The sequence below is a fragment of the Streptococcus oralis subsp. tigurinus genome, from assembly GCF_002096275.1.
GTDB lineage: Bacteria > Bacillota > Bacilli > Lactobacillales > Streptococcaceae > Streptococcus > Streptococcus oralis_CN.
Window position 1 is genome coordinate 57,672 of record NZ_NCUG01000018.1, and the last position, 115,343, is coordinate 173,014.

At 40.3% G+C, this 115,343-nt stretch carries 106 protein-coding genes, 1 tRNA gene and 2 pseudogenes (2 of these 109 cut by a window edge); 87 read left to right on the forward strand and 22 right to left on the reverse strand.

Features of this window, described 5'->3' with window-relative positions; translation table 11 throughout:
- The 37 genes and pseudogenes from truB to B7725_RS05595 form a co-directional block, all read left to right on the forward strand.
- On the forward strand, nt 1-328 hold the end of the coding sequence (truB, locus tag B7725_RS05415; protein WP_084874991.1) for a tRNA pseudouridine(55) synthase TruB. 551 nt of this gene lie to the left of the window's left edge; 328 of the gene's 879 nt are visible here — the last part of the coding sequence; its start codon lies off the left edge, out of view; the stop codon is at nt 326-328.
- Nucleotides 329-440: 112 nt separating this feature from the next.
- Nucleotides 441-1,079, forward strand: coding sequence for a uridine kinase (gene udk, locus B7725_RS05420; RefSeq protein ID WP_084874993.1), 639 nt, complete (start codon nt 441-443; stop codon nt 1,077-1,079).
- A gap of 128 nt (nt 1,080-1,207) precedes the next feature.
- Entirely contained in the window at nt 1,208-2,548 is a 1,341-nt protein-coding gene (gene xseA, locus B7725_RS05425; RefSeq protein ID WP_084874995.1) for an exodeoxyribonuclease VII large subunit, read from the forward strand.
- Complete coding sequence (locus B7725_RS05430; protein ID WP_084874996.1) at nt 2,526-2,738, forward strand: exodeoxyribonuclease VII small subunit; 213 nt, start codon at nt 2,526-2,528, stop codon at nt 2,736-2,738. Before xseA ends, B7725_RS05430 begins: the two co-directional genes overlap by 23 nt.
- Nucleotides 2,735-3,610: a polyprenyl synthetase family protein gene (locus tag B7725_RS05435; protein WP_084874998.1), complete on the forward strand. Its 876-nt coding sequence runs from the start codon at nt 2,735-2,737 to the stop codon at nt 3,608-3,610. The genes B7725_RS05430 and B7725_RS05435 overlap by 4 nt, the downstream gene beginning before the upstream one ends.
- Complete coding sequence (locus B7725_RS05440) at nt 3,603-4,418, forward strand: TlyA family RNA methyltransferase (RefSeq protein ID WP_084875000.1); 816 nt, start codon at nt 3,603-3,605, stop codon at nt 4,416-4,418. Before B7725_RS05435 ends, B7725_RS05440 begins: the two co-directional genes overlap by 8 nt.
- The gene (locus B7725_RS05445) at nt 4,411-4,842 is read left to right on the forward strand and encodes an arginine repressor (RefSeq protein WP_001034390.1); all 432 of its coding nucleotides are present in this window, start codon (nt 4,411-4,413) and stop codon (nt 4,840-4,842) included. The genes B7725_RS05440 and B7725_RS05445 overlap by 8 nt, the downstream gene beginning before the upstream one ends.
- Before the next feature lie 6 nt (nt 4,843-4,848).
- Nucleotides 4,849-6,516, forward strand: a complete 1,668-nt coding sequence (gene recN / locus B7725_RS05450) for a DNA repair protein RecN (RefSeq protein ID WP_084875002.1) — start codon at nt 4,849-4,851, stop codon at nt 6,514-6,516.
- Complete coding sequence (locus B7725_RS05455; protein WP_000133320.1) at nt 6,517-7,245, forward strand: metallophosphoesterase family protein; 729 nt, start codon at nt 6,517-6,519, stop codon at nt 7,243-7,245. It abuts the gene before it with no gap.
- Between the two features lie 78 nt (nt 7,246-7,323).
- Nucleotides 7,324-9,147 (forward strand): translation elongation factor 4, encoded by a 1,824-nt coding sequence (lepA, locus tag B7725_RS05460; protein ID WP_049505907.1) that lies wholly within the window; start codon nt 7,324-7,326, stop codon nt 9,145-9,147.
- Nucleotides 9,148-9,291: 144 nt separating this feature from the next.
- Nucleotides 9,292-9,921: a hypothetical protein gene (locus B7725_RS05465; RefSeq protein ID WP_084875004.1), complete on the forward strand. Its 630-nt coding sequence runs from the start codon at nt 9,292-9,294 to the stop codon at nt 9,919-9,921.
- An 82-nt stretch (nt 9,922-10,003) separates the two neighbouring features.
- The gene (dprA, locus tag B7725_RS05470; RefSeq protein ID WP_084875006.1) at nt 10,004-10,852 is read left to right on the forward strand and encodes a DNA-processing protein DprA; all 849 of its coding nucleotides are present in this window, start codon (nt 10,004-10,006) and stop codon (nt 10,850-10,852) included.
- Between the two features lie 116 nt (nt 10,853-10,968).
- On the forward strand, nt 10,969-13,056 hold the full coding sequence (gene topA / locus B7725_RS05475) for a type I DNA topoisomerase (RefSeq protein ID WP_045617272.1): 2,088 nt from the start codon (nt 10,969-10,971) through the stop codon (nt 13,054-13,056).
- Nucleotides 13,057-13,162: 106 nt separating this feature from the next.
- Nucleotides 13,163-13,522, forward strand: coding sequence for a YbaN family protein (locus B7725_RS05480; RefSeq protein WP_001220350.1), 360 nt, complete (start codon nt 13,163-13,165; stop codon nt 13,520-13,522).
- A 93-nt stretch (nt 13,523-13,615) separates the two neighbouring features.
- Entirely contained in the window at nt 13,616-14,248 is a 633-nt protein-coding gene (locus B7725_RS05485) for a copper homeostasis protein CutC (protein WP_084875008.1), read from the forward strand.
- Between the two features lie 43 nt (nt 14,249-14,291).
- Nucleotides 14,292-14,948, forward strand: coding sequence for an MmcQ/YjbR family DNA-binding protein (locus B7725_RS05490; protein ID WP_084875010.1), 657 nt, complete (start codon nt 14,292-14,294; stop codon nt 14,946-14,948).
- Between the two features lie 314 nt (nt 14,949-15,262).
- Nucleotides 15,263-16,825, forward strand: a complete 1,563-nt coding sequence (locus tag B7725_RS05495) for a 2-isopropylmalate synthase (RefSeq protein WP_084875012.1) — start codon at nt 15,263-15,265, stop codon at nt 16,823-16,825.
- Between the two features lie 11 nt (nt 16,826-16,836).
- Nucleotides 16,837-17,874, forward strand: a complete 1,038-nt coding sequence (gene leuB / locus B7725_RS05500; protein ID WP_084875013.1) for a 3-isopropylmalate dehydrogenase — start codon at nt 16,837-16,839, stop codon at nt 17,872-17,874.
- Nucleotides 17,871-18,140, forward strand: a complete 270-nt coding sequence (locus B7725_RS05505) for a DUF1294 domain-containing protein (RefSeq protein ID WP_084875014.1) — start codon at nt 17,871-17,873, stop codon at nt 18,138-18,140. Before leuB ends, B7725_RS05505 begins: the two co-directional genes overlap by 4 nt.
- Before the next feature lie 3 nt (nt 18,141-18,143).
- Nucleotides 18,144-19,526, forward strand: coding sequence for a 3-isopropylmalate dehydratase large subunit (leuC, locus tag B7725_RS05510; RefSeq protein WP_084875016.1), 1,383 nt, complete (start codon nt 18,144-18,146; stop codon nt 19,524-19,526).
- Between the two features lie 9 nt (nt 19,527-19,535).
- Nucleotides 19,536-20,129, forward strand: coding sequence for a 3-isopropylmalate dehydratase small subunit (leuD, locus tag B7725_RS05515; protein ID WP_084875017.1), 594 nt, complete (start codon nt 19,536-19,538; stop codon nt 20,127-20,129).
- A 24-nt stretch (nt 20,130-20,153) separates the two neighbouring features.
- Nucleotides 20,154-20,933, forward strand: a complete 780-nt coding sequence (locus B7725_RS05520; protein ID WP_000160503.1) for an L-threonylcarbamoyladenylate synthase — start codon at nt 20,154-20,156, stop codon at nt 20,931-20,933.
- Nucleotides 20,934-21,131: 198 nt separating this feature from the next.
- Nucleotides 21,132-22,118, forward strand: coding sequence for a GMP reductase (locus B7725_RS05525; RefSeq protein ID WP_000931191.1), 987 nt, complete (start codon nt 21,132-21,134; stop codon nt 22,116-22,118).
- A gap of 66 nt (nt 22,119-22,184) precedes the next feature.
- Nucleotides 22,185-22,256 (forward strand) — tRNA-Arg (locus B7725_RS05530).
- A gap of 173 nt (nt 22,257-22,429) precedes the next feature.
- The gene (gene rnc / locus B7725_RS05535; RefSeq protein WP_000661472.1) at nt 22,430-23,128 is read left to right on the forward strand and encodes a ribonuclease III; all 699 of its coding nucleotides are present in this window, start codon (nt 22,430-22,432) and stop codon (nt 23,126-23,128) included.
- On the forward strand, nt 23,119-26,658 hold the full coding sequence (gene smc, locus B7725_RS05540; protein ID WP_084875019.1) for a chromosome segregation protein SMC: 3,540 nt from the start codon (nt 23,119-23,121) through the stop codon (nt 26,656-26,658). The genes rnc and smc overlap by 10 nt, the downstream gene beginning before the upstream one ends.
- 143 nt (nt 26,659-26,801) lie before the next feature.
- Complete coding sequence (locus B7725_RS05545) at nt 26,802-27,728, forward strand: bifunctional riboflavin kinase/FAD synthetase (protein WP_000633636.1); 927 nt, start codon at nt 26,802-26,804, stop codon at nt 27,726-27,728.
- Nucleotides 27,729-27,875: 147 nt separating this feature from the next.
- Nucleotides 27,876-29,369, forward strand: coding sequence for a type I restriction-modification system subunit M (locus tag B7725_RS05550; RefSeq protein WP_084875020.1), 1,494 nt, complete (start codon nt 27,876-27,878; stop codon nt 29,367-29,369).
- Nucleotides 29,370-29,381: 12 nt separating this feature from the next.
- Complete coding sequence (locus tag B7725_RS05555) at nt 29,382-30,443, forward strand: restriction endonuclease subunit S (protein ID WP_084875022.1); 1,062 nt, start codon at nt 29,382-29,384, stop codon at nt 30,441-30,443.
- Between the two features lie 82 nt (nt 30,444-30,525).
- Nucleotides 30,526-30,762, forward strand: a complete 237-nt coding sequence (locus B7725_RS05560) for an AbrB family transcriptional regulator (RefSeq protein ID WP_000260599.1) — start codon at nt 30,526-30,528, stop codon at nt 30,760-30,762.
- On the forward strand, nt 30,759-31,169 hold the full coding sequence (locus B7725_RS05565; RefSeq protein ID WP_084875023.1) for a type II toxin-antitoxin system death-on-curing family toxin: 411 nt from the start codon (nt 30,759-30,761) through the stop codon (nt 31,167-31,169). The genes B7725_RS05560 and B7725_RS05565 overlap by 4 nt, the downstream gene beginning before the upstream one ends.
- A 112-nt stretch (nt 31,170-31,281) precedes the next feature.
- On the forward strand, nt 31,282-32,247 hold the full coding sequence (gene xerA / locus B7725_RS05570; protein WP_084875025.1) for a site-specific tyrosine recombinase/integron integrase: 966 nt from the start codon (nt 31,282-31,284) through the stop codon (nt 32,245-32,247).
- The gene (locus tag B7725_RS05575) at nt 32,213-32,794 is read left to right on the forward strand and encodes a restriction endonuclease subunit S (protein WP_084875027.1); all 582 of its coding nucleotides are present in this window, start codon (nt 32,213-32,215) and stop codon (nt 32,792-32,794) included. Before xerA ends, B7725_RS05575 begins: the two co-directional genes overlap by 35 nt.
- A gap of 28 nt (nt 32,795-32,822) precedes the next feature.
- Entirely contained in the window at nt 32,823-36,173 is a 3,351-nt protein-coding gene (locus tag B7725_RS05580) for a DEAD/DEAH box helicase family protein (RefSeq protein ID WP_084875028.1), read from the forward strand.
- 17 nt (nt 36,174-36,190) lie between these two features.
- Nucleotides 36,191-36,963: pseudogene (locus B7725_RS05585) on the forward strand (nucleotidyltransferase domain-containing protein).
- A gap of 8 nt (nt 36,964-36,971) precedes the next feature.
- Nucleotides 36,972-38,033 (forward strand): hypothetical protein, encoded by a 1,062-nt coding sequence (locus B7725_RS05590; RefSeq protein WP_084875030.1) that lies wholly within the window; start codon nt 36,972-36,974, stop codon nt 38,031-38,033.
- A 17-nt stretch (nt 38,034-38,050) separates the two neighbouring features.
- On the forward strand, nt 38,051-38,662 hold the full coding sequence (locus B7725_RS05595; protein WP_084875031.1) for a tetratricopeptide repeat protein: 612 nt from the start codon (nt 38,051-38,053) through the stop codon (nt 38,660-38,662).
- A gap of 20 nt (nt 38,663-38,682) precedes the next feature.
- Here the strand turns inward: B7725_RS05595 and B7725_RS05600 are convergent, their stop codons facing one another.
- From B7725_RS05600 to B7725_RS10210, 3 genes are read right to left on the reverse strand one after another with little or no spacing between them, the layout of a single operon-like run.
- On the reverse strand, nt 38,683-39,498 hold the full coding sequence (locus B7725_RS05600; protein WP_084875033.1) for a TIGR03943 family putative permease subunit: 816 nt from the start codon (nt 39,496-39,498) through the stop codon (nt 38,683-38,685).
- Nucleotides 39,495-40,400 carry a permease gene (locus B7725_RS05605; RefSeq protein ID WP_084875034.1) on the reverse strand — a complete coding sequence of 302 codons (906 nt, stop codon included), beginning with the start codon at nt 40,398-40,400 and terminating at the stop codon, nt 39,495-39,497. Before B7725_RS05605 ends, B7725_RS05600 begins: the two co-directional genes overlap by 4 nt.
- Nucleotides 40,401-40,532: an SPJ_0845 family protein gene (locus B7725_RS10210; protein ID WP_000268697.1), complete on the reverse strand. Its 132-nt coding sequence runs from the start codon at nt 40,530-40,532 to the stop codon at nt 40,401-40,403. It lies immediately after the preceding gene.
- Between the two features lie 130 nt (nt 40,533-40,662).
- On the opposite strand from B7725_RS10210, the gene B7725_RS05615 reads away from it, so the two are divergent.
- The 8 genes from B7725_RS05615 to B7725_RS05650 all read left to right on the forward strand — a co-directional run bounded on the left by B7725_RS05615 (nt 40,663) and on the right by B7725_RS05650 (nt 50,292).
- Complete coding sequence (locus tag B7725_RS05615; RefSeq protein ID WP_084875036.1) at nt 40,663-42,792, forward strand: Tex family protein; 2,130 nt, start codon at nt 40,663-40,665, stop codon at nt 42,790-42,792.
- A complete protein-coding gene (locus tag B7725_RS05620) occupies nt 42,779-43,222 on the forward strand; it encodes a SprT family protein (protein WP_001054538.1) in 444 nt (147 codons plus the stop codon). The genes B7725_RS05615 and B7725_RS05620 overlap by 14 nt, the downstream gene beginning before the upstream one ends.
- Nucleotides 43,223-43,281: 59 nt before the next feature.
- Nucleotides 43,282-43,554: a PspC domain-containing protein gene (locus B7725_RS05625; RefSeq protein ID WP_084875038.1), complete on the forward strand. Its 273-nt coding sequence runs from the start codon at nt 43,282-43,284 to the stop codon at nt 43,552-43,554.
- 113 nt (nt 43,555-43,667) lie between these two features.
- Entirely contained in the window at nt 43,668-45,302 is a 1,635-nt protein-coding gene (locus tag B7725_RS05630; RefSeq protein WP_084875039.1) for a hypothetical protein, read from the forward strand.
- Nucleotides 45,303-45,312: 10 nt separating this feature from the next.
- Nucleotides 45,313-46,035 (forward strand): hypothetical protein, encoded by a 723-nt coding sequence (locus tag B7725_RS05635; protein WP_084875041.1) that lies wholly within the window; start codon nt 45,313-45,315, stop codon nt 46,033-46,035.
- Between the two features lie 3 nt (nt 46,036-46,038).
- Complete coding sequence (locus tag B7725_RS05640) at nt 46,039-47,160, forward strand: AAA family ATPase (RefSeq protein WP_084875043.1); 1,122 nt, start codon at nt 46,039-46,041, stop codon at nt 47,158-47,160.
- A 383-nt stretch (nt 47,161-47,543) separates the two neighbouring features.
- Entirely contained in the window at nt 47,544-48,302 is a 759-nt protein-coding gene (locus tag B7725_RS05645) for an ABC transporter ATP-binding protein (RefSeq protein WP_084875044.1), read from the forward strand.
- A gap of 1 nt (nt 48,303) precedes the next feature.
- On the forward strand, nt 48,304-50,292 hold the full coding sequence (locus B7725_RS05650; protein WP_084875046.1) for an ABC transporter permease: 1,989 nt from the start codon (nt 48,304-48,306) through the stop codon (nt 50,290-50,292).
- A gap of 39 nt (nt 50,293-50,331) precedes the next feature.
- Here the strand turns inward: B7725_RS05650 and B7725_RS05655 are convergent, their stop codons facing one another.
- The gene (locus B7725_RS05655) at nt 50,332-51,027 is read right to left on the reverse strand and encodes a VIT1/CCC1 transporter family protein (RefSeq protein ID WP_000136037.1); all 696 of its coding nucleotides are present in this window, start codon (nt 51,025-51,027) and stop codon (nt 50,332-50,334) included.
- A gap of 205 nt (nt 51,028-51,232) precedes the next feature.
- Between B7725_RS05655 and B7725_RS05660 the strand changes: the two genes are divergently transcribed.
- Genes B7725_RS05660 through ftsY form a run of 3 tightly spaced genes read left to right on the forward strand, consistent with a single transcriptional unit; the run spans nt 51,233 to nt 54,147 of the window.
- Nucleotides 51,233-52,024, forward strand: coding sequence for a Cof-type HAD-IIB family hydrolase (locus B7725_RS05660; RefSeq protein ID WP_025168510.1), 792 nt, complete (start codon nt 51,233-51,235; stop codon nt 52,022-52,024).
- Complete coding sequence (locus B7725_RS05665; protein WP_084875047.1) at nt 52,024-52,842, forward strand: Cof-type HAD-IIB family hydrolase; 819 nt, start codon at nt 52,024-52,026, stop codon at nt 52,840-52,842. The genes B7725_RS05660 and B7725_RS05665 overlap by 1 nt, the downstream gene beginning before the upstream one ends.
- 3 nt (nt 52,843-52,845) lie before the next feature.
- On the forward strand, nt 52,846-54,147 hold the full coding sequence (ftsY, locus tag B7725_RS05670) for a signal recognition particle-docking protein FtsY (RefSeq protein WP_000522294.1): 1,302 nt from the start codon (nt 52,846-52,848) through the stop codon (nt 54,145-54,147).
- Between the two features lie 44 nt (nt 54,148-54,191).
- Here ftsY and zwf read toward each other — a convergent pair whose 3' ends face one another.
- From zwf to B7725_RS05685, 3 genes are all read right to left on the reverse strand, one after another.
- Nucleotides 54,192-55,679, reverse strand: a complete 1,488-nt coding sequence (gene zwf / locus B7725_RS05675) for a glucose-6-phosphate dehydrogenase (RefSeq protein ID WP_084875049.1) — start codon at nt 55,677-55,679, stop codon at nt 54,192-54,194.
- A 148-nt stretch (nt 55,680-55,827) separates the two neighbouring features.
- A complete protein-coding gene (locus tag B7725_RS05680; RefSeq protein ID WP_007516801.1) occupies nt 55,828-56,568 on the reverse strand; it encodes an amino acid ABC transporter ATP-binding protein in 741 nt (246 codons plus the stop codon).
- Nucleotides 56,568-58,733, reverse strand: a complete 2,166-nt coding sequence (locus tag B7725_RS05685) for an ABC transporter substrate-binding protein/permease (protein ID WP_084875051.1) — start codon at nt 58,731-58,733, stop codon at nt 56,568-56,570. The genes B7725_RS05680 and B7725_RS05685 overlap by 1 nt, the downstream gene beginning before the upstream one ends.
- 172 nt (nt 58,734-58,905) lie before the next feature.
- Between B7725_RS05685 and B7725_RS05690 the strand changes: the two genes are divergently transcribed.
- From B7725_RS05690 to B7725_RS05710, 4 genes are all read left to right on the forward strand, one after another.
- A complete protein-coding gene (locus B7725_RS05690; protein WP_061598330.1) occupies nt 58,906-59,859 on the forward strand; it encodes a CPBP family intramembrane glutamic endopeptidase in 954 nt (317 codons plus the stop codon).
- Between the two features lie 76 nt (nt 59,860-59,935).
- The gene (gene uvrB, locus B7725_RS05695; RefSeq protein ID WP_084875053.1) at nt 59,936-61,924 is read left to right on the forward strand and encodes an excinuclease ABC subunit UvrB; all 1,989 of its coding nucleotides are present in this window, start codon (nt 59,936-59,938) and stop codon (nt 61,922-61,924) included.
- Nucleotides 61,925-61,940: 16 nt separating this feature from the next.
- The gene (locus B7725_RS05700; protein WP_000366286.1) at nt 61,941-62,444 is read left to right on the forward strand and encodes a GNAT family N-acetyltransferase; all 504 of its coding nucleotides are present in this window, start codon (nt 61,941-61,943) and stop codon (nt 62,442-62,444) included.
- A gap of 733 nt (nt 62,445-63,177) precedes the next feature.
- Nucleotides 63,178-63,645: an 8-oxo-dGTP diphosphatase gene (locus tag B7725_RS05710; protein ID WP_084875055.1), complete on the forward strand. Its 468-nt coding sequence runs from the start codon at nt 63,178-63,180 to the stop codon at nt 63,643-63,645.
- Here B7725_RS05710 and B7725_RS05715 read toward each other — a convergent pair.
- Nucleotides 63,642-64,157, reverse strand: a complete 516-nt coding sequence (locus B7725_RS05715; RefSeq protein WP_033629698.1) for a transcription repressor NadR — start codon at nt 64,155-64,157, stop codon at nt 63,642-63,644. The two genes, B7725_RS05710 and B7725_RS05715, sit on opposite strands and share 4 nt — an antisense overlap.
- 11 nt (nt 64,158-64,168) lie before the next feature.
- Entirely contained in the window at nt 64,169-64,696 is a 528-nt protein-coding gene (locus B7725_RS05720; protein ID WP_084875057.1) for a hypothetical protein, read from the reverse strand.
- Between the two features lie 135 nt (nt 64,697-64,831).
- Between B7725_RS05720 and B7725_RS05725 the strand changes: the two genes are divergently transcribed.
- The gene (locus tag B7725_RS05725; RefSeq protein WP_084875059.1) at nt 64,832-65,191 is read left to right on the forward strand and encodes a hypothetical protein; all 360 of its coding nucleotides are present in this window, start codon (nt 64,832-64,834) and stop codon (nt 65,189-65,191) included.
- Nucleotides 65,192-65,233: 42 nt separating this feature from the next.
- On the opposite strand, the gene B7725_RS05730 is transcribed toward B7725_RS05725, so the two are convergent.
- From B7725_RS05730 to coaB, 3 genes are read right to left on the reverse strand one after another with little or no spacing between them, the layout of a single operon-like run.
- Nucleotides 65,234-65,797, reverse strand: coding sequence for an ECF transporter S component (locus B7725_RS05730; protein WP_084875061.1), 564 nt, complete (start codon nt 65,795-65,797; stop codon nt 65,234-65,236).
- Entirely contained in the window at nt 65,781-66,332 is a 552-nt protein-coding gene (gene coaC, locus B7725_RS05735) for a phosphopantothenoylcysteine decarboxylase (RefSeq protein ID WP_084875063.1), read from the reverse strand. Before coaC ends, B7725_RS05730 begins: the two co-directional genes overlap by 17 nt.
- An 11-nt stretch (nt 66,333-66,343) precedes the next feature.
- The gene (gene coaB, locus B7725_RS05740; protein ID WP_084875065.1) at nt 66,344-67,033 is read right to left on the reverse strand and encodes a phosphopantothenate--cysteine ligase; all 690 of its coding nucleotides are present in this window, start codon (nt 67,031-67,033) and stop codon (nt 66,344-66,346) included.
- A 231-nt stretch (nt 67,034-67,264) separates the two neighbouring features.
- Here coaB and B7725_RS05745 point away from each other — a divergent pair, with 231 nt between their 5' ends.
- The 3 genes from B7725_RS05745 (at nt 67,265) to radC (ending at nt 72,132) form a co-directional block, all read left to right on the forward strand.
- Nucleotides 67,265-68,935, forward strand: coding sequence for a formate--tetrahydrofolate ligase (locus tag B7725_RS05745; protein ID WP_084875067.1), 1,671 nt, complete (start codon nt 67,265-67,267; stop codon nt 68,933-68,935).
- Nucleotides 68,936-69,117: 182 nt separating this feature from the next.
- Nucleotides 69,118-71,409, forward strand: coding sequence for a DNA helicase PcrA (gene pcrA / locus B7725_RS05750; RefSeq protein WP_084875068.1), 2,292 nt, complete (start codon nt 69,118-69,120; stop codon nt 71,407-71,409).
- 42 nt (nt 71,410-71,451) lie between these two features.
- Nucleotides 71,452-72,132, forward strand: a complete 681-nt coding sequence (radC, locus tag B7725_RS05755) for a RadC family protein (protein ID WP_084875070.1) — start codon at nt 71,452-71,454, stop codon at nt 72,130-72,132.
- Here radC and B7725_RS05760 read toward each other — a convergent pair.
- The 7 genes from B7725_RS05760 to B7725_RS05790 all read right to left on the reverse strand — a co-directional run bounded on the left by B7725_RS05760 (nt 72,129) and on the right by B7725_RS05790 (nt 76,896).
- Nucleotides 72,129-72,818, reverse strand: a complete 690-nt coding sequence (locus tag B7725_RS05760) for a gamma-glutamyl-gamma-aminobutyrate hydrolase family protein (RefSeq protein ID WP_061598341.1) — start codon at nt 72,816-72,818, stop codon at nt 72,129-72,131. The two genes, radC and B7725_RS05760, sit on opposite strands and share 4 nt — an antisense overlap.
- 15 nt (nt 72,819-72,833) lie before the next feature.
- Nucleotides 72,834-73,475 carry a redox-sensing transcriptional repressor Rex gene (locus tag B7725_RS05765; RefSeq protein ID WP_061598342.1) on the reverse strand — a complete coding sequence of 214 codons (642 nt, stop codon included), beginning with the start codon at nt 73,473-73,475 and terminating at the stop codon, nt 72,834-72,836.
- Nucleotides 73,476-73,568: 93 nt separating this feature from the next.
- Nucleotides 73,569-73,772: a DUF4649 family protein gene (locus B7725_RS05770; protein WP_061598343.1), complete on the reverse strand. Its 204-nt coding sequence runs from the start codon at nt 73,770-73,772 to the stop codon at nt 73,569-73,571.
- 6 nt (nt 73,773-73,778) lie between these two features.
- Nucleotides 73,779-74,126, reverse strand: coding sequence for a DUF1831 domain-containing protein (locus B7725_RS05775; protein ID WP_000863517.1), 348 nt, complete (start codon nt 74,124-74,126; stop codon nt 73,779-73,781).
- A 4-nt stretch (nt 74,127-74,130) separates the two neighbouring features.
- On the reverse strand, nt 74,131-75,246 hold the full coding sequence (locus tag B7725_RS05780; protein ID WP_084875072.1) for a cysteine desulfurase family protein: 1,116 nt from the start codon (nt 75,244-75,246) through the stop codon (nt 74,131-74,133).
- A gap of 9 nt (nt 75,247-75,255) precedes the next feature.
- Nucleotides 75,256-76,215 (reverse strand): ribose-phosphate diphosphokinase, encoded by a 960-nt coding sequence (locus tag B7725_RS05785; protein WP_001283846.1) that lies wholly within the window; start codon nt 76,213-76,215, stop codon nt 75,256-75,258.
- Nucleotides 76,216-76,326: 111 nt separating this feature from the next.
- Nucleotides 76,327-76,896: a CYTH domain-containing protein gene (locus tag B7725_RS05790; protein WP_084875074.1), complete on the reverse strand. Its 570-nt coding sequence runs from the start codon at nt 76,894-76,896 to the stop codon at nt 76,327-76,329.
- Between the two features lie 128 nt (nt 76,897-77,024).
- Here B7725_RS05790 and yjbM point away from each other — a divergent pair, with 128 nt between their 5' ends.
- The 8 genes from yjbM (at nt 77,025) to B7725_RS05830 (ending at nt 84,588) form a co-directional block, all read left to right on the forward strand.
- Nucleotides 77,025-77,696, forward strand: coding sequence for a GTP diphosphokinase (gene yjbM, locus B7725_RS05795; RefSeq protein WP_084875075.1), 672 nt, complete (start codon nt 77,025-77,027; stop codon nt 77,694-77,696).
- Nucleotides 77,680-78,498: an NAD kinase gene (locus tag B7725_RS05800; protein ID WP_000799063.1), complete on the forward strand. Its 819-nt coding sequence runs from the start codon at nt 77,680-77,682 to the stop codon at nt 78,496-78,498. The genes yjbM and B7725_RS05800 overlap by 17 nt, the downstream gene beginning before the upstream one ends.
- On the forward strand, nt 78,495-79,391 hold the full coding sequence (locus tag B7725_RS05805; protein WP_084875077.1) for an RluA family pseudouridine synthase: 897 nt from the start codon (nt 78,495-78,497) through the stop codon (nt 79,389-79,391). The genes B7725_RS05800 and B7725_RS05805 overlap by 4 nt, the downstream gene beginning before the upstream one ends.
- 43 nt (nt 79,392-79,434) lie before the next feature.
- Entirely contained in the window at nt 79,435-80,409 is a 975-nt protein-coding gene (gene pta / locus B7725_RS05810; RefSeq protein WP_084875079.1) for a phosphate acetyltransferase, read from the forward strand.
- 82 nt (nt 80,410-80,491) lie between these two features.
- Nucleotides 80,492-81,652, forward strand: coding sequence for an A/G-specific adenine glycosylase (gene mutY / locus B7725_RS05815; RefSeq protein WP_084875081.1), 1,161 nt, complete (start codon nt 80,492-80,494; stop codon nt 81,650-81,652).
- Nucleotides 81,653-81,727: 75 nt separating this feature from the next.
- On the forward strand, nt 81,728-82,435 hold the full coding sequence (gene yycF, locus B7725_RS05820; protein WP_084875082.1) for a response regulator YycF: 708 nt from the start codon (nt 81,728-81,730) through the stop codon (nt 82,433-82,435).
- Nucleotides 82,428-83,777, forward strand: coding sequence for a cell wall metabolism sensor histidine kinase VicK (vicK, locus tag B7725_RS05825; RefSeq protein WP_084875084.1), 1,350 nt, complete (start codon nt 82,428-82,430; stop codon nt 83,775-83,777). Before yycF ends, vicK begins: the two co-directional genes overlap by 8 nt.
- A 1-nt stretch (nt 83,778) precedes the next feature.
- Nucleotides 83,779-84,588, forward strand: coding sequence for an MBL fold metallo-hydrolase (locus tag B7725_RS05830; protein WP_084875086.1), 810 nt, complete (start codon nt 83,779-83,781; stop codon nt 84,586-84,588).
- 33 nt (nt 84,589-84,621) lie between these two features.
- On the opposite strand, the gene B7725_RS05835 is transcribed toward B7725_RS05830, so the two are convergent.
- Together B7725_RS05835 and B7725_RS05840 are read right to left on the reverse strand one after the other, a co-directional pair.
- Nucleotides 84,622-84,969, reverse strand: a complete 348-nt coding sequence (locus B7725_RS05835; RefSeq protein ID WP_084875087.1) for a thioredoxin domain-containing protein — start codon at nt 84,967-84,969, stop codon at nt 84,622-84,624.
- Nucleotides 84,970-85,079: 110 nt separating this feature from the next.
- Nucleotides 85,080-86,798 (reverse strand): phospho-sugar mutase, encoded by a 1,719-nt coding sequence (locus tag B7725_RS05840; protein ID WP_084875089.1) that lies wholly within the window; start codon nt 86,796-86,798, stop codon nt 85,080-85,082.
- A gap of 230 nt (nt 86,799-87,028) precedes the next feature.
- Here B7725_RS05840 and B7725_RS05845 point away from each other — a divergent pair, with 230 nt between their 5' ends.
- The 13 genes from B7725_RS05845 (at nt 87,029) to B7725_RS05905 (ending at nt 106,506) form a co-directional block, all read left to right on the forward strand.
- Complete coding sequence (locus tag B7725_RS05845; RefSeq protein WP_084875091.1) at nt 87,029-88,930, forward strand: ABC-F family ATP-binding cassette domain-containing protein; 1,902 nt, start codon at nt 87,029-87,031, stop codon at nt 88,928-88,930.
- Nucleotides 88,903-90,501, forward strand: coding sequence for a DUF2971 domain-containing protein (locus B7725_RS05850; protein ID WP_239823772.1), 1,599 nt, complete (start codon nt 88,903-88,905; stop codon nt 90,499-90,501). The genes B7725_RS05845 and B7725_RS05850 overlap by 28 nt, the downstream gene beginning before the upstream one ends.
- Before the next feature lie 44 nt (nt 90,502-90,545).
- Nucleotides 90,546-91,409 (forward strand): Rgg family transcriptional regulator, encoded by an 864-nt coding sequence (locus B7725_RS05855; RefSeq protein WP_084875095.1) that lies wholly within the window; start codon nt 90,546-90,548, stop codon nt 91,407-91,409.
- An 80-nt stretch (nt 91,410-91,489) separates the two neighbouring features.
- Nucleotides 91,490-92,668 (forward strand): MFS transporter, encoded by a 1,179-nt coding sequence (locus B7725_RS05860; protein ID WP_084875097.1) that lies wholly within the window; start codon nt 91,490-91,492, stop codon nt 92,666-92,668.
- 90 nt (nt 92,669-92,758) lie between these two features.
- Nucleotides 92,759-94,717 (forward strand): NAD-dependent DNA ligase LigA, encoded by a 1,959-nt coding sequence (gene ligA, locus B7725_RS05865; protein WP_001005756.1) that lies wholly within the window; start codon nt 92,759-92,761, stop codon nt 94,715-94,717.
- Nucleotides 94,718-94,875: 158 nt separating this feature from the next.
- Nucleotides 94,876-97,161 (forward strand): type I pullulanase, encoded by a 2,286-nt coding sequence (gene pulA / locus B7725_RS05870; protein ID WP_084875099.1) that lies wholly within the window; start codon nt 94,876-94,878, stop codon nt 97,159-97,161.
- 197 nt (nt 97,162-97,358) lie between these two features.
- Entirely contained in the window at nt 97,359-98,783 is a 1,425-nt protein-coding gene (locus tag B7725_RS05875) for an NADP-dependent glyceraldehyde-3-phosphate dehydrogenase (protein ID WP_000186345.1), read from the forward strand.
- 272 nt (nt 98,784-99,055) lie between these two features.
- On the forward strand, nt 99,056-100,984 hold the full coding sequence (gene glgB, locus B7725_RS05880; protein ID WP_084875100.1) for a 1,4-alpha-glucan branching protein GlgB: 1,929 nt from the start codon (nt 99,056-99,058) through the stop codon (nt 100,982-100,984).
- The gene (locus tag B7725_RS05885; protein WP_084875102.1) at nt 100,974-102,116 is read left to right on the forward strand and encodes a glucose-1-phosphate adenylyltransferase; all 1,143 of its coding nucleotides are present in this window, start codon (nt 100,974-100,976) and stop codon (nt 102,114-102,116) included. The genes glgB and B7725_RS05885 overlap by 11 nt, the downstream gene beginning before the upstream one ends.
- Complete coding sequence (gene glgD / locus B7725_RS05890; protein ID WP_000687044.1) at nt 102,106-103,245, forward strand: glucose-1-phosphate adenylyltransferase subunit GlgD; 1,140 nt, start codon at nt 102,106-102,108, stop codon at nt 103,243-103,245. Before B7725_RS05885 ends, glgD begins: the two co-directional genes overlap by 11 nt.
- Entirely contained in the window at nt 103,242-104,675 is a 1,434-nt protein-coding gene (gene glgA, locus B7725_RS05895; protein WP_084875104.1) for a glycogen synthase GlgA, read from the forward strand. The genes glgD and glgA overlap by 4 nt, the downstream gene beginning before the upstream one ends.
- A 61-nt stretch (nt 104,676-104,736) precedes the next feature.
- On the forward strand, nt 104,737-105,381 hold the full coding sequence (serB, locus tag B7725_RS05900) for a phosphoserine phosphatase SerB (RefSeq protein ID WP_000195502.1): 645 nt from the start codon (nt 104,737-104,739) through the stop codon (nt 105,379-105,381).
- Between the two features lie 9 nt (nt 105,382-105,390).
- A complete protein-coding gene (locus B7725_RS05905) occupies nt 105,391-106,506 on the forward strand; it encodes a glycerate kinase (protein WP_084875106.1) in 1,116 nt (371 codons plus the stop codon).
- On the opposite strand, the gene B7725_RS05910 is transcribed toward B7725_RS05905, so the two are convergent.
- Nucleotides 106,503-106,949, reverse strand: a complete 447-nt coding sequence (locus tag B7725_RS05910; protein WP_084875107.1) for a DUF1694 domain-containing protein — start codon at nt 106,947-106,949, stop codon at nt 106,503-106,505. The two genes, B7725_RS05905 and B7725_RS05910, sit on opposite strands and share 4 nt — an antisense overlap.
- A 162-nt stretch (nt 106,950-107,111) precedes the next feature.
- On the opposite strand from B7725_RS05910, the gene eno reads away from it, so the two are divergent.
- From eno to B7725_RS05960, 10 genes and pseudogenes are all read left to right on the forward strand, one after another.
- Nucleotides 107,112-108,416, forward strand: a complete 1,305-nt coding sequence (gene eno, locus B7725_RS05915) for a surface-displayed alpha-enolase (protein ID WP_000022823.1) — start codon at nt 107,112-107,114, stop codon at nt 108,414-108,416.
- Nucleotides 108,417-108,590: 174 nt separating this feature from the next.
- Complete coding sequence (locus B7725_RS05920) at nt 108,591-109,085, forward strand: YkgJ family cysteine cluster protein (protein WP_084875109.1); 495 nt, start codon at nt 108,591-108,593, stop codon at nt 109,083-109,085.
- Between the two features lie 201 nt (nt 109,086-109,286).
- Nucleotides 109,287-110,123: an AraC family transcriptional regulator gene (locus B7725_RS05925; protein ID WP_084875111.1), complete on the forward strand. Its 837-nt coding sequence runs from the start codon at nt 109,287-109,289 to the stop codon at nt 110,121-110,123.
- Nucleotides 110,124-110,307: 184 nt separating this feature from the next.
- Nucleotides 110,308-111,222 carry a peptidase gene (locus B7725_RS05930; protein WP_084875113.1) on the forward strand — a complete coding sequence of 305 codons (915 nt, stop codon included), beginning with the start codon at nt 110,308-110,310 and terminating at the stop codon, nt 111,220-111,222.
- Nucleotides 111,223-111,349: 127 nt separating this feature from the next.
- Nucleotides 111,350-111,892 (forward strand): ClbS/DfsB family four-helix bundle protein, encoded by a 543-nt coding sequence (locus B7725_RS05935; protein ID WP_084875115.1) that lies wholly within the window; start codon nt 111,350-111,352, stop codon nt 111,890-111,892.
- A 284-nt stretch (nt 111,893-112,176) separates the two neighbouring features.
- On the forward strand, nt 112,177-112,680 hold the full coding sequence (locus B7725_RS10115) for a hypothetical protein (protein ID WP_084875116.1): 504 nt from the start codon (nt 112,177-112,179) through the stop codon (nt 112,678-112,680).
- 89 nt (nt 112,681-112,769) lie between these two features.
- Nucleotides 112,770-113,382, forward strand: a pseudogene (locus B7725_RS05945) (hypothetical protein).
- Between the two features lie 34 nt (nt 113,383-113,416).
- A complete protein-coding gene (gene pynA / locus B7725_RS05950; RefSeq protein WP_084875120.1) occupies nt 113,417-114,109 on the forward strand; it encodes a pyrimidine 5'-nucleotidase PynA in 693 nt (230 codons plus the stop codon).
- Nucleotides 114,110-114,173: 64 nt separating this feature from the next.
- Nucleotides 114,174-114,929 carry a DUF4336 domain-containing protein gene (locus tag B7725_RS05955; RefSeq protein WP_084875121.1) on the forward strand — a complete coding sequence of 252 codons (756 nt, stop codon included), beginning with the start codon at nt 114,174-114,176 and terminating at the stop codon, nt 114,927-114,929.
- Nucleotides 114,930-114,940: 11 nt separating this feature from the next.
- Nucleotides 114,941-115,343 carry the 5' portion of a uracil-DNA glycosylase gene (locus B7725_RS05960; protein WP_084875123.1) on the forward strand. 251 nt of this gene lie beyond the right edge of the window, so the window shows 403 of its 654 coding nt (coding positions 1-403); it begins with the start codon at nt 114,941-114,943; its stop codon lies beyond the right edge, outside the window.

A 115,343-nucleotide genomic window follows, 5' to 3' on the forward strand; every position in this document is an offset into this window, starting at 1 on the left:
GGGAGAGAAGCTGGGTTATGCGGCCCATATGTCCCATTTGACTCGGACGAGTGCAGCAGGTTTACAACTGGAGGATGCTCTTACCTTGGACGAAATTGCTGAAAAAGTGGAGGCTGGTCAACTGGACTTTCTCCATCCTCTTGAAATTGGAATAGGTGACCTTGTTAAAGTTATCCTAACTCCAGAAGAGGCTACAGAAGTGCGCTTTGGTCGTTTTATCGAGCTTGAACAGTCGGACAAGGAATTGGCTGCTTTTGAAGGTGATAAATTACTTGCCATTTTAGAAAAAAGAGGCAATCTCTATAAGCCAAGGAAGGTTTTTAGCTAGTTTAACTAGAGTGTGGGGATGGAATCGTTTCCCCCTAGACTATCCAAATCAGACTATAAATTTTGAAAAAAATATGATAGAATAGACGACGGATAAAAAAACGGAGGATAGCATGCAAAATAGACCAATCATTATCGGAGTGACAGGTGGTTCTGGTGGTGGTAAGACCAGTGTTTCAAGAGCCATTTTATCGCATTTCCCTGATGAAAAGATTTCCATGATTGAGCATGATTCATACTACAAGGATCAGTCTCACTTGACTTTTGAAGAGCGTGTCAAAACCAACTACGACCATCCATTTGCCTTTGATACAGACTTGATGATCGAGCAGATTAAGGAATTGTTGGCAGGGCGCCCAGTGGATATCCCGACTTATGACTATACAGAGCATACACGGAGTAGCAAGACCTATCGTCAGGAGCCTCAGGATGTCTTTATCGTTGAGGGGATTCTGGTCTTGGAGGACAAGCGCCTGCGCGATTTGATGGATATCAAGATTTTTGTGGATACAGATGATGATGTGCGTATTATTCGTCGGATCAAGCGTGATATGGAAGAGCGTGGACGTAGCCTTGACAGTGTCATTGAGCAGTACTTAGGTGTAGTTAAACCTATGTACCACCAGTTTATCGAGCCGACCAAGCGCTATGCGGATATCGTCATTCCTGAAGGAGTCAGCAATACCGTTGCTATCGACCTTTTGACCACCAAAATTTCTAAGATTTTGGAAGAAGCTCGAAACAGCAAATAAACAGATGAGGAGGCCTAGCCTCCTTTTTCTATTTTTCCTTTCGTTTCGGTATGCAAAAGGTGATTTTTAAGCATGTTTTTGGTATAATAATACCCATGGAAAAGCAAGAAAATGAATAGTAGGTGAAGATGGAAAAGTATTTATCGGTAACAACTTTGACCAAGTATCTGAAAATGAAATTCGATAAAGACCCTTACTTGGAACGGGTCTATTTAACTGGTCAAGTTTCCAACTTTCGTAAACGACCTACTCACCAATATTTCTCCTTAAAAGATGACCATGCAGTTATTCAAGCAACCATCTGGTCAGGGATCTATCAGAAATTAGGTTTCGACCTCGAAGAAGGAATGAAAATCAATTTAATTGGGCGTGTGCAGGTTTATGAACCCAGTGGGAGCTACTCTATCATCATTGAAAAAGCTGAGCCTGATGGGGTTGGGGCGCTTGCGATTCAGTTTGAACAACTCAAGAAGAAACTGACAGAAGAAGGCCTGTTTCAAGAGAGGTTCAAGCAACCTCTTCCCCAATTTGCTAAGCGAATCGGTGTGGTAACCAGTCGCAGTGGAGCTGTTATTCGAGATATTATCACGACCGTCAGCAGACGTTTTCCAGGTGTTGATATCCTTCTCTATCCGACCAAGGTACAAGGTGATGGAGCTGCGGACGAAATTGCTCGAAATATTGCGCGTGCCAATCAACGTGAGGACCTAGATGTTCTCATCATTGGTCGTGGTGGGGGTTCCATCGAGGATCTCTGGGCTTTTAACGAAGAGATCGTGGTACGGGCTATTTTTGAATCCCGTTTACCCATCATCTCTAGTGTTGGTCATGAGACGGATGTGACCTTGGCGGATTTTGTGGCAGATAGACGGGCTGCAACGCCAACAGCTGCGGCTGAATTGGCAACGCCTGTGACCAAGTTGGATCTATTGACGCATTTGCAAAATCAAGAAAAACGGATGGCAACAGCAGTTCAGAATGTCCTGTCAAGAAAAAAAGAAGCTCTGAAAAAATGCAGTCAGTCAGTCATCTTTAGACAACCAGAGCGCTTGTATGACGGCTATTTGCAACGGTTAGATCAACTACAACTGCGCTTAAAACAAAGTTTGCGAACACGGATTTCTGATAATAAACAGCTAGTCCAAGCAAGGACGCATCAACTAGTCCAATTATCACCTATAACCAAAATCCAGCGTTATCAAGACCGTTTAAGCCAGTTGGACAAGCTCCTACGTAGCCAAATGGCGCTGGTTTATGATGCCAAGGTTGCTGAGGTGAAAAGACTTTCAGAAGCCTTGCTGATGTTGGATACCAGTCGTATCGTGGCGCGTGGCTATGCTATTGTCAAAAAAGAAGAGTCAGTCATCGATTCGGTTGAAAATTTGAAGAAAAAAGACCAAGTGACGCTTTTGATGCGAGATGGTCAAGTAGAATTAGAGGTTAAAGATGTCAAAACAAAAGAAATTTGAGGAAAATCTAGCAGAACTGGAGACCATTGTCCAAAGTTTGGAAAATGGTGAAATTGCTTTGGAAGATGCGATTGCGGCCTTTCAAAAAGGCATGGTCTTGTCAAAAGAACTCCAAGTGACGCTGGACAAGGCTGAAAAGACCTTGGTTAAGGTCATGCAAGAAGACGGAACAGAAAGTGATTTTGAATGAAGAAGCAAGAAAAATTAGCTCTTGTTGAGTCGGCTTTGGAAAATTTTTATGGAGACCAGCAGTTTGCCTCTAGTTTGCGAGAGTCCGTTCTCTATTCCATTCATGCTGGTGGCAAGCGTATTCGACCTTTTCTCTTGTTAGAGGTTTTGGAAGCCTTGCATGTTGCTATTAGACCAGCGCATGCCCAGGTGGCCGCGGCCTTGGAAATGATTCATACAGGGAGCTTGATTCACGATGACCTTCCTGCTATGGATGATGACGATTACCGTCGAGGGCGTTTAACCAATCATAAGAAATTTGGCGAAGCGATGGCAATATTGGCAGGAGATGCCTTGTTCCTAGATCCCTATGCCTTGATAGCGCAAGCAGATTTGCCAAGCCAGATCAAGGTGGACTTGATTGCTAACTTATCCCTTGCGTCAGGTAGTCTGGGCATGGTGGCAGGGCAGGTTTTAGATATGGAAGGCGAACACCAGCATTTGTCCTTGGAAGAACTCCAGACCATTCATGCCAATAAAACTGGAAAATTACTAGCCTATCCTTTCCAAGCCGCCGCTATCATAGCAGAATTAGTGCCTGAAATCCAAGCAAAACTGAAAACGGTTGGTGAATTGATTGGGCTGGCCTTTCAAGTTCGAGATGATGTGCTGGATGTGACAGCTAGTTTTGAGGAAATCGGCAAGACTCCGCAAAAGGATTTACAAGCTGAAAAATCAACCTATCCTGCCTTGTTGGGCTTGGAAGAGGCTATTGCCTTTTGTAACCAAACTCTGGATCAAGCCGAGGCCAAATTAGAAGAAATTGCCCAGCAGGTTCCCTTTGAAACAGAATCGATTGTGAAAGTAGTAGAAAGTTTGAGAATCAATGGCTAAGGAAAGAGTGGATGTACTAGCTTATAAACAGGGCTTGTTTGAAACGCGAGAACAGGCCAAGCGCGGTGTCATGGCAGGTCTAGTCGTAGCAGTCCTTAATGGAGAACGGTTTGACAAACCAGGAGAGAAAATCCCAGATGATACTGAACTAAAACTCAAGGGTGAAAAACTCAAGTATGTCAGTCGAGGTGGTCTAAAACTAGAGAAGGCCTTGCAGGTATTTGATTTATCAGTGGAGGGAGCGACAACGATTGATATTGGGGCCTCCACTGGAGGATTTACTGACGTCATGTTGCAAAATGGTGCTGAGTTGGTCTTTGCAGTCGATGTTGGCACCAATCAGTTGGCTTGGAAATTACGTCAAGACCCACGGGTTGTCAGCATGGAGCAGTTTAATTTTCGTTATGCTGAAAAGACTGATTTTGAGCAGGAACCGAGCTTTGCCAGTATTGATGTGAGTTTCATTTCCCTCAGTCTAATCTTGCCAGCCTTGCACCGTGTCTTGGCAGATCAAGGGCAGGTGGTGGCTCTGGTTAAGCCCCAGTTTGAAGCAGGTCGTGAGCAGATTGGAAAGAATGGAATCATTCGAGATGCCAAGGTTCATCAAACTGTCCTTGAAGCTGTCACTGCTATGGCAGTTGAACAAGGGTTTTCAGTGCTTGGATTAGACTATTCACCAATACAAGGTGGACATGGAAATATCGAATTTCTGGCATATTTGAAAAAGGAAGAGGGAGCAAGTAACCAAGTTGCTCCTGAAATAGAAAAAGTTGTAGAGAGAGCACATAGAGAATTTAAAGATGAATAAAAAAGAGAGACTTGAAAAAATTAGAAGATTTGTTACGGATTACCAAATCGGGACTCAGGAAGAAATCGTTGAGCATTTGAAGGAAGCAGGTATTTCTGCTACGCAAGCCACTGTATCAAGGGACATCAAAGAGCTCGGTATTGTTAAAATTCCTTTGAAGAACAATACTTATATCTATGAATTGCCAAAATCAATTGTTAAGAGTTTGCAGTTGGCTGAGGACAATATTGTGAGTTCTGAGTTAATGGGAAATATGATCAATCTTGCTGTCATTCCTGGAAATACTATTTTTGTGAAGAGTCAGTTGGTTGAGGCATTCTCTGAACAGATTTTTAGCTGTCTAGCTGATGATGATTCTATCTTAATTGTAGCTAGAACAGCAGAGGCGGCTGAAGAAATTGTTGAACAAGTCAAAAAATGGTAGGTCAGTATGTTACTTGAAATTTCGATAAAAAACTTTGCCATTATTGAGGCGATTTCCCTCAATTTTGAAAAGGGTATGACTGTTTTAACCGGGGAAACGGGTGCTGGAAAGTCTATTATTATCGACGCTATGAATCTCATGTTGGGGGCTCGTGCAACGACAGACGTTATTCGTCACGGTGCGCCAAAGGCAGAGATTGAGGGACTTTTTTCGGTTGAAAATAGTCGCCTTTTACAGGAACTTTTTGAAGAGCAAGGTTTGGAAATGGGTGATGAGATTATCATCCGCCGGGAAATTTTGCAAAATGGTCGTAGTGTTAGTCGCGTGAATGGTCAGATGGTCAATCTTTCTGTCTTGCGTGCTATTGGGCAACACCTTGTGGATATCCATGGTCAGCATGACCAAGAGGAGTTAATGCGTCCTCAACTGCACATCCAGATGTTGGATGAGTTTGGTGATGCTGCTTTCTTGGACTTGAAGGAGACCTATCAAACGAGCTTTGATGCCTATCGCAAAATGCGCAAGCAAGTTCTGGAAGTCAAGAAAAACCAGCAGGAACACAAGGCACGTATCGAAATGTTGGAATTTCAAATGGCAGAGATTGAGGCAGCAAACTTACAGGCTGGTGAAGACTTGGCTCTCAACCAAGAACGAGATAAACTCCTCAATCATAAAAATATTGCGGATACGCTGACCAATGCCTATAGCATGTTAGACAATGAGGAATTCTCCAGTCTTGCTAATGTCCGTTCAGCCATGAATGACATGGAAAGTATCGAAGAATATGACCCTGAATACCGTGAAATTTCAAGTTCTCTATCAGAAACCTACTATGTTTTAGAAGATATTACCAAGCGTTTGGAAGATATTATTGATGACTTGGATTTTGATGGCAATCGCCTCATGCAGGTCGAAAATCGCTTGGACCTTCTGAATACTATTACCCGCAAGTATGGTGGGACTGTAGACGATGTCTTGCTTTATTTTGCCAAGATTACGGATGAGTACAATCTCTTGACGGGAAATAACCTTTCTTCCGAAGACATGGAAGCAGAGCTCAAGAAATTGGAAGTTAATCTTGTTGATTTGGCAGGTCAGCTTGCATCTGCTCGCCATGACTTGGCCCAGCAGCTTGAAGCAGAGATTAAACAAGAACTTCAGGACCTCTATATGGAGAAGGCACAATTTCAGGTTCGCTTTAGCAAGGGAAAATTTAGTCGTGAGGGGAATGAAACAGTTGAGTTTTACATTTCTACTAACCCGGGTGAAGACTTTAAACCCTTGGTTAAAGTTGCGTCCGGTGGGGAATTATCCCGCCTCATGCTAGCTATTAAATCCGCCTTTTCTCGTAAAGAAGGCAAGACTAGTATTGTCTTTGATGAGGTGGATACGGGAGTTTCAGGTCGTGTAGCCCAAGCCATTGCTCAAAAGATTCATAAGATTGGCCAGCATGGTCAGGTTCTTGCTATTTCTCACCTTCCACAAGTGATTGCCATCGCGGATTATCAATTCTTTATTGAGAAGATTAGCGATGAGCACTCTACGGTGTCGACGGTTCGTCTCTTGACTTTAGAAGATCGAGTAGAGGAAGTCGCTAAAATGTTGGCTGGGGAAAATGTAACCGAAGCTGCCCTTACCCAAGCTAGAGAATTATTGCAAACGAGGGAGAAATAAATGACAGACTATTATGTAATTGGAGATGTCCATGGGAAAGCAGGTATGCTAGAAGACCTTCTCAAAACATGGGATGGTCACACCCAGTTGCTTTTTCTAGGGGATTTGATTGACCGAGGTGAAGATAGTCGCCGTGTTTTAGAAATGGTCAAGGACTTGGTGGACAATCAAGGGGCTATCTGTTTATCAGGAAACCATGAGTATATGTTTCTGACTTGGCTCGATGATCCAGAAGAAAGTTATGACCATTATCGTCGCAATGGTGGAGATACAACCATTAACTCTATCCTAGGTCGTCCCTTGGATGCACCAGTTGATGGCGTAGAAGATGCCAAACGTGTTGCGACAGAAGCGGCAGACTTGGTCGAATTTATTCGTCAAATGCCATTTGTGGTAGAGACAGACAAGTATATCTTTGTTCATGCGGGTATTGACTTGACCTTGGATGATTGGCATGAAACCACAGATTACAAGAAAGTCTGGCTCAGAAAGCCATTCCACGAAGCCGAAAATCATACTGGAAAAACCATTGTCTTTGGGCATACACCGGTTTATGGTTTGCTGAAGCAAGACCGAGGTACTGCTGAGCTTTGGATGACAGAAGATGGCAAGATTGGCATGGATGGAGGAGCTGTCTATGGCGGTGTCCTTCATGGAATCGTCTTTACAGACCAAGGAATGACAGAACACCACTTTATCGAAAATGATGGTTTTATTGCCGAAGATTAGTACTCCTAGCAGGGTATGGTCTTGTCAAAATGTTAAAAACAATTTATAATTAATAGATACCCTGAAAGGAAGAGCATCATGAACTTAGAAGAATTAAAAAAACGACAGGAGAAGATTCGAAACTTCTCTATTATCGCCCATATTGACCATGGGAAATCAACCCTAGCAGACCGCATTTTGGAAAAGACGGAGACGGTTTCTAGTCGTGAAATGCAAGCACAGCTTTTGGATAGTATGGATCTTGAGCGTGAACGTGGGATTACCATTAAACTCAATGCCATCGAGCTCAATTACACTGCAAAAGATGGAGAAACCTATATTTTCCACTTGATTGACACGCCAGGGCACGTGGACTTTACCTATGAAGTGTCACGTTCGTTAGCTGCCTGTGAAGGAGCGATTTTGGTGGTTGATGCTGCGCAAGGGATTGAAGCTCAAACACTTGCCAACGTTTATCTAGCCTTGGACAATGATTTGGAAATTCTGCCAGTCATTAACAAGATTGACCTACCAGCAGCCGATCCAGAGCGTGTGCGTACAGAGATTGAGGATGTTATCGGACTGGATGCCAGCGAAGCGGTCTTAGCTTCAGCCAAAGCTGGTATTGGTATTGAAGAGATTCTTGAGCAGATCGTTGAAAAAGTTCCAGCTCCAACTGGTGATGTTTCAGCTCCATTAAAAGCCTTAATTTTTGACTCAGTTTATGATGCTTATCGTGGGGTTATCCTCCAAGTGCGTGTTATGGACGGAGTGGTTAAACCTGGCGATAAGATTCAGCTCATGAGCAATGGCAAGACCTTTGATGTGACGGAGGTCGGTATTTTCACGCCGAAAGCAGTTGGTCGTGATTTTCTAGCGACAGGTGACGTTGGTTATATTGCGGCTTCTATCAAGACAGTTCAAGATACGCGCGTGGGTGATACAGTTACTCTAGCAAGCAATCCAGCAGCAGAACCGCTAGATGGATACAAGCAGATGAATCCTATGGTCTTTGCAGGACTTTACCCAATCGAGTCAAACAAGTACAATGACCTTCGTGAAGCCCTAGAAAAATTGCAACTCAATGATGCTAGCTTGCAGTTTGAACCAGAAACATCTCAGGCCCTTGGATTTGGTTTCCGTTGTGGATTCCTTGGACTTCTCCATATGGATGTTATCCAAGAGCGTTTGGAGCGTGAGTTCAACATTGACCTTATCATGACAGCTCCGTCTGTTATTTACAAGGTTAACCAAACTGACGGTGAGTCTATGGATGTGTCTAACCCCTCTGAATTTCCAGACCCAACCAAGATTGCGACTATTGAAGAGCCTTATGTTAAGGCGCAAATCATGGTACCACAGGAGTTTGTCGGGGCAGTAATGGAATTAGCTCAGCGCAAACGTGGGGACTTTGTAACCATGGACTATATTGATGATAATCGTGTCAATGTCATCTATCAAATTCCACTTGCCGAAATTGTCTTTGACTTTTTTGATAAACTCAAGTCTTCGACACGTGGTTATGCGAGCTTTGACTACGAATTGTCAGAGTATCGCCCATCTAAGCTAGTGAAAATGGATATCCTTCTCAATGGAGACAAGGTGGACGCCCTTAGCTTTATCGTTCACAAGGACTTTGCCTATGAACGTGGAAAACTCATCGTTGATAAGCTCAAGAAAATCATCCCTCGTCAACAGTTTGAGGTGCCAATTCAAGCAGCTATTGGACACAAGATTGTGGCTCGTACGGATATCAAGGCCCTTCGTAAGAACGTACTTGCCAAGTGTTATGGTGGTGACGTTTCTCGTAAACGCAAACTTCTTGAAAAACAAAAAGCTGGTAAGAAACGCATGAAAGCTATCGGATCAGTAGAAGTCCCACAAGAAGCCTTCCTTAGCGTCTTAAGTATGGATGAAGAATAGAAATATAAAATAAAACTCTTGAAGATTTTTCAAGAGTTTTTGCTTTAAATGATAGTGATAAAATTGGAAACTAACAGAATAGATTAGGTTAGAATTTGACAGAAGTCCTTATTTTTCTTATAATGCAGATGGAAAGGTGGTAGGATGAAAAAATTATTGATTTTAGGTACTGTAGTTACTGTTAGTGCTTTTTTAGCTTCATGCTCCAATAAGTCGCAAACAGCAACCGAAGAAAATTCGACTGCGGTTGTTAGTTCTTCTAGCAGTCAGGAAACAAGTAGCTCTAGTTCTGCTGTTTCTGAAGCGAAAAAGGAAGAGACGCAAATCATCGGCTCGAATGAGTATGGCTTTGTCAAGGTACCCAAATCATGGGTTCGATTCCATGAAGTAGAAGGTGGAAATGATATACAGTATTGTGATGGAACAGATATCAACATTGTTACGCTGAATACCTTCAAGGCTGAGCAGTTTAATATCAGCGAAGAAAAATATGCTAAACTGGATGTTGTGACTGTCTCATCTAGTATTTTAACTTCTAAAGAACAAAGCTCTGATTTCAGTAAGGTTTGGGGCTCAAAATCGACCATTGGAGGTTATGAAGCCTATGTTGTCAATGCAATTGCTAAGTCAGGGAAATACCTCGTTACCTGGGTTTTCCGATCAAATGATGGTAAAATCCGCTATGTTTCACTTGAAGGGGATGGGGAAACTTTAAAAACAATCTTACCGATGATTGAAAGTAGCTGGTCAAATACTAAAGCTAAAGCTGAATAAATGAAAAAAAGAAGATCCTTGGTCTTCTTTTTATTTTTTTTTACGAATAGATAGATGAGTAGAAAAAGAAATGGAGTTGTATATGAAGATCACAAACTATGAGATTTACAAATTGAGAAAAGCTGGTCTGACCAATCAACAGATTCTAACTGTTCTTGAATATGATGAGACTGTAGATCAGGAGCTCTTGCTAGGTGATATTGCAGAAATTTCAGGATGCCGTAATCCAGCGGTTTTTATGGAACGCTATTTCCAGATAGATGATGCACAGTTGGAGAAGGAGTTCCAGAAATTTCCCTCCTTTTCTATTCTTGATGACTGTTATCCTTGGGATCTGAGTGAGATTTATGATGCTCCAGTGCTCTTGTTTTATAAAGGAAATCTAGACTTGTTGAAGTTTCCGAAGGTTGCTGTTGTAGGGAGTCGTTCATGTTCTAGTCAGGGAGCAAAGTCGGTCCAGAAAGTCATTCAAGGTTTGGAAAACGAGTTAATTGTGGTCAGTGGTTTAGCCAAAGGGATTGATACGGCTGCCCATATGGCTGCACTCCAGAATGGAGGAAGAACGATTGCAGTGATTGGAACAGGATTGGATGTTTTCTATCCCCGCGCCAATAAACGTTTGCAGGAACACATTGGCAATCACCATTTGGTACTTAGCGAGTACGGTACAGGTGAAGAACCCTTGAAATTTCACTTTCCAGCTCGTAATCGAATCATAGCAGGACTATGTCGAGGAGTCATTGTAGCAGAGGCAAGAATGCGTTCTGGTAGTCTCATTACCTGTGAGCGAGCTATGGAGGAAGGTCGTGATGTCTTTGCTATTCCAGGAAACATTTTAGATGGCCATTCAGATGGCTGTCACCACCTAATCCAAGAGGGGGCAAAACTGATTGCCAGCGGGCAAGATGTGCTGGCTGAGTTTGAATTTTAAGGAGAAATTGTTCCCTCAGATAAACTTTTCTTCTATATATAGTAGCTAAGTCTTGACAGTTATGGCAAAATGGTTTACACTTTATAAAGTTTATTACTTTGAAAAGGTGTGATAGTGTGGCTACGGCAACAAAGAAGAAAAAATCAACAGTTAAAAAAAATCTAGTCATCGTGGAGTCGCCTGCTAAGGCGAAAACGATTGAGAAATATCTAGGCAGAAACTACAAGGTTCTAGCCAGTGTCGGGCATATCCGTGATTTGAAAAAATCCAGTATGTCGGTCGACATTGAAAATAACTATGAACCGCAGTATATCAATATCCGAGGAAAAGGTCCTCTCATTAATGACTTGAAAAAAGAAGCCAAAAAGGCCAATAAAGTCTTTCTGGCGAGTGACCCGGACCGTGAAGGAGAAGCAATTTCCTGGCACTTGGCTCACATTCTCAACTTGGACGAGAATGATGCCAACCGTGTAGTCTTTAATGAAATTACTAAGGACGCTGTAAAAAATGCTTTTAAAGAACCTCGCAAGATTGATATGGACTTGGTCGACGCCCAACAAGCTCGTCGAGTCTTAGACCGCTTGGTAGGCTATTCGATTTCGCCTATTTTGTGGAAAAAGGTCAAGAAGGGCTTATCAGCAGGACGCGTGCAGTCGGTTGCACTTAAGCTTATCATTGACCGTGAAAATGAAATCAATGCCTTCCAACCGGAAGAATACTGGACAATTGATGGTGTCTTTAAGAAGGGTACCAAGCAATTTCAGGCTTCTTTCTATGGTATGAATGGCAAAAAGATGAAATTGACCACCAACGAAGAAGTCAAAGAAGTCTTGTCTCATTTGACTAGTAAAGATTTCACAGTAGACCAGGTAGATAAGAAAGAACGCAAACGCAATGCGCCCCTACCGTATACGACTTCAACCATGCAGATGGATGCTGCTAACAAAATCAATTTCCGTACTCGAAAGACTATGATGGTAGCCCAACAGCTCTATGAAGGGATCAATATCGGATCAGGCGTGCAAGGTTTGATTACCTATATGCGTACAGACTCGACTCGTATCAGTCCTGTGGCTCAGAACGAAGCGGCAAGCTACATTAACGACCGTTTTGGTAGCAAGTATTCCAAGCATGGTAGCAGGGTCAAGAATGCATCAGGTGCTCAAGATGCTCACGAAGCCATTCGTCCATCTAGTGTCTTTAACACACCTGAAAGCATCGCTAAGTACTTGGACAAAGACCAGCTTAAGCTCTATACCCTTATCTGGAACCGTTTTGTGGCCAGCCAGATGACAGGCGCTATCTTTGATACCATGGCTGTTAAGCTCTCTCAAAATGGGGTTCAGTTTGCGGCAAATGGAAGCCAAGTTAAATTTGATGGGTATCTTGCTATCTACAATGACTCTGACAAGAACAAGATGTTGCCAGATATGGCTGTTGGAGATGTGGTCAAGCAAGTCAATAGCAAGCCAGAGCAACATTTTACCCAACCACCTGCTCGCTATTCTGAAGCGACCCTTATCAAGACCTTGGAGGAAAATGGAGTTGGACGTCCGTCAACCTACGCTCCGACAATTGAAACCATCCAAAAACGCTACTATGTTCGTCTGGCAGCTAAACGCTTTGAACCAACAGAGTTGGGAGAAATTGTTAATAAACTCATTGTTGAATATTTCCCAGATATCGTAAATGTGACCTTCACAGCTGAGATGGAAGGAAAACTGGATGATGTCGAAGTTGGAAAAGAGCAGTGGCAACGTGTCATTGATGAATTTTATAAACCATTCTCTAAAGAGGTAGCCAAGGCTGAATCCGAAATGGAAAAAATCCAGATCAAGGATGAGCCAGCTGGATTTGACTGTGAAGTTTGTGGCAGTCCGATGGTGATTAAGCTCGGTCGTTTTGGTAAATTCTATGCTTGTAGTAATTTCCCAGACTGCCGTCACACACAAGCAATTGTCAAAGAGATTGGAGTCGAGTGTCCAAGCTGTCATCAAGGACAAATCATCGAACGCAAAACCAAGCGCAATCGTATCTTCTATGGTTGCAATCGTTACCCAGAATGTGAGTTTACTTCCTGGGACAAACCAATTGGCCGTGACTGTCCAAAATGCGGACACTTCCTTGTGGAGAAAAAAGTCCGTGGTGGTGGTAAGCAGGTTGTATGTAGTAATGGCGACTACGAAGAAGAGAAAATTAAATAAAATGCAGAGTCCTGAAAATGAATTTCAGGCTCTTTTTACTTGAAGCTTGACAAATTTCCCCCTTGTGTGCGAAACTAGAGGGAGAGTAATTTATCTAGGAGAAATCATGCGTATCATTTATCTCTGTATTGGCTTTATTTCACTGGCTTTAGCTGTTATTGGAGTTGTCCTACCACTTTTGCCAACAACACCCTTTCTTTTGTTAGCTATCGCTTGCTTTTCAAAATCTTCTAAGCGTTTTGAAGACTGGCTTTATCATACAAAGCTTTATCAGACCTATGTAGCGGACTTTCGCGAGACCAAGTCTATTGCGCGAGAACGAAAGAAAAAAATAATCGTATCTATCTATATCTTGATGGGAATTTCTATTTATTTTGCTCCTCTTTTGCCAGTCAAAATCGGTCTGGGAGCCTTGACTATCTTTATCACCTACTATCTCTTTAAAGTCATTCCTGACAAAGAATAGATAAAAATAGTAGTTATTTGCCTTGATAAAAATGAAAGTATATTTAAAATAATATGATATAATAAATTCAAAGAAAACATCAAGGAGAATCAAATGATTTACGAATTTTGTGCTGAAAATGTGACCTTGCTTGAAAAAGCGATGCAGGCTGGAGCTCGTCGAATCGAACTTTGTGACAATCTAGCAGTAGGAGGAACAACGCCAAGTTATGGAGTGACCAAGGCGGCGGTTGAACTGGCAGCTAACTACGACACCACCATCATGACTATGATTCGTCCTCGTGGTGGCGACTTTGTCTATACTGATCTTGAAATAGCGATCATGCTAGAAGACATTCGTTTGACTGCACAGGCTGGAAGTCAAGGGGTTGTATTTGGGACATTAACTGCTGATAAAAAGTTAGATAAGCCTAATCTTGAGAAGCTGATTGCTGCATCTAAAGGAATGGAAATTGTCTTTCACATGGCCTTTGATGAATTGAGTGATGAAGACCAGTTGGAAGCCATTGACTGGCTCAGCCAAGTTGGTGTTACCCGTATCCTAACTCGTGCTGGTGTGTCTGGAGACTCGCTAGAAAAACGTTTTGCTCACTATCACAGAATTTTGGAACATGCAGCTGGTAAAATTGAAATTCTACCAGGTGGGGGGATTGACTTGGACAACCGTCAAACCTTTATCGAACAGCTGGGCGTGACACAATTGCATGGAACTAAGGTTGTCTTTTAAAAAATAGAAAGGAACTGCTAGCTTTGGGTAGCAGTTTTCACTTATGTTTGAAATTTTTAAATCCTATCAGTTTAATCAAGAAAAAGCCAGTGCCTACGGTTTTATAGAAAACGAGGGAGTCTGGACCTACAGTTCCCAGATTTTGCAGGGTGACTTTTTCATGACAGTCTCCATCACTACTGATAATGTGAGTTTTCAGGTCTTTGATCAAGAGACGGGTGACCTCTATCCTCAAGTACATATGGAAAGTATGAGGGGAAGTTTTGTCGGAAGTGTCCGTGAGGCTTGTTTGGAGATTCTTTACCAGATTCGGAAGGCTTGCTTTGATGTGCAGGATTTTATCTGTCCTCAGACTAAGCGTATCATGGCTCAAGTTCAGGAAAAGTATGGTAATCAATTGGAGTATTTGTGGGAAAAGTCTCCTGATACTGCTGTATTACGCCATGAAGGTAATCAAAAATGGTATGCTGTTTTGATGAGAATCCCATGGGATAAGCTGGAAAAGGGAAGAGAAGGGTTAGTTGAAGCAGTCAACCTCAAACACGACCAAGTAGCTGACTTGCTTTCACAAAAGGGGATTTACCCAGCCTTTCATATGAACAAACGCTACTGGCTTAGTCTGACACTTGATGATAGTTTGCAAGATGAAGAAGTGATAGAACTCATCGAAAGAAGTTGGAACTTGACTGTAAAAAAATAAAGAAAGTTACTTGAGTTTTCAAATACTTTCAATTAGCAAAATATTCTTTACTGAAGAAATTTTCAGAAAATAATGGATTTTTTATTGACAAGTGTTTTTAGCTATGCTAAAATACTAAACAAGATATCAAACGAAGGAGAAAGTCAAACATGAAAACAGCTAAGTTTAATCAATTTGCTTTGTTGTTGAGGTACTCGGGCTAGTGCAAAAGCATTAGTCCTGTTTGGCTTACCAAGCGGGAGTAAATCAACATCTCGCTTGGGTTTCCGAGCGAGATGTTTTTTTAAAACCATATTTGGAAAAGGGGAAATCTTATGCGAACAGTTGAATTTCTAGATACCAGCCTTCGAGATGGAGAGCAGACACCTGGCGTTAACTTTTCAATCAAGGAAAAAATTGCCATTGCAAGGCAGCTGGAGAAGTGGGGCATTTCAGCCATCGAAGCTGGTTTTCCAGCTGCTAGTCCAGACTCATTTAAGGCAGTGCAGGAGATTGCTAAAGTCTTGAAGAAAACGGCGGTAACTGGTCTAGCACGCTCTGTCAAGTCTGATATTGATGCTTGTTACGAGGCGCTTAAGGATGCCAAGTATCCACAGGTTCATGTCTTTATCGCTACTAGTCCGATTCACCGCAAGTATAAGCTCAATAAGAGCAAGGAAGAGATTTTAGAAGCTATTAAGGAGCATGTTTCTTATGCACGTTCTAAGTTTGAAATCGTCGAATTTTCTCCTGAAGATGCGACTAGAACAGAGTTGGACTTTCTCCTACAAGTCGTTCAAACAGCGGTCGATGCTGGTGCGTCTTATATCAATATCCCTGACACGGTTGGATTCATCACGCCAGAAGAGTACGGAGCTATCTTCAAATACTTGATTGAGAATATCAAGACGGATCGTCAGATTATCTATTCACCTCACTGTCATGATGACCTCGGAATGGCAGTGGCTAACAGCCTTGCTGCTGTCAAGAACGGTGCAAGACGTGTTGAAGGGACTATCAATGGTATTGGGGAGCGAGCTGGGAATGCTGCTTTGGAAGAAATAGCAGTGGCCCTCAATATTCGCCAAGATTACTACCAAGCAGAGACCAGTATTGTCCTAAATGAAACCATTAATACGTCAGAAATGGTTTCTCGCTTCTCTGGTATTCCAGTTCCTAAAAACAAGGCTGTCGTTGGTGGTAATGCCTTCTCTCACGAGTCTGGTATTCACCAAGATGGAGTTCTTAAAAATCCTCTTACCTATGAAATCATTACACCTGAATTGGTCGGTGTCAAGAGTAACAGTCTTCCGCTTGGAAAATTGTCAGGTCGCCATGCCTTTGTTGAAAAACTAAGAGAATTGGCCCTAGATTTTACAGAAGAGGATATCAAACCACTCTTCGCTAAGTTCAAGGCACTAGCGGACAAGAAACAAGAAATCACAGATGCAGATATTCGAGCTCTGGTAGCTGGAACCATGATTGAAAATCCAGAAGGCTTCCACTTTGATGATTTGCAACTTCAAACCCATGCAGATAATGAAATTGAAGCGCTCGTTAGCCTAGCAAATATGGATGGTGAGAAAGTCGAATTCAATGCGACAGGGCAAGGTTCCGTTGAAGCGATCTTTAACGCTATCGATAAGTTCTTTAACCAATCTGTCCGCTTGGTATCCTACACTATTGATGCGGTAACAGATGGAATCGATGCCCAAGCTCGGGTTTTGGTCACTGTTGAAAACAGAGATACAGAGACCATCTTTAACGCAGCAGGTCTTGATTTCGATGTACTAAAAGCTTCGGCGATTGCTTATATCAATGCCAATACCTTTGTTCAAAAAGAGAATGCTGGTGAGATGGGGCACAGCGTTTCCTACCGAGACATGCCTAGTGTGTAAAGGAGAAGGCTATGACAAAGAAAATAGTAGCTCTAGCAGGGGATGGAATCGGTCCAGAAATCATGGAAGCTGGTTTAGCGGTTCTGGAGGCTCTAGCTTCAAAAACAGGTTTTGACTATGAGATTGATAGGCGACCTTTTGGAGGTGCAGGTATTGATGCTGTGGGGCATCCCTTACCTGATGAAACCCTCAAGGCATGTAGAGAAGCAGATGCTATTCTCCTTGCGGCTATCGGTAGTCCCCAGTATGATGGGGCAGCGATTCGGCCTGAACAAGGCTTGCTGGCTCTTCGGAAGGAACTCAATCTCTATGCCAATATTCGCCCCGTAAAAATCTTTGACAGTCTCAAGCATTTGTCACCACTCAAACAGGAACGAATTGCTGGTGTAGACTTTGTCGTGGTGCGTGAGTTGACAGGTGGGATTTACTTTGGAGATCATATCCTTGAAGAGCGAAAAGCGCGTGATATCAACGACTATAGCTATGAAGAAGTAGAGCGGATTATTCGTAAGGCATTTGAAATTGCAAGCAATCGCAGAAAAATCGTTACTAGTATCGATAAGCAAAATGTTCTAGCGACTTCAAAACTCTGGCGGAGAGTAGCTGAGGAAGTCGCTCAGGATTTCCCAGATGTAACCTTGGAACACCAGTTGGTGGACTCAGCTGCCATGCTCATGATTACCAATCCTGCTAAGTTTGATGTCATCGTGACGGAGAATCTCTTCGGGGATATTCTATCAGATGAATCAAGCGTTCTATCTGGCACACTTGGAGTCATGCCATCAGCTAGTCATTCTGAAAAGGGACCAAGTCTTTATGAGCCTATTCACGGTTCAGCGCCTGATATTGCTGGTCAAGGGATTGCCAATCCTATTTCAATGATTTTGTCAGTTGCCATGATGTTGAGAGATAGCTTTGGACGTTATGAGGATGCGGAGCGTATCGAACATGCTGTAGAAGCCAGTTTGGCAGCAGGAATTTTAACGATAGATATAGGAGGACAGGCTTCGACCAAGGAAATGACGGAAGCCATCATTGAAAGATTATGAAGATAAATGAAAGAATCACGCTTGCCCTCTTGATTTGGAATTTGCTGATTTTCTTGATTTATGGCATTGACAAATCCAAGGCAAGGAGAGGTGCTTGGCGCATCCCAGAGAAAATTCTCTTGACTATAGCACTTGTCTGTGGTGGTTTTGGTGCTTGGATAGCAGGAATGACCTTTCACCACAAGACTCGAAAATGTTATTTTAAAACAGTTTGGTTTCTCGGGATGGTAACCACACTAGTAGCCTTATATTTTATTTGGAGGTAATGGATGGCAGGAAAATCGATTTTTGATAAACTATGGGACCGTCATGTCATCACAGGAGAAGAGGGGCAGCCCCAACTCATGTATGTGGATCAACACTATATCCACGAGGTGACCAGTCCTCAGGCTTTTCAAGGATTGCGAGATGCAGGTCGCAGATTGAGACGGCCAGACTTAACATTTGGAACCTTTGACCACAATGTCCCGACGGTCAATATCTATGATATTCGAGATGTGATTTCTAAAGCGCAAATTGACAAACTAGCTGAAAATGTTGAGGAGTTTGGGATTGAACATGCGGCCCACGGTTCTGAAAAGCAGGGGATTGTTCACATGGTAGGTCCAGAAACAGGACGGACGCAACCAGGAAAATTCATTGTCTGTGGAGACAGCCATACGGCTACTCACGGAGCTTTCGGAGCCATCGCCTTTGGGATTGGGACCAGTGAAGTCGAGCATGTCTTCGCTACCCAGACCCTCTGGCAAGTCAAACCCAAGAAAATGCTGGTAGAATTCACTGGTGTTCCTCAAAAAGGAGTTTATTCTAAGGATTACATTCTCGCCTTGATTGCCAAGTATGGCGTTGCTTGTGGTGTAGGCTATGTGGTGGAATATCGTGGGCAAGCGATTGATGCTTTGACCATGGAAGAGAGAATGACTATCTGCAATATGTCCATCGAGTTTGGTTCTAAGATGGGAATTATGAATCCAGATCAGACTACCTATGACTATCTCAAGGGACGGGAATGTGTTCCAGAAGCTTTCGAAGAGGCAGTTGCTGACTGGAAGACGCTTGTCAGTGATAGTGATGCTGTTTATGATAAGGTTATCCAGATGGATGTCTCTGACTTGGCACCTATGGTGACCTGGGGAACTAATCCTGCTATGGGGGTTGACTTTGATAGTAGCTTCCCAGAAATTAAGGATATGAATGATGAGCGAGCCTACAATTACATGAATTTGGAACCAGGTCAAAAGCCAGCAGATATTGAACTAGGTTATATCTTTATCGGGTCTTGTACCAATGCTCGTCTCAGCGACTTGCAACTGGCTGCGCGATTTGTCAAAGGGAAGAAAATTGCTCCCAACTTAACAGCAATAGTAGTGCCAGGCTCTCGTCCTGTGAAACGAGCCGCTGAGAAGTTGGGCTTGGACAAGGTCTTTTTGGATGCTGGTTTTGAGTGGCGAGACCCAGGTTGCTCCATGTGTCTAGGGATGAATCCCGACAAGGTACCTGATGGCGTCCATTGTGCTTCAACCAGTAACCGCAACTTTGAAGATAGACAGGGATTTGGCGCTAAGACCCATCTTTGCAGTCCAGCTATGGCAGCTGCAGCGGCTATCGCAGGGCGCTTCGTAGATGTTCGGAAAATGCCAGAGGCCCAGTAAGGAGAGGATATGGAGAAATTTACAGTTTATACGGGAACGACCGTTCCTCTTATGAATGATAACATTGATACTGACCAAATCCTTCCCAAGCAGTTTCTCAAGTTAATTGATAAGAAAGGCTTTGGTAAGTATCTCATGTATGCTTGGCGTTATCTGGACGATAACTACACTGAGGATCCAGACTTTGTCTTTAACCGACCTGAATACCGCAAAGCCAGTATTCTCATCTCAGGGGATAACTTTGGCGCAGGTTCTTCCAGAGAACACGCAGCTTGGGCTCTAGCTGACTATGGGATTAAAGTCGTGATTGCAGGGTCTTTCGGGGACATTCATTACAATAATGAACTCAATAATGGTATGTTGCCCATCGTTCAGCCTAGGAAGGTTAGAGAAAAGCTAGCCCAACTCAAACCGACCGATCAGGTAACTGTAGACTTGGAACAACAAAAAATCATCTCACCAGTTGGAGAATTCACTTTCGAAATCGATAGCGAGTGGAAACACAAGCTCTTAAATGGTTTGGATGATATCGGCATTACTTTGCAGTATGAAGACTTGATTGCTGCCTATGAAAAACAACGTCCAGCCTACTGGCAGGATTAGAAAAATAGAAAAGGAAATAGAACTATGACAAAACACATTCAATGGAACGGAACACTTTCTCAAGAAGGCTATGACATTTTAAAAGGTGAGGGCGGATGTATCGTTTGCCCCACAAAAGTTGGTTACATTATCATGACTAGCGATAAGGCAGGTCTTGAACGCAAATTTGAAGCTAAAGAGCGTAACCGTAACAAACCAGGTGTTGTACTTTGTGGTAGCATGGACGAGCTACGCGCTTTAGCACAACTCAACCCAGAAATTGAGGCCTTCTACCAAAAACATTGGGACGAAGACATTCTCCTAGGTTGTATCCTTCCTTGGAAACCAGAAGCTTTTGAAAAACTTAAAGCATACGGTGATGGCCGTGAAGAACTCATGACAGACGTTCGTGGTACAAGCTGTTTTGTCATCAAGTTTGGTAAAGCTGGTGAACAGTTGGCTGCTAAACTTTGGGAAGAAGGTAAAATGGTCTATGCCTCATCAGCAAACCCATCTGGTAAAGGAAACCGAGGTAAGGTGGAAGGCATCGGAGAACGTATCGAAGGAGCAGTGGACCTTGTCATCGAAGCAGACGACTATGTGGCATCTATCCAACCGGACAAAACGATTGAAACTCGCTACGAGCAAGGTGTGATGGTCTCTATGGTTGATAAAGATGGTAAACTCATCCCAGAACAAGGAGGAGCCCGTTCAATCTCGCCAGCACCAGTCGTTATCCGTAAAGGGCTTGACATTGATAAAATCATGATGCATTTGTCAGATACCTTTAACTCATGGGACTACCGTCAGGGTGAGTATTATTAAGATTAGAGAAGAGGAGAGAATCTAATCTCTCTTTTTTCTCTTTCTATTTCCGAAGCAAAAACCGAACTATATAATTTGATTATTACAAATATTTGACAAAAACTGTACTTTGGTTTATAATAAATCAAGGAAGCGCGGGAAAAGGCGTAGAGATGCGCAAGCATAGGTAGGTCATTATAAAAGAAACGAGACATCAATATGTTAAATGAATTTCCAATTTTTGATTACGAAGATATTCAGTTGATCCCTAATAAATGTGTGATTAAAAGCCGTTCAGAAGCGGATACAAGTATTACGTTTGGAAAACACACTTTTAAACTACCTGTTGTGCCAGCAAATATGCAGACGATTTTGGATGAGAACGTAGCAGAACAACTGGCTAAAGGTGGCTACTTCTACATTATGCATCGTTTTGATGAGGCTGGGCGCATTCCTTTTATCAAACGCATGCACGATCAAGGACTCATTGCTTCTATTTCAGTCGGTGTCAAGGATTACGAGTATGATTTTGTTAGCCAACTCAAGGCTGATGCTCCTGAGTATATCACGATTGACATTGCTCATGGTCATGCGGATAGCGTGATTTCTATGATTCAACACATCAAGAAAGAATTACCAGACACTTTTGTCATTGCTGGAAATGTGGGAACGCCAGAAGCTGTGCGTGAATTGGAAAATGCTGGAGCGGATGCTACTAAGGTTGGAATTGGTCCTGGTAAGGTCTGTATCACCAAGGTCAAGACTGGTTTTGGTACAGGTGGTTGGCAGTTGGCTGCCCTACGCTGGTGTGCCAAGGCTGCGCGTAAACCGATTATCGCTGATGGTGGGATTCGTACTCATGGTGATATTGCCAAGTCTATCCGTTTCGGTGCTAGCATGGTCATGATTGGTTCCCTTTTTGCAGGACATATCGAAAGCCCAGGAAAAACGATTGAAGTTGACGGTGAACAATTCAAAGAATACTATGGTTCAGCTTCTCAATACCAAAAAGGAGCATATAAAAACGTGGAAGGAAAACGCATCTTACTTCCTGCCAAAGGACACTTGCAAGACACCCTTACTGAGATGGAGCAGGATCTGCAAAGTGCCATTTCCTACGCAGGTGGACGAAAGGTTGCCGACCTCAAGCACGTTGATTATGTGATCGTGAAAAACTCTATCTGGAATGGGGATGCTTCCCACTAAGACGGGCTATACGGCTAGAAAAAAACTTGTTATTAGAGCAAATTTTTGTTATAATGGAACAAGTTTCCACCCTTAGTGTAATGGATATCACGTAAGATTCCGGTTCTTGAGATGGGGGTTCGATTCCCTCAGGGTGGATGTAAACAGCCTAAAAAAGCCTTATTTAAAGGCTTTTTTCTTTATACTGCCCCTAAAATTGAAAATTGCCTTCTAAAAAATGCTCAATTCCCCTCTAGTCCCGTTTTAAAGTGACTCAGGGGGCTTTTTTTGATATAATAAAAGAGACTGTTATCAGTTAGAAAGAGGTTGGTATGAAAGAATTACAAACTGTACTAAAGAAGCGTTTTGCAATCGAATTTGCAGACAAGAATTTATTGGAAACGGCTTTTACTCATACGAGTTATGCCAATGAGCACCGCCTCTTAAAAATTTCACACAATGAGCGCTTGGAATTTTTAGGAGACGCTGTTCTGCAATTATTGATTTCAGAATATCTGTATAAAAAATATCCTAAGAAACCAGAGGGAGATTTGTCCAAACTCCGTGCTATGATTGTCCGTGAGGAGAGTTTGGCTGGTTTTGCGCGTGATTGCCAGTTTGATCAGTTTATCAAGCTAGGAAAAGGGGAAGAAAAGTCTGGTGGTCGCAATCGTGACACCATTCTTGGAGATGCCTTTGAAGCCTTTTTGGGAGCGTTGCTTTTAGACAAGGATGTTGCTAGGGTAAAAGAGTTTATCTATCAGGTCATGATTCCCAAGGTTGAAGCAGGTGACTTTGAAATGATTAAGGATTACAAGACACACTTGCAAGAACTGCTCCAAGTCAATGGAGATGTGGATATTCGCTACCAGGTGACCTCTGAGACGGGGCCTGCCCATGATAAGGTTTTTGATGTAGAAGTTCTGGTGGAGGGCAAGAGTATAGGAAAAGGCCAAGGTCGTTCTAAAAAATTAGCAGAGCAGGAAGCCGCGAAAAATGCAGTGGAGAAAGGGCTGGATTCATGTATTTAAAGGAAATTGAGATCCAGGGATTCAAGTCCTTTGCTGATAAGACCAAAGTCGTCTTTGACCAAGGTGTGACGGCAGTTGTTGGGCCAAATGGTTCTGGGAAGTCAAATATCACAGAAAGTCTGCGATGGGCCTTGGGTGAATCTAGTGTCAAAAGCCTTCGTGGTGGTAAGATGCCCGACGTTATCTTTGCTGGAACTGAAAGTCGTAAGCCGCTCAATTATGCCTCTGTTATCGTGACCTTGGACAATGAAGATGGCTTTATCAAGGATGCAGGGCAAGTCATTAAGGTAGAACGCCATATCTATCGTAGTGGTGATAGCGAGTATCGAATTGATGGTAAGAAAGTCCGTCTGCGTGATGTACATGACCTTTTCTTGGATACAGGTCTGGGACGGGATTCTTTCTCTATTATTTCCCAAGGGAAGGTTGAGGAGATTTTTAATTCCAAGCCTGAAGAACGTCGAGCTATTTTTGAAGAAGCAGCTGGAGTTTTAAAGTACAAAACTCGTAGAAAAGAAACAGAGAGCAAACTGCAACAAACTCAGGACAATCTAGACCGCTTAGAGGACATTATCTATGAGTTGGACAATCAAATCAAGCCCCTTGCAAAACAAGCCGAGAATGCTCGTAAGTTTCTCGACTTGGATGGCCAACGCAAGGCAATTTACTTGGATGTACTGGTTGCCCAAATCAAGGAAAACAAGGCTGAACTAGAGCTGGCAGAAGAAGAACTAACTCAGGTTCAGGAACTTTTGACTAGCTATTACCAAAAGCGTCAAGAGTTAGAGGAGGAAAATCAAACTCTTAAAAAGAAACGCCAAGATCTCCAAGCTCAAATGTCCAAAGACCAAGGAAGCTTAATGGATTTGACTAGTTTGATCAGTGATTTAGAGCGAAAATTAGCCCTTTCAAAACTGGAGTCCGAGCAGGTAGCCCTCAATCAACAAGAAGCACAAGCCCGTTTGGCGATTTTGGAAGATAAGAGGAAGACTCTAAGTAAAGAAAAATCTGAAAAAGAAGCAAATCTGGCACAGTTAGAGGAAAGTCTAGCTGAAAATAACAAGGAACTCAATCGTTTAGAAGCAGAATTGCTAGCTTTTTCAGATGATCCTGACCAGATGATCGAGCTCTTGCGCGAACGCTTTGTCGCTCTTTTACAAGAAGAAGCGGATGTCTCAAACCAACTGACCCGCATCGAGAATGAACTAGAGAACAGCCGTCAGTTATCTCAAAAACAAGCAGATCAAGTTGAGAAACTGAAAGAACAATTGGCTACAGCTAAAGAGAAAGCAAGTCAGCAAAAGTCTGATCTTGAAACTGCCAAGGAGCAGGTTCAGAAATTATTGGCTGACTACCAAGCTAGTGCTAAGGAGCAAGAGGAGCAGAAAGTTTCTTACCAAGCCCAGCAGAGCCAACTCTTTGACCGTCTGGACAGTCTCAAAAACAAGCAGGCTAGAGCCCAAAGTTTGGAAAACATCCTAAGAAATCATAGTAATTTTTATGCGGGTGTTAAGAGTGTTCTCCAAGAAAAAGACCGTCTTGGTGGGATCATTGGTGCAGTTAGTGAGCATCTGACCTTTGATGTGCATTTTCAAACTGCCTTGGAGATTGCACTTGGAGCTAGCAGTCAACATATCATCGTAGAAGATGAAAACGCAGCAACTAAGGCTATTGATTTCCTAAAACGTAACAGAGCTGGTCGTGCGACCTTTCTTCCATTGACGACTATCAAGGCTCGTACGATTTCTAGTCAGAATCAAGACGCTATCGCTGCAAGTCCAGGATTTCTGGGTATGGCAGATGAGTTGGTGTCGTTTGATAAGAGACTAGAAGCCATTTTCAAAAACTTGCTTGCTACAACGGCTATCTTTGATACTGTAGAACATGCGCGTGCAGCTGCTCGTCAAGTTCGTTACCAGGTTCGCATGGTGACACTAGATGGGACAGAGTTGCGTACAGGTGGTTCCTACGCGGGTGGTGCCAATCGTCAAAACAACAGTATTTTCATCAAGCCAGAGCTGGAGCAATTACAAAAAGAAATTGCTAAAGAAGAAGCTGACTTGCGTTCAGAAGAAGCGAGTTTGAAGACCTTGCAAGATGAGATGGCGGTATTGGCAGAAAGATTAGAAGCTATCAAATCTCAGGGTGAGCAAGCTCGTATTCAGGAGCAAGGCTTGTACCTTGCTTATCAACAAACCAATCAGCAGGTTGAAGAACTGGAAACGCTCTGGAAACTTCAAGAAGAGGAATTAAATCGCCTATCTGAAGGTGATTGGCAAGCGGACAAGAAAAAATGCCAAGAGCGCCTCGCTACTATCGCCAGTGAAAAGCAAAATTTGGAAGCTGAGATTGAAGAGATTAAGTCTAACAAAAACGCTATTCAAGAACGTTATCAAAACTTGCAGGAACAAGTAGCGCAAGCACGCTTGCTTAAGTCAGAACTGCAAGGACAAAAGCGGTACGAAGTTACTGATATTGAACGCTTAGGTAAGGAATTGGATAATCTGGATATCGATCAAGAGGAGATTCAGCGTCTCCTCCAAGAAAAGGTTGATAATCTTGAGAAGGTTGATACGGATCTGCTAAGTCAGCAGGCGGAAGAGGCCAAAACTCAGAAAACAAACCTCCAACAAGGTCTGATTCGCAAGCAGTTTGAGTTGGATGATATCGAGGGTCAACTGGATGATATTGCCAGCCATTTGGATCAGGCTCGCCAGCAGAACGAAGAGTGGATTCGCAAACAAACACGTGCTGAAGCTAAGAAGGAAAAGGTCAGCGAACGCTTGCGCTATCTACAAGCTCAATTAACTGACCAATACCAGATCAGCTACACTGAGGCTCTAGAAAAAGCACATGAGTTGGAAAATCTCAATCTGGCAGAGCAAGAGGTTAAAGATCTTGAGAAAGCTATTCGCTTGCTGGGTCCTGTCAACTTAGACGCTATTGAACAGTACGAAGAAGTCCACAATCGTTTGGATTTCCTAAATAGCCAACGAGATGATATTTTGTCTGCGAAAAACCTACTCCTTGAGACCATCACAGAGATGAATGATGAGGTTAAGGAACGCTTCAAATCAACCTTTGAGGCTATTCGTGAGTCCTTTAAAGTGACCTTTAGACAGATGTTTGGCGGTGGTCAGGCAGACTTGATATTGACTGAGGGCGATCTTTTAACAGCTGGTGTGGAGATTTCTGTCCAACCACCAGGTAAGAAAATCCAATCTCTCAAACTCATGAGTGGTGGTGAAAAAGCCCTATCTGCTCTGGCTCTGCTCTTCTCAATCATCCGAGTTAAGACCATTCCTTTTGTTATCTTGGACGAGGTAGAGGCGGCGCTGGACGAAGCCAATGTCAAACGTTTTGGGGACTATCTCAATCGCTTTGACAAGGATAGTCAGTTTATCGTCGTGACCCACCGTAAGGGGACGATGGCGGCAGCGGATTCTATCTATGGAGTTACCATGCAAGAATCAGGTGTGTCTAAGATTGTTTCGGTTAAGTTAAAAGATTTGGAAGAAACAATAGACTAGTTACCAAACGATAGCATCTCTTAGGAGGTGCTATTTTTTAAAACTAAAGTGCTAAATTTTCTCTTAAGGTCAGTTCAGGCGCAAAAAACGACATTTGGGATTTCCTCTTAGCGAAAAGACTTTCTCTATGATATAATAGTTTCATGATTACAACAGTACCTATTAAGAACGAAAAAGATATTGCAGTACCAGAGAAAACAGTCCTTGTACTAGGTTATTTTGATGGCATCCACAAGGGGCATCAGAAACTCTTTGAAGTAGCCAGTAAGGCTTCGATGAAAGACTATCTGCCAGTTGTCGTGATGACCTTTACAGAGTCGCCAAAACTTGCCTTACAACCTTATCAACCTGAGCTCATGCTTCACATCGTCAATCACGAGGAACGGGAGCACAAGATGAAGTGGCACGGAGTAGAGGCTCTCTTCTTACTTGACTTTAGTAGCAAATTTGCTAGTTTAACGGGTCAAGAATTCTTTGATACTTATGTTAGAGCTTTAAAACCAGCCATTATCGTAGCGGGATTTGATTACACGTTTGGTTCAGATAAGAAAACTGCGGATGACCTGAAGGATTATTTTGATGGAGAGATTATCATTGTTCCTCCGGTCGAGGACGAAAAGGGCAAGATCAGTTCCACACGGATTCGCCAAGCTATTCTTGATGGAGATGTCAGGGAAGTCAATCATCTTCTCGGCACTCCGCTCCCATCTCGTGGCATGGTCGTTCATGGAAATGCTCGTGGGCGGACTATCGGTTATCCAACAGCCAATTTGGTCCTCAGAGATCGAACCTATATGCCAGCAGACGGTGTTTACGTAGTCGAAGTCGAGGTGCAACGTCAAAAATATCGTGGCATGGCGAGCGTTGGCAAAAATGTCACCTTTGATGGCGAAGAACCACGTTTTGAAGTTAATATTTTTGACTTTTCAGATGATATTTACGGTGAGACAGTCATGGTCTACTGGCTGGACCGTGTCCGTGATATGGTCAAATTTGACTCCATCGAAGAGCTCGTAGACCAACTCCAGAAAGACGAAGAGATTGCTCGAAACTGGAAGGATGGAGAGTAGAAAAGTTTAAAAAAGTGAACCATATTTTGTGTTTGCTTTTTTATTTTTGAAAGAAATTTTTATAGCGAGAAACATAATTGAAGCTTAATTGAAAATCTGTTAAAATAGTGATATTCATAACTTTAAAACCAAAGAAAAGAGACTAGTATGATTACAGGCGAATTAAAAAATAAAATTGATCAGCTGTGGGAAATGCTGTGGACTGAAGGAAATGCAAATCCTCTAACAAATATTGAACAATTGACTTATCTTCTATTTATGAAGGATTTGGATAGTGTCGAGCTTGGACGCGAAAGCGATGCTGAGTTTCTAGGAATTTCTTATGAGGGAATTTTTCCAAAAGACAAACCTGAATACCGTTGGTCGACTTTTAAAAATATGGGAGATGCTCAGGAAGTCTATCGTTTAATGACACAGGAGATTTTTCCATTTATGAAGAATCTTAAGGGTGATACTGATGATACAGCTTTTTCACGTTATATGCGTGAAGCTATCTTTCAAATAAATAAACCTGCTACGCTCCAAAAGGTGATTTCTATATTAGATGAATTTCCAACCAGAGACTCAGGTATAGACTTTGATAGTGACACACAGGGGATTAATGATATTGGCGACATCTATGAATATCTGCTATCAAAATTGTCAACCGCAGGTAAAAATGGACAATTTCGTACACCTCGTCACATCATCGATATGATGGTTGAGTTGATGCAACCAACTATCAAGGATATTATTTCAGATCCTGCTATGGGGTCTGCGGGTTTCTTAGTATCTGCTAGCCGTTACTTAAAGCGTAAAAAAGATGAATGGGAAACCAATCCAGATAATATCAACCATTTTCATAACATTATGTTTCATGGGAATGATACGGATACAACTATGCTTAGACTTGGTGCAATGAACATGATGCTACATGGAGTGGAAAATCCACAAATTAGTTATCTTGACTCACTATCTCAAGATAATGAAGAAGCAGATAAGTACACTCTAGTTTTAGCAAATCCTCCATTTAAAGGGTCACTTGACTACGATTCAACTTCAAATGATCTTCTTGCGACTGTAAAAACAAAAAAAACAGAATTACTTTTCCTTGCTCTTTTCTTGCGTACATTGAAACCAGGGGGACGTGCAGCGGTTATCGTACCTGACGGTGTCCTCTTTGGTTCTTCTAAAGCCCATAAAGGAATTCGTCAGGAAATTGTAGAGAATCATAAATTGGATGCTGTAATATCAATGCCAAGTGGCGTTTTCAAACCTTATGCTGGAGTTTCAACTGCCATTCTCATCTTTACAAAAACTGGAAATGGTGGAACGGATAAGGTCTGGTTTTACGATATGAAAGCAGATGGTTTAAGTTTGGATGATAAACGACAACCGATCAGTGACAATGATATTCCAGATATTATTCAACGTTTCCATCAACTTGAAAAAGAAGCAGAACGTAAGAGAACAGACCAGTCTTTCTTTGTTCCAGTCGATGAGATAAAGGATAATGATTATGATTTATCGATCAATAAATACAAAGAAATCGAGTATGAAAAAGTTGAATATGAGACAACAGAAGTCATCTTAAAGAAAATCAATGATCTAGAAAAAGAAATTCAAGCTGGCTTAGCAGAGTTAGAAGAGTTACTCAAGTAGGGAGATACATGTATGAAAAAAGTGAAGTTGGGGGAAGTAGCTACTTTTATTAATGGATATGCTTTTAAACCTCAAGATTGGTCATCTGAAGGAAAAGAGATTATCAGAATACAGAATTTGACTAAAACTTCAAAAGATATAAATTATTATTCGGGTACGATTGATAAAAAATACATTATTGAAGATGGAGACATTCTTATTTCTTGGTCGGGTACATTAGGGGTTTTTCAGTGGTGTGGAAAATCCGCAGTGTTAAATCAGCACATTTTTAAAGTTGTTTTCGATAAGATGGATATCGATAAATCATATTTCAAATATGTTGTTGAAAAAGGTTTGCAAGATGCTATAAAACATACTCATGGTTCCACAATGAAACATTTAACTAAAAAATATTTCGATAATATTATGGTTTCATATACAAATTTGAGAGAGCAACAAAGAATTGCAAGTGAACTGGATTTGTTAAGCAAGCTGATTTTAAGGAGACAAGAACAACTTGAAGAGTTTAATATACTTGTAAAATCCCGATTTAACGAGATGTTTGGGGATCCTATAAATAATGACAAGAAATTTGCAGTGAAAACGGGACAGCAGTGTTTTAAATTTTCAAGTGGAAAATTTCTTGATAAAAATGATAGAGTTTTTGAAGGTTACCCTGCCTATGGTGGAAATGGTATTGCTTGGAAAAGTCGAAATTATTTAATTGATAATCCAACTATTATCATTGGTCGTGTAGGTGCATATTGTGGTAATGTAAGAACTACTCACGGTAAGGTATGGATAAGTGACAATGCTATATATATAAAAGAGTTTAAAAATTTAGATTTTAACCTTATATTTTTATTAGAATTAATGAAAGTAATTGATTTTAGTAGATTCGCTGATTTCTCAGGTCAACCAAAGATAACTCAAAAACCATTAGAAAAACAGAGATATATCCTCCCCCCTCTTTCCCTCCAAAACGAATTTGCAGACTTTGTAGCTCAGGTCGACAAATCACAATTGGCAATTCAAAAATCTCTGGAAGAATTGGAAACCTTGAAAAAATCACTTATGCAGGAATATTTCGGTTAAGATCTGAGATGAAATAGCAGTTTTACACTATCGTTGTAATTACCGTAATTATTTGTTATAATACTTCAAAGGAGGAAATCAGATGGTCGTAAAAACAAGAAAACAAGGAAATTCAATCACCATTACCATTCCTAGTGAATTCAATATTCCAAGTGGTGTAAAATACGAAGCGAAATTGTTACCAAGTGGCGAAATTATCTTTACTCCTGAAGAATTGGATCATCAGGTTTCTTATGTTTCTGATGATGCCTTTGACTTAAAATTGGATACAATTTTTGATGAATACGACGATGTTTTCAAAGCTTTGGTGGAAAAATGACGGTCTATCTATCAGAAAAGCAAATTGAAAAAATCAATTCTTTAGCAATTCAACGGTATTCTCCAAATGAGCAAATTCAAACAGTTAGTCCTTCAGCGTTAAATATGATTGTGAACTTACCAGAACAATTTGTTTTTGGCAAGCCTCTTTATCCAACAATTTTTGATAAAGCAACAATATTATTTGTCCAATTGATAAAGAAGCATGTCTTTGCCAACGCCAATAAACGAACAGCTTTCTTTGTTTTGGTGAAGTTCTTACAATTAAATGGTTATCACTTTACTGTTTCCGTGGAAGAAGCGGTTGATATGTGCGTGACTATAGCGGTAGAAGCTTTAACTGATGAAAAAATGATAAGCTACTCTAAATGGGTTTCTCAACATTCTGTCAGAGAAAAAATAAGCTAGTATGTTGGATTTGAATGAGTATTAGAAAATAAACAGACAATATTAGAATTCTGAAATGCAGAAACTGATATTGTCTCTTTTTATTGATGAGTAATAATGAAAGTGAGAATTTATGGAATCAAAAGTTACAATTATCATACAAGAAATGTTACCCTTTTTAAACAATGAACAATTACTAGCATTGCGAGAGAGTTTAGAACGCCATCTAGTTGATGAAAAAAAGAAGCAGAAGCATTCGAATAATAATCTGTTGCAACTATTCATAACTGCTAAGCAGGTGGAGGGCTGTAGCGCAAAAACAATACGTTATTATCAGAGAACAATTGAAAATTTGTTTCATCATATTAAGGAGTCTGTGACACAACTGACAACAGATGATTTAAGGAGTTATCTAGCAAATTATCAGTCTGAAAAGGACTGTAGTAAGGCGAATTTGGACAATATTCGGCGTATATTGTCCTCTTTTTTTGCTTGGCTTGAGCAAGAGGAATATATCATCAAGAATCCTATTCGAAGGATTAAAAAAATTAAAACAGAACAAACTGTGAAAGAAACTTATACGGATGAACATCTCGAAATTATGAGAGATAATTGTGAAAATTTAAGAGATTTGGCAATGATTGACCTACTAGCATCAACAGGTATGCGTGTAGGAGAACTGGTCCAGTTGAATCGTTCTGATATTGATTTTGAAAACAGAGAGTGCGTTGTTTTCGGAAAAGGAAAAAAAGAAAGACCCGTATATTTTGATGCTCGTACGAAAATTCATTTAAGAAACTATCTCAATGATAGAAAAGATGGTCATCCAGCTCTTTTTGTAACGCTAGTTGGAAAAGCCCAGAGACTTGGAATTGCTGGTGTCGAGATTCGATTGAGAAAGTTAGGACATAAACTTGGAATACAAAAGGTTCATCCACATAAATTCAGAAGGACTCTAGCGACAAAGGCTATTGATAAAGGAATGCCTATTGAACAAGTCCAAAAACTACTTGGTCACAGCAAAATTGATACAACCCTGGCCTATGCCATGGTTAACCAAAGCAATGTCAAACATTCACACCAAAAATTCATCTCTTAACCGCAAATCCCGATTTAACGAGATGTTTGGGGATCCTATAAATAATGACAAGAAATTTGCAGTGAAAACGGGACAGCAGTGTTTTAAATTTTCAAGTGGAAAATTTCTTGATAAAAATGATAGAGTTTTTGAAGGTTACCCTGCCTATGGTGGAAATGGTATTGCTTGGAAAAGTCGAAATTATTTAATTGATAATCCAACTATTATCATTGGTCGTGTAGGTGCATATTGTGGTAATGTAAGAACTACTCACGGTAAGGTATGGATAAGTGACAATGCTATATATATAAAAGAGTTTAAAAATTTAGATTTTAACCTTATATTTTTATTAGAATTAATGAAAGTAATTGATTTTAGTAGATTCGCTGATTTCTCAGGTCAACCAAAGATAACTCAAAAACCATTAGAAAAACAGAGATATATCCTCCCCCCTCTTTCCCTCCAAAACGAATTTGCAGACTTTGTAGCTCAGGTCGACAAATCACAATTTGCTTGTGGGATAGTTATAAAACTGTGGAGAAATAGCTTGAAATCTAGTATAATATAGCTATCTATTTATTCAAAGTGAGAGAAAAATGGGAAATTTTGATTTTCTTTTAAATAACGAAGAGTATGAATCTTTTTCAAAGCCTTGTATAGAAGCTGAGAATATGATCGCGACATCTACTGTAGCTACTGCTTTTATGGCACGCCGTGCTTTGGAGCAGGCTGTTCATTGGATATATAGTCACGATTCATATTTAGAAGCTCCCTATCGTGCTACCTTATCTTCTTTGGTATGGGATGATGATTTTAGAGAGATTGTGGATCCTGAGCTCCATAGGCAGATTGTTCTTTTAATTCGATGGGGAAATCATGCTGCACATGGTGGAGAAATTAAGGAACGAGAAGCGATTTTGGCTTTGCATCATTTGTATCAGTTTGTCAATTTTATTGATTATTGCTACAGTAACGAGTTCGTGGAGCGTTATTTCGACGAGCAATTATTGCCACTTTCAGCAAACATCAAGTTTCGAGAAACGCCACAATCTATGGCGAAATTACAAAACAGTTTGTCAGATCTTCCTGATTTCGATGAACAGATGGCTAATCAGTCATTGGCTGTTCAAGAGACTTATACTGAAAAACGTGAAACAGCAGCTCTACGGCAAGATGTATCTTTCCATATCGATCAACTATCTGAATCAGAGACAAGAAAACTCTTTATAGATATCGATCTCCGTTTAGCAGGTTGGACATTTGAGGAAAACTGTCGTGTTGAGGTAGCCGTTCATGGTTTGAAGCATGGTACAGGAACTGGATACTGTGACTATGTCCTTTATGGCAAAAATGGGAAAGTTCAAGCAATTGTTGAAGCTAAAAAGGCATCTGTAAATCCAGAAGTAGGGGAGGTGCAGGTCAAGGAATATGCTGAAGCTCTTGAGAAACAAATCGGCTATCGGCCAATTTGCTTTATTACCAATGGTTTAAAGCACTACATACTTGATGGTGTTAATCGTCGCCAGATTGCAGGGTTCTACTCTCAAGAAGAGTTGCAACTGTTGATGGACAGACGTCACTTGCAAAAACCACTCGAGGATATTTCTAGCAAAATTAGGGACGACATTTCTGGACGTTATTATCAGAAACATGCGATTACAAGTGTCTGTGAAGCATTCTCCAATAATCGGAGACAGGCACTCTTGGTCATGGCAACTGGGTCTGGGAAAACCCGTACAGCGGTTTCCCTAGTTGATATCCTTTCGCGTCATAACTGGGTAAAAAATGTTCTTTTTTTAGCTGATAGAACTTCCCTAGTTAAGCAAGCTTATGATTCGTTTAGGAAATTACTTCCAGATATTTCGGTTTGTAATTTCTTAGAAGATAAAGATAGTGCTCGATCTAGTCGTATGGTTTTTTCAACCTATCCTACTATGATAGGAGCGATTAGTGATCAAGAAGAAGTAAATCAACGCCCCTTCACTGTTGGGCACTTTGATCTCATCATAATTGACGAGTCTCACCGTTCTATTTATCAGAAATACAAATCAATTTTTGATTATTTTGATGCACGGATTGTAGGATTAACTGCCACTCCGCGTCAAGATTTGGATAAAAATACCTATAGTTTCTTTAACTTGGAGAATGGTGTTCCAACATACGCATACGATTTGGAAGAGGCTGTAAAAGATGGTTATTTAGTAGCTTATCATTCGATTGAAACTAAGTTAAAACTACCAACGGATGGTCTACATTACGATGATTTATCCCAAGACGAAAAAGAATATTTTGATAGCCAATTTGAAGATGGTAGTTCTGAGAAAGATATTGATCCTGAGGATTTTAATACCTCTATTTTCAATAGAAAAACAGTCAAAATTGTTCTAGATGAACTAATGACAAGAGGAATTCAGACAGCTTCAGGTGACGAAATTGGTAAAACCATTATCTTTGCTAAAAACCATCGACACGCTGAATACATCAGAGATATTTTTAACGAACGCTATCCTGAAAAAGGAAGCGATTATGCTCAAGTGATTGATTATAGCATTAAGCATTATCAAACCTTAATTGATGATTTTAAAATTAAGGAGAAATACCCTCAAATTGCAATTTCTGTTGATATGTTGGATACAGGTATTGATGTACCAGAGGTTGTTAATTTAATCTTTTTCAAGAAAGTGCGTTCTAAAACTAAATTTTGGCAGATGATTGGCCGTGGAACCCGTCTTTGTAAAGATTTATTTGGCCCTGAGCAGGATAAGGAAAATTTCTTGGTATTTGATTATGGTGATAATTTTGAATATTTCAAAGCTGATCCAAGAGAAGGAGATGGCCGTCACATTGTTTCTCTGACTCAACGTTTGTTTAACATCAAAGTGGACTTGATTCGAGAACTGCAGGAGCTTCGTTATCAAGATGATCAGTTTGCTAGAGAATACCGTCAACAACTCGTCTCAGAACTTCATGAACGTATGGTGAGCTTAAATGAGTTAGACTTTAGGGTTCGTATGGTCTTAGATACAGTTTATACTTACAGAAAGTTGGAAAATTGGCAAAATCTAACGATCGTTACAAGTGAAACAATCCAGAAAGATCTTTCTCCGATTCTATTTGAAGAAAATAAAGAAGACGAGATGGCGAGACGATTTGATTTATGGTTGTTTCAGATACAGTTAGGACAACTGTTAGCTAAGCCAGCAACTGTCCATATATGTCAAGTTATGAAAACAGCTAAGGCTCTTGCTAGGGTTGGCAATATACCACAAGTTTTTGCACAGGCTGAAATTACCAGGAAAGTACAAGAACCTGAATTTTGGGAAGAAGTTAGTTTATCTAAGCTGGAAAAAATACGCCTTGCACTTCGAGATTTACTACAGTTTTTGGATAAACCGGAGCGCACTGTATATTATGTCAATTTTGATGATCACATTCTTTCCACTGTCCAAGATACTAAGCCATATTTACAAGTCAATGACCTGCGATCTTATAATGAAAAAGTTGAACATTATTTGAAAACTCATCTAGATGATGAAGCAATTTCTAAGTTATACCATAATGAAAAATTGACCTCTCAAGATTTACTTGCACTTGAAACATTGTTATGGGAAAAATTAGGTAGCAAGTCAGATTACCAACAACATTATGAAAATAAGGCAATTCCTAGATTGGTTCGTGAGATTATTGGTTTAGATAGAGAGGCTGCCAATCAAGTTTTTTCTAAATTTTTATCGGATGAGAGTCTCAATGCCAAGCAGATTTCATTTGTGAAATTGATTGTAGATTACATTGTAGAAAATGGTTGCTTGGAGACTAAAGTTTTAACACAAGAGCCGTTTAAATCATATGGTTCAGTTCAACTACTCTTTCAACACCAACTCCCTATACTTCGTAATATTGTCCAAACAATTGAACTCATTAATGATCGAGCTGGAGAAGCAGCGTAAATAATAAGAGGTTGTAAATGCAAACGCAAGATGAAATGAATGTTCTGGTACCAGAAAAATTAGTAGAAATTGAGCGTGATTACGATGTCACAGTTTTGTGGGCTATCGAGTCTGGTAGTCGTGCCTGGGGTTTTGAGTCTCCCGATAGTGACTTTGATGTACGATTTATCTACAGACACAAGCAAGATTTTTATCTCCGTTTAAATGAACAGCGTGATGTTATCGAGCTACCAATTGACGATACTTGGGATGTGAGTGGCTGGGATTTAGACAAGACTTTAAAACTCCTTTATAAGTCAAATCCAACACTGTTTGAATGGTTACAGTCACCAATTGTCTATCAACAAACGGATTTTATTGAACGCCTACGTCCCCTTGCTAACCAGTATTTTTCAGAGAAAAAATGCTGTATCATTACTTGAATACTGCTAGAACTCAAATGAATAAGTATCTTTCAGGAAACAAGGTTAAACCTAAAAAGTATTTCTATGCGCTGCGTCCCATTTTGGCCTGCCGTTGGATTGAAAAATACCATTCAGTTCCTCCAATTTTATTTGACGATTTGGTCAAAGAATTGCTTCCTGATGAGATGAAAGAGCATGTGTCAAGATCGCTTGATATCAAGGTAAAGGGACCTGAAGGTATGGAAATTGATCCGATTATGCCAATCCAATACTACATCATCAAAAATATCAAAGAGTTGGATGCATACGTTCAAAGTGTTAGTGAGGAAAAGAAAGAGTGGAAAGCTCTAAATCAATTTTTCCTTGAAGAATTAGGGCATGACTGAGGTTGTTTATGGGTAAATGGACATGTAAATGTGGGCAAGCAATGAATGACCACCAAGCGCCCGATCCAAATGCTTATTCAGTTTATTCGGATGAGTTGTTTGAAGAAATCATAAATAAAGCTGACGACCATAATAAAATTTCTTATGATGATATTTCTGAAGCGTCATTTTATATGTGGAAGTGCCCTGAGTGTGGCAGTTTCATGGTTTTTGGCGAAGACGGGGATGGAGCTCACTTTACTTTTTATGAGCGCCAAGAAGCAGAAATGGTTGAACTTAAACCTGAACCTCTCTTTGATCCGGCTCAAGAGTTAAATCTTGTTGTGGTTGAGTTTCAGGAGGGAGGGAATGGCTATACGTATATCTGTGAAGACCCAAATATCCATATTGGACATGCTGTTATTGTCCCAGTAGGAAAGGAAAATACTGAAAAAACTGCTCTAGTTGTACAGAAGTATCATGCCCTACCAAAGGATATCACTTTTCCTGTTGAAAAGTTAAAACGAGTCGTTCGTAGATATTCACATTTTGACCCACACACTTCAAAAATCGTTTGTAGAAATTTAATTAAGCTTGGAAGAATGCTTGATGCTTGCTCTAAAAATGTTAAACCTGCTAATCAGCAATATTATAGTATCAAAACTCCCTTAGGCTATTTCTGGTTAGAATTAAATGGAGTTCCAATTCCAATGAAAATTACGCAGATTCAAGTCAGAGATAAAAAGTACCAAGTTGATAGCGCCCTTTATATTAAGCCTTCAGAGATTAACTGTAGAAGATTCTATGAACTGGAATTATGTGCAGATTTTGATATTGATGCCTCGAGATGGATCGATGTTCTCTCGGATGAAAACGTTTGGGGAAATACTTGGGAACTAAATGGTCTTCAATTTGGTATTACTGCAGGGGAGTCTCCAGAATTTGAAGACGAAGTTGCAGCAAGAAAGTATAGTCGTGTCCCACTTTATTATGACTGGCACCCTGAATTTGAAGATTATTATGGTTTCAGTTTAGCTTGGAAAAAATACGAGTCTGATAGCGATTTGTCAATAGATTTCTATACAACGTAAGATGCAGGAGGATATGTATGAATCAAGCTTGGGATTTATTGTTTGAGGGTAAGATTAATGAGGCTAAAAAATTAGTTGAAGCTGATTTTTTATTAGAAACTTGCACAGATTTTAGTTTGTTAAATTTGATGGGATATATTTATCTTGAAGAGCAAAATTACAACGAGTGCTTAAGTATCTATCAGCGTTACATTGACTTAGCACGAACTAAAAGTGACCCAGAAAATGAACATATAGGCTATCATCAGTTAGCCATGGTTTATCGTGAAATGAATGAATTTCAAACGGCCCTTTTCTATATCGAAAGAGAGCAAAAAGTCATTGAAGAAGCTTTTACAGAGGATACCCTCAAATCTTCTGTTAACAATTATGAGCAAGGTTATTTACGATTAAAGCTAGGGAAAGTAGCAGAAGCATTCATGTATATGGAACAGTCCTTAAAACAAGCTTTGCAAACAGATGATTTGATTGCCCAAGCTTGTGCCTATAGAGGTTTAGGAGAGATTGGTTCGATACAAAATCCTGAAGAATCACATGAAAATTTTTTACAAGCTATCGCTCTTTTTGAAAAGGCAGGCGATCAGATTGGTGCTCAAGAGGTTAGAAAATTGCTAAATAATAAAAAGTAGCCTTGTCAGGCTACTTTTTATTAAAACACACGATAGACATAAGGATTTTCTGGTTTGTCTACTTTTGTGAAACTCTCAACCTCCAGTGTTGGGAGTTTTTGTTTGAGTTCTTTATGGTAGTGGAGGGTCAGAGTTCCTCTAGCGGTGATCCAAGTATTGTCAGGATACTGGCGTGAGTTTCCCTTGGTCAGGAGTCCATATACACCAGAGTCTGCGATACAGTGGATGATTCCAAAGCGAAAGAGGAACTGGCTATCTGGATGACTAGGATCGTTATAAACAAAGCCTGTAAACTCGATTTTCTTTCCTTCAAACTCTTGAGGGTAGTCATAGAGAACTTCCATGACCTCCATATAGTTATCGTCTGTAATTTGAATGCTTGGCTGGGATAGGTATTTATCAGCAGTTTCCCTCATTTCCTTTTCATAAGCAGATTTGGAAAAATAGGTACTGGTATCCGGTTTGAGGTATTGACTGGATGTGCCTTCGCTTGCCTGAATGACTGTGTTGATTCCCTCAGCAAGTGGGAAATGGTATCCCTTAGCAGACACGGTTCTTGAGTCCAAACTTACGGTAGGAAAGGCAACTCCAATCAATAGAGGTAGTGACAGTAACAGGATGCTGATTCGCCTAGCTTGACGACTTTCCAAATGGCTGTGAGAGTTGATTTTCTTAATCCAGATGTAGAATTGAACCAGAGCCAATAGAAGAGAAAGGAGCATGGAGATATAGACTAGATAGGAATAGTGGAGGTTAATGTAGTGACTGAGCTTGCCAGATAGCTGCAGATACAGAGTTAGGGCAAAATAACCCAGTAAAATGATAAATCGGATCATACCATCACCCCCATTATGTAAGAATAAAGCAAGACAAGCACTGTCACGATGCCCATGAATTGCCAGATGAAGCGCGCTTTGAGATAGTGCTTCATCATGATGAGATTTTTGATATCAAGCATGGGGCCAATGATAAGAAAAGCAAGGACTGGCGCTAGGCCGAAGCTCGAGAGGAGAGAAGCTCCGATAAAGGCGTCCGCCTCGCTACAAAGAGAGAGGAGAAAGGCTAGAAACATGAGCAAGAGAATCGCAAGGACTGGACTTGCGCTGATAGAGGTCAAGATCCGAGTCGGGACATAGACCTGCACGATAGCCGCAAAGAGACAGCCAAAGACCAAGTAACGCCCCATATCGAAAAACTCATCAATAGCCTGTATAAAGACCTGAAAGACCTTTCTAGCAGAAGTCAAGTGTGAAAAGTCATGTTCATGACAAGCGATAGGATTCTCTTTTTGAATGGCTTCCTTCCAGAAAAATCCTAGGAAAATCCCAAGCACCAAAGCAATCACAATAGCTCCCAGCGCTCGCAAGAAGGCAAATTTTATTGAATTGCCAAAGGCAGAATAAGTGGCGAAAAGAACGATAGGATTGATGATGGGAGCAGTCACCAGAAAAGGAACGGCCGTGTAGCTGGGCACTTTCTTTTCCAAAAAACGATTAATAATTGGAACGATTCCACATTCGCAAGAAGGAAAGAGAAAGCCAATGAAGGTACCAAAAAAGATCCTCCCCCAACGATTGCGAGGAAGAAACTCATAAACTTTATCAGGTGTGATATAGACCTCAATCAACCCCGAAATGAGACTCCCAATCAAGACAAAAGGAAGGGCTTCAATCATGATGGAGAGAAAAATAGCTCCTGCTTGTAAGATGCTAGGAGGAAGAGATTGGAAAACAGTCATCTATTTTTTCTTCTCAACTTTTTCTTTTTTGTTTTTGTCATCTGGAAAAGTGACTTGTGTTAAGTCAGGAAGTTTGGCGAATTCCTCAAACATCTTGTCCAAGTCATCCGTTTTTGTAAATTTAACAGCCATGGGCCTACCTCTTTTCTACATTCTACCTCTATTATACTATTATTTTGTGGAAATGGGATTATTTTGATAATCAAAGATGCAAAAACAGGTAAGGCAAAACAAGAGTTGTTCCTTATGGTATAATAGATTTATGGATAAAAAATATGAAAAAATCTCCCAAGATTTGGGTGTAACCTTAAAGCAAATCGATACTGTTCTAAGTTTGACGGTAGAAGGGGCGACGATTCCCTTTATCGCGCGTTATCGTAAGGACATGACTGGTAGTTTGGATGAGGTGGCGATTAAGGCTATCATCGACTTGGATAAAAGCCTGACTAATCTCAATGACCGCAAGGAAGCTGTCTTGGCTAAGATTCAAGAACAAGGCAAGTTGACTAAGGAATTGGAAGAAGCTATCTTAGCTGCCGAAAAACTAGCAGATGTAGAAGAACTTTACCTACCCTACAAGGAAAAGCGTCGGACCAAGGCAACCATTGCCCGTGATGCAGGGATCTTTCCGCTTGCTCGCTTAATCTTGCAGAATGTAGCGAACTTAGAGAAAGAGGCTGAGAAGTTTGTCTGTGAAGGATTTGCGACTGGCCAAGAAACCTTAGCTGGTGCAGTTGATATCTTGGTTGAAGCCTTATCGGAAGATGTGACCTTGCGTTCCATGACTTATCAGGAAGTGCTGAGACACTCTAAAATCACCTCGCAAGTAAAGGATGAAAGTCTTGATGAAAAACAAGTTTTTCAGATATATTACGATTTCTCAGAGACAGTTGGCAACATGCAGGGCTATCGTACCTTGGCTCTCAACCGTGGGGAGAAGCTAGGCGTCTTAAAAGTCGGTTTTGAACATGCGACGGATCGTATCCTAACTTTCTTTGCTGCTCGTTTCAAGGTTAATAATGCCTATATTGATGAAGTTATCCAGCAATCTGTTAAGAAAAAGGTCTTGCCTGCTATCGAGCGCCGTATTCGGACAGAATTGACTGAGAAAGCGGAAGAAGGGGCTATCCAACTCTTTTCGGACAATTTGCGCAATCTCCTCTTGGTTGCTCCGCTAAAAGGGCGCGTGGTTCTAGGCTTTGACCCTGCCTTTCGTACAGGTGCCAAGCTAGCTGTCGTTGATGCGACAGGGAAAATGCTGACGACTCAGGTCATTTATCCTGTCAAACCAGCATCAGCTCGTCAAATCGAAGAAGCAAAGAAAGATTTGGCAGATTTGATTGGTCAGTATGGCGTAGAAATTATTGCTATCGGAAATGGGACGGCCAGTCGTGAAAGTGAAGCCTTTGTGGCGGAAGTTCTGAAAGATTTCCCTGAAGTCAGCTATGTTATCGTCAATGAGAGCGGTGCTTCTGTATACTCTGCTAGCGACCTTGCTCGTCAGGAATTTCCAGAATTAACCGTTGAAAAACGCTCTGCCATCTCTATCGCCCGTCGTTTGCAGGACCCCCTTGCTGAATTGGTTAAAATTGATCCTAAGTCAATCGGTGTCGGGCAATACCAGCACGATGTTAGTCAGAAGAAACTGTCTGAAAGTCTGGACTTTGTCGTTGATACGGTGGTTAACCAGGTTGGCGTCAATGTCAATACAGCCAGCCCAGCACTTCTCTCCCACGTAGCTGGACTCAATAAAACCATCTCTGAAAATATCGTCAAATACCGTGAAGAAGAAGGAAAAATCACTTCACGCGCTCAAATCAAAAAGGTTCCGCGTCTAGGTGCCAAGGCTTTTGAACAGGCAGCTGGTTTCCTCCGTATCCCTGAAAGTAGCAATATCCTTGATAATACAGGAGTTCACCCAGAAAATTACGCTGCTGTTAAGGAGCTCTTCAAACGCTTGGATATCAAGGACTTGAATGAAGAAGCTCAAAGCAAACTCAAGTCCCTTTCAGCCAAAGAAATGGCGCAAGAACTAGAACTTGGACCAGAAACCCTTAAAGATATCATTGCTGATCTTCTCAAACCAGGTCGCGATTTCCGTGATTCTTTTGATGCTCCAGTTCTCCGTCAAGATGTCTTGGATATTAAAGACTTAAAAGTCGGCCAGAAGCTGGAAGGTGTGGTGCGTAATGTCGTTGACTTCGGTGCCTTCGTTGATATCGGAATTCACGAGGACGGCTTGATTCATATTTCCCACATGAGTCGCAAATTTATCAAACATCCCAGCCAAGTGGTATCCGTCGGAGATTTGGTAACGGTTTGGGTTAAGAAAATCGATACTGAACGTGAAAAAGTTAATCTGTCGCTCCTAGCTCCAGATGAATCTAACTGAGTACGTTCAGTCTGTTTCCCTCGAAGACTTTGGTAGACCTTTTACCCACCAAGCCCAGTGGAATTCTCGTCTACGAACGACAGGTGGGCGATTTTTCCCAAAGGATGGGCATTTGGATTTTAATCCCAAGGTTTATGATGAACTTGGTTTGGAGGTTTTTCGGAAAATCGTGCGCCATGAACTCTGTCACTATCACCTTTATTTTCAGAAAAAAGGATATCGACATAAGGACCGAGATTTTAAAAAACTTTTGAAAGAAGTGGATGGGCTGCGCTTTGTTCCCCCTTTGAAAGACCAAAGTACCTACCTAGTCTATCAGTGCCAATCCTGCCAGCAATCCTATCAACGAAAGAGGAAGATTGACACGAAACGCTATCGCTGTGGCGTCTGCCGTGGTAAACTCGTCATCTTAAATCGGCCTAAGGACTGATGTTCTTGGTCTCGTTTTATGCTATACTACTTGTAAGAATACCGAAAGAGGAAACAATCATGAATACAAAATTTTATAAAATGAGACGAAATCGTATGGTGTCAGGAGTTTTAGCTGGTCTATCAGACAAGTGGAAACTTGATGTAACCCTAGTCCGCTTTCTCTTCGCCATTTTTACTGTGGCAAATTTTGGAATCGGAGTGATTATTTACATCATCCTTGCCTCTATCCTGCCAACTAAGGAAGAGATTGATGCAGAAATGTACGGAACAGGACCACGCAAACGCAAGGAAGCCCAACCAATAAATGATGATGATGGCTGGTTTTGGTGAGTATGGTAGAAGCATGAACTTCGTCCAAGAGGACGAAGTTTTTTTAAATTTGTTAAATCAAATTCTGAAATGGTATAATAAATCAGTGAATACAATAATTTAGAGAGATTAATATGGCTAACGAAAATAAAACGTTTGAATTACAAAGTTCTGAAATTGACTTTGACTATGAACAGTTACTTGAAATAGAAAATTCTTTAGAAAATAACCTTAAGGATGTTGTTGAACACATAGAGCAACTTGATATAGATAGAGAAAAATTACAAAATAATGAATACCTTCAAGAATCTATTGAAAATATAGTTTGGGAACAAGTACAACTTCAACTTGCTGCCCAAATTGGTGAAGAGTTTATTAAAGAGAACAATGGTCAAACTCTAGATTTGCGAAAAGAAGCTCATATACAAACTGCTGAAAATTTTGAAAAAGGAAAACTAGCAACTCATAATAGAACTGTTGATCATCAAAAAATATACAATGAATGGCAAGATTCTTTTATACTGAATAAGAACGGAGAGAGAATTTTAAAAAAAGAAACTCGTAAATTTTTTGATAAAGGAAGAGATAAAGGTTCATCTTCAGTTCATAAAGATCATACTATCTCTATTAAAGAACAATTAAATGATATTGATTTAGTTGCATTTTCTACAAAAGAGGAAATTAAAGTTTTTGCTAATAGTTCTAAGAATTTACATGATTTAGATGCCTCAGCGAATATGTCTAAGGGTGACAAACCTATGTTAGAATTTTTAAATTCTGAAAGAAATGGACTAAAACCAGAGGAACGATTTAATATAGACAGAAGACAAGCAGAGTCTGATGAAAAAGAAGCTCGTGAAGGATATTCAGATTTTAAAGATAACGCTAAAAAAAGAGCAGTTGAATCTGGTAAAAAATCACGACGCGATGAGGCGTTAAAAGTTTCTGGAAAAGCTTTGAAAGCAGCGCTTTTACAGTTACTATCAGAATTTTTGCTAGAATTAATTTCAAAATTTATCTCTTGGCTAAAAGATACAGAAAGAAACTTATCAACTTTTATTGAAAAGATAAGAGAGGCCATTATTTCATTTGTAAACAACTTATCAAATCACTTATTAAACGTTGGTAAATCAGTGGTTACGATGATTGCTTCTGCGATAGTTGGACCAGTGATTAACACTTTTCTTAAAGCTTGGACATTTATACACCAAGGTTGGAGGTCTTTAAAAGAAGCGATTGATTATCTAAACAATCCAGATAACAAAGAAAAAAGTGTTCAGATTATGATGCTAGAGATAGGTAAAATTGTTGTTGCAGGTTTAACGGCTACAGGTGCTATTGTAGTGGGAGAAGCATTAGGAGCATCCCTTACGGCAAGTTTTCCAGTGTTGGCTATTTCTATACCACTTTTAGGAACAATCGGCAACGTTATTGGAACATTTATGGGAGCAACTTTATCTGGAATTATTGGCGCTTTTGTATTAAAAATGATTGATCAGCAAATTGTTAATAAACAGATTTCTGAACTAAGTTCTAAAAAAATTGATCAAAATAATGAAATGTTAGTAATTCAAGATCAATTATTAGATGTAAAGAGCACAAAACTACAAGTCGAAAAAGATTCTATTGTTAATACTATTAAGGAAAGACATGATATGGCTGCGTCCATGATGAAAGAAAAGCTATCAGATATTTTTGAAGAATCTACAAGAGACGAAAAAAGTGACTTTGATGAGATTGATGCATTATTACAAGATTTACTAGATTAAGGAGATAAACATGGAACAAGAAGTAGTTGAGCAAGAACAGGAAAAATTTGAAATAAACATTAGCAAACATGATTTCGATGAAGCGAAAGAGCATCTGAAAGAGTTTGCTGAACAAAGTCAAGATGAACTGTATTTTGATAAAGTTAGAACTCACGATGATTTCTTCGGTTTTGAGTTTGCTGAACATGGAGTGACGGGAAACGAGTTTAATACGTTAGTTGAACAAACTCAAAATTACATTTCAAAATTTTATGATAATCAACAAACACTTATTGAAGAATTTGGTCAAGTTTATAAAGCTTTAGAAGCGTTGGATAAAGATTATATTCAAGCTATTCTTTCTTCTGTAGCTGCCATCGAACATAACAACAAAAAAATTCTGAAAGAGCAGGCTCGTATTGATAAAACCATAGAGAAACAAAAATTAACTTTAGAAGCTCTTAAGCAGTTTAAAGAGAAATTTAACGAAGAAAAAAGTAAAAATTCTATCGTTGAACATGAGGAACGACTTTCTACACTAGATGATAGAATTGTCAACTTAGAGGGTACTGTTAGTCAGCTTCCTTTGGAGCCTGTCTCGCATACTTCTGAAATTGAAGAACTCAGAAGAGAGTTGAAAGAAAGTAAGCAACGAATTGAACTTATTTCTAATCGACTACTTACAGTTTTTATCATATCTGGGGTATCTATTGGAATGCTAATTATTGCTTTACTTTTTATGTTTTTGAGGTAGATTATGACTATATCCCGTGATAAACTAATTGAGAGTGCCAAAAAATTGGATCGACAACTGGGTGACGAGTCGGCTTTTTTCACAAAAGTGAATGAGATTATAATTGATCATTCTGACACAAATAAAGTAGCTGATCTATATAAATCTATATATTTATTTCAAAAAGAGAATAAAAAAAGTAAGATAAGTCCAACGCTAAAAGAATTATCTGATAATTTAGCTTGTTATTTAGGTTACTCTTATCTTTTTGAAATACTAGGGAAGGAGTTAGGAAAACGTAACAACTCTTCTCTGGATGAATTGATGAATGAATTAAATCAATTAGTTGGTTTACAAAAAGTTAAAGAGGAAGTTTCTAGGTTAGTTATATATCAAAAAATTCAGTCCAAAAGAAAAGAGTCTGGACTAAAAGTCCCAAAAAGGACATTGCATATGGCATTTATGGGTAATCCTGGTACTGGGAAGACGACAGTAGCTAGAATTGTAGGTCGAATGTATTATCAATTAGGACTTCTTTCAAAGGGGCATTTTATAGAAGTCTCCAGAACGGATTTAATCGCAGGTTATCAAGGTCAAACTGCTTTAAAAGTAAAAAGTGTTATTGAAAAAGCAAAAGGTGGCGTTTTATTCATAGATGAAGCTTATAGTATTACAGAAAATGACAATACTGATTCATATGGACGAGAATGTTTAACAGAATTGACAAAGGCATTAGAGGATTCAAGAGATGATCTAATTGTTATTGTTGCAGGATATACTGATCCAATGAATCATTTCTTTGAATCGAATCCTGGTCTGAAGTCTCGCTTTAATTATTTTATAAATTTTGAAAATTATTCTTCTACAGAATTGTTAGATATTCTTGAAACACTAGCAAGGAAAGACGACTACCAGATTGACGACAAGCTAAAAGAAATATTATTAAATTATTTTAATGATAAGTTAGAAAGTAATCTCACCAATTTTTCTAACGGTCGTTTCGTTCGAAATCTTTATGAAGATTTAATAATGAATCAAGCTGTTCGAATTGATAAAAGTGAGAGCGTATCCTCAAAAGAGTTAACCTTGTTGATAAAAGACGATTTTTCTTTAGAAGAAAACCGTTCTGCTTATATAGAAATATAATTAATTGAAAGAATACATTATCAAATCGTAGCTAAATGTTTTATTGGTTGATACATAATCAATACCGAACCTTAACCCTTGCATCCGCAAGGGTTTTCTTCTTGTATTTCATTTGTGGTAAAATATTGATAGCAAAATTGCTTGATATTCCTCAATCTTACAAAAATGTAAGATTAAAGTCTCTTTTGTAAGGTTAGGTTATGGCAGGCCGCCTTTTTTTGCGATAAACTAGACTCATAAAGAACAAAGGAGCAAAACCATGAAAAGAATCTTACAAAAGAAAACAAGAAAACCAAGTCAAAAAGATATCGAGCGTGTTCAACTGGGATGCGCTATGATGCAAGCACAGTTTCAATTGATGGGATATTAAGAAGGAGAAAATCATGACACTTTTAGATGTAAAACACGTTCAAAAAATCTACAAAACACGTTTCCAAGGCAACCAAGTAGAGGCCCTCAAGGACATTCACTTTACAGTGGAAAAGGGTGACTACGTTGCCATCATGGGAGAGTCTGGTTCTGGGAAATCAACCCTGCTCAACATCCTAGCTATGCTGGACAAACCAACTCGTGGTCAAGTTTACTTGAACGGAATAGACACAGCCACTATTAAGAATTCACAGGCTTCGAGTTTCCGTCGTGAGAAGTTAGGCTTCGTCTTCCAAGACTTTAACCTGCTAGATACCCTGTCTGTTAAGGACAATATCTTGCTTCCGCTAGTATTATCACGAAAACCCATCACGGATATGATGAAGAAATTGGTAGTGACAGCTGAAAATTTGGGCATCAACCAATTGCAAGAGAAGTACCCTTACGAGATCTCTGGTGGGCAAAAACAGCGGGTTGCAGTAGCACGCGCCATCATTACCGAGCCTGAAATTCTCCTTGCGGATGAGCCAACTGGGGCACTTGACTCCAAGTCATCTGCAGCTCTTCTAGATGTTTTTGATGAAATCAATGAGCGCGGGCAAACCATTCTCATGGTGACCCACTCAACCGCAGCAGCCAGCAGGGCCAAGCGTGTTCTCTTTATCAAGGACGGGATCCTCTACAACCAAATCTACCGTGGAGACAAGACCGAACGTCAGATGTTCCAAGAAATCTCTGATACCTTGACTGTTATGGCAAGCGAGGTGAATTAGTATGTTTCGATTGACCAATAAGTTAGCGGTTTCGAACTTAATCAAAAACCGCAAACTCTACTATCCCTTTGCTTTAGCTGTTCTCTTAGCAGTGACCATCACCTATCTCTTTTACTCACTGTCACTTAATCCTAACATTGGCAAGATCCGAGGGGGAGAAACTATCTCTATGACCCTCGCTCTCGGTATGGTGGTTGTTACCATCGCTTCTGGAATTATTGTCCTTTATGCCAATAGTTTTGTCATGAAGAACCGCTCCAAAGAGCTGGGTATATATGGTATGCTGGGTCTTGAAAAGCGCCATTTGATCAGTATGGTTTTTAAGGAGCTTCTTATTTTTGGTTCCTTAACGCTGACAGCTGGTCTCGGCCTAGGAGCTCTCTTTGATAAGCTAATCTTTGCCCTTCTTCTGAAGTTGATGAAAATGAAGGTGGAGCTCGTTTCGACTTTCCAACCAATTGTCTTTATACTAGTTCTCATCGTTTTTGGAGCTATTTTCCTAGGTTTGGTTTTTATCAATGCCTTTCGCATAGCCCGCATGAATGCCCTTCAGCTCTCTCGTGAAAAAGCCAGTGGTGAGAAAAAAGGACGTTTCTTAGGCCTTCAAACCATTCTAGGTTTGATTAGTATGGGAGCTGGCTATTTCCTAGCTGTTACCGTTGAAAATCCACTTAATGCTGTGCTGATTTTCTTTGTAGCGGTCTTACTGGTAATCTTTGGTACCTATCTCTTGTTCAATGCAGGGATTACAGTTTTCCTACAAATCTTGAAGAAAAACAAGCGTTACTATTACCAACCTAACAACATGATTTCCGTATCCAATCTCATCTTTCGTATGAAGAAAAATGCGGTTGGTCTGGCGACGATTGCTATTCTCTCAACCATGGTCTTGGTGACTATGTCTGCTACAACGAGCGTCTTCAAGGCTTCAGAAACTTTCAAGAAAGTCATGAATCCACATGATTTTGGAATTACAGGACAGAATGTTGAAAAAGAAGACATAAATAAACTCCTAGACCAGTATGCTAGTGATAAGGGATTGACTGTTACAAAGAAAGAAGTCCTTACATACAGTAACTTTGGTGTAGCAAATCAAGAAGGTACGAAATTAACCATTTTTGAGAAAGGTCAAAATCGTGTTCAACCGAAAACTATTTTTATGGTCTTTGATCAAAAAGACTACGAGAATATGACGGGGCAAAAACTTGCACTTTCAGGTAAGGAAGTCGGATTGTTTACTAAAAACAAAGAACTTCAAGGACAGAAAGAACTGACTCTAAATGACCAGACCTATACAATAAAGGAAGAAATCAAAAAAGATTTTATTCTTGAACATGTCCCAAATCAGTACAATATTCTAACTTCGGACTATAACTATCTGGTTGTTCCTGACTTGAAAGCCTTTCTTGACCAGTATCCTAATTCTTCCATCTTTAATCAATACTATGGTGGTATGAATGTAACGGCTAGCGAGGACGAGCAGCTTAAAATTGCAGATGACTATTCAAAATTCGTCAACAACTTTAATAGAGAATTAAACAAAGAAGGAAGCTATGTTTACGGAAGCAATCTGGCTGATAGTAGTGCGCAGATGAGTGCTCTCTTTGGTGGGGTCTTCTTTATCGGTATTTTCCTCTCTATCATCTTTATGGTGGGAACTGTTCTTGTCATCTACTACAAACAAATCTCTGAAGGCTATGAAGACCGTGAACGCTTCATCATTTTGCAAAAAGTCGGTCTCGATCAAAAGCAAATCAAGCAAACCATTAATAAACAGGTCCTAACTGTTTTCTTCCTCCCATTGCTCTTTGCTTTCCTACACCTTGCCTTTGCCTATCATATGCTTAGCCTCATCCTAAAAGTCATTGGGGTACTAGATGCAACCATGATGTTGACTGTCACTTTGTCGATTTGTGCCATCTTCCTCATCGTCTATGTTTTAATCTTTATGATTACCTCAAGAAGCTATCGCAAGATTGTGCAAATGTAAAAAAGATACCTCGATATTTATCGAGGTATTTCTTTTATCTTAGATACTAAAGAGTTGTCCTAAGAGGAAGGTTACTCCCATGGTGAGAAGTCCGATACAGAGGTTACGGATCATAGCAGTTTTCGTAGGAGCTTTTCCTAATTTAGCACTGGTATAGCCAGTGACGAGAAGGGAAAGGGCCACGATAAAAACAGTAGCAGGAATGCGATAGTCACTTGGAAAGACAGTGATCGAAAGCATAGGAGGAAGACTTCCCAGTACAAAGGCGATAAAGCTAGAAATAGCAGCATGCCAAGGATTGGTAAACTCTTCGTACTCAATTCCATACTTTTCTTCTACCAAGGCTTTGAGTGGATTTTTTAAAAAGGCCTTGTTGGTCAAGAGTTGGGCTGACGTTTCACACTCACCATTTTGAAGGTAAGCAGCATAGAGGGATTGTTTTGCAGATTCGATGTCTTTATCCAAGAGCAACTGTTCTCTGGCAACAGCGGCTTCTTCCGTGTCTTTCTGAGTGGATACAGAGACATATTCGCCACCGGCCATTGAAAAAGCACCAGCAAGGATAGCGGCTAAACCTGATAAAAAGATAATCCAGATATTGCTTGTCGCACTGGCAACACCGATAACGACTCCAGCGATGGAAATAATTCCATCATTGGCACCGAGAACACCCGCGCGCAGGATATTGAGTCGTCCTGCAAAGTTTGCATCAATTTCGTGTTTTATTTCTGTCATAGTCATCTCCTTTCTCTCCATTATAGAGAAAAGAGAAGGGGAATACAAACTTTTTAAACTATCTGAAAAAAGTTCTACGATTCTAATTTTTAGGCCTTTTGAAGTTTCTCCGAAAAAGTAGTGCTATCCTACTGTACTGGACCTTTTTAAACTTATCTATGGTATAATAGAAGGTAGATTTATCAATTGGAGTATGAAGGATTTTATGATTAAACTTGTAGCAACCGATATGGATGGAACCTTTCTAGATGGAGAGGGGCGGTTCGATATGGAACGCCTCAAAAATTTGCTTGTTTCCTACAAGGAAAGGGGAATTTATTTTGCTGTGGCTTCAGGTCGTGGTATTCTGTCCCTGAAAAAGTTGTTTGCGGATGTGCGTGATGAAGTGATTTTTATAGCTGAAAATGGGAGTTATGTTGAGTTTCATGGTGAGGATATGTACGAGGCTACTATGTCTCGGGACTTTTACTTGAGCACTTTTGAAGCTTTAAAGAAATCGCCCTATTTTGATGAAAGAAAAATGCTCTTGACTGGGAAAAAAGCTTGTTATGTATTGGATACAGTGGATGAGATCTATCTCATGTTTAGCCGTCACTACAATGAAAACATTCAAAAAGTAGCGAGTTTGGAAGATATCACGGATGAGATTTTTAAATTTACCACGAACTTTACTGAAGAAACGATAGAGGCTGGAGAGTCCTGGGTCAACGAAAATGTTCCTGGTGTGAAAGCCATGACAACTGGTTTTGAATCCATTGATATTGTCTTGGACTACGTTGATAAGGGTGTGGCTGTTGTTGAGTTATCCAAAAAACTTGGTCTAACCATGGATCAGGTTATGGCGTTTGGAGATAATCTCAATGACCTTCACATGATGCAGGTTGTGGGACACCCAATCGCTCCTGAAAATGCGCGACCAGAGATTTTAGAATTAGCAGAAGCAGTGATTGGCCACCATAAGGACCAGTCAGTGATGGCTTATATGGAGGGCTTATAATGGCAGATATTAAATTGATTGCACTTGATTTGGACGGTACTTTGCTGACAACGGATAAAAAGCTGACAGATCGTACCAAGGCGGTCCTCAAAGCTGCGCGTGACCGTGGCATCAAGGTCGTACTGACAACGGGGCGTCCTCTGAAGGCTATGGATTTCTTTCTCCATGAGCTAGGGACTGACGGTCAGGAGGATGAGTACACCATCACCTTTAATGGTGGTCTGGTACAGAAAAATACAGGAGAGATTCTCGATAAAACGGTTTTTTCAATCGACGATGTGGCACGCTTGTACGAGGAAACTGAAAAACTCGGACTACCGTTAGATGCTATTTCAGAAGGAACAGTCTATCAAATCCAGTCGGATCAAGAAAGTCTCTATGCCAAGTTCAACCCAGCCCTGACTTTTGTGCCTGTCGCTTTTGAAGATTTATCTAGTCAGATGACATATAATAAATGTGTGACTGCCTTTGCCAAAGAACCTTTGGATGCAGCGATTCAACAGATTTCTCCAGAATTGTTTGACCAATATGAAATCTTCAAATCGCGTGAACTCTTATTGGAATGGTCACCGAAAAACGTCCACAAGGCAACAGGTTTAGCGAAATTAATTAAACACTTAGGAATCAATCAAAGTCAAGTCATGGCTTGTGGGGACGAGGCCAATGACCTTTCCATGATTGAGTGGGCTGGTCTGGGAGTTGCCATGCAAAATGCAGTTCCAGCAGTTAAGGCAGTTGCCAATGTGATTACCCCGATGACCAACGACGAGGAAGCCGTTGCCTGGGCTATCGAGGAATACGTGTTAAAGGAGGACTAGAATATGGGATTATTTGACCGTCTATTCGGAAAAAAAGAAGAGCCGAAAATTGAAGATGTTGTAAAAGAAGCTCTGGAAAATCTTGATTTGTCAGAAGAGGTTGAAGAAACCAAAACAGCAGTCGAGGAAACAAGCCAAGAAGAGACAGAAACGGACAAAGTGGAAGAAACTCTTGCTCGAGAAGAACTTCCTCAGGTCACGACAGATGAGGTCATTGAACCAGAATTGGTTGAGGAAACAGACCAAGAAGAGCCTGAGCTAGAAGCTGATGAATTGGAGCGAATCCAAGAGACAGAAGAAGCTCTAGAAGAAGAGAACCAAGAGACAGAAGAAGAGCTAGCGTCTGAAGTTGTAGAAGAAAAACTTCCTCAGGTTGAAGAAACCGTGCAGGAAAAATATGACCGCAGTCTTAAGAAAACCCGTACGGGATTCGGAGCACGCTTGAATGCCTTCTTTGCTAACTTCCGTTCTGTCGATGAAGAATTCTTCGAGGAATTGGAAGAACTGCTCATCATGAGCGATGTCGGTGTGCAGGTTGCTTCAAACTTAACAGAAGAACTACGCTATGAAGCTAAACTCGAAAACGCTAAGAAGCCTGAGGCACTTCGTCGTGTCATTATCGAGAAATTGGTTGAACTCTATGAGAAGGATGGCAACTACGATGAACAAATCCATTTCCAAGATGGTTTGACAGTCATGCTCTTTGTCGGAGTCAATGGTGTTGGGAAAACAACTTCTATCGGGAAATTAGCTCATCGTTACAAACAAGCTGGCAAGAAAGTCATGCTGGTTGCTGCGGATACCTTCCGTGCTGGAGCCGTTGCCCAGTTAGCAGAATGGGGCCGCCGTGTGGATGTTCCTGTTGTGACAGGGCCTGAAAAGGCTGATCCAGCAAGTGTTGTCTTTGATGGGATGGAACGCGCTGTAGCTGAAGGAATTGATATTCTCATGATTGATACAGCAGGCCGTCTGCAAAACAAGGACAACCTCATGGCTGAGTTGGAAAAAATTGGTCGTATTATCAAACGTGTCGTGCCAGAAGCACCCCATGAAACCTTCCTGGCACTCGATGCTTCAACTGGACAGAATGCCCTAGTACAAGCTAAGGAATTTTCTAAGATAACACCATTGACAGGAATTGTTTTGACAAAAATTGACGGTACTGCCCGAGGTGGTGTTGTTCTGGCTATCCGCGAAGAACTTAATATCCCTGTAAAATTGATTGGTTTCGGTGAAAAAATCGATGATATCGGGGAATTTAACTCAGAAAACTTTATGAAGGGTCTCTTAGAAGGCTTGATTTAATACAAAATAAAAATCCTGCAAGATTGACTTGCAGGATATTTTTGCTATTCTAAACGGCCATCTTCACGATAGGCGATATCTGGTTGCCAGGTCCATTTGGCTCCATACTTCTCAAGTAAGTCAAAGCTAGCTTGCGGCCCCATACTTCCGGCTTTATAGTCATGAAGTGGGGCACCATTTTCAGCCCAGAGCTCTTCGATACGATCAATCAATTTCCAAGAAGCACTTACCTCATCCCAGTGGCTAAAGTTGGTAGAGTTGTTGTTCAAAACATCGTAGATTAATTTCTCGTAAGGATCTGGTGAGGCCCCAGTAGCAGTAGCATCTGTACGGTAATCCAGAGAGCTTGGTGCCAGGTTAAATTCCTCACCGACTTGTTTACCATTGAGGCTGAGAGAGAATCCTTCAGTTGGTTGGATATAGATGGTCAAGATATTTGGAGCCAATGGTTCTCCGAAGATAGAGTCCATTTGCTTAAAGACGATATTGACATGAGTGCCTTTTTCCGTCAGGCGTTTCCCTGTACGGAAGAAGAAGGGAACACCACGGAAGCGATCACTGTCTACAAAGAAGGCGCCAGATGCAAAGGTTTCTGTTGTAGATTCTGGGTCGACATTTGGTTCGCTACGGTAGGAAATGTATTTCTTACCATCAATCTTTCCAGAACGGTATTGACCACGGATAAAGTGTTCTTTCAATTCTTCCTCAGTTGGATGATAGAGGTTTTTAAAGACTTTTATCTTTTCAGCACGAATCTCATCCTTTGTAAAACTTGCAGGCTTGTCCATAGCAAGGAGTGACAAAAGCTGAAGTGTGTGGTTTTGAACCATGTCTCGAAGGGCACCAGATTGATCATAGTAGCCACCGCGTTCTTCAACACCCAAACGTTCCGCAAAGGTAATCTGAATATTATCGATGTGTTCACGGTTCCAAACATTCTCAAAGATCATGTTGGCAAAACGAACAGCAAAGATACTCTGAATCATCTCTTTACCTAGGTAATGGTCAATACGGTAGATTTGCTCTTCATCAAAGGCCGCAAGGAGATCTTCATTGAGTTTGCTAGCTGTTTCGTAGTCTGTACCAAATGGTTTCTCAACGATCAAGCGCTCAAAACCTTTGCCATCAACAATGTTTTCAGATTTGAGGTGCTTGGCAATAGTTCCAAAGAACTGAGGTGCCATAGACAAGAAGAAGAGCTTGTTGTGTTCAGCTTGGTATTTTTCATTGAGCTCAGCTTGTAATTGGCGCAAAGCAATGTAATGTTCCGTATCATTCACATCATGGCTTTGATAGTAGAAGTGGCTAGCAAATTCCTGGGCTTGCTCGGTACTATCTGCCAAATCAAGGATGGACTCGACAACTACAGATTCAAAATATTCCTTACTCCAAGGTCTACGAGCTGTTCCGATAACTGCAAAATGTTCAGAGAGATTGCCTGATTTATAGAGTCTGAAAAGGGAAGGGTAGAGTTTGCGTTTAGCTAAATCTCCACTCGCACCGAAAATTGTAACAATAACCTTTGATGACATCTAGCTACCTAATTTCTATATTTTTTCCTAGTTGGACTAGGGATGAGATTTCCTCATTGTCATAGCTTTTATTTTATCATAATTTTCAAAAAAATCAAAAATCCAATACGCAATTAAAAAAGTGTAAGGAGAACCTCACACTTTCGTTTTATACGTTTAAGACCTTGTCCAAAAATTCTTTTAGACGAGGGTGTTGTGGGTTATCAAAGATTTGATCTGGTGTCCCATCTTCCAGGAATTCACCATCAGCCGTAAAGATAACACGGTTAGCCACCTGACGAGCAAATCCCATCTCGTGGGTTACAATGATCATGGTCATGCCTTGCTCTGCTAATTCCTTCATAACATTCAGTACATCTCCGACCATCTCAGGGTCAAGAGCGGAAGTTGGCTCATCAAAGAGCATGATATCAGGATTCATGGCAAGTCCACGAGCGATAGCTACACGTTGTTTCTGACCACCTGAAAGACTATCTGGATTGGCATTAGCTTTATCTGCTAGTCCAACCTTTTCAAGCAACTCCATCCCCAATTTCTCAGCTTCTTCTTTGGTCATTCGTTTGTGTTCAATAGGAGCAAAAGTGATATTCTCTAGAACGGACATGTGAGGGAAGAGGTTGAAATGTTGGAAAACCATTCCCACGTTCTCACGAACATGGTCGACATTGGTTGATTTGTCAGTCAAATCATAACCATTCACAGTGATGTGACCACTCGTTACCTCCTCGAGAAGGTTAAGGCTACGGAGGAAAGTGGATTTACCAGAACCCGAAGGACCGATGATACAGACAACATCTCCTTCATAGAATTTAGTAGTAATGCCTTTTAAAACTTCATTTTTTCCATAATACTTATGCAAATCATTTACATCAATTTTTAGTTTTGCCATTAACGAATCCTCTTTTCTAAGCGTTTCGCTAGTCTAGTCAAAAGCGTGATAATTACAAGATAGAAGATAGCAAGGATTGCATACATCTTGAAACTTTGGTAGTTACGGGCGATGATGATCTTACCAGTTTGGAAAAGTTCCACCAAACCGATAGCAGATACGATGGTTGTATCTTTAAGAGCGATAACGAATTGGTTGACAAAGTTTGGCAACATCAATTTAGTCGCTTGTGGCAAGATAATCTTACGCATGGTTTTTCCATAAGAGATACCAAGACTGCGGCTGGCTTCCATTTGCCCAACTGGAACAGCTTGAATCCCACCACGAACGATTTCAGCGATATAAGCTGCCGCATTAAGTGAGAGGGCAATAGTACCAGCTACAAAGTCATTGATTGGACTTTGTTGGCCTGTAATGGACTCGATGAAGTTTGGAATACCCCAGAAGATGAAGGCAGCAAGAATCATCAATGGAATACCACGAATAACGTCAACGAAAATCTCAGAGATCAGACGAAGAGATTTGTATGGGCTAACGCTAAACATACCAAAGATAATACCAATTACAATGGCAATTGCAAATGAAATAAGCGCAAGGGCAAGAGTGATTCCAAGTCCACTGAGAAGTTGTTTGTAGTTGTTTTGAAGCAAGCCCCAGATAGTTGTTTCGTCAACCGTACTTGTTGAGTCAGTTGAAGTTTCGCTAGCTAGATACTTGTCAAGAATTTTTTGGAATTCTCCGTTAGCTTTGAGGTTCGCAAGTCCGTTATTGAACATCTGGATCAATTCAGGATTTGTGCCTTTTTTAACCGCAAAGGCTGTTTCACCGATTGGAGTTCCAGCAATTGGCGTTTTCAATTTTTGACCTTGGCTGATAGAATATTTGAGAACTGGCTCATCATCCATCACAGCATCAATAGATCCAGTGTTCAGACTGTCATACATAGAAGCGCCATCTGCAAAGGTTTTAATCTTATAGCCGTATTTGCTTTGGTTTTCAGTAAGGAAGGTTTGAGAAGCAGTTCCGTTTTTAACACCGACAGTTTTATCCTTGAGGTCTTCATAAGAAGCGATTGTGCTTGATTCTTTCACACCGAGAATCGTATTTGCTGTGTAGTATGATTCTGAGAAGTCAAATGTTTCCTTACGGGCATCTGTTACAGACATACCAGCAATGATACCATCTGCTTGTCCAGCTTGAACAGCACTAATGGCTGCGTCAAATCCTGGGTTGGTAATCTCAATTTCAAAACCTTGATCTTTGGCAATGGCCTTGATGAGGTCCATATCAATACCGGTGTATTGATTGCTTGAATTTTGAAAGACGAATGGGGCGAAAGATGAGTCGCTGGCAATAATGTACTTGCTTTTCACAGGAGTAGCTTTTTGTCCAGCAGCAGTAGTTATTGTTGGGCTTGCCGTAGTTTTAGAAGCCGTCCACTTTTGGATGATTTGCTCCAAGCTACCATCCTTCTTCATTTGTGCTAGGGCTTCGTTAAACTCGGTAACCAAGTGTTCATACTTGCTCCCTTTCTTGACACCAAAGGCAAAGCTTCCAACAGCCTCACCATCCATATTGATGCTGAGATCTTGTCCTTGGTTAATCGCATACTCAATAACAGGTTTGTCATCCATGATGGCATTTACAGCACCAGCACTTAGACTGTTATTCATCAAATCACTTGTATCAAAGGTTTTAATAGAGAAGCCGTACTTATCTTTGATACTTTCGAGGAAGCGTTGAGCGGCAGTTCCGTTCTTAACACCAACTGTTTTCCCGCTAAGTTCCTCATATTTGGTGATTTTATTTGCCTTTGTGGTAGCAATGACAACTTTTGTATCATAATAGGTATCAGACATGGTAAAGACATTTTCACGTTCTTTTGTTTTTGTCATACCTGCCATAATAGCATCTGCTTGACCTGACTGCACTGCATTTACAGCTGCATCAAAGCCAGGATAAGACATTTGGATATTCCATCCTTTGATTTCTGCGACTTTATTGATAATATCAACATCAATTCCTTTATAGGTTTGATCTGAATCTTTAAACTCAAAAGGTGCGTAAGCTGTATCAGACACAATCTTAACAGTATCAGCTTTTGCCATACCTAGTGAGAAAATGGGAAATAAAATGAGCAAACATGCTAGTATTTTTTTCTTCATTTTTAGTCTCCTTTTTCGAATATTTTTCCATTATACCAGAAAAAAGGTGAAAAGGCAAATTTTTATATTTTTGTGTCAGAAAATATAACATCTATGTTTTATTTTCCTTCTTGAATTGCTACTATAAAATGATATAATAATAGTATGTAATAGAAGAAATGAGGGCAGGAACATGAAGAATAAAAGAATATTTAAAGACTTCCAATCTTCCCAAATGAGTTTAAATATTTACACAAGTCCTTTGTTAGCCTTTGTTTTTGTCTTTATAGGAGAGTTTGTTGCATATACTTTGTATGGTATTAGCTTGTTAGCTCTCATCGGACTTGCTAGAAATTTTGGAGAGGCTGGTCAAAATCTTGCAACTTACTTGCAAACCTTGCAGCAGAGCTTGACGGATAAAACAAGTGACTTTCGTTTAATTTTAGCATTGCTGTCCTTTGGTTTTATTCTCAACACTGTGTTCAGATGGACTAAAAAAGTTGAGAAAAGATCTATTAGAACCTTGGGATTTTATAGAGAAAATTTCCTTAGCAGTCTTCTGAAAGGATTTGGCCTAGGTTTGGCACTTTTTCTTCTGACCTTGTTAGGTTTGATGGTCTTGGGGCAATATCGTTTGGAATCCATTCGCTTGAATCCTTATTCGCTTACTTTTGTCGTCTTTACTATCCCATTTTGGATTTTACAGGGGACAGCAGAAGAAGTGGTGTCCCGTGCTTGGCTTCTTCCACAATTGGCCTCAAGAACCAATCTAAAACTTGCTGTTGTCATATCTAGCATATTCTTTACCCTGCTTCATGTGGGAAATTCTGGTCTAACACCTCTATCTCTAGTGAATCTCTTCTTATTCGGAGTTGCCATGGCTCTTTACCTTCTCAAAACCGATACAGTTTGGGGTATTGCAGGTATTCATGGGGCTTGGAATTTTGCTCAGGGAAATCTTTTTGGCATTTTAGTTAGTGGTCAACCATCAGGAACGTCTCTGATGACCTTTTTACCACAAGGCAATCAAGGATGGTTATCAGGTGGTTCTTTTGGCATAGAAGGTTCTATCATGGCAAGTCTGGTATTGCTACTGCTGATTGTCTATCTCGCTTATCAATTAAAGAAAGAAAATGAAAGGATGTGACTTCGGTCCGTCCTTTTCTTCGTGAAAATGCTACAAGTATGCTAAAATAGGAATAGCACATGGAGAGAGGATTCTTATGATCAATCGGATTACAGACAATCAATTTAAACTAGTATCAAAATACGAACCTTCAGGAGATCAACCCCAGGCAATTGAGCAGTTGGTTGATAATATTGAAGGTGGAGAGAAAGCCCAAATTTTGATGGGGGCGACAGGTACTGGGAAGACTTATACCATGAGTCAGGTCATTTCCAAAGTCAATAAACCAACTTTGGTCATTGCCCACAACAAAACCCTAGCTGGTCAGCTCTATGGGGAATTTAAAGAATTTTTCCCTGAAAATGCTGTTGAGTATTTTGTATCTTACTATGATTATTACCAACCCGAGGCCTATGTCCCTTCTAGCGATACCTACATTGAAAAAGACAGTTCTGTTAATGATGAGATTGACAAGCTCCGCCACTCAGCGACTTCAGCCCTTCTGGAGCGTAATGATGTCATCGTTGTGGCTTCTGTCTCTTGTATTTATGGTTTAGGTTCACCCAAGGAATACGCTGATAGCGTCGTTAGTCTCCGTCCAGGCCTTGAGATTTCTCGTGATAAACTTCTGAATGACTTGGTTGATATCCAGTTTGAACGCAATGATATTGATTTCCAACGGGGAAGATTTCGCGTTCGTGGGGATGTAGTGGAGATTTTCCCAGCCTCTCGTGATGAGCATGCTTTTCGTGTTGAGTTTTTCGGAGATGAGATTGATCGTATTCGTGAAGTTGAAGCTTTAACTGGTCAAGTTCTCGGAGAAGTGGATCATTTGGCTATTTTCCCTGCGACTCACTTTGTGACCAATGATGACCATATGGAAGTAGCTATTGCCAAGATTGTGGCTGAGTTGGAGGAGCAGCTAGCTATCTTTGAGAAGGAAGGCAAACTGTTGGAAGCGCAACGCTTAAAACAACGAACAGAATACGATATTGAGATGCTCCGTGAGATGGGCTATACAAATGGTGTTGAAAATTACTCACGTCACATGGATGGACGGAGTGAAGGAGAGCCACCGTACACCCTTCTTGATTTCTTCCTAGATGATTTCCTGATTATGATTGATGAGAGCCACATGACCATGGGGCAAATCAAGGGCATGTACAATGGAGACCGTTCTCGTAAAGAAATGTTGGTGAATTATGGTTTCCGTTTGCCGTCTGCCCTAGACAATCGTCCCCTTCGTCGTGAAGAGTTTGAAAGTCATGTCCACCAGATTGTCTACGTTTCAGCGACACCTGGCGATTATGAGATGGAACAAACGGACACTGTGATTGAACAAATCATCCGTCCAACAGGTCTTTTGGATCCAGAAGTTGAAGTCCGTCCAACTATGGGACAGATTGATGACCTCCTGGGTGAGATCAATGCCCGTGTTGAAAAGAATGAGCGCACCTTTATCACTACCTTGACCAAGAAAATGGCGGAAGACTTGACCGACTATTTCAAAGAAATGGGGATTAAGGTCAAATATATGCACTCGGATATCAAGACCTTGGAGCGGACGGAGATTATCCGTGACCTGCGCTTGGGAGTCTTTGATGTCTTGGTTGGAATTAACCTCCTTCGTGAGGGGATTGACGTGCCAGAAGTTAGTCTAGTTGCTATTCTCGATGCCGATAAAGAAGGTTTCCTTCGTAACGAACGTGGACTGATTCAGACCATTGGTCGTGCTGCTCGTAATTGTGAAGGCCATGTGATTATGTATGCTGATACCATGACTCAGTCCATGCAAAAAGCCATTGATGAAACGGCTCGTCGCCGTAAAATCCAGATGGCTTATAATGAAGAACATGGCATTATTCCACAAACTATTAAGAAAGAAATCCGTGACCTGATTGCTGTAACCAAGGCAGTTGCTAAGGAGGAGGACAAGGAAGTCGATATCAACAGTCTCAACAAACAAGAGCGCAAAGAACTCGTCAAGAAACTGGAGAAACAAATGCAAGAAGCCGTCGAAGTGCTTGATTTTGAACTTGCCGCCCAGATTCGGGATATGATGTTGGAAGTCAAGGCGTTGGGATAGGGAAGGATAAAAATAAATGGATCTTACTATCAAACAGATGGAAACTCCTGAAGAGATAGAAGGAAAATCCCTCGTTCACTGGCAAACGTGGAGAGAGGCTTATGATGACCTTTTACCTGCAGAATTTCAGGAGACGATGACATTAGAAAGATGTCGATTCTTTAGTCAAAAATATCCAGAAAATACATTGATTGCGATGGACGGCATGAAGGTAGTTGGTTTTATCAGTTATGGAAACTTTCGTAATGAGACTATTCAAGCTGGTGAAATTATCGCCTTATATGTTTTAAAAGACTATTATGGAAAAGGTATTGCTCAGAAGTTAATGACGGAAGCTCTGACTACTCTTGAACATTTCTCTGAAATATTCTTATGGGTATTAAAAGAAAATAAGCGAGCCATTGCTTTTTATCAAAAAATGGGTTTTACTGTTGATGGCCAAGAAAAAATACTTGAACTTGGAAAGCCTATCATTGAAATTAGAATGGTATTTAAGAGTTCAACAAAATCAGAGAGTTAAATGCAAGGACAGTTGTGATTTGTTTTCAGATTGCACAATGAACAAATGATTACGTTTTAGAATATATTTTTAAATAGAGAGAAGTTATTGTGAAAGTAAAAGAGACGAAGTATAAGAAGTCATCGGGGCTAGATTCTCATAAATTAGTAGGGTTCTGTCTTATATTTAGTTTGGTATTAGTGATAGGATTTGGTGTTAATCAAATTTTTAATATCTTACCAATTCCATTGCCCTACAAGGAAATCAATTATAGTTTTCCCTTGTATCTGAATCTTTTTTGTCTAGTTTATAGGGTATTTGACTATTTGTTTCTAGACTCGTCTAGAACAAAGGTGACCCTAAAAAGATTTATTGAATTATTTATCTATCTTAATAGTATCGGTTTAGTGGTCCATCTGTTTTTCGGAGTTAGTGGAAAAAACAGTAAAGGGATTTTACCATCTCTCTTATCACTAGATTATCGCTACATCTGGTTTCCTATCGTAACTTACATGCTATTCTTTTTCTTGGGATTGGTCATTTTACTTCTTGCTAAACATTTAGAAGGGAAGAAATTGAAGAAATGATTGCAATGCCTCTTTCGTCTATTCTTGCCAATATAGGACATTATATACAATTATCACTGTCAGAGTATCTTATCATAATACCATGACTTAGTTAATGTTTTTATCGTGAAATTTGAAATAAAATACAATAAAGATACATTTTAATAACTTAGAAAGCGAGCAAATCTATGTCCCGTGCCCAATCAACTATTTTAACCAACATCTGTCTGATTGAAGACATTGAAACCAAACGAGTAGTCATGCAATATCGCTCTCCTGAAAATAATCGCTGGTCTGGCTATGCCTTTCCAGGAGGTCATGTTGAGAATGGCGAGGCCTTTGCCGAGTCTGTCATTCGTGAAATATACGAAGAAACTGGTTTGACCATTCAGAATCCCCAACTAGTCGGCATTAAAAATTGGCCCTTAGATACAGGTGAGCGCTACATCGTCGTTTGCTATAAGGCGACAGAGTTTACTGGAAATCTCCAATCCTCAGAGGAAGGAGAGGTATCTTGGGTGCAAAAAGACCAGATTCCAAACTTGGATCTGGCCTATGATATGTTACCTTTGATAGAAATGATGGAAGCACCTGACAAGTCTGAGTTCTTCTATCGCCACCGTACAGATGATGGCTGGGAGAAAGAAATTTTCTAGTCTTTTACCAAATAACCTAACTGATCCAAGGCCTCCTCAATATAGTGGAGGTCTTGTTGTGTCTCGGCTTCAACAAGGTGGTAATGGATGCCGTCTGTCAATTCAGAAAGGGGTCTAAAGTCTGAATTCTCGACTTGTTCCAGAAAGTGCTGGACATCTCGGCGGCAAGTGAGTTTGAGATGGGTTTCAATTTCACCATAAACGGGATGATCGATTAAGATATTTTGAACGCGTCCGCCATTATCTACAATGGCAAGAAGTTCCTGACCGATTTCTTCCAGTTCATGTTTCACTTTAAAGAGTTTGTGAACGTAGGGGCTGGCATCATTTTCTTTGTAGATATAACCACGATTGGTGGATAGGATAGGAGCCCCATCTGCTCGGAGAATAGCGATATCCTGTACAATGACTTGGCGCGTAACATGAAAGTGCTCAGCCAAGGTTTGACCATTGAGAGCTTTTGGTGCCTCTTTTAATAGTTTGAGAAGAGCTTGTTTGCGATCCTTTGTCATAGTTTTTCCTTTTAGCGACGTTTTCGAAGCACTTTATAGACAGCTAGTGCTAATGTATAGTCTACCATACTATGGACAATTGTTCCAAAACCAACTAGGACGAAGAGAACATAAAACATATTTTCAACGTTTGTCCCTGAAGTAGCATAAAAGATGATACAAGCTAGTACTTCAGCAATAGCGTGAACAACACCCAAAACAAAGTTAAAAATCCAAGATGCCTTTGGTTTATCCAAGGTTTCAGGGAATTTCTTTAAGTAAAATGCTCCCAAAATACCAAAAACGATGTGAGAAAAGGCGCGCAGAACGATAACCATAGGGTAGCCTGCCATCAGGAAGCCGAGACTAGAAGCAATAATCACAAAAGCAGCCATCAAAGGTGATAGGAACATGGTGATAAAGATGGCGATATGGCTTCCCAAGGTGTAAGAAGCCGGTGGGATAACGATTTTAAAAGGCATAATGATTGGAATCAAAATCGCGATTGCAGTGAGTAGGGCAGTCATGGTCATAAACTGCGTTTTTTTCCGTATATTCATAAGAACCTCCATTTATCTGTATATACACAAGTATAGTACAATAAATAATCAGTTAAGTCAAGAAGCATTAGTGATTTTTAAGGGATATTTGATTAAAATATGGTAAAGAATAATAGGAACTGAGGAGAAAATGTGATGATACTTTTTGTTTACCTAATCGTGGTAATCGTGATGATGTCAAAACAGAAAAGTGAAGGGAAAGTAGTCTCAGGTTGGACTTGTTTCCTAGTTTATAGTTTATTGGTCCTTTCGCTACTCTCTCTATTGGCAGGTGCCCTGGCTCTTTCACTTTTCGGCCTTCCCTTATTAGGTATTCTCTTGGCGGCTGCTATTATGGAAATTGCCTATTTTGTCAGAATCGTGATTGCTTTTGGTTTGATTTTACTGTCACTAACCCTATACTTGGATAGCCAGAAAAGCCAGCAACCTACACCTCTTTCGTATCAGCTCCTGTGCTTTGGCTTTCACATTCTATTGATGTTTCTCATGTTTTAAATGCTAAACTCCACCTTCAGGATGAAAGTGGAGTCGTTTTTTTTATTTCTTCAAGGTTTGCAAACGTGGGACAATTGCTACTGTTAGAACTGCAGAGATGACAAGCTCAGCAATTGAGTTGGTTGAAATAACGGTTGCTAGGAGTTTTTGGATATTTCCATCGAAGACATTTCCAAAAAGGAAGAAGATTCCCCCAAGTACAAAGACTGTATTTGTAAGTGAACCGAGAGCTCCGGCAATGATGAGACCCGTTCTGTTTTTCAATAATTTATAAACTAAATAAGGTGTCAGACCAATCAAAACACGAGGTAGGATGGCAATCATTGCTGAATAGATGTTTCCGTTTGGTACAAAAGGTGAGAATAGGTAGCTTGTTGGAAGGATTGTAATCGTGTTAACCGTCAAGCTGAGTAGCCCCATCAAGAAACCAAGTGTAACCCCAACGCGTGGACCGTATATAATACTTGCAATAATAACAGGAACATGCACGATAGTTGGTTTAATTGGGAATGGGAATAGATTAAATAAGAGTGAGCTCAGAAAGTGAATGACCAACATGGTCGCAAAAAAGATAGCAATCGGAGCAATATTAGAGCGTTTTTTCATTGAGAGTTTCCTTTATTCTTTCTAAAATAGTATCCAGGTCCGCCAAAGCTCCCCTTCCGTAGTCTCGGCAAGCTAGGAGGGATTCTTTGGGATAGATAAGCTTGTAGCCAAATGTTTCTAGTATCTTTAGGTTTGACTGAGTGGCTGGATGATCATACATTTTTGTATTCATCGCAGGAGCAAGTAGTTTAGGAATGTTTTGGGGTAAAGCTAACGCTGTACTAGTCACCATGTTATCAGCAAAGCCATGTGCTAGTTTTGCAATGGTGTTAGCTGTAGCAGGGACTACGATAAAAAGATCGGTTTCTTTTCCGCGTTCAATATGATTAACCTGATCAGGATAAGCTTCCTTCATAACATCAAGGTGGACAGGATTTTGAGAGAGGACTTGTAGAGTTAATGGTTGGATAAACTCTCTTGCTGCCTCGGTCATTAAGACAGTGACGTTATGACCTTGTTTTTTTAAGGAACTAACTAAGTCTGCTGACTTGTAGGAGGCGATGGAACCTGTCACTGCTATCAGAATGTTTGCCATGGATTTCCTTTCTATGAATCGTATGCATGAATTTTCTCAAGGAGAAGTTCTGCAATTTCCTCTTTGGTTTGAACGGTTTGAAGACGATCTTTCTCAACAAAGATTGCCTTATGCTGATATGCTGAGATTTGAGTAAGGTCATTCGCTATGATTAAGTCAGCCTGGTTCTTGACAAGACTTTGTCTAGCAACCTCAATAAGATGATCTTCAGTAACATCGACAAGAAGTTTAAAACCAATCAGATGAATAGCTGGATTCCATTCCTTGACTAGAGAGATGATTTTGGGTGTTTTTTTCAGGAATAAAACCTGAACCTCGTCAGTTGAAGAAATCTTAGCTTGATGATTCTGCTTGTTTAAAAAATCTTCCAAATTAGAGCTAGCCTGAACCTCCTCAAGCCCCGTCATATAAACAGGTGTGTAGTCAGATACAGCCATTGAATGAATCAAGACCCGGTAATTTGGAACTCGCTCTTTCATCTCAAAAAGGAGATCATTGGTGTTCTTAATTTCTCGAATGCTTAGGTTGGGATGAGCTTCTGGCTTCACAGCTTGTTTTGTCGTTATCAAACAAACTTCATGCCCCGCAGCAAGCAAGGTTTCTGTGATGATTTTTCCCAAGCGACCAGTCGAGTGATTAGTGATAGAGCGGACGTTATCGATTGCTTCACTAGTACCGCCTGACGTAACTAAAATTTTCATAGGACTATTGTACCAAAAAATAAAATAGAATCAAAAGAAAGCGTTTGTTTTTTTATCTAATTTTCCAGCAAGATTATAGTTTTTGGCTATAAAAACTTATAAAAAGTAAAAAAGACGACTAAAATCGGCCTTAAAACTTGATGTTTATAAACTTTACTAAGCTTTTTGTATGTGAAAAAACTTTTTTTGTGTTATAATGAATTATCACATTTGAGGTTAGAGGAGTTTGCTATGAAAACAGATATTGAAATCGCACAGAGCATTGAGTTAAAGCCAATCGTGGATGTTGTAGAGAAACTTGGGATTTCTTACGATGATTTGGAGTTGTACGGAAAGTACAAGGCTAAGCTCAGCTTTGATAAAATTCGTGCGGTTGAGAATAATCCAGTTGGGAAATTGATCTTGGTTACTGCCATTAACCCAACGCCTGCAGGTGAAGGGAAGTCAACCATTACCATCGGTCTGGCAGACGCCTTGAACAAAATTGGTAAGAAAACGATGATTGCTATCCGCGAACCGTCTCTTGGTCCAGTAATGGGGATCAAGGGTGGTGCTGCTGGTGGTGGTTATGCCCAAGTTCTTCCAATGGAAGACATCAATCTCCATTTTACTGGGGACATGCATGCTATTACAACTGCTAATAATGCCCTTTCTGCTCTGATTGACAACCACTTGCACCAAGGAAATGAGCTGGGAATTGACCAACGTCGTATTATTTGGAAGCGTGTTGTGGACTTGAACGACCGTGCTCTTCGCCATGTGACTGTTGGTCTTGGCGGTCCTCTAAATGGTATTCCACGTGAGGATGGTTTTGATATTACCGTCGCTTCTGAAATCATGGCGATTTTGTGCTTGGCGACGGATATCGAGGACTTGAAACGCCGTTTGGCTAATATCGTTATCGGCTATCGCTACGACCGTTCCCCTGTTTCTGTAGGTGATTTGAAGGTTGAAGGTGCCTTGGCTTTGATCTTGAAAGATGCCATTAAACCGAACTTGGTTCAGACAATTTATGGTACACCTGCCTTTGTACATGGTGGTCCATTTGCCAACATTGCTCATGGATGTAACTCTGTCTTGGCAACAAGCACAGCCCTTCGCTTGGCTGATTATACAGTTACTGAAGCTGGTTTTGGTGCGGACCTTGGAGCTGAGAAATTCCTTGATATCAAGACGCCAAACTTGCCAACATCTCCAGATGCAGTTGTCATCGTCGCAACCCTTCGTGCCCTTAAGATGAATGGTGGCGTAGCTAAAGACGCTCTCACAGAGGAAAATGTGGAGGCAGTTCGTGAAGGTTTTGCTAACTTGAAACGCCACGTTGAAAATATCCGTAAGTTTGGTATTCCTGCAGTTGTTGCGATTAACGAATTTGTTTCTGATACTGAAGCTGAAATCGCAGCCTTGAAAGAACTCTGTGCTTCTATTGATGTGCCAGTTGAACTAGCAAGTGTCTGGGCTGATGGCGCAGAAGGAGGAGTAGCGCTTGCTGAAACGGTTGTTAAGACTATCTCAGAAAATCCTGCTAACTACACTCGTCTTTATGACAATGACCTTTCTGTCCAAGAAAAGATTGAAAAGATTGTCACTGAAATCTACCGTGGTAGCAAAGTGAACTTTGAGAAGAAAGCTCAAACGCAAATCGCTCAAATCGTTCAAAACGGATGGGATAAATTGCCAATCTGTATGGCTAAAACTCAGTACAGTTTTTCTGACAATCCGAATGCACTTGGAGCGCCAGAAAACTTTGAAATTACCATTCGTGAATTGGTACCAAAACTAGGCGCAGGCTTTATTGTAGCCCTTACTGGCGATGTCATGACTATGCCAGGTCTTCCAAAACGACCTGCAGCTCTCAACATGGATGTTGAAAGCGACGGAACCGTTCTAGGATTGTTCTAATGATATAAATGATATTAAATGAGTTTGGAAATGCTATCCAAGCTCTTTTTCTTATCTAGATATGAGGAGTTATCTTCAGCTGATGAGAGAGTTTTCTTCTACACGCAACCAGTCTAGGTAAAGATATTTTCCCTGATTTCTGATATAATAGAAACATTGACTTCAAGAGTAAGGAAGAAAAAATGAACGCATTATTGAATGGAATGAATGACCGTCAAGCAGAGGCGGTGCAAACGACAGAAGGGCCCTTGTTAATCATGGCGGGGGCTGGTTCTGGGAAGACTCGTGTTTTAACTCACAGAATCGCCTACTTGATTGATGAAAAGATGGTCAATCCCTGGAATATCTTGGCCATTACCTTTACCAATAAGGCGGCGCGTGAGATGAAGGAGCGTGCTTACGGACTTAATCCAGCAACCCAGGACTGCCTGATTGCGACATTTCACTCCATGTGTGTTCGTATTCTACGTCGTGATGCGGATCATATTGGCTACAACCGGAATTTCACTATTGTAGATCCAGGAGAGCAACGAACTCTCATGAAACGCATTCTCAAGCAATTAAACTTAGATCCGAAAAAATGGAATGAACGGACTATTTTGGGAACCATTTCCAATGCCAAGAATGACTTGATTGATGATGTGGCTTATGCTGCTCAAGCTGGCGATATGTACACACAAATCGTGGCCCAGTGTTATACGGCCTATCAGAAGGAACTTCGTCAGTCTGAGTCCGTTGACTTTGATGATTTGATTATGCTGACCCTACGACTCTTTGATCAGAATCCTGATGTCTTGACCTACTACCAGCAGAAGTTCCAGTACATCCATGTTGACGAGTACCAAGATACCAACCATGCCCAGTATCAATTGGTCAAACTCTTGGCTTCACGCTTTAAAAATATCTGCGTGGTCGGTGATGCAGACCAATCTATCTACGGTTGGCGTGGGGCTGATATGCAGAATATCTTGGATTTCGAGAAAGATTACCCTAACGCCAAGGTTGTTTTGTTGGAGGAGAATTACCGTTCAACTAAAACCATTCTGCAAGCCGCCAACGAGGTCATTAAAAACAATAAAAACCGCCGTCCTAAGAATCTCTGGACTCAAAACGCTGATGGGGAGCAAATCGTTTACTATCGTGCCAATGATGAGCAGGATGAGGCCGTATTTGTAGCCAGAACCATCGATGAACTTAGTCGCAGTCAAAACTTCCTTCACAAGGATTTTGCAGTTCTCTATCGTACAAATGCGCAGTCTCGTACTATTGAGGAAGCCTTGCTCAAGTCCAATATTCCTTATACTATGGTTGGTGGGACTAAGTTCTACAGCCGTAAGGAAATTCGCGATATTATTGCCTACCTTAATCTTATTGCTAATTTGAGTGACAATATCAGTTTTGAGCGTATTATCAACGAGCCTAAACGTGGAATTGGGCCAGGTACTGTTGAGAAAATTCGCGACTTTGCTAACCTACAAGAGATGTCCATGCTAGACGCTTCAGCCAATATCATGCTGTCCGGCATCAAAGGAAAAGCAGCCCAGTCTATCTGGGACTTTGCCAATATGATTCTGGGTTTGCGGGAGCAACTGGACCAATTAACCATTACAGAGTTGGTTGAGGCTGTTCTAGAAAAAACTGGTTATATCGATATTCTCAATGCCCAAGCGACCTTGGAGAGCAAGTCTCGGGTTGAAAATATCGAAGAGTTCCTATCTGTTACCAAGAACTTTGACGACAATCCTGATAGTCAAGAAGAGGAAACAGGTTTAGATAAACTCAGTCGTTTCTTGAATGACCTAGCCTTGATTGCGGATACGGACTCTGGTAGTCAGGAAACATCGGAAGTGACCTTGATGACCCTCCATGCTGCTAAGGGGCTTGAGTTTCCGGTTGTCTTTATCATTGGGATGGAAGAGAATGTCTTTCCGCTTAGCCGCGCAGCTGAAGATCCAGATGAGCTAGAAGAGGAACGCCGTTTGGCCTATGTCGGTATCACGCGCGCTGAAAAAATCCTCTATCTGACCAATGCCAACTCTCGATTACTGTTTGGGAAGACCAACTACAATCGTCCGACTCGTTTTATTAATGAAATCAGTTCGGACTTGCTTGAATATCAGGGCTTAGCTCGTCCAGCTAATACCAGTTTCAAGGCTTCTTATAGCAGTGGTGGGATTACTTTCGGTCAAGGAATGAGTTTGGCTCAGGCTCTTCAAGAACGGAAACGCAATGCTGCACCAAGCTCTATCCAGTCAAGCACTCTCCCATTTGGACAGTTTGCAGCCGGAAATAAAAAAAATTCGACTGATACAAGTTGGTCTATTGGAGATATTGCACTTCACAAAAAGTGGGGTGAAGGAACAGTTCTTGAAGTGTCGGGTAGTGGCGCTACTCAGGAATTGAAAATCAATTTCCCAGAAGTGGGTCTGAAAAAACTCCTAGCTAGTGTTGCCCCAATTGAGAAAAAAATCTAATTTTTCATCCTTCTCACGAATAATAAAGTGAGGAGGATTTTTATGTACAGTATTTCATTCCAAGAAGATTCACTTTTGCCTAGAGAAAGACTGGTTAAAGAAGGAGTTGAGGCACTGAGCAATCAAGAGTTGCTAGCTATACTACTCAGAACGGGAACGCGTCAGGCAAATGTTTTTGAAATTGCCCAGCAAGTTTTGAACAGTTTGACCAGCCTAACTGATTTGAAAAAAATGACCCTGCAGGAATTGCAGAGTCTGTCAGGTATTGGACGTATTAAAGCTATTGAACTACAAGCGGTGATTGAACTGGGACATCGTATTCACAAACATGAAACCCTTGAGATGGAAAGTATTCTCAGTAGTCAAAAGCTAGCCAAGAAAATGCAACAGGAACTTGGCAACAAAAAACAAGAGCACCTAGTGGCGCTCTATCTCAATACTCAAAATCAAATCATCCATCAGCAGACCATTTTTATCGGATCTGCGACACGCAGCATTGCTGAACCACGGGAAATTCTTCACTATGCCCTCAAGCATATGGCTACCTCAGTGATTCTCGTTCACAATCATCCATCCGGTGCCGTATCTCCTAGTCGAAATGACGACCATGTCACTAAGCTAGTCAAGGAAGCTTGCGAACTGATGGGAATCGTTTTCTTGGACCATCTGATTGTCTCGCACTCTGATTACTTTAGTTACCGTGAAAATACGGATCTAATCTAGAGTTCATTAACAACATAGTCAAACAATGTTTTATCTTTGGGGCGATTTTCAAAGAGAAATTCAGGATGCCATTGAACACCAAGATAAGGAAGACCGTCCGTAGTTGTCACAGCCTCAATTATTCCATCTTTAGGATCATGTGCTACAACCTTAAGATTAGGAGCTAAATCTTTAATGCTCTGGTGGTGGAAGGAATTGATATGAGAGATTTCTCCATAGATCTCTCGGAGAATCGTATCAGGTTCCGTTACGAGGCGTTGGGTTGTGTATTCGGCTGAACAGTCCTGCCAATGATCCTCAATATCTTGGTGAAGCGTGCCGCCCATGGCGACGTTGAAAAGCTGAGTACCCCTACAAACAGAAAAAATCGGTTTTTTCTGCTTAATGGCTTCCCTGATAAGAGCTAATTCAAATTGGTCTCGTTGAAGATGGTAGTCATCACTATCAATAGCCTTTGGTTCACCATAGTATTTTGGATCAACATTTTGCCCACCCGTTAGGATGAGCTTATCAATGATACTGATGTAATGGGTAGCCATTTCTTGATCACCAATCGGTAGGATGATTGGAATTCCGCCAGCGTCTTTGACTCCTTCAACAAAGCCCTTTGCTGCATAGCTCATCATGATGTCATCATCTGGATGAGCCTTTTCATTTCCTGTAATCCCAATAACTGGTTTTTTCATAAATGCTTTCGCTTTCTAATCCTCTTTACGCATAAAATAGAGGAGAGTTTGGAGTTCGCTTGTCAAATCGACATACTGAACGACCACATCTTTTGGGAGGTGAAGGTGAACAGGGGAAAAGCTGAGAATACCTTTTATACCTGCATCAACCAAAAGATTAGCAACTTCTTGTGATTGAACACTTGGAACTGTTAGGATAGCAGTTTTGACATCTGCTTCGTTGATTTTTTCTTTAATCTGTGAGATACCATAGATTGGAATCCCATCAGGTGTCTGGCTTCCAACTTCTGGATGGTCATCTAGGTCAAAGCCCATGATAATTTTCATCTTGTTACGCTCATGAAAGCGGTAGTGGAGAAGGGCATGGCCCATATTTCCAATCCCAACCAGCATAACATTTGTAATGGAGTTATCATTTAGGAGATCAGCAAAAAAAGTCATCAGTTTTTTAACATCATAACCAAAACCACGACGACCTAGTTCACCAAAATAGGAAAAATCACGACGAACAGTCGCAGAATCGATACCGATAGCCTCTGCAATTTGCTTGGAGTTGGCACGTTCGATTTTCTCGGCATGAAATCTCTTGAAAATTCGATAGTAGAGAGAGAGTCTTTTTGCTGTTGCTTTTGGAATAGCAGACTGTTTATCTTTCACAAAACCACAACCTTTCTATTCTTCTATTTTATAGAAACATTGTGAAAAAATCAACAAAAACAAGAAAAAACTAAGAAAATCTTAGTTTTAGTCTTAAAAATTAGCTTGTGATAGAAAACGGTAGAGATCCCCGACCAATCCTTGATAAATAACTTTATCATCAAAGGTTAATGAGGTAACTAGGAATGTATCAGGAAGAGTTACACAACCTGATAGAGATAACATAAGCTCTTCGTAACTCTCAAATTCAAAGGTACGCTCTACTTGATAACTATCTTGATAAGTGAGACGATACATAGTCAATTATCTTTCTTCTTTTGTGAAGATACCGCGCTCTACAAGGCTGTCCATGAGGAAGTAGAATTTCTCTTGGTGGATATGATGGTCTTCTGATTTAAAGATATTAACCAAACGAAGGCCTGACTTGTCAGTGATATTGAGTTTAGCACCTGTAAGGTCTTTGTTGATGATGATTTTTAGCTTGAATCCTTCACCGCTGTTAGGCACTTTCTCAAGCAAACGAGTCAGTTCGAAGTTTCCAACTTTTGTTTCAAAGAAAGTATTGTCTTTGAGTGTGAATTTTTTGACAGATGGGCTAAGTGTGTAGTCGTAGCGGCAGTTTTGTAGTTTAATGGTTTTTTCAAATGCCATTAGATTAATCTCCAATAATATTTTTTAAGGCTTGTGCGAGTTGTTTCAGTTCTTCCTCGGTATTAAGAGGAGACAGACTGATACGGACAGATTCTGTTAAACGATGAGAATCAGGCCCATAAAGAGCTTCAAGTACATGACTGGTTTGCACGACACCAGCAGTACAAGCCGAACCGGTAGAAATTGAAATTCCTTCAAGGTCTAACCGTAGCAAGAGCAAATCATTTTTTTGACCAGGAAAGCCAATGTTGATAACATAAGGAAGCTGGTGTTGGCTTTCGTTGAGATAGTATTCTAGATCTGCAATCTCATCTAGAAAAGCAGATTTTAATCCCTCTAGTTTTTGGTAATGTTCAGCTTGCTGCTCTAAGTCCTCTTTGAGAGCAGCGACCATGCCTACAATGGCAGCGAGATTTTCTGTTCCAGCCCGTTTCTTTTGTTCTTGGTCTCCACCGTGAAGGTAGGAATCAAAGTCCGCGGAAGATGCATAAAGAAAGCCGATTCCTTTTGGTCCATGGAATTTGTGGGCGGAAGCACTGAGGAAATCAATTCCTAATTCTTCTGGATGGATAGGGATTTTTCCGATAGCTTGAACAGCATCAACATGATAAGCAGCAGGATGTTCTTTTAAAACACGTCCAATCTCAGCGATAGGTAAGAGACTACCCGTCTCATTATTAGCATACATAGTGGAAACGAGAATGGTATCGTCACGTAAGGCTTCTTGAATTTGCTGGGCAGTAATTTCTTGATTTACTGGTTGGATGATGGTCGCTTCAAAACCAAAATGTTGAACCAGATAATCGATAGTCTCAAGCACAGAATGGTGTTCAATAGCTGTCGTGATGATATGTTTTCCACGTTCTTGATGACGGAGACAATAGCCGATAATAGCTGTATTGTTGCTTTCTGTACCACCAGATGTGAAAAAGATATGTTGAGATTTTGTCCCCAATAACTGGGCTAGTTCCTGACGGGCTTCTCGCAAGAGCTTGCCAGCCTGTCGACCATGACTATGAATACTAGAAGGATTACCATGGGTTTCTTGCATGACCTTGGTCATTTCTGAAATAGCAACTGCTGACATAGGAGTCGTTGCAGCATTGTCCAAATAAATCAAAGAATCACCTTATTTCTTTTTGTTGTAAGCAAAGAGTGGGCTGACTGGTTTTCTTTCATGGATGCGGACGATAGCATCTCCGATTAACTCGCTAGCAGTAATGTAACATACATTTTCTGGAGTTCTTTCTTTAGTTGCTACTGAGTCTGTCACAAGGATTTCCTTGATGTTTGTAGCATCAAGGAGGTCTGCTGCACCTTCAACAAATAAACCGTGACTAGATACTGCATAAATTTCAGTTGCACCTTCACGTTCAACGATTTTGGCTGCTTCAGAGAAAGTACGACCAGTATTTAGAATATCGTCAATTAAGATAGCCTTCTTGCCTTCGACATCCCCAATGATATAGCCTTCATTACGATCAGAATCGTCTTGGGCGTAGTCAATGATAGCGATAGGGGCATCAAGGTATTCAGCCAAACTACGAGCACGTTTAACACCGGAGTTCTTTGGACTAACAACAACAACATCAGAGCCAAGAAGTCCTTTATCACAGTAGTGCTTAGCAAATAGAGGAACAGTATAAAGATTGTCTACAGGAATGTCAAAGAAACCTTGGACCTGAACAGCGTGGAGGTCAAGCGTTAGAACACGGCTTACACCAGCCTTGACAAGCATATTGGCAACCAATTTTGCAGTGAGGGGTTCGCGAGAAGAAGCGATACGATCCTGACGAGCATAACCAAAGTAAGGAAGGACAACGTTGATACTATGAGCACTTGCACGAACACAAGCATCAACCATGATTAATAATTCCATCAAGTGGTTGCTAACGGGGTAGCTGGTTGACTGGATGATGTAAACATCGTAACCACGGACACTTTCTTCGATGTTGACCTGGATTTCACCATCAGAAAATTGACGAGAGGATAATTTTCCGAGAGGTACACCAACTGTATCCGCAATCTTTTGAGCGATTTCTGGGTTAGAGTTTAGGGTGAAAAGTTTCATGTTGTTTCTATCTGACATTATAGACCGTCCTCTGTAAACTTTGTGAATCTCCTTTGAGAAAGTTCTGTTTTTCAAAGCAAGATTCTTTTATTTTTATCTTTTCTATTCTACCAAAAAAAGGAGATTATTTCAGCTTTTTTTCATGCTTTTAATAAAACGAATTAATTTTGAAGGAGCTTTCTGATAAGTTATGTGATTTTCATCTAAAAATTTCCGAAAATCGGCTTTCCCTTTTTCATGGTCTGTGACTTCAAGCTCGAGTTCATAGTCCGTTTGGTCAAAGTAGTGACTTTCATCTAACGCCATTAAGCCGATTTCTGTTTTCGTTTCATAACGAAGAGTCGAAAGGCAGCCTAAAACAAGCCAGTCATGACTTTCAATACCAATCTTAGCGAGCTTTTCTAGAACGAGCCCTTGAGGTAGTTTTTGTTTTTCTAGGTACGATTCAGCTTCTGGAAGAGTTAGTTTCTGGTTGTATTCCATATTTCCTACAGTTTGAGGCACTTTCAAGGTCAATTCCGCCCAATCTGCAAAAGTGCGAATGCGCATGGCAACCTTCTTTTCTCGCAATTGGAAATCTGGTGTGTCAATGTAGTAGTTTTTCTGAAGGACGGGTTGGATATGGGAAAACTGTTTTTTTAGATGATCATATTCCTCTTTTTTCAGAAGTGTTTTCAATTCTATTTCTAAATGTTTCATTTTTTCAACCTTTTCTATATCTTTGAAAGCGATTTATGGTATAATGGACAATGTATTTATTGTATACGAATGTACTGAAAAAATCAAAGATTTTCGACAGAGCAATCAAACATTACAAGGGAGAAAGTATGACCATAGAATGGGAAGAATTTTTAGATCCTTACATTCAGGCTGTTGGTGAATTGAAGATTAAACTTCGGGGGATTCGCAAACAGTATCGTAAGCAAAACAAGCATTCTCCGATTGAGTTTGTAACCGGTCGGGTAAAACCGATTGAAAGTATCAAAGAAAAGATGGCACGTCGAGGAATTACTTATGCGACTTTAGAAAATGACTTGCAAGATATTGCGGGTTTGCGTGTCATGGTTCAGTTTGTTGATGACGTTAAAGAGGTAGTTGAGATTCTACGTAAACGCCAAGACATGAGAATCATTCAGGAACGAGACTATATCACTCATCGTAAGGCTTCAGGTTATCGTTCTTATCACGTGGTTGTCGAGTACACGGTTGATACGATCAACGGAGCTAAGACGATTTTGGCGGAAATTCAAATACGTACTTTAGCCATGAATTTCTGGGCTACGATTGAGCACTCGCTCAATTATAAATACCAGGGCGATTTCCCAGAAGAAATCAGGAAAAGACTGGAAATCACGGCCAAAATAGCCTATCAACTGGATGAAGAAATGGGTAAGATTCGTGACGATATACAGGAAGCGCAGGCTCTCTTTGATCCATTGAGCAGAAAACTAAACGATGGTGTAGGAAATAGTGACGATACAGATGAAGAATACAGGTAAACGAGTTGACCTCATAGCTAATAGAAAGCCACAAAGTCAGAAGGTTTTGCATGAACTGAGGGAGAAACTAAAGAAACAGCATTTTATACTGAACGATACCAATCCCGATATCGTCATTTCCATTGGTGGTGACGGGATGCTTTTGTCTGCCTTTCACAAGTATGAGAATCAGTTAGACAAGGTTCGATTTGTAGGTGTTCATACAGGGCATTTGGGATTTTACACAGATTATCGTGATTTTGAGTTGGATCAGTTGGTGACTAATCTTCTGCTAGACACTGGTGCCAAAGTTTCCTATCCAGTTTTGAATGTCAAGGTAACACTTGAAAATGGAGAAGTGAAAATCTTCCGCGCTTTAAATGAAGCGAGCATCCGTCGATCAGATCGCACCATGGTGGCGGATATCATCATTAACCATGTTCCGTTCGAGAGATTTCGTGGAGATGGAGTGACTGTTTCAACGCCGACGGGAAGTACTGCCTACAACAAGTCTTTGGGTGGAGCTGTCTTGCATCCTACCATTGAAGCCTTGCAGTTGACGGAAATAGCAAGTCTTAACAACCGAGTCTATCGCACTCTGGGATCATCAATCATTATTCCAAAAAAAGATAAGATTGAACTCTTGCCGACACGCAATGATTACCACACGATATCAGTCGATAACAGCGTCTATTCATTCCGTAATATCGAACGGATTGAGTATCAAATCGACCATCACAAGATTCACTTCGTAGCGACACCAAGCCACACTAGTTTCTGGAATCGTGTCAAAGATGCCTTCATCGGCGAGGTGGATGAATGAGGTTCGAATTTACCGCAGATGAGCATGTCAAAGTCAAGACCTTCCTCAAGAAACATGAGGTTTCTAAGGGACTTTTGGCTAAGATTAAGTTTCGAGGTGGGGCTATTCTGGTCAATGGTCAACCTCAAAATGCGACTTATTTCTTAGATATTGGAGACAGGGTGACTATTGATATTCCATCAGAGGAAGGCTTTGAAACCTTGGAGGCCATCGATCGACCACTCGATATCTTGTATGAGGATGATCATTTTCTGGTTTTGAATAAGCCTTATGGAGTAGCTTCCATCCCCAGTGTCAATCATTCCAATACCATTGCTAATTTTATCAAGGGCTACTATGTCAAACAAGAATATGAAAATCAGCAAGTTCACATCGTGACTAGGCTTGATAGAGATACATCTGGTTTGATGCTTTTTGCCAAACATGGCTACGCTCATGCACGTTTAGACAAGCAACTGCAACGAAAGTCTATTGAGAAACGTTACTTTGCTTTAGTTAAAGGAGCTGGCGTCTTGGAGCCAGAAGGGGAGATTATCGCCCCGATTGCGCGTGATGTGGACTCAATTATCACGAGACGGGTTGCCAAAGGTGGGAAATACGCTCATACGTCTTACAAAGTTGTGGCGTCTTATGGAGATATTCACCTAGTTGATATTCGCCTGCATACTGGACGAACTCATCAGATCCGAGTGCATTTTTCTCATATCGGCTTTCCTTTGTTGGGAGACGATCTCTATGGAGGAAGCTTAGACGATGGGATTCAACGTCAGGCCTTGCATTGCCATTTCTTATCATTTTATCATCCCTTCTTGGAGCGTCAGCTAGAGCTTGAAAGCCCCTTGTCAGGTGATTTTAACAATCTTATTACTCAGTTATCAACTAATACTCTTTAAAATCTATTTTGAGTATAATTTAATTTTTTAAAGGAGAAAACTCATGGAAGTTTTTGAAAATCTCAAAGCCAACCTAGTTGGCAAAAATGCTCGTATTGTTCTCCCTGAAGGGGAAGAACCTCGTATTCTTCAGGCAACCAAACGCTTGGTAAAAGAAACAGAAGTTGTTCCTGTTTTGCTTGGGAACCCAGAAAAAATCAAAATTTATCTTGAAATCGAAGGGGTTATGGACGGCTATGAAGTGATTGACCCCCAACACTATCCTCAATATGAAGAAATGGTTGCTGCTTTAGTAGAGCGTCGTAAGGGCAAAATGACTGAAGAAGAAGCGCGCAAAGTTTTGGTTGAAGATGTTAACTACTTTGGTGTGATGCTAGTCTACTTGGGCTTGGTTGACGGTATGGTGTCAGGAGCTATTCACTCAACTGCCTCAACAGTTCGCCCAGCTCTACAAATCATTAAAACTCGTCCAAATGTAACTCGTACTTCAGGTGCCTTCCTTATGGTACGTGGTACAGAACGTTATCTATTTGGAGACTGTGCCATTAATATCAATCCAGATGCAGAAGCCTTGGCTGAAATTGCGGTCAATTCAGCGATCACAGCTAAGATGTTTGGTATCGAGCCTAAAATTGCCATGCTAAGCTATTCTACTAAAGGTTCAGGCTTTGGTGCAAGCGTTGATAAGGTTGTTGAAGCGACTAAAATCGCTCATGATTTGCGTCCAGACCTTGAGATTGATGGTGAGTTGCAATTTGATGCAGCCTTCCACCCTGAAACTGCAGCATTGAAAGCTCCAGGAAGTAACGTTGCTGGGCAAGCAACTGTCTTTATCTTCCCTGGTATCGAAGCAGGAAATATTGGCTACAAGATTGCAGAACGTCTTGGTGGCTTCGCGGCTGTAGGTCCAGTTCTACAAGGTTTGAACAAACCGGTTAACGACCTTTCTCGTGGATGTAATGCCGATGATGTGTACAAGTTGACCCTTATCACAGCAGCTCAAGCAGTTCATCAATAAGATTTAGTCCTCTTTCCCATGGAAAGAGGCTTTTTAGTACTGAGAAAAGGACAGCTAGAAGCTTCTATGTTATACTAGATATATGTTAGATTTGAAAAAATACGGTATCGTCATGTGGCCGGAGGAGAAGATCATTTCTTTTCGTGAGAAACTCCTCAACTGGTATGATGAAAACAAAAGAGATTTACCTTGGCGGAGAAGTAAAAATCCTTATCACATCTGGGTATCTGAAATCATGCTCCAGCAGACCAGGGTGGATACAGTTATTCCCTATTATGAACGATTCTTGGACTGGTTTCCAACTGTTGAAAGTCTGGCGAATGCCCCTGAAGAGCGTCTGCTGAAGGCTTGGGAGGGATTGGGCTATTATTCTCGAGTACGCAATATGCAGGCTGCAGCTCAGCAGATTATATCTGACTTTGGTGGTCAATTCCCAAACACCCATGAAGGAATTTCTGGCCTGAAAGGGATTGGCCCCTATACTGCGGGAGCAATTTCCAGTATCGCTTTTAACTTGCCTGAGCCAGCGGTTGATGGCAATGTCATGCGAGTTTTAGCGCGCTTATTTGAGGTTAATTATGATATCGGAGTTCCCAGCAATCGAAAGATTTTCCAAGCCATGATGGAAATCTTGATTGACCCGAGACGACCAGGAGACTTTAACCAAGCTCTGATGGATTTAGGGTCCGACATAGAGGCCCCAGTTAATCCTAGACCAGAAGAAAGCCCTGTTAAGGATTTTAGCGCAGCGTATCAAAATGGGACCATGGATGTATATCCGATTAAAGAACCCAAGAAAAAGCCTCTCCCAATCTATCTCAAGGCTTTGGTTGTGCGCAATGACCGTGGTCAATATCTTCTTGAGAAAAATGAAAGTGAGAAACTGCTAGCCGGTTTTTGGCATTTCCCACTGATTGAAGTTGAGGATTTCTACAGCGATGATAATCAACTAGATCTCTTTTCACAAGTCAAAGAGGAAAGCAGAGCTTTTGGACCAAGCCCTCAAGAAAACTTTGAGCAGGATTATGATTTAGAAGTGAATTGGTCCCAGCAAGTATTTGACCAGGTAAAGCATGTATTTAGTCATCGGAAATGGCATATTCAAATCCTAGCTGGTCAAGTGACAGATTCGAAACAGTTTTCTGACAGAGAAGTTCGTTGGGTTTCTCCTCAGGAGTTTTCTGATTATCCACTGGCTAAACCTCAACAAAAAATTTGGCAGGCTTATAAAAACAACTCTTGAAGATGAAGGCTTACAGTAGCCATTTGTGCCTTCTTTGTATTTTTTTGTTATAATAGATAGAGAAAAGGTGATAAAATGAAAAAAATATTAATTGTAGATGATGAGAAACCAATCTCGGATATTATTAAGTTTAATATGACCAAGGAAGGTTACGAAGTTGTAACTGCATTTAATGGTCGTGAAGCAATTGAGCTATTTGAAGCAGAGCAACCAGATATTATTATTCTAGACTTGATGCTTCCGGAAATCGATGGTTTAGAAGTTGCTAAAGCTATTCGTAAGACTAGTAGCGTTCCGATTATTATGCTCTCAGCTAAAGATAGCGAGTTTGACAAGGTTATCGGTTTGGAGTTAGGTGCAGATGATTATGTTACAAAACCCTTCTCAAACCGTGAGTTACAAGCCCGTGTCAAGGCTCTGCTTCGTCGTACAGATCTTGCTTCAGTAGATAGCCAAGAGTCTGATGAGAAGAAGATGCAACCTTTACAAATTGGTGATTTGGAAATCGTTCCAGATGCTTACGTGGCTAAGAAATATGGTGAGGAATTAGATTTGACCCACCGTGAGTTTGAACTCTTGTATCACTTGGCATCTCATATTGGTCAAGTGATTACGCGTGAACACTTGCTTGAGACTGTATGGGGTTATGACTATTTTGGTGATGTTCGGACAGTGGACGTGACCATCAGACGTTTGCGTGAAAAAATTGAAGACACTCCAAGTCGTCCAGAGTATATCCTCACCCGTCGTGGTGTTGGCTACTATATGAAAAATAATGATTGAAGATATTAGACAAACTATTCTGACCAGTGATTTTATCTTTATCTTGATTTTACTTGGCTTTATCTTGGTGGTGACCTTGCTCTTACTGGAGAACCGTCGAGATAATATCCGTCTCAAGGAGATAAATCAAAAGGTTAAGGACTTGATTGCGGGTGATTATTCTCAAGTCTTGGACTTACAGGGCAGTACAGAAATCACCAATATTACCAATAACCTGAATGATTTGTCAGAAGTTATTCGTTTGACCCAAGAAAATCTGGAACAAGAGAGTAAAAGGCTGCATAGTATTCTTTCTTACATGACAGATGGGGTGCTTGCGACCAATCGCCGTGGCCAGATTACCATGATTAACGATATGGCCAAGAAACAGCTTGGTGTGCAGAAAGAAGATGTTCTTAATAAAAGCATCCTCGAATTGCTTAAGATAGAAGATGAGTATGAACTGCGTGACCTGATTACACAGATACCTGAGTTGACGATTGACTCCCAAGATGTGAATGGTGAATACCTGAGTCTTCGTGTACGTTTCGCTCTGATTCGCCGTGAGTCAGGTTTCATCTCTGGTTTGGTTGCTGTTTTACATGATACGACCGAGCAGGAGAAGGAAGAACGCGAACGGAGACTCTTCGTTTCAAACGTGAGCCATGAGTTGAGAACTCCTTTGACCAGTGTTAAATCTTATCTTGAAGCCTTGGACGAGGGAGCCTTGTATGATCCTGTAGCCCCTGATTTTATCAAGGTTTCGCTTGATGAAACCAACCGTATGATGCGGATGGTGACAGATCTCTTGCATCTCTCTCGTATTGATAATGCGACCACTCAGTTGGATGTGGAGTTGATTAACTTTACAGCCTTCATCACCTTTATCCTCAACCGTTTCGATAAGATGAGGAGCCAGGATGAAGAGAAAAAGTATGAGTTGGTTCGAGATTACCCAATCAATTCAGTTTGGATCGAGATTGATACGGATAAGATGACCCAGGTGATTGATAATATTCTCAACAATGCTATCAAGTATTCACCAGATGGTGGGAAGATTACGGTCAGCATGAAAACTACGGATGACCAGATGATTTTATCAATTTCTGACCAGGGTCTTGGGATTCCAAAACAAGATTTACCTAGGATTTTTGACCGCTTCTACCGTGTGGATCGCGCAAGAAGTCGTGCTCAAGGTGGAACTGGTCTGGGTCTGGCTATCGCGAAAGAAATCATCAAACAACACAATGGTTTTATTTGGGCAAAAAGCGAATACGGTAAGGGCTCAACCTTTACCATAGTGCTCCCTTATGATAAGGAGGCCGTAAAAGAAGAAATATGGGAGGACGAAATAGAAGACTAGAATGAGTGAAAAAGGCTTTAAATATAGTATTTTAGCATCAGGTTCCAGTGGAAATTCCTTTTATCTGGAAACGCCAAAAAAGAAAATTTTAGTGGATGCAGGCTTGTCTGGTAAGAAAATCACCAGTCTTTTGAGCGAAATCAATCGTAAGCCAGAAGATTTGGATGCGATTTTGATTACGCATGAACATTCAGATCATATCCATGGAGTTGGTGTATTGGCTCGCAAATATGGTATGGACCTTTACGCCAATGAAAAGACTTGGCAGGCTATGGAAAATAGCAAGTACCTCGGTAAAGTGGATTCATCGCAGAAGCATATTTTTGAAATGGGTAAAACCAAAACCTTTGGCGATATTGATATTGAGAGTTTTGGGGTTAGCCATGATGCGGTAGCACCCCAGTTTTACCGCTTTATGAAAGACAACAAGAGCTTTGTCATACTGACCGATACAGGTTATGTCAGTGACCGTATGGCAGGAATTGTCGAGAATGCGGACGGTTATCTCATTGAGTCCAACCACGATGTAGAGATTTTGCGAGCAGGATCTTACGCTTGGCGTCTCAAACAGCGAATCCTATCGGATCTCGGTCACCTCTCTAACGAGGATGGTGCTGAGGCCATGATTCGTGCAATGGGAAATCGAACCAAGAAAATCTACCTTGGGCATTTGTCAAAAGAGAACAATATCAAGGAGCTGGCTCATATGACCATGGTCAACCAGCTAGCGCAAGCTGATCTGGGAGTGGGGGTAGACTTGAAAGTTTATGATACCTCTCCAGATACTGCAACACCATTGACAGAGATATAAAAAAGAAGGCGAGTGCCTTCTTTTTTATATTTTTTACAATCCAGCAAATTCTTTGATTTCTTGTGCGGACATTGAAGAGTCGCAACGGACCTTGATTTGTCCATCTGCAATGTGAACAAAGCCTGGTACGGTTGGGATTCCATAGCGTGAGCGGAATTCTTGCAATTCATTGAGTTGGCTTGGTTCTTCACTGTTGATAAAGTAGATGTGCGCTTTGGTTTCAGCTACGACACCAGCCAAAGTGCCAGCAAATTTACGGCAGTAAGGGCAAGTTTTACGACCGATGAAGAAGGTTGCTGTTTCTTTATTATCGAGTGCTTCTTGAGCACGGGCAACAGTTGTGACTTCAAGATCTTTAATATTTTCTAAAAACTGATTCATAAGAATACCTCTCTTTTTTTGATAAAACTAGTATGCCACAAAGTTCCTAAAATTGCTTAGATTTGATACGAAAAAAAGATGAGACTAGTTTATCTCATCTTTATAGAGTGTTATTTCACAAACGCATTGATTTCCGCTTCGATGTTAGCAATCTTAGCTTGTGAATCTTCGTTGCTTTCACCCACAACGGCAATGTAGAACTTGATTTTTGGTTCTGTACCTGAAGGGCGAACTGCAATCCATGAACCGTCAGCAAGTGTATATTTCAACACATCACTTGGAGGAGTAGTCAAAGTTGTCACAGTACCATCAGCAGCAGTAGCAGTTTGAGCCTTGAAGTCTTCTACGACAGTGATAGCTGTTGTGTTCCATTCTTTTGGAGCATTGTTACGGAACTTAGCCATAATCGCTTTGATTTGTTCTGCACCATCGACACCAGAAAGGGTAACAGAGATGGTCTTTTCAGCGTAGTAGCCGTATTCTTTGTAGATTTCTTCGATACCATCAGCAAGTGTCAAACCACGTGAACGGTAGTAGGCGGCAAGTTCAGCCACGACAAGAACGGCTTGGATAGCGTCTTTATCACGTACGAATGGTTTAATCAAGTAACCGAAGCTTTCTTCAAATCCCATCATGTAAGTGTGATTGTGTTTTTCTTCAAATTCTTGGATTTTTTCAGCGATAAATTTGAAGCCAGTCAAAACGTTGAACATGGTTGCGCCGTAGCTTTCAGCAATCTTCGTTACCAAGTCAGTTGATACGATGGATTTACAGAGAGCAGAATTTTCAGGAAGAGTTCCAGCACTCTTATGAGCTTCCAAGATGTATTTAGCCATGATAGCACCGATTTGGTTACCTGAAAGGTTGAGGTAGCTCCCATCTTTTTGAAGCACTTCAACACCAACACGGTCAGCGTCTGGGTCAGTCGCCACAAGAACATCAGCACCAACTTGACGGCCGAGTTCTTCAGCAAGTGCAAAGGCTGCTTGGTTTTCTGGGTTTGGAGATTTAACAGTTGAGAAATCTGGATCTGGAGTTGCTTGAGCTTCAACGACTTGAACTGAGTCAAATCCAGCTTGTGCAAGAGCACGGCGAGCCAACATTTCACCAGTACCATGAAGTGGTGTGTAGACAATCTTCATGTCTTTACCAAACTCTTCAATCAAGGCTGGGTTGATATTTACATCTTTTACTTCTTTGAGGTATTCTGCATCAACAGCTTCGCCGATAACTTCAATCAAGCCAGAAGCTTTTTCAGCTTCTACATCAGCAACTTCGACAGCGAATGGGTTTTCGATAGCACGGATGTAAGTAGTCAAAGCGTCCGCGTCATGTGGAGGCATTTGCCCACCGTCTTCACCGTAAACCTTGTAACCGTTAAATGGAGCAGGGTTATGGCTGGCAGTAATCATGATACCTGCAAAACAGTTGAGGTGACGAACTGCAAATGAGAGTTCTGGAGTTGGACGAAGGCTTTCAAATACGTAAGATTTGATACCATGTTTTGCAAGAACTGCCGCAGATTCGAAGGCAAACTCAGGTGAGAAGTGACGACTATCATAGGCAATCGCAACACCACGATTTTTTTCATTTCCACCTTTTGACTCAATCAAACGAGCCAATCCTTCAGTTGCTTGACGAACAACATAGATGTTGATGCGGTTTGTACCTGCACCGATCAAGCCGCGCATACCTGCAGTACCAAATTCAAGATTGGTGTAGAAAGCATCTTCTTTTGTTTTTTCGTCCATGTTTTCTAAATCTTGACGAAGATAGTCGGGAAGGTCGGCAAAATCGACCCATTTTTGATAATTTTCTTGGTAAGTCATAGAGCATCTCCTTTTTTGTATATTCTTTTAATCGCTTTCATTATATCACGATTTATCAATTTAGTAAAACGTTAGCATAACTTAAAATGTAGGAAATTTACTTTTATTTCATTGTAGAAGAACAGCCCTATACGCTTTCTAATGAAAAAGAAGATGAATAGTTCGGGTTTATGACTCGAACTTTTTTCATTGCAATTGTGCAAAAGAGAAAAAGATAGTAAAATAGATGTATGATTATTTTACAAGCTAATAAAATTGAACGTTCTTTTGCAGGAGAGGTTCTTTTTGATAATATCAACCTGCAAGTTGATGAACGAGACCGGATTACCCTCGTTGGGAAAAATGGGGCAGGTAAGTCTACTCTTTTGAAGATTTTGGTTGGGGAAGAGGAGCCGACCAGTGGAGAAATCAATAAGAAAAAAGATGTTTCTCTGTCTTACCTGGCCCAAGATAGCCGTTTTGAGTCTGAAAATACCATTTACGATGAAATGCTTCACGTCTTTGATGACTTGCGTCGGAATGAGAAGCAACTTCGTCAGATGGAACTGGAGATGGGTGAAAAGTCTGGTGAAGATCTGGATAAACTGATGGCGGATTATGATCGTTTGTCTGAGAATTTCCGTCAGGCTGGTGGCTTCACCTACGAAGCTGATATCCATGCTATCTTAAATGGATTCAAGTTTGACGAGTCTATGTGGCAGATGAAAATTGACGAGCTTTCTGGTGGCCAAAATACTCGTCTAGCACTTGCCAAAATGCTCCTTGAAAAGCCCAATCTCTTGGTCTTGGACGAACCAACCAACCACTTGGATATTGAAACCATAGCCTGGCTAGAGAATTACTTGGTGAACTATAGCGGCGCCCTCATTATTGTCAGTCACGACCGTTACTTTTTGGACAAGGTTGCGACGGTTACGCTAGATTTGACCAAGCATTCCTTGGATCGTTATGTAGGCAATTACTCTCGTTTTGTTGAGTTAAAGGAGCAAAAGCTAGCTACTGAGGCAAAAAACTATGAAAAACAACAGAAGGAAATCGCGGCTCTAGAAGACTTTGTCAATCGCAATCTAGTCCGAGCTTCAACGACCAAACGTGCCCAATCTCGCCGGAAACAACTAGAAAAAATGGAGCGTTTGGACAAGCCGGAAGCTGGCAAGAAATCAGCCAATATGACCTTCCAGTCTGAAAAAACATCGGGCAATGTTGTTTTGACTGTTGAAAACGCAGCTATTGGCTATGATGGGGAAATATTGTCAGAACCTATCAACCTAGACCTTCGTAAAATGAATGCTGTTGCTATCGTTGGTCCAAATGGGATTGGGAAATCAACCTTTATCAAGTCAATAGTAGACCAGATTCCTTTTATCAAGGGAGATAAGCGCTTTGGTGCTAATGTTGAGGTTGGATACTATGATCAGACTCAAAGTAAGCTAACACCAAACAATACGGTCCTAGACGAACTCTGGAATGATTTTAAACTGACGCCAGAAGTTGAAATCCGTAACCGCCTTGGTGCCTTCCTTTTCTCAGGAGATGATGTTAAAAAGTCAGTCGGGATGCTGTCAGGTGGCGAGAAAGCTCGTTTATTGCTTGCCAAACTTTCAATGGAAAACAATAACTTCCTGATTTTGGACGAGCCGACAAACCACTTGGATATTGATAGCAAGGAAGTGTTAGAAAATGCCCTGATTGACTTTGACGGTACCTTGCTGTTTGTCAGTCATGACCGTTACTTTATCAATCGTGTGGCCACTCATGTTTTGGAATTGTCTGAGAATGGCTCAACCCTCTACCTTGGAGATTATGACTACTATGTTGATAAAAAGGCTGAAATGGAAGTCAGCCAGACAGAAGAAACTTCAACAAGTAATCAAGTAAAAGAAGCAAGTTCAGTTAATGACTACCAAGCCCAGAAAGAAAGTCAAAAAGAAGCCCGTAAGCTCATGCGCCAAATCGAGAGTTTAGAGGCTGAAATCGAAGAGTTAGAAACTCAAAGTCAAGCCATTTCTGAACAAATGCTGGAAATCAACGATGCCGAAAAACTCATGGAATTACAAGCAAAACTTGATAAGATTAGCCGGCGTCAGGAAGAGGCTATGCTTGAGTGGGAAGAATTATCGGAGCAGGTGTAAAAGGAGAAATAATGGTAGAATATAAATATTTTGATAGAGTCTATAAAGATGTGACTAAAAAAAATTATTTAGATAGTTTCGTTTTCTTTAAAGATGATTGGAATGACTATGGATATTATATCACTTTCCATGTTTACTACTATGACAAAGATCGTAATGAAAGGTACATAGGTAGATATAGAATTTATGAATCTGAAATAGAGCAACAAAAGAATGATTACGAAATAAAATCTATTTTTAAACTGACTAAAAATGATTTTGATAGGAATCAAAAATATTCTTTAGCTTGTAATATTGAATTCTATCAAAACTTGTATGAAATAGGTTTAGAAAATTATAATAATTTTCTTGAAAAAAATAATGATTTAACGCTTACAGACTTACCGGAAGAAATAAAAGAAAACGAAGGAGTAAAGAATGCTCTTTTAAGAAATGATGGGATAACAAAAAGTGCGGAAATTATTAAATCAAATCAACAGCTTAAAGAAATTGATGAAAATTTGAATATTGGGAATTATCTATCTTTTATTTTAGAAAGATTAAAAGATGATCAACTAGATGAAGTGGGAAAAAGATATATTTCAAAAATAATTAAAAAATGTAATTATGATTTGTTGGATCAATTAGTCAAAGTTTACATAGAAAATTATGATGAAAGTCAGTCCTATGAGGGATATAAATATTTAAAGTCTTTGATTGATAAGACTGACTTTGAACAGCTAAAGTCAGAGTTAGAAACTATTGAAAAAGATGAATTGAAAGAAATATCGGCTAGTGTAAAGAAGATAAAGAATAAATTGAAATATAAATTAGAAGATAAAAACTTTGTTCACTACACCTCCCTGAACACCTTAAAATTTCTGCTTTATAAAACTGATGATAAAAATGATTATCCTAGATTACGGCTTAGCAATGCCAGACAAATGAATGATCCAAATGAAGGGTATACGTTTCTCAATCTCATAGGGATTGGGAAAGAGGATTTACCTGAAACTGATTATGATACATCGCCATTCTTCTTTGCTTCTATGACACAAAATGGAGATAGTCACCAGCTAGATGATAGTCTCCCAATGTGGAAACAATATGGTGATGATGCAAAAGGGATTAATCTAACATATCATTTTAAGTACATTAAAGACTTAATAGAAGAAGGGGTAGAAATTTATAAAGTTTGTTATAATCTTGCAGAAGATTCATTAGATAAAGAAATCGATTCAATTAAATTAGCATTTGATAAAATTAAAGAGTATGACGACGGAAGAAAAAAATACTTTTCTTTAGCATTGAATCTAATAGATGACATTCGTTATTTATTTAAAGAAGCAGATTACAGTTATGAAAATGAATATAGAATTATTAAATCTTACGAAGGCAAGGAAGATGTTATTTTTTCTAGTGAAAGTTCTAATAGTGTGATTCCTGGTCTATATGCTTATATTGACAAAGAACTAAAATATTCAAAAATTAAACTTGGTCCTAAATGTGATGATATTGATTTTGTTGCTCCCTATATAAAATTCGTTGATAGAAATATTGAAGTAACTAAGTCACAAATCTCTTATCGTTAATTCATTAACTTTGAGTGTTTATTTTGTTAAAAAGGGTGTAAAAAATGGAACATCTTGGAAAGGTATTTCGTGAATTTCGAACAAGTGGGAAATACTCTTTGAAAGAGGCGGCAGGTGAATCATGTTCAACCTCTCAGTTATCTCGCTTCGAGCTTGGGGAGTCTGATCTAGCAGTTTCTCGTTTCTTTGAGATTTTGGATAATATTCATGTGACCATTGAAAATTTCATGGACAAGGCTAGGGATTTTCAAAATCATGAACATGTTGCCTTGATGGCACAGATTATTCCGCTTTACTACTCAAATGATATTGCAGGTTTTCAAAAGCTTCAAAAGGAACAGCTTGAGAAAGCAAAGAGTTCGACCAATCCCCTCTATTTTGAGCTGAATTGGATTCTGCTACAAGGCCTGATTTGTCAAAGAGATACTCGTTACACGATGAGTCAGAGTGATTTGGAAAAGGTAGCAGATTATCTTTTTCAAACAGAAGAATGGACTATGTATGAGTTGATTCTTTTCGGGAATCTCTATACTTTCTACAATGTGGACTATGTAGCTCGGATTGGCAGAGAAGTCATGGAGCGGGAAGAGTACTACAAGGAAATTGGTCGTCATCGAAAACTTGTTTTGATTTTAGCTCTTAACTGTTACCAGCATTGTTTGGAAAATCGATCCTTTGCGGATGCGGACTATTTTGAGGCCTATGTGGAGAAGTTGATTGGAAATGGTATCAAGCTTTATGAGCGCAATATCTTCCATTATCTCAAGGGTTTCGCCCTCTACCAGAGAGACTTGAAAGCAGAAGGTTGTAGCCAAATGCAGGAAGCCATGCATATTTTTGAAGTACTTGGACTTCCAGAGCAAGTGGCTTACTATCAGGAACATTATGAAAAATTTGTAAATCCTTAAATTTCCCAAATAAGGGAAAAATAAAGAGACTCCTTTCAGTTTTGATACAATAGTTTCAAAATTTGAGAGGAGCTTTTTATATGAATCGACATGCAATCCAGTTGATTAGTCGTGGGGCTATTAATAAGATAGGAAATATGCTCTATGATTATGGAAACAGTGTTTGGTTGGCATCAATGGGGACGATAGGACAGACTGTTCTTGGAATTTATCAAATTTCTGAGTTGGTTACATCGATTCTGGTTAATCCCTTTGGTGGAGTGATTTCAGATCGCTTTTCGCGTCGCAAAATTTTGATGACGACAGACTTGATTTGTGGCCTTCTCTGTTTAGCTATTTCTTTCATCAGAAATGATAGCTTGATGATTGCTGCCTTGATTTTTGCCAATATTGTTCAGGCGGTTGCCTTTGCATTTTCTCGTACAGCCAATAAAGCCATTATAACTGAGGTTGTAGAGAAAGGCGAGATTGTGACCTACAATGCTCGCTTAGAGCTCGTTTTGCAGGTTGTAGGCGTTAGCTCCCCTGTACTGTCTTTCATCGTTTTACAATTCGCCAGTCTCCATATGACGCTCGTTTTAGATGCCATTAGTTTTTTCATTGCATTTACCTTAGTAGCTTTACTTCCCAAAAAAGAGACTCAGGAACAAGTGAAAAGGACTTTCTGCTGGAAAAATATTTTTTCTGATATGAAAGAAGGACTTGACTATATCTGGCGCCAGCAAGAGATCTTTTTCCTTTTGTTAGTGGCTTCCAGTGTTAATTTCTTTTTTGCAGCTTTTGAATTTCTCCTTCCTTTTTCAGAACGGCTTTACGGGGTAGAAGGAGCTTATGCAACTATTTTAACTATGGGCGCTATTGGTTCGATTATCGGAGCTCTTCTAGCTAGTAAAATAAAGGCAAATGTTTATAATCTTTTGATTCTATTGGCTTTTACTGGAGTAGGAGTTTTTATGATGGGGTTACCACTGCCAACTTTTCTTTCCTTTTCGGGAAATTTAGTTTGTGAACTGTTTATGACGATTTTTAATATTCACTTTTTTACTCAGGTTCAAACCAAGGTTGAAAGTGAATATTTGGGTAGAGTATTAAGTACAATTTTTACTTTAGCCATTCTATTTATGCCGATTGCAAAAGGCTTTATGACGGTGCTGCCAAGCGTACATCTCTCTTCTTTCCTGATAATCGGAAGTGGAGTTGTTATCCTGTCTTGTCTATCCCTTATTTATGTACGAAGTCATTTTGAAAAAGAGTCCTAATTTCTATTTTTTTAGAAAATATTTCACTACGAACCATTTTTCAGCCCTTCTCTATTGTGAGGAGGGCTTCATTTGTGGTAAAATAATATTATGAATGAAAGAATGAATGAGTTAGTTGCCTTACTCAATCGCTATGCAACCGAGTACTATACAAGTGATAACCCCTCGGTTTCAGATAGCGAGTATGATCGCCTCTACCGAGAGTTAGTCGAGTTGGAAGCTGCCTATCCAGATCAAGTTTTAGCGGACAGTCCGACCCATCGTGTTGGTGGTAAGGTTTTAGACGGTTTTGAAAAATACAGTCATCAGTATCCTCTTTATAGTTTGCAGGATGCTTTTTCACGTGAAGAGTTAGAAGCTTTTGATGCGCGTGTTCGAAAGGAATTACCCCAACCGACCTATATCTGTGAATTGAAAATCGATGGTTTGTCTATATCGCTTACGTATGAAAAGGGGATTTTGGTTGTTGGTGCCACACGTGGGGATGGTTCTGTTGGTGAAAATATCACCGAAAATCTCAAGCGCGTCAAGGACATTCCTTTGACCTTGCCAGAAGAACTTGATATCACTGTCCGTGGAGAGTGTTACATGCCACGCACTTCATTTGATCAAGTCAACCAAGCTCGCCAAGAAAATGGAGAGCCTGAATTTGCTAATCCTCGTAACGCAGCTGCAGGAACCCTCCGTCAGTTGGATACCGCAGTAGTGGCCAAGCGTAATCTTGCGACTTTCCTCTATCAAGAAGTAAGCCCTTCTACTCGTGATAGCCAAGAAAAGGTCTTGAAGCATCTTGAACAGCTTGGATTTGTGGTTAATTCTAAGCGAATTCTGGCTGAAAGCATGGATGAGATATGGAATTTCATCCAAGAAGTTGGACAAGAACGGGATAATTTACCTTATGACATTGATGGAGTGGTAATCAAGGTCAATGACCTTGCAGGTCAAGAAGAGCTTGGCTTTACCGTTAAAGCGCCCAAGTGGGCAGTTGCCTATAAATTTCCTGCTGAAGAAAAAGAAGCCCAACTCCTTTCAGTTGATTGGACAGTTGGCCGTACTGGAGTTGTCACGCCAACTGCCAATCTGACACCAGTTCAGCTTGCTGGGACAACCGTCAGTCGTGCAACTCTCCACAACGTAGATTATATTGCTGAAAAAGATATCCGAAAGGACGATACGGTTATCGTTTATAAGGCTGGAGACATCATCCCTGCTGTTTTGCGTGTGGTAGAGTCCAAGCGTGTTTCTGAAGAAAAACTAGATATTCCGACTAACTGTCCAAGCTGTGACTGTCAGTTACTTCATTTTGAAGATGAGGTTGCTCTACGTTGTATCAATCCTCGCTGCCCTGCCCAAATCATGGAAGGTTTGATTCACTTTGCCTCTCGAGATGCCATGAATATTACAGGACTTGGTCCATCTATCGTTGAAAAGCTTTTTGCTGCTAATCTAGTTAAGGATGTGGCGGATATTTACCGTTTGAATGAAGACGATTTCCTCCTTTTAGAAGGCGTCAAGGAAAAGTCTGCTTCTAAACTGTATCAGGCCATTCAAGCATCCAAGGAAAACTCTGCTGAAAAGCTTTTATTCGGTTTGGGAATTCGCCATGTCGGAAGCAAGGCTAGCCAACTCTTGCTCCAACACTTTCACTCTATTGAAAATCTAGCCCAAGCAGACCCAGAGGAAGTAGCAAGTATCGAGAGCTTGGGTAGTGTGATTGCTCAAAGCCTTCAGACTTATTTTGCTACAGAAGGATCGAAGATTCTCCTAGACGAGTTGAAAGAAGCTGGAGTTAATCTGGACTACAAAGGACAGACAGTAGTAGCGGATGCGGTCTTGTCAGGTTTGACCGTTGTATTAACTGGAAAATTGGAACGTCTCACACGTTCTGAAGCCAAAAGTAAACTCGAAAGTCTTGGTGCCAAAGTTACAGGCAGTGTATCTAAGAAAACGAATCTTGTCGTAGCAGGAGCAGATGCAGGAAGCAAGCTCCAAAAAGCACAAGAACTTGGTATCGAAGTTCGAGATGAAGCTTGGCTAGAAAGTTTGTAAAGAATAGTTGAAAACTAGATGTTAGATAGTCTGAAACTATCTCTCCTGATGTATTTTTATATCTATTAAGGCTATTCTCTATTGTGCTGAAATTCCCGCTAAATTCTTCAGCACCACATAAAAAAATTGAAATTAGGAATTAGGAATTAGGAAAAGAAATGTATAGATACCCAGTAGTCATCCATTTTCACCGAAAAAATGGAGATTATGATGCCTGTTCATTCAGTAGAAAACAGGCAGATATTAAAGAAAATTTGTATTATGAAAATGACTATTTTGGAGCCAAATTATCCTTTACCGTCATAAGTGCAGAAAGGCTCGATACTCTGACCTTTTCTGTCGAAATAGATGGAAAGGCAAAAGACTATCTCCTACGGTTTAACCATTATCCACTGTTGACTGAGGTTTGGATCTTAGATGGTGATGAGACAGTTTATTATTCTGAAAATCCAGCCATTGCAAGTCCTTTCTATAAAGATCAAAACCCTTTTGCTTTTGATAAAGCCTTTCACAGTGAGAGTTTTGATCATCATTGGGGATACCAAGGAGAGTTGGGGTATAGTATCTCAGACTACCAGACAAGCTTTAAACTTTGGGCTCCTACAGCTACAGCGGTTCAAGTGGTTGTCTATGAAAATACCAGCAACGATGCGCCGGTTTGGAAAACCTTTAATCTAGAGCGTGGGAATAGCTATTCATACAGTCATAAGTACAATACTATTGGTCTTTGGAGTGTAGATCTAGATGAAAATCTTGCAGGTAAAGCTTATCAGTACCAGGTTGAGTTTCCGCACCACCAGACTTTGACACGAGATCCTTATACAACTGCAACAAGTCCTGATGGAAAACGTTCCGTCATTCTCTCTCAGCAAGATAGACAGGTAGAAGGATTCGAAGTTAAACATGGGACAGATGCTCCTTGGCGTTTGGAAAATCCATGTAAAGCAGTTATCTGTGAAATGCATATTCGTGATTTTACAAAATCACCGACATCTGGAGTTCCAGAAAACCTTCGAGGGACCTTCCTTGGGGCTGCCCAGACTGGAACGGTTAACCAGTATGGTCAAACAACTGCCTTTGACTATATCAAAGCGCTCGGTTGTAATTATGTTCAACTTCAACCAATCTTTGATCGCCATAAGGAATATGATGAGGATGGAAATGTAACCTATAACTGGGGTTATGACCCTCAAAACTACAATGCTCCAGAAACGAGTTTCTCTAGCAATCCAGATGATCCTGGACAAGTTATTCGAGACCTCAAGACAATGATTCAGGCTTATCATGATGCAGGAATCGGTGTCATTATGGATGTCGTTTACAACCATACCTTCTCAACAGTTGATGCACCTTTCCAAACAACTGTTCCTGATTATTACTATCGTATGAATCCAGATGGAACCTTCCAAAACGGCACAGGAGTAGGAAATGAAACCGCGAGTGAACACGAAATGTTCCGCAAGTATATGATTGACTCACTCCTTTATTGGGTGAAAGAATACAATATTGACGGTTTCCGTTTTGACTTGATGGGAATTCACGATGTTAAAACCATGCAGGCAATTCGTTGGGCACTTGATGAAGTTGATCCACGTATTATCACTTATGGAGAAGGTTGGGATATGGGGACAGGTCTTGCACCTTATGATAAGGCCAAGAAGGACAACGCCTATCAGATGCCAAATATTGGATTCTTCAATGATGATCAGCGAGATGCGGTTAAAGGAGGAGAAGTTTATGGTGCAGTCAAGGCAGGATTTGTTAGTGGTGCAGCTACAGAATCAATTGTAGCTAAGGCTATTCTTGGTAGTCGGGAATTGGGTTCCTATCTTAGTCCAAACCAAGTCCTTAACTATGTGGAAGCCCATGATAATTACAACTTGCATGATTTGTTGGTGACCCTTCATCCAGATCACAGTTTAGATAAGATTATGCGCCAAGTTGAGACAGCAACAGCGATGAGCATTCTTATGCAAGGGATGTCCTTTATAGAGTTGGGGCAAGAATTTGGCCGCACTAAACTCCTTGCTACTGGAGAAAATGGCGAGCTGACTGCGGCAGATAGAGAACGTGCCATGAATAGTTACAATGCTCCAGATAGTGTCAACCAAGTCAACTGGGATTTAATCAATGAGAGACAAGAGAGCATTGACTTTATCCGTCAGATTATTCGCCTGAAAACACAGACCAGTGCCTTCTCCTATCCTACATATGAAGAAGTCTATCGCCATGTCTTCGTCCATACAGCTGCTGAAAATAGCGGATGGATCGTTTACGAAATTCACGGTGGACCAGAGCACTTATTGGTAGTCTTTAATGCGAAGGGAACTTCCTTCTACTTTGAAAATGCAGGAAATCTTGAAATGCTGGTGTCTAATAGTCGTTCTAAAAAATCGAATGTGATTGATGATACCAGTGTCGTGGTCTTAAAGGTACTCTCGTAAATTAATGTTCTAAAAAGGTTTAGATTAACTAGGCCTTTTTTGATTTTTATTGAAAAACCAATATCTAATAGGAATAAAATTCAAATAATTTGAAGAATCAAGTTTGTGAAAAAAATATCAATATTTCCACAAAAAGGGTTGTAATTTTCTGAAAATTTGATAAAATAAGTTTTAATCATTTTCAGGAGGAAGAGAATTTGACAAATTATCAGAATTTAGTGAATGGAAAATGGAAATTATCAGAGAACGAGATTACGATCTATTCTCCTATCAATCAAGAAAAACTAGGCACGGTACCAGCTATGAGTCAGGCTGAAGTAGATGAGGCTATGAAAGCTGCGCGTGCAGCTCTCCCTGCGTGGCGTGATTTAGCACCCGTTGAGCGTGCAGCCTATTTACATAAGACAGCAGATATTTTGGAACGTGATAAAGAAAAAATTGGTACAATTCTTGCCAAAGAGGTTGCAAAAGGGATTAAAGCAGCCATTGGAGAAGTAGTACGTACAGCAGATTTGATCCGTTTTGCTGCTGAGGAAGGTATCCGTATTACTGGACAAGCGATGGAAGGTGGCGGTTTTGAAGCTGCAAGTAAAAACAAACTAGCCGTTGTCCGTCGTGAGCCAGTTGGAGTTGTCTTAGCTATTGCGCCATTTAACTACCCAGTCAACCTTTCTGGATCCAAGATTGCTCCGGCTTTGATTGCAGGGAATGTTGTTATGTTTAAACCACCAACGCAAGGATCTATTTCTGGTCTCTTGCTAGCTAAAGCATTTGACGAAGCCGGAATTCCAGCAGGTGTCTTTAACACCATCACTGGACGTGGTTCTGAGATCGGAGACTACATCATCGAACACAAGGAAGTGAACTTCATTAACTTTACAGGTTCAACACCGATTGGTGAGCGTATCGGTCGTTTAGCTGGTATGCGCCCAGTTATGCTGGAGCTTGGCGGGAAAGATGCAGCAATCGTTTTAGAAGATGCAGATTTGGAAAATGCAGCCAATCAAATCGTAGGTGGTGCATTTAGCTACTCTGGTCAGCGCTGTACCGCTATCAAACGTGTCTTAGTTGTAGAAAGCGTAGCAGACAAGTTAGCCGAATTGCTCCAGGCTAAAGTCGCTAAGCTAACAGTCGGTGATCCATTTGACAATGCTGATATCACACCTGTTATTGACAATGCTTCAGCTGATTTCATCTGGGGATTGATTGAAGATGCTCAGGAAAAAGGCGCTAGGGCTCTTACACCAATCAAGCGTGAAGGCAATCTTCTATGGCCAGTGCTTTTTGACCAAGTTACAAAAGATATGAAAGTAGCATGGGAAGAGCCGTTTGGCCCTGTTCTACCAATTATCCGTGTCGCAGATGCGAATGAAGCAGTAGCAATTGCCAATGAATCTGAGTTTGGTCTTCAATCCTCTGTCTTTACAAATGACTTTAAGAAGGCATTTGAAATCGCTGAGAAACTTGAAGTGGGAACCGTTCATATTAATAATAAAACACAACGCGGACCAGATAATTTCCCATTCCTTGGTGTAAAAGGTTCTGGAGCAGGAGTGCAAGGAATTAAATATAGTATCGAAGCGATGACAAATGTTAAATCCATTGTATTTGATGTGAAATAATATATAAAATCGGGAAATCGATTTCCTGATTTTATTTTTTTCAAAAAAATACAGTTTAAAATTGTTAAAAAACGAATATTCTGGTATTATAATAAAAAAATATATGGAAATTGTTTCGTATTCTATTTTCGGGATATCTTTTTTAAAATGCTCGGTAATTTTTTGAAGACTTTCATAAAAAAATATGATTTTCTTCGTAAATTACTTGAAAGTTATCTTAAAAGAGTGTATAATAGAATCATAGAAAACGCTTACAAAAGAGAGGGGATCGAATGAATAATCAAGAAGCATTAAGAACCTTTACTACAGGTGAAAACTTTCACCTCCAGCATTATTTAGGAGCACATAGAGAGGAGAAAAACGGAGAAATTGGCTATACTTTTAGGGTTTGGGCACCAAATGCACAAGCAGTTCATCTAGTTGGGGATTTTACTAATTGGGTCGAGAATCAAATTCCTATGGTTCGTAATGAAGCAGGTGTTTGGGAAGTCTTTACTAGTCAGGCTCAGGAAGGTCAGATTTATAAATATCATATCACGCGTGCAAATGGTCACCAGATTATGAAGATTGATCCGTTGGCAGTTTATTTTGAAGCTAGACCGGGTACAGGAGCAGTTCTGACCAATATCCGTGAAAAGAAATGGAAAGATGGTCTTTGGCTAGCACGTCGCAAACGTTTGGGATTTTTCGAGAGACCAGTTAATATATACGAGGCCCATGCAGGATCTTGGAAGAGAAATCCAGACGGTAGTCCCTATACTTTTTCGCAACTGAAAGACGAGTTGATTCCATACTTAGTTGAGATGAACTATACACATATTGAGTTCATGCCTTTAATGGCTCACCCACTTGGCTTGAGCTGGGGCTATCAGCTTATGGGTTACTTTGCTTTTGAACATTCCTATGGCAGACCTGAGGAATTCCAAGATTTCGTTGAAGAGTGTCATATAAATAATATCGGTGTTATCGTAGACTGGGTGCCAGGCCATTTCACTATTAATGATGATGCATTAGCATATTATGACGGCACACCAACTTTTGAATACCAAGATCACAACAAGGCTCACAACTATGGATGGGGTGCGCTGAATTTTGACCTCGGGAAAAATGAGGTCCAGTCTTTCTTGATTTCAAGTATTAAATTTTGGATTGATTTTTACCACTTAGATGGTATTCGGGTCGATGCAGTGAGCAATATGCTTTACCTAGATTATGATAATGCTCCTTGGACTCCAAACAAAGACGGTGGAAACCTTAACTATGAAGGTTATTATTTCCTTCAACGTTTAAACACAGTGATTAAGTTAGCTCATCCAGATATCATGATGATTGCAGAAGAAAGTTCATCAGCAACAAAGATTACTGGCATGAAAGAAATGGGTGGTCTTGGCTTTGACTATAAATGGAATATGGGCTGGATGAACGATATTCTCCGTTTCTACGAGGAAGATCCAATTTATCGCAAGTATGATTTTAATCTTGTGACCTTCAGCTTTATGTATGTTTTCAATGAAAACTATCTCCTACCTTTCTCACATGATGAAGTGGTTCATGGCAAGAAGAGTATGATGCATAAGATGTGGGGAGATCGCTATAACCAATTTGCCGGTTTGCGCAATCTTTACACCTATCAAATTTGTCATCCAGGTAAGAAACTGTTGTTCATGGGTAGTGAGTACGGGCAATTCCTCGAGTGGAAGTCTGAGGAGCAGTTAGAATGGTCTAACTTGGAAGATCCAATGAATGCTAAGATGAAGTACTTCACTTCTCAACTCAATCAATTCTATAAAGAGCATCGCTGTCTTTGGGAAATTGATACTAGTTATGACGGCATTGAAATCATTGATGCGGATAATAGAGACCAGAGTGTTCTCTCCTTTATTCGTAAGGGAAAGAAGGACGAAATGTTAGTCTGTGTCTTTAATATGGCACCAGTTGAACGTAAAGACTTTACGATTGGGTTACCTGTTGCAGGTATTTACGAAGAAGTTTGGAATACAGAATTAGAAGAATGGGGAGGTGTGTGGAAAGAACACAACCAAACTGTTCAAACTCAAGAAGGATTATGGAAGGATTATAAGCAGACCTTGACTTTTACCCTGCCAGCTATGGGAGCAAGTATCTGGAAGATTAAACGTCGCTTGAAACCAACTAAAACTGTCACAAATAAAACCCAAAAAGGAGTAGAAAATGAAGAATGAAATGCTAGCTTTGATCCTTGCCGGTGGGCAAGGAACACGTCTCGGAAAACTCACTCAAAGCATTGCCAAACCGGCGGTGCAATTCGGTGGGCGCTACCGTATCATTGACTTTGCTCTTTCCAACTGTGCAAACTCTGGGATTCATAATGTTGGTGTTATTACGCAGTACCAACCTCTTGCTTTGAACAACCATATTGGGAATGGTTCTAGCTGGGGACTAGATGGTATTAACACAGGTGTTTCTATCCTTCAACCCTACTCTGCGAGTGAGGGAAACCGTTGGTTTGAAGGGACCAGTCACGCTATCTACCAAAATATCGACTACATTGATAGTATTAATCCTGAGTATGTTTTGATCCTTTCTGGTGACCATATCTACAAGATGGACTACGATGATATGCTCCAATCACATAAGGATAACAATGCCAGTCTGACTGTAGCTGTTCTAGACGTACCTCTAAAGGAAGCTAGCCGTTTTGGTATCATGAATACAGATGCCAATAACCGTATCGTTGAATTTGAAGAAAAACCAGCAGAACCTAAGTCTACAAAGGCTTCAATGGGGATTTATATTTTTGATTGGAAACGTCTCCGCAACATGCTAGTAGCTGCTGAAAAGAACAAGGTAGATATGTCAGACTTTGGTAAAAACGTTATTCCAAATTACCTTGAGTCTGGAGAAAGCGTCTATGCTTATGAATTCAAAGGCTACTGGAAAGACGTTGGTACTATCGAGTCTCTATGGGAAGCCAATATGGAATACATTGATCCAAACAACGCTTTGGATAGTCGTGATCGTCAGTGGAAAATCTACTCACGGAACTTGATTTCACCACCAAACTTTATTGGAAAACACGCTCATGTAGAAGATTCTTTAGTTGTGGATGGCTGTCTCGTGGATGGAACTGTTAAGCATTCCATTCTCTCAACAGAAGCGCAAGTACGTGAGGGTGCTGAAGTAGTAGACTCTGTAATCATGAGTGGTGCCATTATCGGAAAAGGTGCAAAAATTAAACGTGCCATTATTGGTGAGGGTGCTATTATTTCTGAAGGTGTCGAAATTGATGGAACAGACGAAGTACAAGTAGTAGGATACAATGAAGTAGTGGGGGTAGCATCAGATGAAGATTGATAAATATTCAGCCATTTTAGGAAACACAGTTGGTTTTCATGATATGTCAACGTTAACAGAACACCGTCCGGTGGCTAGCTTGCCATTTGGAGCAAAATATCGTTTAATTGATTTCCCTCTTTCTAGCCTTGCAAATGCCGGTGTTCGTAGTGTCTTTGGAATTTTCCAACAAGACAATATCAGTTCAGTCTTTGACCACATTCGTTCAGGACGTGAGTGGGGCTTATCTACCCTTCTCAGCCACTACTATCTAGGTATTTATAATACGAGTGTTGAAAGTAGCACAGTTGGGAAAGAATATTACCAACAGCTTCTCACTTATTTGAAACGTTCAGGATCAAATCAGACGGTTGCACTTAACTGTGATATCGTGGTGAATATTGACCTCAATCAAGTATTCCATTTACATACTACTGCCGGTCGTCCGATTACAGTTGTTTATAAGAAATTACCTAAAAAGGATATTTCAGATGTTAATGCCATCTTGGAAGTGGATGAAACAGACCATGTTCTTTCTCATAAACTTTTTGATGCCAAATCAACAGATGAACTTTTCAACATGTCTACAGATATATTCGTCGTTGATACTCCGTGGTTGATTGAACGACTTGAAGAAGAAGTTCAAAAAGAATATCCAGAAAAATTACGCTATGTACTCCGCGATTTAGCTGTAAAAGAAGGTGCTTTTGCTTACGAATACACGGGCTATCTAGCCAATATTCACTCCGTTCAATCCTACTATCAAGCCAATATTGATATGTTGGAGTCTCAAAAATTCTACTCTCTCTTCTCACCTAACCAAAAGATTTATACCAAGGTTAAGAATGAAGAACCAACCTACTATGCGAATACTTCAAAAGTAAGTACTTCTCAGTTTGCTTCTGGTAGTATCATTGAGGGTGAAGTAGTTCAGTCAGTCCTATCTCGTAACATTTATGTTCACAAAGATAGTGTGGTGAAAGACAGCATTTTATTCCCTCGTGTTGTGATTGGTCAGGGTGCCCAAGTTGAATATGCCATCCTAGACAAAGGAGTTGAAGTTGCGGACGGTGTTGTCATTCGAGGAACAGCAGAACATCCAGTTGTAGTTAAGAAGGGTGAAACAGTAACAGAGGACATTTACTCATGAAAATTTTATTTGTAGCGGCAGAAGGAGCACCCTTTTCAAAAACAGGTGGTTTGGGCGATGTCATTGGCGCACTTCCCAAATCACTTGTAAAAGCGGGGCACGAAGTTGCAGTTTTCTTGCCTTATTATGATATGGTAGAAGCTAAGTTTGGCGACCAGATAGAGGATGTTCTCCACTTTGAAGTTAGTGTAGGATGGCGTAGACAGTACTGTGGTGTTAAGAAAACGGTTTTGAATGGGGTTACCTTCTACTTTATTGATAATCAGTATTATTTCTTCCGTGGTCATGTGTACGGTGATTTTGACGACGGTGAACGCTTTGCCTTTTTCCAACTGGCTGCTCTTGAAGCCATGGAGCGCATTGGCTTTATCCCTGACCTTCTTCATGTTCATGATTACCACACAGCCATGATTCCCTTCTTGTTAAAAGAAAAGTACCATTGGATTCAGGCATATCAAGGGATCAGAACAGTTCTAACCATTCATAATTTGGAATTTCAAGGTCAATTTTCTGAAGGGATGTTATGGGATTTGTTCGGTGTGGGATTTGAACGCTATGCTGATGGGACCCTTCGCTGGAATGATTGCCTTAACTGGATGAAAGCAGGTATTCTCTACGCGGATCGTGTCACAACTGTTTCCCCTAGCTATGCGCATGAGATTATGACCAGTCAGTTTGGTTGCGGTTTGGATCAGATTCTTCGGATGGAGTCAGGTAAGGTTTCAGGTATTGTCAATGGTATTGACGCAGATCTTTATAATCCTCAAACAGACCCACTTTTAGACTATCATTTTGATAAGGAAGATTTGTCTGGAAAGGCGCAGAATAAGGCAAAATTGCAGGAGAGAGTCGGTCTACCAGTGCGAGCTGATGTTCCTCTAGTTGGGATTGTCTCTCGTTTGACGCGCCAAAAAGGTTTTGATGTTGTGGTAGAAAGTTTGCACCGTTTCTTACAGGAGGACGTTCAAATAGTCCTTTTAGGTACAGGAGATCCTGCTTTTGAACATTCCTTCTCCTGGTTTGCACAAGTCTATCCTGACAAACTATCAGCAAATATCACTTTTGACGTCAAGCTCGCTCAAGAAATATACGCAGCTTGTGATCTCTTCCTCATGCCAAGTCGTTTTGAACCATGTGGCTTGTCACAAATGATGGCGATGCGCTACGGAACACTACCATTGGTTCATGAAGTGGGTGGACTAAGAGATACAGTTCAATCCTTCAATCCGATCGAAGGAACTGGTACTGGATTTAGCTTCGACAATTTAACACCATACTGGCTTAACTGGAGTTTCCAAACAGCCTTGGATGTTTATAAGAACCAGCCAGACGTATGGAGAAATCTACAAAAACAAGCTATGGAATGTGATTTCTCATGGGATACAGCCTGCAAATCTTACCTGGACTTGTACCATAGTTTAGTCAACTAATAGATAAAATCGTATGATTCTTTCATACGATTTTTGGGCTGTTTAGAAAAGAGGAGAAGTGATGACTCAAGTAATGGGGCTCTGTGTCATGGATGTTGATGGCACCCTGATAGCAGAGGAAGTGATTGATCTTTTAGGAAGAGAAGCAGGTTGCGAAGCCGAAATTTCGCAAATTACAAGCCAGGCAATGCGAGGTGAACTGGATTTTAAAACAAGTTTAAGAGCAAGAGTGGCTTTGTTAAAAGGTCTTCCAATTTCGGTCTTTGATACTGTCTTCAAATCCATTCACCTGTCCAAGAATGCTCAAGAATTTATCTCCATTCTTCAAAAGAAGGGCATTCTAGTCGGTCTAGTGTCTGGTGGCTTTACACCAATAGTTGAGAGATTGGCAGAATCCCTTGGTATCTCCTATTTCTCTGCTAACCAGTTGGAAGTCAAAGACGGTTTTTTAACAGGAAAATTAGTTGGTGAAATTGTGACAGGTCAAGTAAAAAATGCTACTCTTGAGAAATGGAGAAAGGAATTAGAACTACCCAAAGAAAGAACGATTGCTATCGGTGATGGTGCCAATGACCTCTTGATGTTAAAGACAGCAGGCCACGGTATAGCCTTTTGTGCCAAAGAGGTCGTAAAAGCAGAGATAGCTTGTCATGTAGATACGAGGGATTTTTTGGAAGTTCTTCCTTTGATTGATTTCTTAGAATGAGAGGGAACTATGAAAATTGTAATCGCACCTGATTCTTTTAAAGAAAGTTTGACAGCAGAAGAGGTCGCTCAAGCTATAAAAAAAGGCTTCGAACAGTCAATATCGGATGTAGAATGTCTGCTCTGTCCTGTTGGTGATGGTGGGGAAGGAACTGTAGATGCTATTCGCCATTCTCTTGAACTCGAAGAAAAATGGCAAGAGGTGACGGGGCCTTTTGGGCTAAAAGAATCAATGCGCTACTTTCAAAAAGATCAAATAGCGCTCTTCGAAGTTGCTGACTTGGTTGGTCTTGGGAAGATTCCGCGGGAGAAACGAAATCCCCTTCACATTCAAACTCGAGGTAGTGGAGAGTTGATTCGCCATCTCATTGATCTTGGAATGAAAGAAATCTATATTGGCGTTGGTGGTACGGCTAGTAATGACGGTGGGATAGGCATTGCTGCTAGTTTAGGTTATCGTTTTTATGATAAGAATGGAAAAGAATTACCAGCTTGCGGTCAGACTTTGCTTGAATTCGAGTCAGTTTCAAATAGCAAGTTGTATAGGATTCCTGAAGATGTAAAAATTCGCATTTTAGCAGATGTCGTGAGCCCTTTATGTGGTCATCAAGGAGCAACCTATACATTTGGAAAACAAAAGGGCTTGGATCCTGCTTTGTTTGAGACGGTAGATCTGGCTATACAGCGGTTCTATGAAAAATTTTCACCATCAACCCTGTCTCTGAAGGGAGCAGGAGCTGGTGGTGGGATTGCTGCTGGGCTATGTGCTTTTGCTGAGGCCTGTATCGTATCTGGGATTGATACTTGCTTGGATTTGATAGACTTTGACAAGAAAGTTGCAGGTGCCGACTTGGTTATCGTTGGAGAAGGCAGACTGGACAGTCAAAGCTTTGTTGGAAAGGCTCCTATCGGTGTAGCAAAAAGAACTCCTGAAGGAGTTCCAGTTATCGCTATTTGTGGTAGTCTTTCCGAGGATTTACCTTCCCTACCATTCGAAAATATACAAGCAGCCTTTTCTATTTTAGAGAAAAGTGAACCTTTGGAAGACAGTTTGAAAAATGCAAGTCTCTATTTGGAGCACACAGCTACTAATATTGGCCGTTTATTAAATTTGAGGAAGGATTAACCAAACCATTTTTTCCAGATGGATTTTTTAGGTGCCTCTGCCTTTTTCTCCTCCCAGAGGTTTGAGAAAGCAAGTCTGAGGTCCTTTTCGTCTACTTGAACAGGTTCGTTCGTGTGAATGACAAGGCCGAAAGGAGAGGTGATATGATCATCTGAAACAATAGTCGCCTGGCAGTTGCTTTCCTTTGCTTGTTTTAAGTAAAAGACTTGTTTGTCAAACTCGATATTTGGTGAGATTTTCACAAAAAGTTCCTCTACCTTTTCTTGAAAACCATCTAAAATAGAGAAAAATCCATGTTCTAATTCAGGACTATTGGCAGTATTGATATCAGCGTAGCCAAGAACTCTTTCCTCGAAAGTACCGAGGAAGCGGCGCTGTTCATCTGGGTTTAATTTCGGACCACCATGAGCTTTTTCTAGTAGTTGTTTTGATAAATCTGTCATAAAAACAGTATATCACAAAAATCGCATGAAAACAGACAAAAGAAAGCGATTACTTTATAAAGTTAAGGAAAATTTGCACAAAGATAACGTTTTTTCTTGAAAAACGCTTATTTTTAAGGTATCATAGAGGTGTAAAAAATTTAACTCAAAGGAGAGTAAAAAATGTCAATTATTACTGATGTTTACGCTCGCGAAGTCCTAGACTCACGCGGTAACCCAACACTTGAGGTAGAAGTTTATACTGAATCAGGTGCTTTCGGACGTGGTATGGTTCCATCAGGAGCTTCTACTGGTGAACACGAAGCAGTTGAACTTCGCGACGGTGACAAATCTCGTTACGGTGGTCTTGGTACACAAAAAGCTGTTGACAACGTAAACAACATCATCGCTGAAGCTATCATCGGCTACGATGTACGTGACCAACAAGCTATCGACCGTGCTATGATCGCACTTGACGGTACTCCTAACAAAGGTAAATTGGGTGCAAACGCAATTCTTGGTGTGTCTATCGCTGTAGCTCGTGCTGCTGCTGACTACCTTGAAATCCCACTTTACAGCTACCTTGGTGGATTCAACACTAAAGTTCTTCCAACTCCAATGATGAACATCATCAACGGTGGTTCTCACTCTGACGCTCCAATCGCTTTCCAAGAATTCATGATCGTACCTGCTGGTGCACCTACATTCAAAGAAGCTCTTCGTTGGGGTGCTGAAATCTTCCACGCTCTTAAGAAAATCCTTAAATCACGTGGTTTGGAAACAGCCGTAGGTGACGAAGGTGGATTCGCTCCTCGTTTCGAAGGAACTGAAGACGGTGTCGAAACTATCCTTGCTGCAATCGAAGCTGCTGGATATGTTCCTGGTAAAGATGTATTTATCGGATTTGACTGTGCTTCATCAGAATTCTATGATGAAGAACGTAAAGTTTACGACTACACTAAATTTGAAGGTGAAGGCGCTGCTGTACGTACTGCTGCAGAACAAATCGACTACCTTGAAGAATTGGTAAACAAATACCCAATCATCACTATCGAAGATGGTATGGATGAAAACGACTGGGACGGTTGGAAAGCTCTTACTGAACGTCTTGGTGGTAAAGTTCAATTGGTTGGTGACGACTTCTTCGTAACAAACACTTCTTACCTTGAAAAAGGTATTGCAGAAGGCGCTGCTAACTCAATCCTTATCAAAGTTAACCAAATCGGTACTCTTACTGAAACATTCGACGCTATCGAAATGGCAAAAGAAGCTGGTTATACTGCTGTTGTATCACACCGTTCAGGTGAAACTGAAGATTCAACAATCGCTGACATCGCAGTTGCAACTAACGCAGGACAAATCAAGACTGGTTCACTTTCACGTACAGACCGTATCGCTAAATACAACCAATTGCTTCGTATCGAAGACCAACTTGGTGAAGTAGCTGAATACCGTGGATTGAAATCATTCTACAACTTGAAAAAATAAAATAGTTCAGTGAACTATTTTATCCCGAACCTTGAAATTCAAAAGTTCGGTCGTTGATCTAACAACCTTTTAAGCCCCTCGGATTTTATCCGAAGGGCTTTTTGTATATAAAGGCAAAAAATAGAAAATAGTTTATGGTATAATAGACAAAAACACTTGTATTAGGAAGAAATTATGTCTAAAGAGATTGATATTAAATATTACCACCAACTAGCCTTGCAAAAGCAGAAGGAGCACCGCAAAGTTTTAGCCAATCTAAAGAAAAAACCTCCTAAAAACTTAGATAAAATTGCCCAGCAGATTCACCAAGAAGTTTTTGCTGAGATTGATTGTACTGCCTGCGCTAACTGTTGTAAGACATTGGGGCCTGATTTTAAAGAAGCAGATATTACCCGTATCGCCAAATACTTTAAGATGAAATTACCGGCTTTTGAAGCGGAATTCCTTCAGGTGGATGAAGATGGGGATAAAGTTTTCAAATCCATGCCCTGCCCCTTTCTAGGAGGAGACAATCTCTGCTCAATCTACGACGTTCGTCCCAAGGCCTGTCGTGAATTTCCCCATACAGACCGGAAAAAGATCCATCAAATTAATCATTTGACGATTAAGAATACCTTGACCTGCCCAGCAGCCTATCTCTTTGTTGAGAAATTAAAAGATAAGTTATAAGAATTTGAACCTTTAAATCTTGTACAAAGATTCTAGGTTGGAAGTATCTTATATTTGTTAGAATATAGATAGAATTGAACACAGCCTAAAAGCTATGCGAAAAAGAAAAAATTACCTAGAATCAGAAGCACCAGCGTTAATTTTCCTATTTTCACTTTACTTTTAACGTCCTTTGTATCTTGTGGAGGTATAAAAAAGAATATGATGCATCAATTCAATCGAACCATGGATTATTTGGAGCAGCAGCTGACTGGAGAAGTGGATATGAAAAGATTTCAGCAACTATCGGGCTATTCTTACCCTCTCTTTAGCAGGCTATTTTCCATCCTGGCAGATATGACATTAGCAGAATACTTGCGTAATCGCAGGCTGTCAGAGGCTGTGACAGACTTGCGGGAAGGCTCTGAGAAAGTCATTGACATAGCTATGAAATACGGCTATGACTCTGCGGATGCTTTCAGCGCAGCCTTCAAGAAATTCCATGGTGCGACTCCCTCAGAAGTTCGAAATGGAAAACCTTATCGGGTCTTTCCTAGACTTCAATTATCCTTAAAGATTACAGGAGGAAAGAACATGGATATCAAAATTCGAAAGAAACCTGCTTTTACCGTGGCAGGCGTCCTATTGGAAGCTATTGACAATAGCAAATGCCCGTCTGCTTGGGAGCAGCTTTATGCAAATCACAGCATTGAAAATCTAGAAAGTCTGGGTAGTGGCCAATCCTTTGGTCTCTGCTCCGATGTCAAAGAAGGCGAAATCATCAACTATATGGCTGCTTATGATGTGACGGATAAAGTCAAAGCAGAAGAGCTAGGTCTATCAATCAAAGATATCCCAGTGGCTGAATATGCTATCGTACCAGTCAAAGGTTCAGTACCAGCTAGCATTCACAATGCTTGGAAATATGTCTTGGAGGTCTTTTTCCCTGAAACAGGATATCGTCATTCAGGTGCACCAGACTTTGAAGTCTATACCGAAGGAGATATGTCGTCACCTGACTATCAAATGGAACTCTGGATTCCGGTGATTAAGAACTAGATCATTTTATGATTTTTTATAAAGATGCAAATCGAACTCTGTAGAAGATAGCTTTTACAGAGCTTTTTATTGTGGAAATTCATGTCTATAAATCAAACATACCATAATTTTTGTTTGGATTTTATGGGGCATGCGAATAGTTTTCTCGGTATAATAGTCCCATAGAAGATAAGGAGGCATGAATATGCAGATGTATTTTGGAGATGTGTCGCTTTGCTATAGCTATTCATTAGCAATGGCGCTGGATGCCTATGGTTATGACTTTAAAGCAGACTTTTTAGAGGCAATCATGGTGATGGGAAATGGCGCTAGTATCGTAAAGGAAGATGACCAGCACCCTCTAGTATTCTTTGATAACGGAATGCCAGATCTTTCTATCTCCCATTCCTTAAAAATACTAGGGTTTGACTATGAGGATTTCTATCTAAAAGATGGAGCAGAAGTTAATTTGGAAGAGATTAAAAGAAAGTTGGAAACCTTTCTGTCCAATGGACCTGTCGTACTGGGACCTCTTGATATGGGGCATTTAACTTACAATCCCAATCACACAATCCTTTATGGTGTGGATCACTTTGTAACTGTGTATGCTCTTGATGGTCAGTATCTCTATTTGCATGATCCAGCTGGTTTTGCCTGTATGAAGGTTGCTTTTAACGACATTTTAGAAGCTTGGAAGGCGGAGGCTATTGACTATAAGCGTGGAGCTTATTTCATGTGGGGAAACTTTAAGAAGGTCAAGAGTCCTAGTCGGACTGAAATCTATCAGGAAACAGCAAGGATTATGAGAAACCGATATCTGAATGGTAAAAGTGGTGTTTTGGAATGTTATGCAAAAGCAGTTGCTGAAAACGGCTTAAATACGGAGCAAAAACAATTGCATCAGTATTTCAGCTTTAAACTTGCTGCTGTTCGAAATCTCTATCTCAGTAAATTCTTAAAAGACCATGATCCCGAAGGGGCAAGATTAAAAGAAGAATTGGTTACTCTATTTGGCCAGGCCCACCTTTCATGTTTAAAAGAAGATTACCAAGAACTAGCCCACTTGCTCTATCAGATAGCTGAAGTGGATGGTCGCTTTAGAGATTTATATGTAAACTAGTGACTATAAGCATAAAATAACTAGTTAGTAAAAGCAGTTTTTCGTAAAATGAAGAACTGCTTTTTGATTATGGTATAATGAAGTAAGAAAATAGCTTATTCTACTTAAAAATGAAGGGAGAACTCCTATGCCTAGACCAAGAACAAAAGAGGAGCTAGTGCTAGCCTCTAAGGAAAACTATGAAAAACTTAATCTCCTAATTTCTCAGCTAAGTGAAGAGGAGCTACAGACTCCTTTTGATTTTTCAAAAGACCAAAAGAAAAAAGAAGCTCATTGGAAAAGAGATAAAAATCTGCGGGATGTCCTGATCCATCTCTATGAATGGCATCAGTTACTTTTAACCTGGATACATTCTAATCAAAAGGGTCATGAAAAACCTTTTCTCCCTGAACCTTATAATTGGAAAACTTATGGGGAAATGAATGTCGCTTTTTGGAAGAAGCACCAGAGAACGTCCTTAGAAGAAGCGACCAAACTCCTCAATCAATCGCATAAAGAGGTTTTAGAGTTGATGGAAGGCTTCAGCAATGACCAACTCTTTAACAAAGGTGTCTATAAGTGGACGGGAGGGACAAGTCTAGGTTCCTACTTTGTCAGTAGCACCTCCAGTCACTATGATTGGGCTCTGAAAAAACTTAAAGCTCATCAGAAAAATTGTAAGAATAGCTAGTTGAAGTGAGTATGAAGTTTAGAAAAAGGTCTTCTAACCTTCGAATAGCTCAGTTATCTTCATTTTTGAGTTCTTCTAGCTTTAGGATCCTTCAAAAATTAAAATTTAAGGCTATCATAGACTTAGAATAGTATTAAAACATTTATTTTAATGTAATTCTAAACTTAGAATTACAATGATATTAAAGGAATTGGACTGTTCGATTCTTAGAATGCCTTGATTCTGAGAAATGTTAACTAGAAAATCCTTCGAATGATTTTTTTCTGATATGGGATGATAGATAAATGGGGGAGTTAATGAACATACAAAAAGAGAAAGTTAGAAAAGAGTTGATGTCCCTCTGTTTGGGAGAGTTCACAGCCGTCCTATCCTTTTGGTTTTGTTTTTTTCTTTTGAAAAATCGGCTTGGTGATGTGAATAGTCTAGTAACTATTCTCTATCCTCTGTCTTTACTGACATTTATTTTGCTTCAAGGTTCAATCTATTGGGCGATTTTGATTAGAAGACTCTCGAAACCTCAGTTCGGAAGCGCTAGTGTCCCCAAACTATATGGTGGTTTCAGAATACTAGACCTTGTTTTGCTTATTTCAGGCTTTCCTTTTATAGTCTGGAATACACAGAGTTTCCAAGTGGGTATTATAGCAGTGCTAATACAGCTTTTTGCCCTTATCGAATGGGTAAATTATTTCCTCCTACGCCTATCTTATAGTTTGAACCCTATTGTTTTATGGAAACGAATTACCAAGGGAAAACTTGAAAAGAGCAGAATAGCCAAGGAGTTGGGGTAAGGGGTAATAAAGAGGTTACCCATTCGTTTTTGTAATATGCTATAATAAATCTATCAATTATTTTAACAACTACTTTAAGTGAGGTAAGTATGCAAATTAACTATAAGAAGACAGAAATCAGATATTGTTATATCTAAACCGTCAGCCATTGAAGTTGAAAAATACTTAAAATCGTGGAAAAATCTTAAAAATTATCAGTTGCAAGAAGATGCTTTAGATAAATTGTTTTTTGAGCTATTACCAAGTAACGAAGAAATTTCTGATATCTTATTAAAGGTTGCTACATTAAATGATTTTTATAGCACAAATATTTTTTCAGTTTATCCAGTTGCAGAGCATATACTGAGTCTTAGAATTGATGAGAGGTTGAAACAAGGTGATGAAACTTTAGTCAATGAAATTCAAAATGTTACTATTAATGGAGTCACTAGAAAGTTTTATTCTTTTTCTACCAAATACTGTTCTCATCATAACCCTAACGAATACCCTATTTATGATAGCTATGTAGAAAAGGTATTAAAATATTTTAGAAAAACAGATAAATTTTTTAACTTTAAGAATGCAGACCTAAAAGATTATCAAAAATTTAAAAATATAATTATTGCTTTTAGAGAATACTATGGATTAGAAGAATTTAATCTTAAAGAGATTAATCAGTATTTATGGCAGTTGGGAAAAGAATATTTCCCTAATAAATACTAGTAACTTGTTCTCACATAGAAAGGAAAACTTCAAATTGCCCTACAAATTTTTACTCTTCGACCTTGACCACACCTTGCTTGATTTTGATGTTGCTGAGGATGTGGCTTTGACGCAACTTCTAAAGGAAGAAGGAGTTGCGGACATTCAAGCCTATAAAGACTATTACGTTCCTATGAACAAGGATCTCTGGAAGGACTTGGAGCAAAAGAAAATTAGTAAACAAGAGCTGGTCAACACGCGCTTTTCTCGTTTATTTGCTCATTTTGGACTGGAGAAAGACGGTACTTTACTTGCTCAGCGTTACCAGTTTTTTTTAGCCCAGCAAGGACAAACTCTTTCGGGAGCTCATGAACTTTTGGACAGTCTCATTGAGCGAGATTATGAACTGTACGCTGCGACAAATGGCATTACTGCTATTCAGACAGGTCGTTTGGCTCAATCAGGTCTGGCTCCCTATTTCAACCAAGTCTTTATCTCCGAGCAATTACAAACACAAAAGCCTGACGCACTATTCTATGAAAAAATTGCTCATCAGATTGCTGGATTTGATAAAGAAAAGGCCCTGATGATTGGAGATTCCTTAACGGCTGATATTCAAGGTGGCAATAATGCTGGTATCGATACTATCTGGTACAACCCTCATCATCTGGAAAATAAGACACACGCCCAGCCGACTTATGAAGTCCATTCCTACCAAGACTTGCTGGATTGTTTAGATAAACTGTAAAAAGTGGTTTAGATAGCCACTTTTTGCTATAATAGAGGCAGGAAAAACGAAGGAATAGTTAACGATGTCAAGGCCAGAACTTTCTCTTTATGAACCATTGTATACACTAAAAGAAGTTGATCAAAATATCTGGATAGTAGATGGTGATTTGATTCAAATGGACATGAAGATCTTCAAACTTCCTTTTCAGACACGTATGACGGTGGTTAAGTTAAATGATGGCAAACTTTGGATTCATTCTCCAATTGCGCCAAATGAGGAACTGTTTACCGAACTGGATGCTTTAGGCAAAGTCGCTTACCTGATTTCACCAAATAAGATTCACTACGCCTATATTGCAGATTGGAGAAAAAGATATCCTCATGCGCAAGCATGGTCTAGTCCAGGAGTTGAAGAGAGAGCGAAAAGTCAGAATGTCAAGGTGGAATTTGATGCTTGCTTAACAGATAAGGCTCCTGACTTATGGTCTGATGAGATTGGACAGCTTATTTTTAAGGGAAGTTCTGTCATTGAAGAGGTCGTGTTTTTTCATAAATCAACTAAAACACTTATAGTAACAGACCTTATAGAGAATTTTGAACCGGAAAAAATAGCTAGTCCAATCCGCAGAAAATTCTATCGTTTAGCTCGTGTAACAGCCCCTGATGGTCAAACTCCTATTGATTATCGGATGACTTTTTTAGGAAGACAAAGGGAAGCAAAGGTTTCCTTTTCCCGTATGTTAAACTGGAAACCGGATAAAATCATACTTGCACATGGTTTATGCTTTTTTAAAAATGGTACGGATGAATTAAGACGTGCTTTTAGATGGATACGATAAAGGAGAGAAAAATGCAACACTCATCTTGGCACGCTTTGATTAAGGAGCAATTACCTGAGGGTTATTTCGGGAAAATCAATCAATTTATGGAGCAGGTTTATGCTCAAGGAACTGTTTATCCACCCAAGGAAAAGGTTTTTCAGGCTCTCTTGACAACACCGCTTGAAGAAGTGAAGGTGGTGATTCTAGGGCAGGATCCCTATCATGGACCAGGTCAGGCACAGGGCTTGAGTTTTTCTGTACCCGATGCTATTCCAGCCCCGCCATCCTTGCAAAATATCTTGAAAGAATTGTCAGATGATCTTGGAGTTAAGGAATCACATGATTTGACGGCTTGGGCTGAGCAAGGAGTCTTACTTCTCAATGCTTGCTTGACCGTTCCTGCTGGGCAGGCCAATGGTCATGCTGGGCAGA

Coding starts and splice junctions, on each gene's coding strand:
- B7725_RS05575 (WP_084875027.1), top strand. CDS start 32,213: ATGTCAAACATTCACACCAAAAATTCATCTCTTAACCGCAAATCCCGA.
- leuC (WP_084875016.1), top strand. CDS start 18,144: ATGGCAGGAAAATCGATTTTTGATAAACTATGGGACCGTCATGTCATC.
- B7725_RS05605 (WP_084875034.1), bottom strand. CDS start 40,400: ATGACTGTTTTCCAATCTCTTCCTCCTAGCATCTTACAAGCAGGAGCT.
- B7725_RS05835 (WP_084875087.1), bottom strand. CDS start 84,969: ATGAATCAGTTTTTAGAAAATATTAAAGATCTTGAAGTCACAACTGTT.
- B7725_RS05645 (WP_084875044.1), top strand. CDS start 47,544: ATGACACTTTTAGATGTAAAACACGTTCAAAAAATCTACAAAACACGT.
- B7725_RS05635 (WP_084875041.1), top strand. CDS start 45,313: ATGGAACAAGAAGTAGTTGAGCAAGAACAGGAAAAATTTGAAATAAAC.
- radC (WP_084875070.1), top strand. CDS start 71,452: ATGTACAGTATTTCATTCCAAGAAGATTCACTTTTGCCTAGAGAAAGA.
- B7725_RS05555 (WP_084875022.1), top strand. CDS start 29,382: ATGAAAAAAGTGAAGTTGGGGGAAGTAGCTACTTTTATTAATGGATAT.
- B7725_RS05910 (WP_084875107.1), bottom strand. CDS start 106,949: ATGACAGATTTATCAAAACAACTACTAGAAAAAGCTCATGGTGGTCCG.
- B7725_RS05650 (WP_084875046.1), top strand. CDS start 48,304: ATGTTTCGATTGACCAATAAGTTAGCGGTTTCGAACTTAATCAAAAAC.
- glgA (WP_084875104.1), top strand. CDS start 103,242: ATGAAAATTTTATTTGTAGCGGCAGAAGGAGCACCCTTTTCAAAAACA.
- B7725_RS05845 (WP_084875091.1), top strand. CDS start 87,029: ATGATTATTTTACAAGCTAATAAAATTGAACGTTCTTTTGCAGGAGAG.
- B7725_RS05505 (WP_084875014.1), top strand. CDS start 17,871: ATGAAGATAAATGAAAGAATCACGCTTGCCCTCTTGATTTGGAATTTG.
- B7725_RS05720 (WP_084875057.1), bottom strand. CDS start 64,696: ATGAATATACGGAAAAAAACGCAGTTTATGACCATGACTGCCCTACTC.
- uvrB (WP_084875053.1), top strand. CDS start 59,936: ATGATCAATCGGATTACAGACAATCAATTTAAACTAGTATCAAAATAC.
- glgD (WP_000687044.1), top strand. CDS start 102,106: ATGAAGATTGATAAATATTCAGCCATTTTAGGAAACACAGTTGGTTTT.
- B7725_RS05800 (WP_000799063.1), top strand. CDS start 77,680: ATGAAGAATACAGGTAAACGAGTTGACCTCATAGCTAATAGAAAGCCA.
- B7725_RS05640 (WP_084875043.1), top strand. CDS start 46,039: ATGACTATATCCCGTGATAAACTAATTGAGAGTGCCAAAAAATTGGAT.
- B7725_RS05710 (WP_084875055.1), top strand. CDS start 63,178: ATGTCCCGTGCCCAATCAACTATTTTAACCAACATCTGTCTGATTGAA.
- xseA (WP_084874995.1), top strand. CDS start 1,208: ATGGAAAAGTATTTATCGGTAACAACTTTGACCAAGTATCTGAAAATG.
- xerA (WP_084875025.1), top strand. CDS start 31,282: ATGGAATCAAAAGTTACAATTATCATACAAGAAATGTTACCCTTTTTA.
- pta (WP_084875079.1), top strand. CDS start 79,435: ATGGAAGTTTTTGAAAATCTCAAAGCCAACCTAGTTGGCAAAAATGCT.
- leuB (WP_084875013.1), top strand. CDS start 16,837: ATGACAAAGAAAATAGTAGCTCTAGCAGGGGATGGAATCGGTCCAGAA.
- B7725_RS05625 (WP_084875038.1), top strand. CDS start 43,282: ATGAATACAAAATTTTATAAAATGAGACGAAATCGTATGGTGTCAGGA.
- B7725_RS05490 (WP_084875010.1), top strand. CDS start 14,292: ATGTTTGAAATTTTTAAATCCTATCAGTTTAATCAAGAAAAAGCCAGT.
- ligA (WP_001005756.1), top strand. CDS start 92,759: ATGAATGAAAGAATGAATGAGTTAGTTGCCTTACTCAATCGCTATGCA.
- B7725_RS05445 (WP_001034390.1), top strand. CDS start 4,411: ATGAATAAAAAAGAGAGACTTGAAAAAATTAGAAGATTTGTTACGGAT.
- B7725_RS05630 (WP_084875039.1), top strand. CDS start 43,668: ATGGCTAACGAAAATAAAACGTTTGAATTACAAAGTTCTGAAATTGAC.
- yjbM (WP_084875075.1), top strand. CDS start 77,025: ATGACCATAGAATGGGAAGAATTTTTAGATCCTTACATTCAGGCTGTT.
- B7725_RS05830 (WP_084875086.1), top strand. CDS start 83,779: ATGAGTGAAAAAGGCTTTAAATATAGTATTTTAGCATCAGGTTCCAGT.
- B7725_RS05745 (WP_084875067.1), top strand. CDS start 67,265: ATGAAAACAGATATTGAAATCGCACAGAGCATTGAGTTAAAGCCAATC.
- B7725_RS05580 (WP_084875028.1), top strand. CDS start 32,823: ATGGGAAATTTTGATTTTCTTTTAAATAACGAAGAGTATGAATCTTTT.
- B7725_RS05700 (WP_000366286.1), top strand. CDS start 61,941: ATGGATCTTACTATCAAACAGATGGAAACTCCTGAAGAGATAGAAGGA.
- B7725_RS05860 (WP_084875097.1), top strand. CDS start 91,490: ATGAATCGACATGCAATCCAGTTGATTAGTCGTGGGGCTATTAATAAG.
- B7725_RS05775 (WP_000863517.1), bottom strand. CDS start 74,126: ATGGCATTTGAAAAAACCATTAAACTACAAAACTGCCGCTACGACTAC.
- lepA (WP_049505907.1), top strand. CDS start 7,324: ATGAACTTAGAAGAATTAAAAAAACGACAGGAGAAGATTCGAAACTTC.
- B7725_RS05785 (WP_001283846.1), bottom strand. CDS start 76,215: ATGTCAGATAGAAACAACATGAAACTTTTCACCCTAAACTCTAACCCA.
- B7725_RS05840 (WP_084875089.1), bottom strand. CDS start 86,798: ATGACTTACCAAGAAAATTATCAAAAATGGGTCGATTTTGCCGACCTT.
- B7725_RS05430 (WP_084874996.1), top strand. CDS start 2,526: ATGTCAAAACAAAAGAAATTTGAGGAAAATCTAGCAGAACTGGAGACC.
- B7725_RS05525 (WP_000931191.1), top strand. CDS start 21,132: ATGTTAAATGAATTTCCAATTTTTGATTACGAAGATATTCAGTTGATC.
- B7725_RS05770 (WP_061598343.1), bottom strand. CDS start 73,772: ATGTATCGTCTCACTTATCAAGATAGTTATCAAGTAGAGCGTACCTTT.
- B7725_RS05485 (WP_084875008.1), top strand. CDS start 13,616: ATGATTTACGAATTTTGTGCTGAAAATGTGACCTTGCTTGAAAAAGCG.
- B7725_RS05465 (WP_084875004.1), top strand. CDS start 9,292: ATGAAAAAATTATTGATTTTAGGTACTGTAGTTACTGTTAGTGCTTTT.
- B7725_RS10115 (WP_084875116.1), top strand. CDS start 112,177: ATGGGGGAGTTAATGAACATACAAAAAGAGAAAGTTAGAAAAGAGTTG.
- B7725_RS05855 (WP_084875095.1), top strand. CDS start 90,546: ATGGAACATCTTGGAAAGGTATTTCGTGAATTTCGAACAAGTGGGAAA.
- coaC (WP_084875063.1), bottom strand. CDS start 66,332: ATGGCAAACATTCTGATAGCAGTGACAGGTTCCATCGCCTCCTACAAG.
- B7725_RS05545 (WP_000633636.1), top strand. CDS start 26,802: ATGATTACAACAGTACCTATTAAGAACGAAAAAGATATTGCAGTACCA.
- smc (WP_084875019.1), top strand. CDS start 23,119: ATGTATTTAAAGGAAATTGAGATCCAGGGATTCAAGTCCTTTGCTGAT.
- B7725_RS05455 (WP_000133320.1), top strand. CDS start 6,517: ATGACAGACTATTATGTAATTGGAGATGTCCATGGGAAAGCAGGTATG.
- B7725_RS05935 (WP_084875115.1), top strand. CDS start 111,350: ATGCCTAGACCAAGAACAAAAGAGGAGCTAGTGCTAGCCTCTAAGGAA.
- B7725_RS05440 (WP_084875000.1), top strand. CDS start 3,603: ATGGCTAAGGAAAGAGTGGATGTACTAGCTTATAAACAGGGCTTGTTT.
- B7725_RS05615 (WP_084875036.1), top strand. CDS start 40,663: ATGGATAAAAAATATGAAAAAATCTCCCAAGATTTGGGTGTAACCTTA.
- B7725_RS05520 (WP_000160503.1), top strand. CDS start 20,154: ATGACAAAACACATTCAATGGAACGGAACACTTTCTCAAGAAGGCTAT.
- B7725_RS05715 (WP_033629698.1), bottom strand. CDS start 64,157: ATGACAAAGGATCGCAAACAAGCTCTTCTCAAACTATTAAAAGAGGCA.
- B7725_RS05480 (WP_001220350.1), top strand. CDS start 13,163: ATGCGTATCATTTATCTCTGTATTGGCTTTATTTCACTGGCTTTAGCT.
- yycF (WP_084875082.1), top strand. CDS start 81,728: ATGAAAAAAATATTAATTGTAGATGATGAGAAACCAATCTCGGATATT.
- B7725_RS05955 (WP_084875121.1), top strand. CDS start 114,174: ATGTCAAGGCCAGAACTTTCTCTTTATGAACCATTGTATACACTAAAA.
- B7725_RS05655 (WP_000136037.1), bottom strand. CDS start 51,027: ATGACAGAAATAAAACACGAAATTGATGCAAACTTTGCAGGACGACTC.
- B7725_RS05760 (WP_061598341.1), bottom strand. CDS start 72,818: ATGAAAAAACCAGTTATTGGGATTACAGGAAATGAAAAGGCTCATCCA.
- ftsY (WP_000522294.1), top strand. CDS start 52,846: ATGGGATTATTTGACCGTCTATTCGGAAAAAAAGAAGAGCCGAAAATT.
- B7725_RS05550 (WP_084875020.1), top strand. CDS start 27,876: ATGATTACAGGCGAATTAAAAAATAAAATTGATCAGCTGTGGGAAATG.
- B7725_RS05495 (WP_084875012.1), top strand. CDS start 15,263: ATGCGAACAGTTGAATTTCTAGATACCAGCCTTCGAGATGGAGAGCAG.
- mutY (WP_084875081.1), top strand. CDS start 80,492: ATGTTAGATTTGAAAAAATACGGTATCGTCATGTGGCCGGAGGAGAAG.
- leuD (WP_084875017.1), top strand. CDS start 19,536: ATGGAGAAATTTACAGTTTATACGGGAACGACCGTTCCTCTTATGAAT.
- B7725_RS05730 (WP_084875061.1), bottom strand. CDS start 65,797: ATGAAAAAACGCTCTAATATTGCTCCGATTGCTATCTTTTTTGCGACC.
- eno (WP_000022823.1), top strand. CDS start 107,112: ATGTCAATTATTACTGATGTTTACGCTCGCGAAGTCCTAGACTCACGC.
- B7725_RS05725 (WP_084875059.1), top strand. CDS start 64,832: ATGATACTTTTTGTTTACCTAATCGTGGTAATCGTGATGATGTCAAAA.
- B7725_RS05925 (WP_084875111.1), top strand. CDS start 109,287: ATGATGCATCAATTCAATCGAACCATGGATTATTTGGAGCAGCAGCTG.
- dprA (WP_084875006.1), top strand. CDS start 10,004: ATGAAGATCACAAACTATGAGATTTACAAATTGAGAAAAGCTGGTCTG.
- B7725_RS05920 (WP_084875109.1), top strand. CDS start 108,591: ATGTCTAAAGAGATTGATATTAAATATTACCACCAACTAGCCTTGCAA.
- serB (WP_000195502.1), top strand. CDS start 104,737: ATGACTCAAGTAATGGGGCTCTGTGTCATGGATGTTGATGGCACCCTG.
- B7725_RS05690 (WP_061598330.1), top strand. CDS start 58,906: ATGAAGAATAAAAGAATATTTAAAGACTTCCAATCTTCCCAAATGAGT.
- B7725_RS05930 (WP_084875113.1), top strand. CDS start 110,308: ATGCAGATGTATTTTGGAGATGTGTCGCTTTGCTATAGCTATTCATTA.
- B7725_RS05590 (WP_084875030.1), top strand. CDS start 36,972: ATGGGTAAATGGACATGTAAATGTGGGCAAGCAATGAATGACCACCAA.
- B7725_RS05665 (WP_084875047.1), top strand. CDS start 52,024: ATGGCAGATATTAAATTGATTGCACTTGATTTGGACGGTACTTTGCTG.
- B7725_RS05905 (WP_084875106.1), top strand. CDS start 105,391: ATGAAAATTGTAATCGCACCTGATTCTTTTAAAGAAAGTTTGACAGCA.
- B7725_RS05680 (WP_007516801.1), bottom strand. CDS start 56,568: ATGGCAAAACTAAAAATTGATGTAAATGATTTGCATAAGTATTATGGA.
- B7725_RS05790 (WP_084875074.1), bottom strand. CDS start 76,896: ATGAAACATTTAGAAATAGAATTGAAAACACTTCTGAAAAAAGAGGAA.
- B7725_RS05885 (WP_084875102.1), top strand. CDS start 100,974: ATGAAGAATGAAATGCTAGCTTTGATCCTTGCCGGTGGGCAAGGAACA.
- recN (WP_084875002.1), top strand. CDS start 4,849: ATGTTACTTGAAATTTCGATAAAAAACTTTGCCATTATTGAGGCGATT.
- vicK (WP_084875084.1), top strand. CDS start 82,428: ATGATTGAAGATATTAGACAAACTATTCTGACCAGTGATTTTATCTTT.
- B7725_RS05600 (WP_084875033.1), bottom strand. CDS start 39,498: ATGATCCGATTTATCATTTTACTGGGTTATTTTGCCCTAACTCTGTAT.
- glgB (WP_084875100.1), top strand. CDS start 99,056: ATGAATAATCAAGAAGCATTAAGAACCTTTACTACAGGTGAAAACTTT.
- B7725_RS05435 (WP_084874998.1), top strand. CDS start 2,735: ATGAAGAAGCAAGAAAAATTAGCTCTTGTTGAGTCGGCTTTGGAAAAT.
- B7725_RS05595 (WP_084875031.1), top strand. CDS start 38,051: ATGAATCAAGCTTGGGATTTATTGTTTGAGGGTAAGATTAATGAGGCT.
- B7725_RS05660 (WP_025168510.1), top strand. CDS start 51,233: ATGATTAAACTTGTAGCAACCGATATGGATGGAACCTTTCTAGATGGA.
- B7725_RS10210 (WP_000268697.1), bottom strand. CDS start 40,532: ATGGCTGTTAAATTTACAAAAACGGATGACTTGGACAAGATGTTTGAG.
- rnc (WP_000661472.1), top strand. CDS start 22,430: ATGAAAGAATTACAAACTGTACTAAAGAAGCGTTTTGCAATCGAATTT.
- B7725_RS05620 (WP_001054538.1), top strand. CDS start 42,779: ATGAATCTAACTGAGTACGTTCAGTCTGTTTCCCTCGAAGACTTTGGT.
- zwf (WP_084875049.1), bottom strand. CDS start 55,679: ATGTCATCAAAGGTTATTGTTACAATTTTCGGTGCGAGTGGAGATTTA.
- udk (WP_084874993.1), top strand. CDS start 441: ATGCAAAATAGACCAATCATTATCGGAGTGACAGGTGGTTCTGGTGGT.
- coaB (WP_084875065.1), bottom strand. CDS start 67,033: ATGAAAATTTTAGTTACGTCAGGCGGTACTAGTGAAGCAATCGATAAC.
- B7725_RS05805 (WP_084875077.1), top strand. CDS start 78,495: ATGAGGTTCGAATTTACCGCAGATGAGCATGTCAAAGTCAAGACCTTC.
- B7725_RS05560 (WP_000260599.1), top strand. CDS start 30,526: ATGGTCGTAAAAACAAGAAAACAAGGAAATTCAATCACCATTACCATT.
- pulA (WP_084875099.1), top strand. CDS start 94,876: ATGTATAGATACCCAGTAGTCATCCATTTTCACCGAAAAAATGGAGAT.
- pcrA (WP_084875068.1), top strand. CDS start 69,118: ATGAACGCATTATTGAATGGAATGAATGACCGTCAAGCAGAGGCGGTG.
- B7725_RS05565 (WP_084875023.1), top strand. CDS start 30,759: ATGACGGTCTATCTATCAGAAAAGCAAATTGAAAAAATCAATTCTTTA.
- B7725_RS05685 (WP_084875051.1), bottom strand. CDS start 58,733: ATGAAGAAAAAAATACTAGCATGTTTGCTCATTTTATTTCCCATTTTC.